This window comes from Ruegeria sp. BG6, from assembly GCF_056538465.1.
The window spans coordinates 1-114076 of record NZ_JBQFTB010000005.1 but is presented as its reverse complement, the minus strand read 5'-3'; the positions used below and the strand labels follow the sequence as shown (position 1 = coordinate 114076).

Here is a 114076-nt window from a genome sequence, read left to right as displayed (position 1 = left end):
GAACGATGTGCTGGAGGTAGACTACGACAACCGTTTCATCCGGGTGCAGACGGGCCGAACGAACCTGAGTGTTACCGGTGCAGTCGAAGACAATGATTTCTTCTATGCCCCGGACCCCTCATCGCAACTGGCCTGCGCGATTGCCGGTAATATCGCAATGAATTCGGGTGGGGCGCATTGCCTGAAATATGGGGTGACGACCAACAACCTGCTGGGCGTGAAGATGGTAATGATGGACGGCAGCGTGGTCGAAATCGGCGGGGCGCATCTGGATTCAGACGGACTGGACCTGCTTGGCGTCATCTGCGGCTCGGAAGGGCAATTGGGTGTCGTGACCGAGGCAACGCTGCGCATCCTGCGCAAACCGGAAGGCGCCCGGCCTGTTCTGATGGGTTTTGACGATAACGAAGTCGCCGGGCAGTGCGTGTCCGACATAATAAAGTCAGGCATTCTGCCGGTGGCAATCGAATTCATGGACCGTCTGTGCATTCAGGCCTGTGAGAACTTTGCCAAAGCCGGGTATCCGGATTGCGAAGCCCTGCTGATTGTCGAGGTCGAAGGATCCGAGGCCGAGATCGACAGCCAGTTGTCGAAGATCGTCGAGATCGCCAAACGTCACAACCCGGTCGAACTGCGCGAAAGCCAGTCCGCCGAGGAAAGCGCCCGAATTTGGCTGGGGCGCAAATCGGCCTTTGGCGCGATGGGGCAGATGAACGATTATATGTGTCTCGACGGCACGATCCCGGTTTCATCGCTTCCAAAAGTGCTGCGACGTATCGGCGAGATGAGTGAGGAATTCGGACTGCCTGTCGGCAACGTGTTTCATGCAGGCGACGGCAACATGCATCCGCTGATCCTGTTCGATGCCAACAAACCGGGCGATCTTGAGAAATGCGAAGCGTTCGGTGCCGAAATACTGAAGCTATGCGTCGATGTCGGGGGATGTCTGACCGGCGAACACGGGGTCGGAATCGAAAAGCGCGATCTGATGACGCATCAGTACGGGGCGCAGGATCTTGAAGCGCAGATGGCGGTCAAGGATGTGTTCGATCCGAACTGGCTGCTGAACCCGGCCAAAGTGTTTCCACTGGATGTTTCGGCGACGCGCCGAATTGCTGCGGAGTAGGGGGCACTGCCCTCGTCACGCGATCGCCCCGAGGATTTTGGAACAGAAGAAGAGACATGAGACCTGAAACAGAGGCCGAACTGGCCGAAATGGTGGCCGGGCTGGCGCAGCCGGTGCGAATTGCCGGGGGAGGTACCCGAGGTGTGACCGGGCCGGATGCGGACCTGAGTGTGACAGGATTGCGCGGGATCACCCTCTATGAGCCGGGTGCGCTGACATTGGTCGCCCGGGCCGGAACTTCGGTAGCGGATATCAATGCCGCGCTTGATGCCGAAGGCCAGAGGCTTGCGTTCGAGCCGATGGATCATCGCGCGCTGATGGGCACAACAGGCGAGCCGACAATAGGGGGCGTGGTTGCCGCCAATGTCTCGGGGCCGCGCCGCGTGCAGGCGGGGGCGTGTCGGGACTTTCTTTTGGGCGTGCGCTATGTCGACGGTTTGGGGCAAGTGATCCGAAACGGTGGCCGGGTGATGAAAAACGTTACCGGATACGATCTGGTCAAGCTGTTGGCCGGGTCGTGGGGGACGCTTGGCGTGTTGACCGAGGTCTCGCTGAAAGTTTTGCCGCGCTCGGAAAGTTCGGCAACTCTGGTGTGGAGCGGGTGCGACTGGTCACAATCCCTGAAACTGTTCAGCGAGGCGCTGGCGTCCCCTTTCGAAGTCACGGGTGCCGCGCGACTGCCGGGCGGATCACAGATGAAACAAACAACGTCCGAGACGGTCATTCGCATTGAAGGGTTCAGTGATTCAGTCGCGTATCGGATTGGCAAACTGACGGAAATGTTCTGCGATCAGAAGCCCGACCGAATAGTGACCGACGCTGCGGAAAACGAGGCGATCTGGAAGGCTGTTCGTGATGTCGAACCCTTCGCAGACACTGCGGGAAATGTCTGGAAAACGTCCGTCAAGCCGACAGACATGCTGCGCGTCGTAGACAAGCCGGGCTGCACTCATCTTCTGGATTGGGGCGGAGGGCTGATCTGGACGCTTGCGCCCGAAGGGTTCGATCTTCGGGCCGCGCTGGAGGGGGTTCCGGGACATTCCACGCTTGTTCGGGGCCGCGATGCTGAAATCGCACAGTTTGGTCGTTTTCAGCCCGAACCTGCAGGGGTGGCCGCGCTGACGCAGGGATTGCGACAGCGGTTTGACCCGAAGGGTTTATTCAATCCGGGCCTGATGGGGTAGGGTAATGCAGACAACCTTTTCCGAAGAACAGTTGCAGGATCCCGCGATCCGAAGGTCCAACGACATCCTGCGGAGTTGCGTGCATTGCGGTTTTTGCACTGCGACCTGCCCGACCTATCAGGTTCTGGGGGATGAACTGGACAGCCCGCGCGGGCGTATCTACCTGATCAAGGACATGTTGGAGAACAATCGCGTTCCGGACGAAAAGACCGTCAAACACATTGACCGTTGTCTGTCCTGTCTGGCTTGCATGACCACCTGCCCGTCGGGCGTGCATTACATGCATTTGGTCGATCACGCGCGCGAGTATATCGATACGAACTACAAGCGCCCCTTCATGGATCGTGCACTGCGCTGGATGCTGGCGCAGATCCTGCCTTACCCGATGCGGTTCAGGTGGGCTTTGATCGGGGCAAAGCTGGGGCGGCCATTTCGCTTTCTGATGCCTGATGCGCGTTTGCGTGCAATGCTGGATATGGCACCAAAACACATCCCGCCAGTTAGCCGAAACGATGATCCGCAGTGCTTTGAGCCCAAGGGCGAACGCAAAAAGCGCGTGGCGTTGATGACAGGTTGCGCACAAAAGGCGCTGAACACCGATATCAATGACGCCACAATCCGCCTGTTGACCAGATTGGGGTGCGAGGTCGTGGTCGCAGATGGCGCCGGTTGCTGTGGAGCGTTGACCCATCACATGGGCAAGACGCGCGAAAGTCACGCTTCTGCCGCGACCAACATCCGGGCCTGGACGCGCGAGATGGACAGCAAGGGACTGGATGCCATCGTCATCAATACATCGGGCTGCGGGACAACCGTGAAGGATTACGGTCACATGTTCCGCAACGACGCGCTGGCTGCGGATGCGGAACGTGTATCTGCAATTGCCATGGATGTCAGCGAGCTTCTGATGCAGCTGGAACTTCCCGAAAGTGAAGGCCGGGGCATGAGTGTGGCGTATCACGCGGCCTGTTCGCTGCAGCACGGGCAAAAGATCAAAACCTATCCCAAGGACTTGCTGAAGCGCGCAGGTTTCACCGTGTCCGAGCCGGCTGACAGTCATCTGTGCTGTGGCAGCGCCGGAACCTACAACCTGTTGCAGCCTGAAATTTCGGCCCAGCTCAGACAACGCAAAGTGCGGACACTGGAAGCGAAAAAGCCCGACGTGATCGCCGCCGGAAATATTGGGTGCATGATGCAGATCGGTTCGGGAACAGGTACGCCCGTCCTGCACACGGTCGAGTTGCTGGACTGGGCGACTGGCGGCCCAATGCCCAGGGCCTTGCAACAAAGCCGAACAGCCGACGGCGGTGACGTACCCATTCTGAAGTAGTCGCGGTTGATGCAACGCTGCCTCAATTGTGATGGAAAAACCCCGGCTGGGCCTGCGCCCTATTTTCGCCGCACCGTTTGCGTAACAAACTGTCTTTAGCAATGCCGGAGACATGCGTGCGAAACTGGATCAGGGCCATAGCGTTTGCTGTGTTGCCAATGGCAGCCATGGCGCAGGACACGGGGCTGAAAAGCCTTGAGACTTCGGATTCCGGGCGCGAGTGGATGGCCGTCGGGCGGTTGGATATCGCCGGTACCGGTTTTTGCACCGGGACACTGATTGCACCCGGACTGGTTCTGACTGCAGCACATTGCCTTTTCGACAAATCGACGCGCCGTCGGATTGACCCCGCGTTGATCGAGTTTCTCGCTGGTTGGCGCCTGGGCCGCGCATCGGCGTACCGCGCTGCCCGGCAGGTCGTAATCCACCCAGAATACCGTTTTGACGGCGGAACCCCGTCAGAACGTGTCCGGCATGATATCGCGCTGATCGAGTTGTGGCAGCCGGTCCGGAACACAACGGTCATTCCTTTCGAAACTGGTGAACGCCCTGTGGAGGGCGAAGAAGTAGGTGTTGTGTCCTACGCACAAGACAGGGCCGAGGCGCCATCCCTGCAGGAGGTTTGTTCTGTCGTGACCGGGCAGGGGGGTGTTCTGGTGATGTCCTGCGACGTGGATTTTGGCGCTTCAGGCGCGCCGGTGTTTTCCTTTGCTGGTAATCGTCCCCGCATTGTCTCGGTCGTTGCGGCCAAGGCGATGATGGGCGGCAAGAGCGTCGCGATCGGCACGGCGGTTGAGGATGCGCTGCAATTGTTGCGTGCAGAACTGTCGGCAGGGCGCGGATACGGCTCCAAAACCGGTGATTCAGGCAAAAACATCGGGGCAAGGTTCGTAAGGCCATGATCAGGTTTCTGCTGTTCTTCCTGTTTTGTCAGTCCGTTCTGATCGGTGCTGCATCCGCCCAGACATCAAGCAAACGCACGCTGGTGGACCGCGATGATCTGTATGGATGGGAAGCGGTCGGACGATTGGATGTGGGGTCGCGGTCGTTTTGTACCGGAACGCTGATTGCGCAGGACCTGGTGCTGACGGCAGCGCATTGCGCCCTGGACAAGAAAACCGGCAAACCTTACCGGTCTGGCGAGGTGGTTTTCCGCGCCGGGCTGAGCAACGGCAAGGCGTTGGCCGAACGCAACGTGGTGCAGATCGCCGCCCATCCCGCCTATGGCGCGAATGATCCGCTTTCGCCTGAAGCGGTTCGCGCCGATGTCGCGCTCATGCGTCTGGAAAAGCCAATCCCTTACACGATTGCCGATCCCTTCGCCTTGCATGGCGGGCAAATTCTGAACAAGGAAATCACCATTGCCTCATACGGGTTGGGCCGGTCCGAGGCGATTACGCGCGAACGATCATGCCGAATTCTGGAACGACGTCTGGGTCTGATTACCTTTGATTGCGATATTACCTTTGGGTCATCCGGTTCGGCCATACTGGCGAAAAATGGCCCGCGCTGGCAGATCCTGTCCGTGGTGTCCGCCGTCGGAGTCTATGACGGAAAAAAGGTCGGATTTGGTATGGAACTGGCCGGCGTCGTGTCCGAACTCAAGTCGATCATGCGGCGGGATGCGCCGCAACCCAAGGCCTCGATCCGCCGGTTGCAGGTGGGATCGGGCAAGTCCAGCTCGGGTGCGAAATTCATCGGTGCTGGCGGGTCTTGAACTCGGCGAAATCGCTACCCATGTGAATTGTACCGGATCGCCACAACGGGGTTCGGAAAACATCACCGCCCGTCCGAACGGAGGGCAACAAATCGTGAATCGCTCAAACATGAGGATACGACACATGCGTACATTTGATTTTGCACCGCTGCACCGCGCCACCATCGGTTTCGACCAGATCGCCGACATGATGGACCGCGTTCTGACCAACGACGTGGCTCAGCCCAGCTACCCGCCCTATAACATCGAGAAAACCGATGCCGACACCTATCGGATTTCCGTCGCTGTCGCCGGTTTTTCGGAAGATGACCTGTCGGTCGAAGTGAAGGAAAACGCGCTGATCGTCGCCGGTAAGAAAGCCGCCGAAGACAAACAGCGCAGCTACCTGCACCGCGGCATCGCCACGCGCGCGTTTGAGCGCCGCTTTGCCCTGGCCGACCATGTCCGTGTCACCGGCGCCAGCCATGAAAACGGCATGCTGAACATCGACCTGAAGCGCGAAGTGCCCGAGGCCCTGAAACCGCGCCGGATCGAGATTTCTTCGGCGAAAGCCATCGAGAAGGATGTGGTTGACGCCAAGGCCGTGAACTAACGCGCCTTAAGATCCTGCGACGGTCTCCTCCTCCCGGACCGTCGCAACACCCGCCCCGCGTTCCTCCAGACGCGGGGCGTTGTTTTTTTTGTGGGGTCAGTGAGTGGCCGAAATGCGGACGAAGCTGCCGTTGGCGTTACGGTCGGTTTTTGGAAGTTGGCCGATGGCAGATGATAATCTAGCGGCGAGGAAACCGCCTCTCGGCTTCACTTATCAGAGTGTAGTTCGTCGCCCAAACAGCCTCAAAAAGCGGGACTGACTGGTCGTGGTACAGCTTTATCGCCAAGTCCAGATCGCTTGCGTTCAATGCCTCGGCAATTGAGTTCGACAAGTAAACGGCCCGCAACATTTGGTCTACTGCTTCCAACAATCGTGTTTTCTCTTGGTCGCTAAGGTTCTTGTTATTTCCCAAGCGAGACGAGAGGCGTTTGAATTTCGGAAGCAGCAGGCTTTCAGCAGCTTCGCCCAATAGGTCGGCGCGCGTGCCATACGCCAGTTCACCCTCGTTCCATCCGCCTTGGTCAGCGATTATCGCATTTGCTTGTAGATAGTAGAGATGCCTACTGTCGTGCTCAAACGCACGAATGAGCTTGAGCGAGTTTTGAATTCTGACCATTTCATCGCGTTCATCACTCTCCGATTGACCGTATGCAGGAACTGAGTAAGTAACCGCCAAAGTAGCGCAAAGTACAATCAATGGTATCACCGTGGCTTTCATAGCGGCCCCTCCCACAAGACAAGCGCTTGAAATGGTTGTTGCCGAATGTACCAAAATTTGGTGGAGGAGTCGGCTTCGGGCTCAAAGCTGGCTTTGAAAGATAAGCCCCACGCAAATTTCGCGCGGAGCCCATCTTATGCAGTATTTGAAAGTTGGTTCCCTCAGTCACCGACCCGATTGCCCAAGACATCGTCTGGCCCGAGGGCAGGGCGGCTAGGCCTTCGATCTTGTTCAATACGTTACCGCCGGTCGGGCTCAGGTCGGACCGCGCCGTATCAAACCGACAGGCAGACGTATTTCATCTCCAGATAGTCTTCCATACCGTGGTGGCTGCCTTCGCGGCCCAGGCCTGACTGTTTGACACCGCCGAACGGACCCAGCTCGGTCGAGATGATGCCGGTGTTCACGCCGACGATGCCGTATTCGAGCGCCTCGGCCACTTTATACACGCGGCTCAGGTCCTTGGCGTAGAAGTAGGAGGCCAGACCAAAGATCGTGTCGTTGGCCATCGCGATCACATCGTCCTCGTCCTCGAATTTGAACAGCGGTGCGAGCGGCCCGAATGTCTCGTCCTGCGCGACCATCATGTCCTGAGTCACACCGGTCACGATCGTCGGCTGGAAGAAGGTGCCACCCAGGTCATGCGGCAGGCCGCCGGTCAGAACCGCGCCGCCTTTGTTGGTGACGTCTTTTATGTGTTCCTCAACCTTGGCGACCGCATCGGCGTTGATCAGCGGACCGGTGGTGGTGCCGGAGGTCAGGCCATCGCCGACTTTCAATGCTTCGACCGCAGCTTTCAGCTTGGCTGCGAAGGCGTCGTAGACACCGGCCTGTACATAAATCCGGTTGGCGCAGACACAGGTCTGGCCGTTATTGCGGAACTTGCACAGCATGGCACCTTCGACTGCTGCATCCAGATCGGCGTCGTCGAACACGATGAAAGGCGCGTTGCCGCCCAGCTCCATCGAGCACTTCATGACCTGATCGGCGGCTTGGCGCAGCAGGATGCGTCCCACCTCGGTCGACCCGGTAAAGGTCAGCTTGCGTACACCCGGGTTTTCGCAGAACTCCTTGCCGATCTCGCTGGCACGCGAGGACGGCACGACGTTGAACACACCCGCCGGGATGCCGGCCTTTTCGGCCAGAAGACCAAGAACCAGCGCGGATAGCGGTGTTTCGGCCGCAGGACGCGCAACAAACGCGCAGCCAGCAGCCAGCGCGGGTCCCGCCTTGCGGGTGATCATCGCGTTAGGGAAGTTCCAGGGCGTGATCGAGGCTGCAACGCCGATCGGCTGTTTCAGAACCATGATCCGCTTGTCGCGCTGATGGCCGGGGATCGTCTCACCGTAAACCCGCTTGGCCTCTTCGCCGAAGAACTCGATAAAGGATGCACCATAGCCGATCTCGCCAACGGCCTCTGCCAGTGGCTTGCCTTGCTCGGCGGTCAGGATTTTGCCCAGATCCTCGGCGTTTTCCATCATCAGGTCGTACCAGCGGCGCAGGATCACGGCGCGCTCTTTGCCGGTCAGCTTGGCCCACTCCTTCTGCGCGGCCTCCGCCTGTGCAATCGCGCCAGCGACCTGAGCGCGACTGAGATCCGCAACCTCTGCAACCACATCGCCGCGCGCGGGGTTGGTCACGGCAAAGGTGCCATTGTCACCGTCCACCCACTGGCCGCCAATATAGGCTTTGGTCACCAGCAGATCGGGGTTTTTCAGGATTGATTTGAGGTCGGTTGTTGCGTCCAGCATGAGTCAGTCTCCGGCAGGAAAAGATTTGCGCGCACCCAACCATGTGCCGCGGGTTTTGTCCATGGCCACTCCGGCGGAAGGATCAATCCAGAATATGGACAACGGAACATCAGGGTCGGCTGATAATACAGCTTTGGATTGTATCGTCGCGCCTATCTTTTTCTGATTGATTTTGCCAAAGTTCTGATGATTTCGAGACCTATGGGGATGTAAATCGTCATAACATTCACTATCTCATTGGGTAGATAAGAAAAAACAAGGATAGGACAGATGTCGAACCAACAGTTCGAGGCATTGATTCAGGAAACTCAGACCAAAGTGCGTGAAAGTCAGTCACAGATCGAAGGGCTGACCTCGCGGATTGAGGCCGCGCGCGCCAAGATCGGCACTGCCGAGGCGGATATCGACATCGAAAACGCGACGCTTGAGGACGTGCATGCCCATACTGAGGTGATGAATGCGAATATCGCCGAGCTGATCATGGGTCTGGACGACGTGACCAACGCCTTTTCCAAGGATTTCGACGAGATGCGCTCGAAAACCGGGTGGGAGAGCTTTGTCGGCATCTTTGCCAAGGCCAAATCCGAGTCGATGCGGCAGGAGCGGATGCGCACCGCCAATATCGACGACAAGCTGCAGGACCTGATCGCCAAATCCGACGTGATCGTGAAGCTGCTGGAAGGACAGTTGTCAGTGCTGGAAGAACAGCGCGTGAAGGTCGAGGACAACCTGACTGTCACACTGGACGACCGTGAAGCGACCGTGGCTGAGCTGGAGGCGCTACGCTCTGAGATTCAGGGCATGGACCCGACGATCATCACTTTGGAAAACAAGATCAGCGTCGAACAGGACGCCGCCGCGCGGACCCAGTTGGAGACCGAACTGGCCGAGCTGAACAAGCAATACAACGCCAAGGTTCAGGAAGAACAGGTCAAGCTGGCCAAGTCTCAGACGCTGGAGCGGTATATCGAAAAGGGCAAGACCTGGGTTGACTCACTGCAGAACCAAGCGGCGACGCAGATGGTGCTGATCAACAAACTGCAGACAGACACGCAACAGCGTGTGGTGCTGTATGACGCCCTGACAAAGTCGCTGAAAACCGCGCAGCAGCAGGACGTGGCCCACCGCATCAACGAGATCGGCGTGCAGACCGACCAAGAGGCGCAAACCGCCATGGCCGCCATCGGCACCGCGACCAACCAGAAGATGGCCGACATGCTAGAGGCGCATGAGGACCACATGGTCTTTGCCCGCGACGTGCTGGAGAAAAAGGCCAAGGCGGATGAACGCTTTGCCCGCCGGTTCGCCTCGATTGTCGAGAAGCATGATAAGAATTTGTATGGGGGCTCTTAAGGAAAGGCTCCGCTATGAGTGACGGCGAAAGACGTCCTCCTCCGGCGTTGTCTCGCAAGGACATTGACCTACCGGATTGGGTTGAGACGGCGATGATCGTGCGGTGGTTCGCCATTGGGATTGGCGTCGTTCTATATTGGATCACAGAGTCCTATTGGGCTATTGCGTTGAGTATGCTGGTATTCTTCGCGGTCGGTCACATCGTCTATCGCCTTTACCGGAAAGAAGATCCTGTTTCCGCTGAAATTGCGTTCTACAACGAGAACGATGGCTACCATTCGGGTGATGGAGATGGTGGAGACTAATGAATACTAACCCCACCCAAGACCATGTCGGCCTGACCGACACATTCGCCTCGCGCCGTTATTTCCGCAAATTCGAGGTTATCACCGTCCACCTCCTGCGCGTGGCCGCGACGATGGAGGCAGAGGGCGCGATCAGCAAGCAAGAGGTGCGGATCGTGTCGCGTTACCTCTCGGGGCTGCTCTACACCTTCCGCGCGCTCAGCATGAAATACCTGCTGGTCGGGCGCGATGCGGGGCGGTTCTTTGGCAGTCTCGCCATGGACAAGCGCGACAGCGGGTTTCCGGTGGCGGCCGAGCTGCTGACCATGGCCAATGACGCGCAGCAGGCGCAGGTGCATCTGGCGAATATGCCCTCGGAAGAGGACCTGAAAACCGACATGGTGCGCACCATCATCGGGGATCAGGAAATCCCCACCAAGCTGCAATTCGCGCTGTCCCAAAGGCTCTATTACGAGGAATTGCTGAAGGGACAGCTTTTCTGGGCTCGCAACGATCCCGAATGCCACTGGATCGGGAATGAAGGCGAGCGGCGCAAATTTCTGATCCACTGGGCGGTCTATGACAGCCAGATCAACCTGCCGGTCATCTACTTGATGCAGTTGGAGGACAGTGGCAAAACCGCCTTGCCCAAGGACCAACGCCGCTGGCCCGAGGTGCAGGCGCATCTGATGGCGCAGTCCTTAGGCGGGTTGAAACTGGTGACCATCGCCAAGGGCTTCGATCAGGATTTCGACGACCTGCACCCCAAACACATGCGTCGCATCCATGTGGGACCGATGTATTCTTCCGCCTTTACCGAGCAATCAGGCCCCCTTCGGCAGGTGCTGGAGGACGCGCAGGCGCCCGAAGGTCAGGACTGGGCACTGGCCTGGACCACCGAAGAACTGCAAAGCGAAGAGGTGATCGAGGAACGCGCCGGTTGGTTCTCAACCGTTGAGCGCGAGGTGTTCGCTTTGGACCCGTTCGGCGGGCAAGGGGCCGAAACCGGGGCCACGCGCACGCAGCGGTCGATCATCCTGCCCCAGCGCCCGTTTCAGGTGCTGGCCGAACGCAACCCGCCGGGATTCGCCGATGTCCGCAAGTTCGTAGTCAGCAAGTCCGGACAGGTGTTGAGGTATTGAGATTTTCGCCTTCGGCGAGAGTATTTTTGAAAAGATGAAGTAAGGGCGGCTTTTGAGATGAGTTTGACGTCAGATCAGATGGAATTGCGTGAGGCGGATATTCGCAAGCATTATCCGGCGGCGACCGCTTTGCTGAACGGTTTCGAACACGCGCCTCGGATTGCAAAGGCGGTGGAGGTGGCGCTTGAACGGTCTCCGGGTGTTACGACTGGGCGACGATTTCGGTCGACGACACCGGGTTTGGTGACGCGGCGCAGGGTGCGCGCCGATGGGGTGCATCTGGTCGAACGGATCGAGGCGTCGGACGATGGCGATGCATTGGTCTCACCGCCTCAGGCCACAACGCAGCAGGCCATCCGGCGCGCCATCGCCATCGCTCTGGCCGTTGCTGAGGCTTACGCGGAACAGACGCCGCTTGCCGATCTGAAACGCGCGAATTTGGCCGGGGATTTGCCCGCCGCGCGCAAGTCTGAGTTTTCGGAACTGCTGACAGCTGAGGCGCTGATCACGTCCCACAGTTTCGGCAATGCACTGGCTTACCTGATGTCGTCTCACCTAGGCGAGACGACAGTCGATATTGGTGAGGTCGAAGAGGTTCTGACCGATAACGGCCAGCTCGCCCTGCATGGCGCGTTGTGGGAACTGGATCAGACCCTTGCCAAACACGCCCCGGACGACGCGCATCTGATCGCCGCGACCAGCGCCTATGCCGAACAACTGATGGAGAAGGCCGCCTTGCGCGCCCAGTCCGCAGGTCATCTGGCCCCGTTTCAGAACGCCGCATGGCATATCGAGGCTGATGATCTGACCATCCGGGGGTTTGAACCGGCATCGAAAGCCAAATCCACCACTCTGACCATGACGTTCAAGAAACCGAACGAGGTGGTGGGCAACCATATCGCCAAGTATCAGGCGATGAAGCTGGCCAAGATGGTGATGGCCTACGATTTCGACCGCCGCCTGAACCCGTTTGCCGAACTTGGCGGGTTCATTTTTACCTTTATGGGGGACGGCAAGCCGGGCACCGGCAAGACCACCCTGATCCAGATGATGGCCGGGCTGATCAACGACTATTGCCAGAACGCGGGCTATCCGTTTCGCTATCAGAACCTGAGCACCGACAATATCGACAGCTATCAGGGCAAATCCGGCCAGAACGCCAAGTCGTTTATCAACACGATCATCGACCCCTCGGTCATCGGGTTCGGCACCATCGACGACATCGACCAGCTGGCGGGTAAGCGCGGCGACAGGCAGTCCTCGGCCGGGCAACTGGAAATCACCGCCGTGCTGATGGAGAGCTTTGCGGGTGCCAACACCGTCGTGCGCGGGAACTGCACCTTTGGCATGTTCTCGAACTACCCCGAGAACGTGGACGACGCCTTGCGCCAGCGGGCGGGTGCGCGGTTCCTGGTGGACGGGCCGCAGACGCGCGAGGATTACATCGACATCCTGCACCTGCTGATGGGCCGCAACCACGACATCCCGCTGGGCGAGCACGAAGCCTATGCCGCGCAGGAAATCAAAAAGGCCGTCGTCGCCAGTTTCGAAAGCCATTTTCGTCCGCATGAGGATGCGCTGCTGCAGGTTTATGACCGCGTTTCAGGCGATATCGGCCAGATGGACACCATCGCCAAGCTGGGCACCTACCTCAAGGCGATCCAGCAGGCGGATGAACGCTTCACCGGCCGCGCGATCAAGAACATCACCGACGCGGTCAAGGTCCGCGCGATGGATTTCGAACTGCCCGACGAATGGATGGAAAACCCTGACCTGTTCCTGTTCCGCGACTACGACACCAAGAAGGCCATGATCGAGGACCTGCGCCAGCCGATCACCGTTGAGATGGTGATGCAGGAAATCAACCGCTACGCCGACAGCGAGTTCCGCTATGCCGACAAGAGCGACGAAGTCGCTATCGAGAATGCAGTGCGTGAGATGGGCCGGATGGAAGAGGCCAAGCGGCGGTATCTGGAGGGGAAGGGGTGAATTGGTACGGTATTGATATCGACGCTTACCTAATTTGGTTTCTTGTCGCATCAGTATTGCTATTTTTCGTAGTACTCGCTGCGGTCAATTTCCCAAAACTGCGTGTAAAATTCACAGAGACACATCGTGGTTGGAGCGAACAAGACATTCTGGTTCGGCTGGGAGTGTATGTCACGGCGGGATTGTTCTTCTTAACACTTTTCATTTCCGGACTTCCCTCATGTCCGAGTGAAGATTGCCCTCCAAAACTAGTAGCGTTTCTTAATGCACCACCCAATGAAGTCGGGGATACACTAGCTGGTTTTGCCGGAGCATTGGCATTCCTTTGGATAATCGTCACTGTGCTATTGCAAAGCAAAGAACTGGCGGCACAGCGTGAAGAACTGAGTTTAAGCCGGTCTGAATATGAAAAAATGGCCAAGGCTATGGAGGCTCAATTGATTGTGCTTCAAGACGAAGCCGAGCAAAGAACTGAAACTCGCTCCAAAGAGCACCTTGATGTGTTGTTGGATAACCTTCGACGCGTGGTTAGAACGTCCATGTCAGAAGAAGATCATTTCGGTATCGATAAAGAGTTGTCTGAGTTCTTTTCTGAATTCGAAATTGAGGCTGAAGATGAAGAATTTTACAACGCTTTGAAGAACATAAGTTTCGAGATTTTTTACAAATACAGAAAGACTGAGCCTAGCGAAGAACGAATTTTCGGTCCGCTATTCGTACGTACCTTAAGGAGCACAATTGTAGCTATCGAAGAAATATTAGAAGTTTCAAATGGTTTGAGCAGCGCCCAAAAGAGGCGACTGGAAGATTACCATTTGACTTTCATTTTGAGCAATTTTGAGCGGGTTCTCGAACGGGATCCTACGTCGAATGAAATCGCCAAGAAAGTGTGGTATTCAAAATGATCCGCCTCATCGAAAAAGGCCTGATGTTCGGCAACCTCGTCCACATCTCGAGCCCGGCTCTGGTCGAGCGGTATAACCGAGCGTTGCAGCATCTGGCGGGCAAGACCACCGCGCTGACGGATTTCCATGTCGATATCTCGGGCTATTCGCCGGAGGTGGGGATTGAGCTGGACGACCCGCTCTACCTCAACCCCAACGGGGTCAACCGGCAGTTCATTCTGTTGACGACCGAGCAGAAACGCGCGCCGTTGCTGAACGTCAAATTCTCGACCTCGCGCGATATCCTGCGCGAATTCATCGAGATGAACGAGGCGCAGCTTTTCGCCCTGACCGCCACCGATGCGGTGGCCGGAGAGTTGGTGAACTCGGTCTTCAAACTCACCACGCCGCGCGATCTGCTGAACCTGCGCAAGATCGAGATTGAGGCCGACACCGCGGGCGGCACTCTGCGCAAGGCACAGCAACTGGCGGGGATGGTCGAACGGTTCAAAACCGAAGAGGATGCCTGGTTCGATGATGTTCTGATCGCGAAGATGATCGAGACAGCCAAGGAGACGGGGGACGTCACGCGCAATCCCGTCCGCCTGCGCCACACCGCATTCGAGCAGCGCAACTTCTGGACGGCGCATTTCGGCGGGCTGTATCTGTTCCCGGATCTGGACCACCCGGCGGCGATTTGCATGGGGGACAGGCCGGATGGCCTGCCGATCAAGTACATCTTTGGTCCGTCGCAGCGGAACCAGATTGCAAAATTTCTCGACTACAATGATCTGGTCGAACCCATCGTCAAGGCGCGCGGCGTGGATGCCGCCGCAATCCTGCAGCAGAAGATGGATTTCCTGACCATCGATGCTGCTGCGGATGCTGATGTCGATCTGACCGGGCTGGACCGCAGCGACATGCGACGTCTGGCGCGCAACCATTCGGACCGTCTGCCCGAGGCCTATCACGGTCTGGCGCAGTTGCTGCGCTGGTCGACGGACGGCGGGCCCTGGCCGCGTATAACTTCGGATCATCCGGCCTATTTCTATACTTTGCGCGCCGCCGATACGCCGCACCGCGATCTGGTGAATATGCTGTTGGCCGAACTGGCCCCGCTGGATCCGCGCCAGATGTTCATTTGCCACAAAGAGCTGTTCTACCGCACTTATTCGACATGGCAGGAAACCAAAAAAGCCTATGTTGCCGAGTTCCTTGCGCGAGAGTATCAGGTGGACAAGGCAGGCGCCCGGGCCGCGCTGTTCGGGCATGAGCCGGACATGAGTGGCAGTGATCGGGTCAGCGATGATATCATCGCGCGCGTTGGTCCCTGGGGCGCAGTAGGGAGAAGTTAAATGTTGGTCGCACTCCGCTTTCTGATCCCGTTGCTGATCGTTCTGACCGTCCTTTACGTTGGCGTGTCGATCTATTCCCGCCGGGTGCGACGCGGTAAACTGATCGCACATTGGGAGAAAAAGGGCATGACAGGCGACAGGGACGCTTTTGTCCAACGCGGGCTGAAAAAATACGACGGATCGTTTCGCCGCAAACTGATCCTTGGGATCTATGTCGTGCCGCTGGGCCTGATCGCGATCCTGATTTATGTTTCGAATTTCATGTGAGGGTTTGACTAATGCGTTATGTCAAATGGGCCATCATCATCCTGTTCTGGGGCACGATCGCGGCGGTGTTGAACTACACCCTGCCGCAGCATGACGTGGTTCGGATATCGGACACTTATGAAAAACGGATCGACCCCGGTGAAAACAGCATCTTCTGGTCGGTTCATGATGTCGGCAGCGACCCAACTACACCAAACCGCGACGTGTTCTTCATCCAGACCCGCAAGACCAACAGCAAGGTCATGGTCTATCGGAACGAGGATACAGGCTGGGGCTGGCCGCCCTATTTCAAGCTGAACTCCTCGAACCTGCAGGCCGAAGCGGCAGACCTGAAATCGACGACCGAGGCGCCGCGTTGGGTGGTGGTACGTCATTACGGCTGGCGCAGTGAATTCCTTTCGATCTTTCCAAACGCCGTTAAGATATGGCAGGTCGACAGCCCGGATGTGCGGATCATTCCCTGGTTCAACGTCATCTTCCTGACTGTTTTCGTTGCCCTTCTTTGGGCCATCTGGGTGCGCTGGTGCAGGTTCCGAGAAGCCCGCATAGACCCAATGATGGAGAATGTGGAGGACAGCCTGTATGCCGCAGGCGACGCGATCGAGGAACGCAGCAGCAGGTTTCGCAGGTGGCTGAACAGTTGGAAGTCAAAGTAGGGGCCGAATATGACCGGGCCGGTCTTGGTGTCACCGAACAATGAATTCAGCATGCAGCGCACCGGCGGCTTTGATCGTCTTCAATATGTCGATCATGTCCCGTGGAGAAACGCCCAAAGCGTTCAAACCTGCCACCACTTCTGACAAGGTTGTCGCTTCGGGTATTTCTGCCAGCCCGGTGCGTTCTTCTTCGTCAATACCGGCAACGGTTCTGGGAATGACCACCGTTTCGCCACGCGCGAACGGGTTGGGCTGGATTGCGATTGGAGCCTCTTCGACGGTGAGGGTCAGATTGCCTTGGGATACCGCCACCCTCGAGATACGCACCTCCTGACCCATCACGATGGTGCCCGAGCGTTGATCAACCACAACACGAGCCTTGGTTTCCGGCTCTACTAAGATGTTTTCGATGCGCCGGAGTGCATGTGCAACTGACCTTGCGCCGGTGGCAGGAATGCTCAGTTCCACTGTTCCCGAATCTCTCATGATGGCCACGGCCTTTCTGAATTCTGAGTTGACTGCAGTTTCGATCCGTTCAGCCGTTGTGAAATCCGGCTCTCGCAAAGCCAGGCGGATTTGACTGAGCGACGACAGTTCAAACTCAATTTCACGCTCAACCCGGGCGCCGGACGGAATGACGCCAGACGTCGGAACTCCGCGCACAACGGATGCCGCCTCGCCCTCTGCCACAGCGCCGCCGGCCAGTACCGTGCCTTGAGCCACTGCATAGATCTGACCGTCCGCCGCGTTAAGCGGTGTCATGATCAATGTCCCCCCAAGCAGGCTTTTTGAATCCCCGATGGCGGATACGGTCAAGTCAATCTGTCCACCGACTCGTGCAAATGGGGGCAGGCTGGCGGTGACGAGAACAGCAGCGACATTTTTGGGGCGAAAGTCTTCTCCGGTAACGTTGACGCCCAGCCGTTCTAGAATGTTGGACATGATCTCTTCAGTGAAAGGCGCATTTCTCAGCCCGTCACCGGTTCCGCTCAGGCCGACGACAAGGCCATAGCCGACAAGGTCATTGCCGCGGACCCCATCGAAATTGACGAGATCTTTTATTCGTATTGCACCTGCGGAAACCATGCCCGGCAACAGAAGCAAAAGGAGAACCAGAGTTTTCATCGCAGGAAGTTCACCAGCGACAGGTTCGCGTTGCGAACTGTAACGGAATAGAGGCTTTCGAGCTGAAACTGTACGGCCTGTAATTGCACTGCGGTTTCATAGGGATCAGCAGCAGTCAGCTGATTCCGGCTGTATTCCAGGCTTGTCCTTGTGGCGGCGTTGCGCGATGTTGCCTGGTCGACGCGGGCCTCGGCTGCGCCCACCTGCGCGCGAAGCGTCACGGCGTCGTCACGTGTATTGGCCAAATTGACACCCAATTGCGTGAACAGCGCAGTGCGCTGATCGGGCGCCAATGCCAATGAAACATCCGTAGCCAGCGCCGCAAGCGCTATGTCCCTCAATGCGGTTTTTAAGGATGGGTCCGTTGCTGTTACGGGCAGGGAAATACGTTCGTTTTCCGAAATTTGCATGGGCGCAAGGGGTGTTGCGGAGCCCTGAAAAATGACGGCGTCGAAGCCGAGAGGGTCGTTGAACCAGTTCTCGGCGGCCAACATGATGTCAGACGCCGTGACCTGACCGGTCACTTCCGTGCGAAGCGCTGCCAGCAACGTTTCAGCCGACGGCAGCGGAGAAGTGTCCGTAGCGGTCCCTGAAAACAGGCTGCGTCCGCCAATCCTTGTATTCAGCGCCGAAATCATCGTGTCCAGTTCGTTCCGGGCCTGAACCGAAGCCTGTTCATGCGTCACAGCGTGACTTGCGCTGCCGAACGCCAGCAGCGAGTTGGACATTTCTCCGACCGAGTTGCTGAACATGGTCAGGCTTTTCTGCATGGCATCCGCAAAAAGGCCAGCTTCGGCAGTTGCGACTTTGTACGCGTCAAGCCGGGTCAGTTTGTTCTCAAGATCCTGTAAGTGTGAATAGTCACCGCCCAGTCGGTGCGACATGTTCTGCACTTTTCCACTCGACATCTTATATGAAAGATTTTCGATCTGGGTTTTGATTTCTGTCGCACGAGAGCGAAGCGTCATGCCCCGCGCCAAGTCGCCAATGGCGGTCAAATTCATGATTATAACCTCAGCAAAGTGTCCATCAATTCGTCCACGACCGAAATCAACCGGGCGTTCGCGGCGTAAACTTGTTCGATCTGCATCAGACGTTGCAATTCCTGATCTGTGTCTACGCCTTGTTCAGCCTCGATCTTTGCCATCTCAAGCTGTGCGTTTGTTGCAAAGACCAGGCGTGCGCTGGCTGTGTGTGCTTTGGCACCGACACGAGAGATCATCGCCTCGGAAATCTCGGTGGCCCGCATGTTTCCGGTTCCGAACGGTGAACCTGCGACCGGGCGCGCGGTTTCCAGAATCGCTCCAAAAGCCTGTAGCTGAGTGGAATCCCCGGGAGCACCAGGAAGGGTGGCGCATAAACCGGCGCGCAGTTTCCAACTTGCACCACCCGCGTCAGGGTCAGCGATTGTATTGAACCTTACGCGGGAGGCGAGGCCAACGGAGAGCGCTGGGTTCAGACGCGCGCCATCATCGGTGAACAGGCCGGGATCTGTCGGCAGCACGGTTGGATCCAGGCCCGAGGTTTCGAAACGCTCGACAAGGTCGCGCGCGACGGTGTCCAGATCATTCTGCGCGTCGATCGATAGTTCATCGCGGATCTGGAATTGCGCCATCAGCGCACCGCCCCGAATTTGCGCCGAGTCACCGCTGGTGCGTACAGGATTTCCATTCATTTGAAGGCCTGACAACAGCCCGTTCGCCACCGTCATGTGCGGCTTGGTATCACCCGTCGTTGCAAACGAGAATTTTGCCGCGCTTCCTTCCAGCAGGATCAGACCACCTTCGGAATAAAGCGAGATTTGATCGTTCTCCCGGGGAACAGAGTTAACGGGGACCAGTTGATTGACCTGATCGACCAGAACCTGTCTTTGATCCAGCAGCGCCCCGATATCGCCGCCTGAATATCGAATTGCAGGTATTTTGGCGTTCAGGGCCTCGATATCTGCAAGCATCTGGTTCAGCTTACTTACATGACTGCCGATCGTGCGATCTGCATCCGACCGAAGTTGCTGAACCCCTTCCGAAGCTGCGTTAAGCCCTGCGGCAAGATCCCGTCCGGCCCGGGCGACCTGATCCAGCCTTTCAGCAGAGTCCGGCAGGCTGGCGGCGGTGATAAGGCTGCCGTCAAACGTTGCAAGACGAGCGGTTAAGGAAGACATATTGTCGGGCTTTCCGACATAGGCTTCGAGCCTTGCGTGGAAGTCCGAAATCGCGGTTTGTCGCGCAAGATCGGCATCCGTGACGCGGCGGTTCACAGTGATCACGGGATCATGGTGGCGGACAACGCCAACTGTTTGGACGCCATTTCCTGAAACCGGGCTGGTCGTCAGTTCAAGGGTTCTGCGTGCGTATCCCGGTGTCAACGCGTTTGCGATGTTTCCCGACACGACTGCGGCTCCGCGGCTTGCGGCCGTCAACCCGCCAAGGGCGTTGTTCAAAGCGGTCGACATATTCATCTGGCAGGTCCTTTCAATCGGCCGTTACCGGGATCAGCGTTTGATATTCGTGGTCTCCTGAAGCATTTCATCCACGGTCTGAATCACCTTGGCGCTGGAGGAATAGGCGCGCTGAGTCTGGATCATCGACGTCAGTTCGGTTGCCACATCCGTCGTCGATTCCTCACGCGCGAATGAGACCAGATCGCCCGTCGGCCCTTCGCCTGCGTTCCAAAGGAAAAAGGTGCCGCTACCGCGGGAGGGTGCGTAGGTTTGGCTGTCCAGGGCGGTCAATCCGTTGGGGTTCGGGACGTCGACCAGCGGGATCTGAAACATGCGGCGACTGACGCCTGTGTCGTAGAAAGCGTAGACATATCCATTTTCGTCAACCTGAACGCTGGTCATCGTGCCGACAGCGGAACCGTCCCGTGTTATCGATACCGGGGCAAACGTGTCGGACAACTGCGTGATGCCGTCCGTATCGCCAATCCGTCCGATATTGATCTCCATTGGACCGCCCGCAACGTTGACGACAACGTTGCCCGTTGCGGGATCATAGGCGCCTCCTGAAACCGCCGTGACACTGGCCAGCGTTCCGCCGGCCGTGCGACTGTCGGTAAAGGTCAGCGTGTACTCTCCGATAATGGTTCCGCCGGACGCGGTATCGCGCAAGGTCATGGTCCATTCGTTGCTGGACCCGGTCGCCGGAACAGTCGGGGTAAGTTCGATATCCACGTTTTCAGACTTACCCAGATTGTCAAAATACTCGACCGACAGGGGCTGGGTATCGCCTGGTGCTCCTGCATCCGTCGCGGTTGCGGGCAGGTTCATGCGCAGGTTCATCTGCGTGGTCGGCGCCCCCGAAAGCCGATTGACGCTGAGCTGGATGGGTTCCAGCGCAGCGGGGGTGTCGCGGGGAACACTGGGGATCGAACCATCGGGTCCGGCACGCCAGCCCAGCAGGACAAGGCCGGATTCCGTGACCAGATATCCCTGATCGTTCGTTCGAAAGGATCCTGTGGTGGTCAGCAGCATCTCATTTGAACTCGACCCGATCTGTGAACTGGAGCGCACGGGCAGCATGCCACGGCCTCGGACGGCCAGATCGGTTGAATTGTTCGTTGTCACCAGCGAGCCGCGCTGATCAATCAGGCGCTGACTGGTCGTTCTGACGCCGCCTGCTGAATAACTGCCGCCCTGACCGGATGTGACCATCGAGTGAAAGTCCGTCTCGACCCGCTTGTATCCGAACGTGGAAGAATTGGCGATGTTGTCCGAAATAGTGGCCAATCTGTTCGCATTCGCCTTCAATGCAGCCACACCGGCGTTCAGGGATGAAGAAATTGTCATTGGAACGCCCTTCTGTTGCGTCAACCGTTGATGCAACACCTAGCGCGCGGCCTCTTAACAGCGCGCTAACAGGTAGAATGCGACCTATACTTTTGCGGTCATGACCTGCGAAGGAATATGATTTCAACGCGGTTGTTGCGCGTGGCCATGGGGTTTTCGCTGACCAGTTCGCGGTCCGCGTGGCCAGTAACGCGATCCAGCCGGTGCGTTGCCACGCCCTTGTCCTGCAGCATCCTGCGCACGGCTTGGGCACGTGTCGTGGACAATTCCCGGGCGGGGTTATGTGCCAGCACCACCGGCGACGACGCGACATGGCCTTCGGCAGCAATTGCATTGGTCACAAGGTCCGAGGATCTGGCTACCAGCAGCATCAGTGCTCGCAGGACGGGTGTTGGATTGTCCGTTCCCGTTTCGAACAGGGTCTGGTCGTCCGTGTCAAACAGTTCCACCACCAAGCCTTCATCCGTGACGCGGGTCACGATATGTTTGAGGACCTTGTCCGAGACCAGGCTTTCGCCGGTGCGTCCAAGCAATTTCGCTTCGAGCGAGGTGAAATCCTCGAATGCCCCCTTGCTTCCGCCGCGGGCATCCACGCCGCTTGCGCCGCGGGCCTGCCTGGCAATGGTAGGCTGTCGGCTGCTGGCACCCGAGCCGTCCATTACCATGGTCTTTTCCGAGAACATGTTGTTGCCGCCAAAAGCGCCGTCGCCACCGCCAGAAACCGGATTCACCGGTATTGTGGGCGAAAAATAATCCGCCAACCCTTTTCGTTGTTTTTCTGTTGTTGCATTCAGCAGCCACATCAACATGAAGAACGCCATCATGGCCGTGACAAAGTCGGCATATGCGACTTTCCATGCGCCACCGTGATGGCCATCGCCACCCGAAACACGTTTCTTCTTGATGATGACCGGCGCCGCATTGGATTGCGCACCCATCTTCACCACCTTTTATCACCCACAACCGGGTTATCAGGGCAGGTCTTAATGGCCGCTTAACACTTAAAACTGTTCCGAAATCTGTCGTCGTTCAACGCATCAATCCACCAGCGGCGCGACGTAGGATCACGGACAGACGGTTAAAGCTGTTCTTTATCCCTTCGGGATCGGGTCTTGCGAAAAACGCATCCAGATCTTCATGCGCGCGGACGGCCTGATCCAGCAGCGGGTCGGTGCCTTCGGAATAAAGCCCGGCTTTGATCATGATCTCGGATTGCTCATAGCTGCCTACCAGCTTGCGGGTTTCCGAGATCAGCCTGTTTTCGTCTTCTGACGCGGCTTCGGGCAGGCAGCGCGAAACCGACCGGCTGAGGTCGATTGCCGGAAACCGGCCACGTTCCGCGATGTCACGGCTTAGGACGATATGCCCGTCCAGAACACCGCGCAGAATGTCGGCAACCGGTTCGTCCATGTCGGACCCGGCAACCAACACGCTGAAAACCGCGGTGATATCTCCTTGTCCGGCAGTGCCGGGCCCGGCCCGTTCGCACAGACCGGCAATCAGTGGTGTGACGGATGGTGGAAACCCGCGCAACGATGGCGATTCGCCCGTGGTGACGGCGATTTCACGATGAGCCTCGGCAAATCGCGCAATGGAATCCGCCAAGAACAGAACGTGCAGCCCCTGATCGCGCATGTATTCGGCAACCGACATCGCTGCCCAAAGGCAACGCCGTCGAGCAAGGGCGGACTGATCAGAAGTGGCTGCGACGACAACAGACCTTTTCATCGTCTCAGGACCCAGAGCTTTGGCGACAAACGCGTTCACTTCACGGCCCCGTTCCCCGGCCAGAGCGACTACAACCACATCTGCCTGCACTGATTTGGCAAGCGTCGCCAGCAATGTGGATTTTCCGACCCCGGAACCGGCGAACAACCCGATTCTCTGGCCCTGCACGATGGGAAGAACCGTGTTCAGCATCGACAGCTCGGTTTCCAGTCGCTGCCCCAATCCCCGGCGTTCAACGGCGGGAGGGGGAGATTGAACAATGTTCCTCTCTTGCGAGCCGCTCAGCAAGGGCTTGCCGTCCAGCGGCTTGCCAAACGGGTCGACAACCCGGCCCAGCCAGTGCATGTCCGGCGCGAAAACTGGTGACGGTTCAAGCTGCACCCGATCCCCAAGGCTGACCCCGTCCGGTGCCGATCCTGGCAGCATGTAAATTTGGTCGGCATCCACACGCAGCACTTCACCCGCCAGATCCGGACCTGGCCGGCGCTGCAATGTCAGGGTGTCTCCGATCCGGGCGTGACCCGCCAGACCAGCAATTTCGATCACACCGCCAGAGACGCCTCTGACAAGCCCGACGTTTCGGACGGCCGACATCCGGTCGAATTCACATTTCAGAAGCGTTGGTTCGATCTCGGGCATGGCCGGCCTCCATCCTGGTTCAGAAAACGCTTTCTAAAGGAACCGGGGTTAAGCCTTGATTGAAACGGATCGAGGGAGAAGCCCCGATGTTCTATGACCTGAACGTCTTTAAGACAGCGTACGCAATGGCAACCCATGCCGGGCAAAGGCAGGCTGTCATCTCGCGCAATATGGCCAACGCGGATACGCCGGGATACCAGCCCCGCGATATTGACGCCTTTCACACTGCGTATGACAACACAGACCGTGAATCGGTCATGTCTGCGACCCGTCCGGGCCATTTGCATGGAACGACCACCGGTGATCACCTCTGGTCAGAGTACAAGGCAGAACCGACCGGCGATCCCAACGGCAACGGTGTCTCGCTGGAGGAGGAGATGCTGAAAGCTGTTGAGATCAAGCGCCAGCATGACCGCGCGCTGGCGATCTACAGATCCTCGATGAATGTCCTGCGCGCCAGCCTGGGCCGGTCGTAAAGAGGCGAAGACATGAGTGATTTTTCACATTCCCTGACAGCATCGGTCAGCGCATTGCGTGCACAGGCGGCTCGTCTGCGCCATGTTTCGGAAAACATTTCCAACGCGGATACTCCGGGGTATCGCCGCAAGACAGTTTCGTTCGAAGTGGTTGCGCAAGGCAGCGGGGAAACGGTTCAGGCCGGGCGCGTCAGGCTCGACCGTCGCGACCTTAGCCGGATCTACGATCCAGGCCATCCGATGGCGGACGAGACCGCGCACTACCGGGGGTCGAACGTCGATCTGATGATCGAGATTGCCGACGCGCGCGAGGCGCAGCGCAGCTACGAAGCCAACCTCAAGATGTTCGACCAGACCCGTCAGATGTCGTCGAGCCTGATGGAACTACTCAGAAAATAAAGGAAGCCAGAATGAATGTCCGCTCAATAAACGCCGCCCAGAACTACGCCGTTGCACGCCCAGCCACTCAGGCTGCCACAGACCACGTAGGAATGGCGCAAGGCTTGCGGTCAACGTTTCAAGATTTTGCAGAAACGCTGAAACATAGCGAGCAGGTGGCAGAGGCTTCGATGGTCGGGCAGGCCGACCCGCACGCGCTGGTGCAGGCCCTTGCGCAGACCGAGCTTGCCGTAGAAACGGCGGTCATCGTGCGTAACAAAGTCGTCGAAACCTATCAGGAACTCCTGCGGATGCCGGTCTGATCGATGCTGAGCGAGGGGCAGTTCTACGACATCCTGCGGCAGGCACTGTGGGTTGCGGTTATCACGTCTGTGCCGATTCTGGCGGTGGCGCAGGTATCGGGACTGGTCGTGGGCCTTTTTCAGGCGCTGACATCGGTGCAGGAGATGACACTGACCTTTGTCCCCAAGCTGATCGCGATAGTCGTCGTGTTCTGGATTTCCATGGGCTTCATGACCCAAACCCTCGTGACGTTCTTCTCGTCGACACTCATCCCTCTGATCGCAGGAGCCCGCTGATGGATACCGCCTATGTCATCCTGTCCCGCCAATCCGGGCTGATGAACGAGATGCGGCTGGTGGCCAACAATATCGCCAACGCAAACACGACCGGCTACAGGCAGCAAGGCCTGGTGTTTTCCGAGTACGTGAGGGACATGTCAAACGATCCTTCCCTCTCCATGAGCAGGGCCGAAGTCCGCAATACATCGCTGCAACAAGGCGTTCTGACCGAGACCGGCGGGCAGTTCGACTTTGCAATCGAAGGTGACGGGTTCTTCATGATCGAAACGCCCGACGGCAATCGCCTGACCCGGGCCGGGAGCTTTTCGCCCAACGCGGATGGCAATCTGGTGACGATGGACGGGCTGCGGGTACTGGACAGCAACGGCGCCCCCCTGTTTGTTCCGCCGGATGCCGCAACACTCGATGTCGGCGGCGACGGCACTCTGAGCGTCAATGGCCAGCTACTGGGGCAGATCGGGGTGTATCAGGTGGCCGACACAGGGGGGCTTATTCGCGAAGGCAGCACCCGGTTTCGCCCGGCGGGCGACGTTGAGCCGGTTGACGAACCCGTAGTCCTGCACCGGTTCCTGGAAGGTTCAAATGTCAACGCGATAGATCAGGTCACTCGGCTGGTCGAAATTCAACGGGCCTATGAGCTGGGACAGAGCTTTCTTGAGGCCGAAGACGAGCGGGTTCGTGGGGCTCTCAAGGCCTTGATGCGCTGACAATTAACCAGGGGAAATTTCGAAATGCGCGCTTTGAAGATTGCCGCCACCGGAATGACGGCACAACAGATGCGGGTCGAGACCATCTCGAACAACCTCGCAAACATGAACACAACCGGTTACAACGCACGGCGGGCCGAATTTGCGGACCTGCACTATCAGCAGATGGCCCGCGCGGGCGCGGTGAATGCCTCTGACGGCACGGTCTTGCCAACCGGTGTCCAGTTGGGTCTGGGCGTTCGGCCCGCAGCCGTTACCGTGCAACTGGCACAAGGCGCCTTGTCCGCAACTGGCAACGATCTGGATATCGCTATCGAGGGGCGAGGCTATCTGGAAGTGACCCTGCCGGGTGGCCAGTCCGCCTATACCCGCGATGGTAGCCTGAAACGATCGCCCGAGGGCCTGATCGTGACTTCGGACGGTTTTACCGTCGCTCCCGAGATTACCATCCCCGATGATGCGCGGTCGATATCCATCAACGCATCCGGCGAAGTATACGCCTATTTCGATGACACGGCCGAGGGTCAGCTGCTGGGAGAATTCACCTTGGCCAGCTTCTCGAATGCCAAGGGGCTGGAGGCGATCGGCAGCAACCTGTTCAAGGAAACCGAAGCCTCTGGCGCATCGGTGACGGGTCCGCCGGGTGAGGACGGGTTGGGAACTTTGCGTCAAGGGTACCTGGAGGACAGTTCGGTTGATGCCGTGCGACAGGTCACGGAACTGATCGAAGCGCAACGTGGTTACGAAATGAACGCCAAGGTCATATCCGGCGTCGATCAGATGATGGGCGCGACAACTCAGGTGCGATGATGCGCAGTGTTCTTTGGGCGCTGATAGTGATGTCTCCCATGGTCGTTCAGGCCGAGATAGTCGTGCCGACCAGAACTATTCGTGCGAAGGAGATCATTGTGGCCTCGGATCTCGAGCTGACAAACACCGAGGTTGACGGCGTTGTCATGGATCCCGGTCTTTTGATCGGCCAGGAAGCCCGTGTTGCGCTGTATCCGGGTCGCCCTATACGGGAAACGGACGTCGGTCCTCCGGCCATTGTGGACCGGAACGATCTGGTTGTCCTGGTATTCAACCGCCAGCCGCTGTCGATCACGGCAGAAGGCCGCGCACTGGGACGCGGGGCTGCAGGTGACCGCATTCGGGTCATGAATTTGTCGTCCAGAACGACTGTAACCGGGCATATCCGGCCCGACGGTCAAATTGAGGTAAGATAATGCCCGTAGAGCCTTACAAACTGCTTGTCACTTTGATTGCCCTGTCCGCGTGCGGGCGCGTGGACCACCTGGGCAAACCGCCGAGCTTTACGCCCACTGATGAGTCTCCGGAACAGGTGGCCATGCTGTGGCCAGGCCTGCCAACACACACTCAGCCGCAGCGGAGTGTGGATCGCGCCTCGCTTTGGAGCGGTGGGCAACAGTCGCTGCTGGGAGACCAAAGAGCGATCAAAAAAGGTGACATCATGACGGTTGTGATCGAGCTGGACGAAAAAGCCGAGATTTCGAATGATACGAAACGATCGCGCGCCGGATCTGAAAGTCTGGCCGTTCCGGGATTGTTCGGCCTGCCCCAGCGCGTGGCAGACAAGTTGCCTGAAGGTGCCTCGATGGATGACGCCGTGTCCATCGATTCCTCATCGGACAGTTCCGGAAAAGCCTCGGTCAAGCGTAAGGAAAAACTGACCCTGCGGGTGGCTGCTACGGTGATTGATGTTCTGCCCAACGGTGTTTTGTCGATTTCCGGTTCACAGGAATTGCGTGTCAATTTCGAACTGCGGGAACTGCTGGTCACCGGCTATGTTCGACCGCAGGATATCTCCCGCCAGAACGAGATCACTTATGACAAGATCGCCTCGGCGCGGGTTTCTTACGGGGGCCGGGGGCAAATCACGGATGTGCAGCAACCACGTTACGGCCAGCAGATCCTCGACTCGCTTCTGCCGTTCTGAGGTGCCGCTGTGGTCAGGAAACTTGTACCGCTGATTTGTCTTGTCTTGGGGCTGGCCGCAGGTATCGGGGCCGGGGTCTTCCTCGGACCGAAAGAAAGCGACAACAGCAAGGCCGCGACAGCAGAGGCTGAAAAGCCAAAAGAAACGAAAGCAAGTCAGAAGGAGGGTGAGGGAGAGTTCGAATATCTCAAGCTCACCAAGCAATTCGTGGTTCCGGTGGTTAAGAAGGACCAGATATCAGCTCTGGTGACGGTGTCCTTGAGTTTGGAAACCACGCCTGGGCTTTCGGAAACGTTTTATGCGATTGAACCGAAACTGCGCGACAGGTTCCTGCAGGTGCTGTTTGACCATGCCAATATCGGCGGCTTTGACGGTGCCTTTACAGAGTCCGGCAACTTGAATGCGTTGCGCAAAGCGTTGCTGGACGTTGCGCGTAAGGATTTGGGCGAAGACGTTTCTCAGGTTCTGATTATGAGTGTCAATCGTCAGAACACCTGACGACTCAGTCGGTTGTGGATCAGAAGCCCTTTGACTGGTTGCAAAACTGATCAGCCAAAAGCGACTCCGACAGGCTTTCAACAGCACGTTTGCGCCCGAACGAAAGGCGCAGCGCGTCCAGAGCGCTCAGCTTCTGCACTCGGATGCGCGCCAGTTCCATGTTCAACTGGCGGCGTGTTGCGGCTTCCCAGCCGTTCCACAAGATATCGGTTCCTGTGATTTTGTAGCCTTGGGACTGCGCACTGTCGTGGCGCGCCGCTTTAACCTGCGTGTCCAGCTTCCTCAGCTTCCTCAGAACCAATGTCTCGGCCTCGACCAAGGGGCGAATGGCCTGAAATTCCTTTTGGAACGCGGCCTCCGTCACCCGCACCAATGCTTTGATCTGCGTTTGTCGCATTATACCTGCTTCTTTGCTCGTTTACGCATGGCTTCGGCGAACCGGATAGCGGCGGCAACGGATCGATAGTGCTCTTCCTGGATCTCCTGCCCGATATCGACGGTGCCGTGAAGCGCCCGCGCGGTCGGCGGGTCGGAATGGATCGGAACCCCTGCCTGCCCGGCTGCCGACCGGATCGTGGCGGCGATTTCGTCCACGCCCTTCGCGACGCAAACCGGTACGGTACCGACCGCCCGCGACCATTTAAACGCGACCGCAAAATGCGTCGGATTGACTATGACAACGTCTGCTTCAGGAATCGCCGCCATCATCTGGTTTGCCGCAATGTCCTGCGCGCGCTGCCTGCGCTGTTGTTTGACATGAGGGTCGCCTTCAGCATCCTTGGTTTCGTCCTGAATCTCTTTGCGCGACATACGGTTTTTGCGCATGTGCTCGGAGTATTGCCAAAGGTAGTCCGCTGCGCCGATGGCCAGAGCGATGACAATCACGATAAACAAGAAGCGAAACAACAGGTTCATCATCAACAGGATTGAAGATTGGGGTGGTGCCGTACCGGCAGACAGGATTTCCGCCAGATTGGCGCGCAGGAAAACGGCAAGGCATGTGCAATATATTGTCAGTTTGACAAAGGCCTTAAGGAATTCGAACAACCCGCCCCGGCCGAACTTGTTCTGGGCGTTCGATACAACGGAAACGCGCGACAACTTGGGTTTGAGTTTGGACGGGGCAAAGACAAGAGCTCGCTGCGCAATGAGGCTGAGCAGGACCGCAGCCGCCGGAATAGAAAAGAGAATCCCGATGGCGACCAGGGTCGTTTTTAGAACGCCGCCGACCGGGCCTGCAGATGGGCCATCGATCATAAGGCGGGACAGGTCGCCGGCCTGATCGATCACTACAAGAAAAAGCGTACCAAGATTTTCCACGCCGTGCTGACCGACTGTTACCAGCGCAACGAGTAAGCCGGAATAACCCGCAACCACCGACAGATCGGCGGACTTGGCCACTTCGCCCTTTTCACGGGCTTTTTTCAGTTTCTGTGGTGTCGGTTCGAAAGGCTTGTCGCTGTCGTCGTCTGCTTCGCTCATCAGTTGTCTCCTATCGGGTTGGTTAGAAAACTGTTGAGTGCGTCCGACCAGGCGGACAGGATCAAGGGCGCTCCGGTGAACAAAAGAACGAGACCGGCAAAGGTGATTGCCGGGGCACCGACAAAGGCGACCATTAACTGAGGCATCGCCCGGTTGATGACCCCAAGCGCAAGATTGTAGATCAGCGAGGCGATGACGAAGGGCATTGCCAGCGCAAAAGCCAGGGCAAAGCTGTGCGCAATTCGTCGCACACCCCAATGGGACAGATCCGCAGCCGCAGGGGGCTGTCCCATTGGGACCAGGGTGTAGCTATCAATCAAAAACTGCGCCGCACGAATGTGCAGCCCCATAAGAACAGCCAGAGTGATTCCGGCCAGGGTCAGCAGATATCCCATGGCCGGCACTGGGTCTGCTGCCGCCCCGCCCAGAAGCTGGGATAGCGATGTCGCCTGAGCGGCAATTGATCCTGCTGTCTGAAGGGCAAGCACGAAAAGCCTTAAGCTTAAGCCAAGTGCCAGACCCGTCAGGATTTCGGTGCCGATCAGCCACACTACGGGGAACAGTCCAGACATCGCCCCGGACGGGTCAATTGCGGAAGAAACCAAGAGCGTAAATGCCACTGCTATCGCCAGTTTTACGCGGGCCGGAATGCTGCGCTCTCCGAAGGCAGGCAGAAGGGAAACCAAAGCGGAAACCCGCAGGAAAACGGCGAACAAGTGCTCAAGCTCGCTACTGATAAACGTCAGCAAGTCAGGGGGCAGGCCGATCACGCGGGCACCGTACCGACAAGTGCCGGCCTGGCTTCCAAGCCGAATTCTTCAAATGACAGAACCGAGTTCGAGATGCCGCGTGCGTGCAGGATCGTGCGCAGCAACCTGCGTCGACGGGTCGAAGTCACAACGGCCGCAAACACGCCCCGATCCGCGGTTTGCGCAACGCTTTGCACGACACCGTCTGCAAGCTTGTTGAACAGGTTGGGCGGAAGCGCAACGTCGAGACCTGCGCTTTGGGCGTCGATTTGGTAAGTGGCGAACGTGTCCTCCCACTCCGGTGCCAGTTGGATCAGTGGGATCGACCCATCTTCGCGCTTCATGTCGGCGACCAGCTGGAACCCGAGACGTTGGCGCACCAGTTCGCAAATCCCTTCGGGCAGAGTTGTGGTCAGCCGAGCCTCGGCCACGGTTTCCAGGATCAGGGCCATGTTTCGGATGGACACCCGTTCGTCCAGCAGCAGCCGCAGAACGGAATGTAATGTATCGATCGGGACCTTGTCCGGGATCAGTTCGTCCAGCAACTTGCGGTTGGCCTCGGCCCGGCCCGGATCGCTCAGCCGAGTCATTTCGGACAAAAGACGCCGCAGCGACTTGAGTGTCAGCAGTCGGGAGAAGTTCTGCTTGATGATTTCGAGCAGATGGGTCGCCAGGATTCCGGGGGGCGAGACGATCGTTGCGCCGCTCAGGGCCGCAGCCTCCCGATCTTTGGGCAGGATCCAACGGGCAGGTGCGCCGTAGACGGGTTCGGTCACATCATTTCCGTCCGGCAGAATGTCCGGCCCTTCCTGAACCAGCGCCAATACAAGGTCGGGGTTCAGAACACCGCGCGCCTGTTCGACGCCCTGAACTTTGATAACGTAAGTGCCGGTTGGAAGATCGGCGCGATCGGTCAACCGAATTTCGGGCAGGATCAGACCAAAGCCAGAGGCGACATATGTCCGCATATTGGCGATCCGCGCGTCCAGACCGGTGCCTGGGTTTAGAACCATGCTGACCAGATCCGGCGCGAATTCCAGATGAACGTCGTCCAGGTCCAGGATGTCTCCGATGGCCTGCGGGGTCGGGGCATCGGTCTCGGGTGCCGGTGAGTGCGCTTTTGTCAGCTCGGATTTTTGTTTGCTGTAAACGCTGTAGGCTGAGTACCCCAAAACCCCCGCGCCTAGAATGAAGGGCAGAAACGGCAGGCCAGGCACCAACGCAAACAGGGCCATCAGCAGCGAGACTGTGCCCAGTGCAGCCGGGTGCCGCCCCAACTGCGAGAAGATTGCGCTGTCGGTTGCCCCCTGCGTGCCGCCCCGCGCCAGCAGCAGGGCGGACGCGATTGAGATAATGACCGCAGGGATTTGTGAGACCAGCCCATCACCAACCGTCAGGATCGCATAGGTTTCGAAGGCGGATGCAACCGGCATACCATGCACGATCACGCCCATGATCAAACCCATCACAAGATTCAGCAAGGTGATCAGCAACCCGGCAACGGCGTCGCCCTTGACGAATTTGGACGCACCGTCCAGCGAGCCGAAGAAAGTCGTTTCCTGCTGTTCTCTTTCGCGCCGTTCCTTGGCTTGCTGATGGTCGATGGCCCCTGCGGACATGTCGCTGTCAATTGCAAGTTGTTTGCCCGGCATCCCATCCAGCGCAAACCTGGCTCCGACCTCGGCCATGCGGGCGGCGCCCTTGGTGATCACCATGAAGTTAACGATCAGCAGAACGCCAAACACGACGAGACCCAGAAAGATGCTTCCGCCCATGACGAATTGGGCAAACCCCTCGATCACATCACCTGCGGCGTTGGTACCCGAATGACCCTGACCGATGATCAGCTTGGTGGACGAAACATTCAGCGACAATCGTAGCATCAGGGATGCCAGCAGGATCGTTGGAAAAGATGAGAAATCCAGCGGGCGTTCGATAAACAGGGTCAAGGTGAAGATCAGAATAGCCAGCGCAAACGACGCTGCCAGCCCCACATCCAGAACCCAGGCGGGCATTGGCAGGATCATTATCACGATGACCGTCATCAGGGCCAGCGCCAGCAGGACGGTCGGCGAGAACACAGAGCGGGCATCGAACCTGAACACGATCACCCCCTTAGTTGAAGACGATAAAGGCGGTGGCACTATCCGCTACCGGAACCAGCGACCCCAGCATTATCCGTTTTGGCGCTTCAGATCGCGACGGAAGCAATGGAGCAGAGGAATGTGTGAAAGGATCGCGGGCAACTGCCGCATAGCTTGTCGGCTCGTCCTCGTTGAGGCGCGCCAACTCGGTCTGAAACCGCTCGGAATAGGTCTGGGCCAAAGCGGGAGTGCGAGAGTGATAGGCACCGGCCGCTGCGGGCCACGATGCAAACTCTGCAAACAGATCTTTCAGAAAACGGGCGGCATATCTGGCGTTCTGATCCGGGTCGAACATTTCGTCAATCGACCGGAATGCCTGCCCGTGCCAGCGATAGTTGATCTGGAAGCAGCCAATGTCGAAACTGCGTGCGCCCGCCTTGAAGATTTGGAAAACATGGGATTTTGCCTCGACCTCGGTGTCAAACCAAAGACCCTGCCCCTCGACATTGATCGCCCACGGCCAGGGGCGCAGGGTGCCAGCGACGTTCAGACCGGATTCCACGCGCGCGATGGCTCGCAGGACATCCAGAGGAACCCCTTCCGACAAAGCGGCTCGCCTCATGGCCTGATCACACAGATCGGCGGTTCTTGCGTCAGGTTGTGCATGCAGCGAACGCCCGGCAAGAAGCAGAATCAGAAGAAAGGTGAATATTCGATGGGGCATTCTGCCGGTCCGGGATCTTGATCAGTCCGGGGCAGGCTAGCCGCGCATCGGTTTACATAGGGTTATCGCAGCATCAGTTCCGGTCGATCCGGCGGCCAAACACAACGCTTGTGTTGGTTCGCATGACGCCCGGAATCTTGGCGAGTTCGTCGACGAGGATGTCCAGATCCTCTATATGCGGTGCTTCGGCACTCAGCAGCAGGTCGAATTCTCCGTTGATGGACAGGCACAGTTTGACCTCGGGATAGGCTTCAAGACGTTTGATGATGCGGGCCGTTTCTTTTTGCTGCACTTCCAGCAGAACGATGACTTGTACACGCGGTGTGTCTTGCGGGCTGTGCAAAACCACGGAGTACCCTGCAATTACACCGCGATCTTCCATGCGGCTGATACGCTCGTGAACGGTGGTGCGCGCCACGCCCAGCTTTGCTGCGATCCGGGTAGTTGATTCACGCGCGTTCTGCTGAAGTGCGGCAACGATATTTCGATCAAGTTTGTCCATGGTGGCCAAGGTTTAGAGCATTAGCATACAGATGCTCAAGTTCCTGCTGACCTCATTTGTGTCGCGGCAAAATCCCGTCCCGGCCGGGCCTGGTCACAATGACGCCCGCTGGATGGCGTTGAGTTTGCGGACCAAACCTCCTATCTCGTGGTCTGAGACCGAACAAAGGAAAAATCCGTGGCGAACCACTTGTACAAAAACGACCTGCCGGATGGGCTGGATCTGGGCCCGGTCGTGGCGATCGACTGTGAAACCATGGGTTTGAATCCGCATCGGGACAGGTTGTGCGTTATCCAGATGTCGGGTGGCGATGGGCACAGCCATATCGTTCAAGTCGAAAATGGGCAGACATCAGCGCCGAACCTGTGTGCCATGCTGGAAAATCCCGATGTGCTGAAGCTGTTTCATTTCGGGCGATTTGACATCGCGGCCATGTACCACACGTTTGGTGCGCTGGCGGCGCCGGTCTATTGTACCAAGATCGCCAGCCGACTGGTACGCACCTATACAGACCGGCACGGGCTGAAGAACCTGTGCCAGGAACTGATCGGCGTCGACATCTCGAAACAGCAGCAAATGAGCGACTGGGGTGCGGAATCCCTGACCGAGGCCCAGCTGGACTATGCCGCCTCGGACGTTTTGTACCTGCACCAGTTGCGCGATGCGCTGGACGGGCGGCTGGCACGCGAGGGCCGGACCGAGATGGCGCAGGCCTGTTTTGATTTCCTGCCGATGCGTGCCAAGCTGGACCTCGCCGGCTGGCCTGAAACGGATATTTTTGCGCACTCATGACTGACAACGAATCCTTTCTGAAAACCGCGCGGCAGGTCATCACTGACGAAGCCCGTGCGCTTGACGTTCTGGCGGACGGCCTGGATGAGAATTTTGCCACTGCCGTGCAGATGATCCTGCAGGCAACCGGTCGGATCATTGTCAGCGGGATCGGCAAATCCGGCCATATCGGTCACAAGATCGCGGCGACGCTGGCGAGTACCGGGACACCCGCCTATTTCGTGCATCCGGCCGAGGCAAGTCACGGCGATCTGGGTATGGTGTCGAAGGGCGATGTGGTTCTGGCGATTTCGAACTCGGGCGAGGCACCGGAACTGGCCAATCTTCTGGCCTTTACGCGGCGGTTCGGCATCCCTCTGATCGGTCTGTCCAGCAAGCCCGAAAGCACGTTGATGAAACAGGCGGACGTGCATCTGCTGATCCCGTCGATGGGTGAGGCCTGCGGTTTTGGCATGGTGCCTTCGATTTCGACGACGCTGACGCTTGCAATGGGGGACGCGCTGGCGATCGCCTTGATGAAGTACCGCGATTTCCGGCCCGAAAACTTCCGTGATTTCCACCCCGGCGGCAAACTCGGCGCGCAGCTCAGCAAGGTTCGCGATCTGATGCATACCGACACGCCGATCGTTTCCTCGGGCACGCCGATGAGCGAGGCGTTGCTGGTCATGAGCCAGAAGGGTTTTGGCGTTGTCGGCGTTATTGATGCCGAGGGGCGGTTGCTGGGCATCGTGACCGATGGCGACCTGCGGCGGCATATGCAGGGTCTGCTTGACCTGACCGTCGATCAGGTGATGACCGCGAACCCGCGTACCATCGGACCGGGTGAACTGGCCGAGAGCGCCGTGGCTCTGATGACGATGCAGACGCCCAAGATTACCTGTTTGTTTGTGGTCGATCCGGCCTCGGGCGGGCGGGCTGAAGGCATTTTGCACATTCACGATTGCCTGCGCGTCGGGTTGGGCTGAAAGGTGGAAACTGTGGACCGCTATTCCCGCATGGTACAGTTCTTGAAGGTGCTGTTGCCGCTGGTGGCCATTCTGTTGCTGTCCACGGTGTTCCTGCTGTCCCGCAGCATCGAGACAGACGTGTCGGTTCCATTCCCGCAAACGGAAATCAACGATCGCCTTGCCGACCAGGTTATTACTCAGCCCGACTACCGGGGCATAACCCGCAAGGGTGAAGACGTGCATATCAAGGCCATACAGGCGGCAAAAGGGGCTGAAGGATCTGTCCCGACCGCGGCCGAGTTTCGTGGGCGCCTGGGGCTGTTGAATGGCGGTGTCATAAAACTGGATTCAAATTCGGGCATGATCCGACCTGACAAAAAGACGGCAACTTTTGTCGGCGATGTTGTCATAACCACTACGGACGGCATCCAGGTCACCACGGATTTGCTGAACACCTCGCTGGATGAAATCCGCGGGGATACACCGGGTCAGGTTAACGGAACCGGACCGATCGGTGATTTCTCGGCTGGGCGCATGACATTTGGGACTGAAAAAAAGGACGGACCGGTCCATATTGTTTTTACAGATGGCGTAAAGCTGGTGTATGAGCCGGCAAAAGCAGAAAGATGAAGTGTGTTTGATTTTCGAATTGCCCTTGTTTGCATCGCTCTGGTGACGAGTGCCGTTTCCGCGACCGCGCAGGAAACGCAGGTGGCGTTTGGGTCGACCAAGGCGGACCCCAGTTTGCCTGTCGAAGTGACGTCGGAAACACTCAACGTCAATCAGGAAAACGGGTCGGCCGAGTTTCTGGGAAATGTCATCGTGATTCAGGGCGAAATGCGTCTGACTGCAGAACGGGTTCTGGTCATCTACAACAACGAGCGTTCGGCGATCGAGCGGCTAGAGGCCACGGAAGACGTGGTTCTGGTAAGCCCTCCCGACGCGGCGCAGGGGGATTGGGCCGAATATACGATTGATTCCGGTGTGATCCTGATGAAGGGCAATGTTCTTCTGACACAGGGGCCAAGCGTCATCAGCGGCGATCAGATGAATGCCAACCTGACCACCGGTACCGCAACCATGACCGGTCGGGTGAAAACGATCCTGCAACAGGGCAACAACTGATGGCACGACCCAACCTATCCGTTGCCGACGGCACCTCGGGTCTCAGAATCGAGAAACTGCGAAAGTCCTATCGCAAGAAGACCGTGATCCGGGATGTTTCGATGACACTGGGCCGGTCCGAAGTTGTGGCTTTGCTCGGTCCCAACGGGTCGGGCAAGACAACGACGTTCTATTCTGTCGCCGGGCTGGTTTTCCCCGAGGCGGGCACGGTCACGCTGGACGGGCACAATGTCACGACTTTGCCGATGTACCGGCGCGCCCGGATGGGGATCGGTTATCTGCCTCAGGAGATGTCGATTTTTCGCGGCATGAGCGTCGAGGACAATATCGCAGCTGTGCTGGACATAACCGTCAGCCACGCGCATCGTCGCAAGGAACGTCTGGAAGAGCTTTTGTCCGATTTCTCGATCGAGCATTTGCGGCGGGCCCCTGCACTGGCTTTGTCGGGGGGGGAAAGGCGCCGGGTGGAAATCGCGCGCTGTCTGGCCGCCGATCCCAAGTATTTGCTTTTGGATGAACCGTTTGCGGGTGTGGATCCAATCAGCGTTGGGGATATCCGGCATTTGGTTGCCGACCTGAAAAAGCGCGGAATTGGTGTTTTGATCACGGATCACAACGTCCGCGAAACGCTGGAAATTGTGGACAGGGCATACATCCTGCATGACGGAAAGATGTTGATGTCCGGCACGCCGGACGAAGTTGTTGAAAACGAGAATGTGCGCCGCGTGTATCTGGGTGAAAACTTCAGGATTTCATAGACTTGCGCTGATCTGCGCTTGCTGCATGTCGGAAATTACACAAATACGCTTTTGTTTTGATTGACTCTTCCGCCGCCTCTTGGCTCAATTGGCTCATGGCAGTTTTGCGGTTCCAGTCTGGATCACGATGTCCCTTCTCCGAAGGGCGCGATGGCAGACAACCACAAAACATGTCGCTACCCCCCACCCGATAAAAACAAGCTCGCCGCGTAACGTGGCGTCAGAATGGGTGTGAATTGTGAAGGAGATCACATGCGTTACCAAATCAGCGGAAAACAGATCGACATCGGCGCGGCGCTGCAGACCCACGTGCAGACCGAGCTGGGCGAGGTTGTGGGTAAGTATGCCCAGCGCCCGACGGACGCCGCCGTCGTCTTTTCCCGTTCAGCGCATGAATATGTATGCGAGACCACGGTGCATCTGTCGACAGGCCTGACCGCCCAGGCCAAGGCCCACGCAATCGAGATTTATGCGGCATTCGAGGCTTGCTGCGACAAAATGGAGACACAACTGCGCAGATACAAGCGTCGGCTGAAAGACCACCACAAGGATCGGTCCGAGCCGGTTGAACTCTTTGGCGCGTCCTCATATATCCTCGCCTCTGATGAATCGGAGACGGCTGACGAACCCGAATCGCTGCAGCCCATGATTGTGGCTGAGATGGAAACAAAGATCCCATCTCTCAGCGTTGGCGAAGCTGTTATGCAAATGGAACTTGCAGGCGCCCCGGTGCTGGTGTTCCGTAATGAAAACAAGGACGGATTGAATGTCGTGTATCGCCGGGATGACGGCAATATCGGTTGGATCGATCCGTAACAGGCAAGATTGAAAGACGGGCCCCGGTTTTGGCCGGGGCAACGTCATGGAGCGTGATCATGGAGCTGTCGAGCATACTGAAGCCCGAAGCCGTACGTGTATTGTCATCTGCTTCCAGCAAGAAGCGGTTGTTTCAGGAAATCAGCGATGTCGCTGCCGCCACCCTTGGGCTGGACGCGCAGGAAGTTGTGGACAGCCTGCTGGAGCGTGAAAGCCTCGGCCCGACCGGGGTTGGCCATGGTGTGGCGCTGCCACATGCGAGATTGCCGCAGCTTCAGGCCGTTTCTGGCGTTTTCGTCATGCTGGAAAAGCCTATTGATTTCGGCTCGGTCGACCGTCAGCCAGTCGACATTGCCTTTTCGTTGTTTGCGCCGGAGGAAGCGGGTGTCGATCATCTCAAGGCGCTGGCGCTTGTGTCGCGGACCTTGCGTGACACATCTGTCTGCGCAAAGTTGCGGGCAAATCCTGACCCCGTCAAACTTTATGCCATTCTGACCGAAGCGCAGTCGATGCAGGCTGCGTAACCTGGTTCAATTGAAAAAGCCCCCGTTATCCGGAGGCTTTGTTGCGGCCCGAGGCGATCAGCCGCCTGTGCCCATTTCCAGTGTCCACCAGATTTTGCCGCCTTTTTCCTGATGCCAGGCAAAGCCCATCTGGCTTGCCTTCGGATCCATGATGACGGCGCGCGGGCCGGGCTCCTGCATCCACGCGGCCAGGGTTTCGGTCTCGGTCTCGTAGGTCTCGGAAATTGCTTCGCCCAGGAAGGTTCCGAAGTAGCCTGCGCGCGCAGCGCGATCGATGGGTGAGGATCCGTCCGACCCGAAATGCCAGGGGCGGTTCTGACGTGCCATGTCTTTGGAATGGGTGGCTGCGGCTGCATTCAGCTGGGCATTCAGTTGAACCGGTTGCAGGCCCGAGGCCTGACGGAGCGCATTCACCGAATCCAACATGCGGAATTGTAGTTTATCGGTGCTGCCGCGAATCTTATAGACTGTCGGCAACGGCCGCCCGTCGGCCCCCAAGGCTGTGGTTGAGGTGTCCGTGCATGCCGCCAGCGCGACAAGGCAAAAAACTAGCAGAGAAAGGATACGCGTCATGGTCGACCTGATAATTGTGTTATCAACGGGCATAGCGTGACTGAACGCGCTGGGCAAACGTACAATGGCCGCAACCCGCGTGATTCTGCCGGTTTGATTTGCGACTGAAGCATTCTGGCAATAAAATGATCCGAAATTTCCAAGTCACCTAAGCAAAGGACCCTTTGTCATGGTCAAAAAACGTATTCAGCCCTCGACCCGCCGCGGATTTCTGGCAGGTGCGACGGCCATGCTGGCCTCGCCGGCAATCGCCCAGTACATTCCCGGAGACCCATTGCGTCCTGCTCCGGAAGCAGAACCGGCGGTTCGCCGCAATGTTTCGGGCTTCCGGGCGTTGGACTGGCAGCCTTATTTTTCCAATACCCGCAACGGTGCCATTCTGGTCGATACCGTCTCGCGGGCGCTGCATTATTGGTCAGATGATCAATCTGTATACAAACTCTACCCGTCTTCGGTTCCATTGACCGAAGAACTGACCCGCCGCGGACGGACGAGCGTGATCCGGAAGGTCGAAGGACCAAGCTGGTCGCCGACGCCGTCGATGAAGAGGCGAAATCCGGAATGGCCCGACTATATCCCGCCTGGTCCGGATAACCCTTTGGGAACACATGCTTTGTACCTGAGCTGGAAATACTATCGCATTCACGGCACCCATGACACGCGCAAAATCGGGCGCCGGTCTTCAAACGGGTGTATCGGCCTGTTCAACGAGGACATTGCCGAGCTGTTTTCTATGGCGAAGGTTGGCACGCAAGTGTTGCTAATTTGACGACATTTTCATGCACGAACCCGCTTGGCGATCAAGTTGCAATTGCAATCCCTGCGCATTGCTGATTAGAAAAAAACACGAGGTAAGTCTTAGATGCGTGACTCCACTAATCGGAATCACGCAAATTCTGGAGGTTAATATGAAAAAACTCGTTCTCGCCGCTGCTCTGACCGCTGCTGCTTCGACTGCCTATGCTGGCAACCTGGAAGAGCCGGTTGTAGAGGCACCTGTCGTTGTCGAAGAAACCCAAGGTTCGTCGCAGGGTATCATCCTGCCGCTGATCCTGCTGGTTGTTGTTGCCGCAGCTGTTGCAGCAAGCTAATTCGACAAGCTGATCAAAGAAAAGGCGGTGGATTTATCCATCGCCTTTTTTTTGTGTCCGGTCTGTGGGTCGTTCAGTCCAGCCAGCCCCTGAGATTGTCTTCGATCACCGCGCCAAGTGCGGCGATATGCGAATCATCGGCGTTGAGGCATGGGATATAAGTAAAGCCCTCGCCGCCGGCCTCCTCAAAGCTTTCCCGAATTTCTTCGTTGATTTCTTCCAGCGTTTCGATGCAGTCGGCTGAAAAGGCCGGGGCGATTACCGCGATGTTCTTTTTGCCCTGCCGCGCCAGATCGGCGACGTGCTCGACGGTGTAGGGCTTCAGCCATTCCTCGGGTCCGAACCGGGACTGGAACGTCGAAACCAGCTGATCGTCTGTCCAGCCCAGCCGCTCTTTCAGCAGTCTGGTGGTTTTTGCGCATTGGCAGTGATAGGGGTCGCCTTGCTGTAAATAGCGTTCCGGCATCCCGTGATAGGAACAGACGAGAATGTCGGGCCTCGTCTCCATCTCTGCATAAGCGCGCTCAACGGACCCCGCCAATGCGTCGATGTAGGCAGGTTCGTCAAAATACGCGGGTACGGTCCGGGTGGCCGGTTGCCAGACCTCCTCCATCAGCGCCCGGAAGAACTGATCATTTGCTGTCGCTGTCGTGGCTCCCGCGTATTGCGGGTAGAGCGGGAAGAACAGGATGCGGTCACAGCCCGCCGCCACCATCTCGTGTACTTTGGACTTGGTCGAAGGGTTGCCATAACGCATGCAGAAATCGACCATCACCTGATCGCCGTAGCGATCGTGCATCGCGTTGCGCAGCTTGGCTGTCTGGTCCTTGGTGATCGTCATCAGCGGGCTTTCGCCCTTGTCGTGATTCCAGATCGATTTGTAGGCCTCACCCGAGCTGAACGGGCGCTTGGTCAGGATGATCCCCTGCAGGATCGGTTGCCACTTCCACTTTGGATAGTCGATCACGCGTTGATCCGACAGAAACTCGTTCAAATAACGCCGCATCGGCCAATAGCTGTAGTCATCCGGCGTGCCCAGATTTGCCAGCAGGAGTCCGACGCGACCCGTTTTGACCTTTGGGTGGTCGGCTGGTGCATGGGCGGGGCGGGTTGCGTCAGTCATTTGAGCTTCCTGAGTTTCTGTGGTCCGGCCTGAGATAAACGGAAATGCCCGGCGGTCAATCGGACAGTTTGCCTTCTTTTGTCCCTAAAGCTTCAGCTAGTCGCATGCGGGCGGACCCGGGGCGCAACGGTTGCGGTTGGCTGTCGTGCGGGGACCAGCCTGTCAGGCAGATCAATTCGAACGTCGCCAGCAGACGGCCCTGAGGCGACGCAAAGTGGCGGTTGTAGATGGTCTGGGCTTTGTCAAAGACAAGGCGCTGAGTCGGGTATTTCAGACGGGCGATCAGAATATTGGTCTCACCCATTGCGCGAAGATCGTGCATCAGGTGCATCAGGTCACGGTATTCCGCTGTCACGGTTGCCCTGTCGGCCACGGGCAATGCAAAACCGGCCCGCTGCAATAGCCCACCCAGATCGCGCAGTTCTGCCATCGGGGCGATGCGGGGGCTGAGCCCCCCAGTTACTTCGATCTCGGCCTGTCCTAGGGCTGCACGCAGTTCGTGCAGGGTTTCACCACCGGGACAGACGCCCAGCAGAAGCCCGTCCGGGCGCAGGGCGTGACGGCATTGGATCAATTGCCCGACCGGGTCATTGGTCCAGTGCAGCGCCATCGCGTGAATAACCAGATCATGTGATCCGCGCTCCAGCTCCAGAACCTCATTATCCGCGATGATGGTGGCAGCGGGCAGAAAATCGCGCCAGAGATGCGGGAACGGAGTGATAATCGCCGGTGCCGTAAAGCTTCTGTTAACCATCAAAAGCCGATCCTGCACCTCATCCATGGCAGCGTGATGCAGGAACAACGCATCGTCCCGGGCACGGGCGCGGCGCATGGTCAGTATCGAGCGATCAAACGGCGAGGGTGCAGTGTCGGCAGGCAGTTTCATGGGTCGCAAGTATCGCATGTGGCAGCGGATTCAAACCGTTGTTGCACTGATCTACCCGCCGCGTTGCCTGGGATGCGGCGTATTGACGGAATCCGACTTTGGTTTGTGCGGCTCCTGTTGGCGTGACACGCCATTCATCGGCGGGACCGTCTGCGAAACCTGCGGAATGCCGATAGAGGGCGAGGCGGATGGTCACAGAATCGAGTGCGACGATTGTCTGGCGAGCCCCCGACCATGGAGGGACGGGCGCGCAGCGCTGTTGTATCAGGGTCAGGCACGATCGCTGATCCTGAGCTTCAAGCACGGTGACAGGCCCGAACTGGCCCGAACAGCGGCCCTTTGGATGGCGCGGGCAGGCCAAGATCTGCTTCGCGACGAGATGCTGATCGCACCTGTCCCGTTGCACTGGTCGCGCCTGCTGAAACGGCGATACAATCAGTCTGCCCTGCTGGCGCAAAGTCTGGCCCGTGAAACCGGCCTGGACATGTTTCCGGACCTGCTGGTGCGTCGAACAAAAACCCCGGTTCTGGATGGCAAAACCGCAGCGGAACGGGCGGACATCCTGTCAGATGCGATCGCAGTTCACCCCAAGCGGCGAAACCTGCTGACAGGCCGCGATATCCTTCTGGTGGATGACGTGATGACATCCGGCGCGACTTTGGCAGCCTGTACCCGAGCATGCCAGATCGCAGGGGCAAATCATATTTTCGTGTTGGTACTGGCGCGCGTTGCCAAGGATGCCTAATTCGCTCAAGATTGCGCGAAATCTAGGGAACGGAACATGAAGCCGGTAGAAATCTACACCTCGCCGCTATGCGGCTTTTGCCACGCAGCCAAACGCCTGCTCAAGCAGAAGGGTATCGAGTTCAAGGAAATCGATGTCCTGATGGACCCCAAGCGAAAACCAGAGATGATCAAACGGGCCTCCGGTAAGCGCACGGTGCCTCAGATCTTTGTAGGTGACATCCATGTCGGCGGTTGCGATGATCTGTACGAGCTGGACCGGCAGGGCAAGCTGGACCGTCTGCTGGCGGCCTGATGAAAACGGCGCTGTTGCAAATCACTTCGTCGGATGACCCGGCAGAAAACCTCAGTATGGTGCGCGCCATGATGGCTGATGCGGCAGCGCAGGGCGCGCAGTTCATCCTGACGCCCGAGGTCACGAATTGCGTCTCGACAAGCACCACACGGCAGCGCGAAGTTTTGCAGCACGAAGAAGATGACATCACGCTGGCCGGCCTGCGAGAACAGGCCGCCACGCTTGGTGTCTGGCTGCTGATCGGCTCGCTGGCGGTCAGGACCCATGACGCAGATGGGCGATTCGCCAACCGGTCCTTCCTGATCGACCCGAAGGGTCAGATCGTGGCCCGCTATGACAAGATTCACATGTTCGACGTGCAGGTCACCGAGTCTGAGACCTTCCGCGAATCCAGGAACTACAGGCCAGGCGACAAGGCAGTGATTGCCGAGACCGATTTCGGCAAGGTTGGCATGACTGTCTGCTATGACATTCGCTTCCCGCAGCTTTACGCAGCGCTGGCGCAGTCCGGCGCGCGGATTCTGACTGTCCCGGCGGCTTTTTCACCGGTTACCGGCGCGGCCCATTGGGAACCGTTGTTGCGCGCACGCGCGATTGAGACCGGCTGTTGGGTTCTGGCCCCGGCGCAAACGGGTGAGCATCCGAAAACCCGCGGCAGGACCCGTCATACCTATGGCCACAGCATGGTTGTGGCCCCTTGGGGAGAGGTGCTGATCGACGCAGGTAACGATCCGGGCATTCACATTTTCGATTTGGATGATAGTTCTGTGACACAGGCGCGCAGCCGTGTGCCCTCATTGACTCACGTGCGGCCTTTCGACGGGCCCTGATCCAGAACCGGACTATGACGGACGAGAAAAATGCCCTTGCGGTCACGCTTTTCAGCGAGATCCTGACCGCCGATCAGCTTTTGCGCAACCGGCTCAGCCGGGTGCTGCCCAAGGGCATGGAGATCTCGCATTTCTCGGTGCTGAACCATCTGGTCTTTGTCGGAGACGAGCGCAGCCCGGCGCAACTGGCCAACACATTCCATGTGACCCGAGGCGCGATGACCAACACTTTGGCCAAGCTGGAATGGGCCGGATACATCCACATCCGCCCCGACTGGGACGATGCCCGTCGTAAGATGGTGGCGATCAGCCCCGCCGGTCGCCGTGCGCGCGATCAGGCGATTTCCTCGATTGCGCCGCTGATCAACCGAGTGGTCGGAGAGTTGGGTCTGGAGCGGGTCCGCAGCACCCTGCCCGTGTTGCGGGATTTGCGGTTGCAGCTTGAGGGTGAATAGGGGCAATTCGGCACCCAGCGTCAAATGGGCGCTTGCCCCCATCTCGAACAGCTCAGCCCGGCTTCACGCTTGCGGTCACGTAATTCACGCTGAGGTCGCGGTCGGAAATTGACCAATTCCACAGGATTGGGTTGAACACGAACCCCTTGCGGTCCACCGGGTCCAGCCCGGCCTGGCGCAGCAGGTCGAACAGCTCATCGGGTGTAATGAACTTGTTCCACTCATGCGTCCCGCGCGGCAGCCAGCGCATGACGACCTCGGCCCCGAAAATGGCCATCGCATAGGATTTCGGGTTGCGGTTGATGGTGGAGCAGATCAGCAAGCCGCCGGGTTTCAAGAGCTGCTGCGATGCAGTCAGAAACCCCAAAGGGTCGGCCACATGCTCGACAACTTCCATGTTCAGGACCACGTCGAACTGTTCACCGGCCTCGGCCAGCGATTCGGCCGTTGTGTGGCGATAGTCGATTTGCAGCCCGGATTGTTCCGCATGAATACGTGCGACGGGCAGGTTGCCTGCGGCAGCGTCGGCGCCGACGACTTCGGCCCCCAGTCGGGACATCGGCTCGCTCAGCAATCCGCCACCGCAGCCGATGTCCAGCAAACGCAGGCCCTCAAAGGGATTAGGGCGCTTCAGGTCGCGATCGAACTCGCCCGCAATCTGTTGTGTGATATAGTCCAGACGGCACGGATTCAGCATGTGCAATGGCTTGAATTTGCCATGCGGATCCCACCATTCCGCCGCCATCGCTTCGAATTTTGCGATCTCGGAAGGGTCGACCGTGTTCGGATGCGCTTGCATTCCTGTCTCCGTATGCTCTTTTACCCGTAAGGACTATATAGGCCAATAATGGACAAGTACCCGGACCAAAAGCGCGCAGTTCAATATCTCTACCCGCCGACCGACCCGTTCGATCAGCGGATGGTGGATGTGGGCGACGGGCATCGCATCTATATGGAACAATGCGGCAATCCCGATGGGATACCGGTCGTGGTTTTGCATGGCGGCCCGGGTGGTGGCTGCAGTCCGGCGATGCGCCGCTATTTTGATCCCGATGTTTACCGGGTGATTCTGTTCGATCAGCGCGGCTGTGGCCGGTCCCGGCCCCACGCTGCGGTCGAAGACAACACGACATGGCATCTGGTTGACGATATAGAACGCCTGCGAGTGTTGCTGGACATAGATGAGTGGATCGTTTTTGGCGGCAGTTGGGGGGCCACCTTGGCGCTGATCTACGCGCAGGCCCATCCGGATCATGTTGCCCGTCTGGTGCTGCGTGGCGTTTTCCTTATGACAAAGGCCGAACTGGACTGGTTCTATGGCGGTGGGGCCGGAAAATTCTGGCCCGAGCAGTGGGCGAAATTCACGTCCCTGCTGCCCGATGCCGAACTGCACGACGCAATCGCCGCCTATCACAAACGCCTGTTTTCAGGCGATCGCGCGACCGAAATCCTATATGCCCGCGCCTGGTCCAGTTGGGAAAATGCGCTGGCTTCGATCCATTCCAACGGATCGACCGGGGAAAGCCCCGGAGAGTATGCGCGCGCCTTTGCTCGGCTTGAAAACCACTATTTCATGAATGGTGGATTTCTTGAGAAAGACGGCCAGATTCTGGATCGGATGGATCGGATCGCACATATTCCCGGCCATATCGTTCAAGGTCGCTATGACATGATCTGCCCGCCGCAAGCTGCCTGGAATCTGGCCGACCGCTGGCCCAACGCCGAGCTGAAAATGGTGCGGCAGGCAGGCCACGCCCTCTCTGAGCCCGGGATTAGCGCCGAACTGGTCCGTATCATGGACCGCGTGGCCGAGGAGGCTGTAGCATGACACGGATCGACCGCCGAGCCCTGTTTGCGTCGGGTGCCGCTGCCGCTCTGCTGGCGGCGACCGGAGCTTCGCTGGCGGATACGCCGAAATCGGGCGGGGCCTTGCGGTTGGCCGTGCCCCGTGATGACAGCCTCGAGCAGGTGGCGCGCGGCGCGGTGTTCGACACGCTGACCGAGATTGCGCCGGATGGCACCTTGCGTGGAGAGTTGGCAACCAGTTGGCAAACCGATGCAGAAGCGCGCGTCTGGAATTTCGAGCTGCGCCGGGACGTTCTGTTTCACGATGGCGCGGTTTTGGAAATGGGTGATGTTCTGGCCGTTCTGGAAGAAGTCGGACAGGCCAAAGCGCTTTCCCTGACTTCGATACGATTGGAATTGGCCGCGGCCAATCCGGGCCTGCCGTTTCTTCTGGCCGACAGTCGGTTTGTCATTACACGCAAGGGGCAGGGGGTCACGCCACTGCACGCCGCGAACGGGACGGGGTGTTACCGTGTCGAGCGTGCCGAGGATGGCCGCCATTTCCTCGGGCGCAAGGTGAACGGTCACTACAAGGACGGACAGGCCGGTTGGGCGGACTCCGTGGAAATCATCGTCATTCCGGATCCAAATGTCCGCGCTGAAGCATTGCGGGATGGGTATGTCGACATCGCGGCCTTGCCTGCCTCGGAGGGGCTGAAGGGCCAGCGAGGTTTGCGGTTTTATCCCGCCGAATCGGAGATGGCACTGGCGCTGGCTGCTCATGTGGGAATGCCCCGCCAGATCGGAAAGGGCCGCGCGCTGGACGACGGGCGCATCGCCGAAAGGTGGTGGGTGGCGTAATTCCGTTCAGTGTGACCTGCCGGGGGTTGCAGTTTCGGGAAACCCTGCGTATATGCAGTTTCAACAGCGGCGTGTCGGGCTAGGGTCCGGGGCTCCACCGGAAAAGATCGACGGGCCGCGCGCCCGTTTTTTTGTGCCCGATTCATGGGTAGAGAACCTGATGACAAACGACCTGATAGCCAAAGCTGCCATCGATCGGCGACTGGCCGAGATCATTATCCCCGTGATTGAGGATCTGGGGTATGAGCTGGTCCGTATCCGCCTGATGAGCGGCAAACAAACCACGCTGCAAATCATGGCTGACAAGCCGGATGGCGGTATCGAAGTGGATGATTGCGCCGAGATTTCAAACGCGGTCAGCGCCACGCTGGATGTCGAGGATCCGATCCTTGACGCCTATACATTGGAAGTGTCCAGCCCGGGTATCGACCGCCCTCTGACCCGTCTCAAGGATTTTGAGACGTTCGAAGGGTATGAGGCCAAAATCGAAACCGCCGAGCTGATCGACGGCCGCCGCCGCTTCAAGGGTGAGTTGGCCGGGGTCGAAGGCGAAGAGGTTCTGATCAATATTCCCGAGGGGGACGAGACGATCACCATCGGTCTGCAGTTCGACTGGCTGAGCGACGCCAAGCTGGTCCTGACCGACGACCTGATCAAGGAAATGCTGCGCCAGCGTAAGGACGCCGGTGCCCTGAACGAAAACGCTTTCGACGAGATTGAGACCGAAGGGTCCGAAGAGGAGACGAACTGATGGCAATCACCTCAGCCAACCAGCTGGAGCTGCTGCAGACCGCCGAGGCCGTGGCCCGCGAAAAAATGATCGACCCCGGTCTGGTTGTCGAAGCGATGGAAGAATCGCTCGCCCGCGCCGCCAAGAGCCGCTACGGCGCCGAGATGGACATTCGCGTCAGCATCGACCGTAAGACCGGCAAGGCCACCTTTACCCGCGTTCGTACCGTGGTCGAGGATGACGAGCTGGAAAACTATCAGGCCGAGTTCACCGTCGAGCAGGCCAAGCAGTACATGGAAGACCCGCAGGTCGGAGACGTCTTCGCTGAAGAAGTGCCGCCGGTTGAAATGGGCCGTATCGCGGCGCAGTCGGCGAAACAGGTGATTCTGCAAAAAGTCCGCGAGGCCGAGCGGGATCGTCAGTATGAGGAGTTCAAGGATCGCGCGGGCACAATCATCAACGGTGCCGTGAAGCGCGAAGAATTCGGCAATGTCATCGTCGATCTGGGCGGTGCCGAGGCCGTTCTGCGCCGCAACGACAAGATCGGTCGCGAAAGCTATCGCCCGAATGATCGTGTCCGCGCCTATATCAAGGAAGTCCGCCGCGAGGTTCGCGGTCACCAGATCTTCCTGTCGCGTACTGCGCCGGAATTCATGGCTGAGCTGTTCAAGATGGAAGTGCCGGAAATCTATGACGGCATCATTGAGGTCAAGGCCGTGGCCCGTGACCCCGGCTCGCGCGCGAAGATCGCCGTGATTTCCTATGACGGCTCAATTGATCCCGTCGGTGCCTGCGTCGGTATGCGCGGCAGCCGCGTGCAGGCCGTCGTGAACGAATTGCAGGGCGAAAAGATCGACATCATCCCGTGGAACGAGGACCAGCCGACTTTCCTGGTGAACGCGCTGCAACCCGCCGAGGTTTCCAAGGTGGTTCTGGACGAAGAAGCCGGCAAGATCGAGGTTGTGGTCCCCGAGGAACAATTGAGCCTCGCCATCGGTCGCCGGGGTCAGAACGTGCGTCTGGCCAGCCAACTGACCGGTCTGGACATCGACATCATGACCGAGGCCGAAGAGTCAGCGCGTCGTCAGAAGGAATTCGAAGCCCGCACCAAGCTGTTCATGGAAAGTCTGGATCTGGACGAATTCTTTGCTCAGTTGCTGGTCTCAGAGGGTTTCACCAACCTCGAAGAGGTTGCCTATGTCGAGATCGACGAACTGCTGGTCATTGACGGTGTAGACGAAGGTACCGCGCAGGAACTGCAAACCCGCGCACGGGAATTCCTGGAAGCTCAGGCCAAGGCCGCGCTGGATGCCGCCCGCGCCCTGGGCGCCGAGGACAGCCTTATTGAATTCGAAGGCCTGACACCCCAGATGGTTGAGGCGCTGGCCAAGGACGATGTGAAGACACTGGAAGACTTCGCGACCTGCGCGGACTGGGAACTGGCCGGTGGCTGGACCACGGTCGATGGCGAACGCATCAAGGATGACGGTGTTCTGGAGCCTTTCGGCGTCACGCTGGAAGAAGCACAGGATCTGGTCATGACGGCCCGCATCATGCTGGGTTGGGTTGATCCGGCCGAGCTGGAGCAGGCCGAAGAAGACGGTGAAATTGCAGACGAGGAGGCCGAGGCCTGATTTCAGGCCTCGGGTGGCGTGAATGGGTCGCGGTGGCGTCCATAAAGACCGGTCCGAAGGACCTGAACGCAAGTGCATCGCCACGGGCGAAGTTCAGCCTAAATATGGGTTGATACGCTTTGTGACGGGGCCGGACGGTCAGGTTTATCCGGATGTCGCGGCGAAACTGCCGGGGCGTGGGGTCTATGTGGCGGCGGATCGCGCCGCACTGGACCGGGCCGTAGGCAAGAAGCTGTTTGCACGCGGGTTCAAGGCTCAGGTGACCATACCGCAGGATCTGGCGGATGAGGTCGAGCGGCAGATTTCGCGCCGAGTGATTGAACTGCTGAGTCTGGCCCGCAAGTCCGGCGATGCGGTCGCCGGATACGAAAAGGTCAAGACGTGGCTGGACCGGGAAGAGGCCCAGGTACTGATTCAGGCCACCGATGGATCGGGGCGCGGCAAGTCGAAACTGAGCACGCCGCATTTCGGCAAATACATCGGTTGGCTGACGGCGGACGAGTTGGGACAGGCATTTGGGCGCCAAACCGTGATTCATGCGGCTCTGGCCTCTGGCGGACTCGCCAAACGTGTTGTAGAGGAAGCGCAGCGCCTGCGTGGCTTGCGCGAAACGGATGACGGCGGCAAGGGCCGCTCGGAAGGGTAAGAAGCTTTATGAGCGATAGTGACGGCAAAAAGACATTGGGTCTTCGTGGCGGGGCACGCCCCGGAAATGTGAAACAGAGTTTCAGCCACGGACGCACCAAGAATGTCGTGGTGGAAACCAAACGCAAACGCGTGGTGGTCCCCAAGCCGGGTGCCAGCAAGCCAGGTGGCGGCGCTGCGCCGTCGGGTGATCCTTCACGTCGTCCGGCGGGCATCTCGGATGCCGAAATGGCGCGCCGCATGAAGGCATTGCAGGCCGCAAAGGCGCGCGAGGCCGACGAGGCTGCTGCCCGCGAGGCGGAAGAAAAGGCGCGTGAAGAAGAACGCGCCCGCCGCCGTGCCGAGCAAGAGGCCAAGGAACGCGAACAGCGTGAGGCCGAAGAACGTGCGCGCCAGAAGGCAGAAGACGAAGAGCGCAAGCGTAAAGAGGCGGAAGAAGCCGCCAAACGCACCGCTGCTGCCCCGGCCCCCGAGGAACCCAAGGCGGCCCGCACCCCTGCCAGCAAACCTGCTCCAGCGGCGACTCCGCGCAAGCAGGATCGCGAACGCGAACAGCGCGGTCGCGGCAAAGGGCGTGACGACAACCGCAGGTCCGGCAAGCTGACACTGGGTCAGGCCACCGGTGGCGAAGGTAACCGTCAGCGCTCGATGGCGTCGATGAAGCGCAAGCAGGAGCGTGCGCGTCAGAAAGCCATGGGCGGCCCGGTCGAGCGCGAAAAGGTGATCCGCGACGTGCAGTTGCCCGAAGCGATCATGGTTTCGGAACTGGCGAACCGTATGGCCGAGCGTGTGGCTGATGTGGTCAAGTCGCTGATGCAGATGGGCATGATGGTGACGCAGAACCAGACCATCGACGCCGATACAGCCGAGCTGATCATCGAAGAGTTCGGCCACAAGGTCACCCGTGTTTCCGATTCGGATGTCGAGGACGTCATCAAAGAGGTCGAAGACAGCGAAAAAGATCTGCAACCGCGCCCGCCGGTCATTACGATCATGGGTCACGTTGACCACGGTAAGACCTCGCTGCTGGACGCGATCCGCGATGCGCGGGTCGTCGCAGGCGAAGCGGGTGGCATCACCCAGCATATCGGCGCCTATCAGGTCGAAACTGATGGCGGCACCACGCTGACCTTCCTGGATACTCCGGGCCACGCGGCGTTTACGTCGATGCGCTCGCGCGGTGCCCAGGTCACGGATATCGTGGTTCTGGTGGTTGCGGCCGATGACGCGGTGATGCCGCAGACGATCGAGGCGATCAACCACGCCAAGGCGGCCGAAGTGCCGATGATCGTGGCGATCAACAAGATCGACAAACCGGACGCAAATCCGGACAAGGTCCGCACCGACTTGCTGCAACACGAAGTGATCGTCGAGAAGATGTCGGGTGAAGTTCAGGACGTCGAAGTGTCTGCCATCACCGGTCAGGGTCTGGACGAACTGCTGGAAGCCATCGCGCTGCAAGCCGAGATTCTGGAACTGAAAGCCAACCCCGATCGTGCCGCCCAAGGCGCCGTGATCGAGGCGCAGCTGGATGTGGGCCGTGGTCCTGTGGCCACTGTTCTGGTTCAGAACGGCACGCTGCGTCAGGGCGATATCTTTGTTGTGGGTGAGCAGTACGGTAAGGTCCGGGCGCTGATCAACGACAAGGGTGAACGCGTCAAAGAGGCTGGCCCCTCGGTTCCGGTCGAAGTATTGGGTCTCAACGGTACGCCCGAGGCCGGTGACGTTCTGAACGTGACCGAGACTGAAGCGCAGGCCCGTGAGATCGCAGCTTACCGCGAACAGGCCGCAAAGGACAAACGCGCCGCCGCCGGTGCCGCGACCACCCTTGAGCAGCTGATGCAGAAGGCCAAGGAAGACGAGAACGTGGCCGAGTTGCCGATCCTCGTCAAAGCCGACGTGCAGGGTTCTGCCGAAGCCATCGTTCAGGCGATGGAGAAGATCGGAAACGACGAAGTGCGCGTGCGTGTACTGCACTCGGGCGTTGGCGCGATCACCGAGACGGATGTCGGCCTGGCTGAAGCCTCCGGCGCACCGGTCTTTGGTTTCAACGTCCGCGCTAATGCGTCGGCCCGGAACACTGCGAACCAGAAGGGTGTCGAGATCCGCTATTATTCGGTGATCTATGACCTCGTTGATGACGTGAAAGCGGCCGCATCGGGTCTGCTGAGCGCCGAAATTCGCGAGAAGTTCATCGGCTACGCCGAGATTCGCGAAGTCTTCAAGGTCACCGGTGTTGGCAAGGTTGCTGGCTGTCTGGTCACCGAAGGCGTTGCCCGTCGTTCCGCAGGCGTCCGCCTGCTGCGCGACAACGTGGTGATTCACGAAGGCACGCTGAAGACGCTGAAGCGCTTCAAGGACGAAGTGGCCGAAGTCCAGTCGGGTCAGGAATGTGGTATGGCATTCGAGAACTACGATGACATCCGCCAAGGCGACGTCATCGAAATCTTCGAACGCGAAGAAGTTACCCGCACGCTGGACTGATCCAGACACAATCAGACAAAGAAAAACAGCGGCTCATTCGGGCCGCTGTTTTCGTTTTGTCATTTCAGGTCCAGTCCAGCACCACTTTGCCGGATTGACCGGATTTCATGGCCTCAAACCCTTTGGTGAAATCGTCGACGCTGAACCGATGAGTGATGACCCGGCTGACATCCAGGCCGTTCTGAAGCATGGCTATCATCTTGTACCAGGTCTCGAACATCTCGCGGCCATAGACGCCTTTGATGGTGATCGCCTTGAACACGATGCGCGACCAGTCGACCGGGGATTTGCCGGGCGGGATACCCAGAAGGGCAATCTTGCCGCCCATCACCAGCGCTTCGACCATCTGATCCAGCGCGGCTTGTGAGCCTGACATCTCCAGGCCCACATCGAACCCCTGTTGCATTCCAAGCGCAGTGATAACGTCTTTCAGGTCTTCGTGACTGACATCGACGGCGCGAACCGTGGGTACGACATGTTCGGCAAGTTTTAATCGATCCGGGTTGATATCGGTGATCACCACATGCCGCGCCCCGGCATGGCGGGCGACCGCGGCAGCCATGATGCCAATGGGACCCGCTCCGGTAATCAGAACGTCCTCTCCCAGCAAATCAAAGCTGAGCGCCGTGTGCACCGCATTGCCGAGCGGATCAAGGATCGCTCCGATTTCATCCGGGACGTCGTCTGGCAAGGGCACTACGTTAAAGGCGGGCAGTTTCAGGTATTGGGCAAACGCCCCCTGTTCGTTTACCCCGATGCCACGCGTGCCAGGGTCGAGGTGAAACTTGCCTGCGCGGCTCTGGCGGCTGTCGGTTCCGATCAGATGCCCTTCCCCCGAGCAGCGCTGGCCAACCTCAAGACCCGTCACGTTACGCCCGATCTCAACAATCTCTCCGGCAAATTCGTGGCCGGTGATCATCGGCACCGGAACAGTATGCGCGGCCCATTCATCCCAATTCCAGATATGAATATCGGTGCCGCAGATTCCGGTCTTGTTGATCCTGATCAGCACCTCATCAGGGCCGATTTCCGGCACTGGAGCCCGCACCATCCAAAGCCCTTCCTCGGGCCTGGACTTCTCGAGCGCTTTCATTGTGTTGGGTCGCATCAGATCACCCCCAGCTCCTTGCCGACCTTACCGAAGGCCGCCAGTGCGCTGTCCAGTTCGTCCCTTGTCAAGGCCGCATTCATCTGGGTTCTGATCCGGGCCTTTCCGCGTGGCACGACAGGAAAGAAGAAGCCCGAAACATAGACGCCTTCGTCAAACAGACGTGCGGCCATGTCCTGCGCCAACTGCGCTTCTCCCAGCATCACGGGGATGATCGGGTGCTCGCCGGGTAGCAGGTCAAATCCCAGTTTTTCCAGACCCGCGCGCCAGTATTTCGCATTGCCGAATAGCTGAGCGCGCAGCATGTCGCCCTGTTCGACCAGACGGAGGGCTTCAAGCCCTGCGGCGACGATGGAAGGCGGCAGCGAGTTTGAGAACAGATAGGGCCGCGCCCGCTGCCGCAGCAGGTCAATCACTGGCTGCGGCCCGGCGATGTAGCCGCCGATTGCCCCCCCAAGTGCCTTGCCCAGAGTCCCCGTCAGAATATCCACATCGACGCCGAAATGATCGGGTGTGCCCGCACCGTTCGGCCCCATGAAGCCGGTGGCATGGCAATCGTCGACCATGACGATGGCATCGTATTTATCGGCCAGCTCGCGGATCTTCGGCAGATTGGCCAGATAGCCGTCCATGGAAAACACGCCATCAGTAGCGATCATGACATGCCGCGCCCCGTCCTCGCGCGCCTGTTTCAGCCAGGCTTCAAGGTCGTTCATATCATTGTTCATGTAGCGATAGCGCTTCGCCTTGCACAGCCGCACGCCGTCAATGATCGACGCGTGGTTCAGACTGTCCGAGATAATGGCGTCTTCGGGGCCTAACAAAGGTTCGAACAGTCCGCCATTGGCGTCGAAACAGGCTGCAAACAGGATGGAATCGTCTTTGTTCAGGAACTTCGCCAACGCCTGTTCCAGTTCCCGGTGAATATCCTGCGTTCCACAGATGAATCGCACCGAAGCCATGCCGAACCCTTTGGGTCCCATTGCGTTCGTGGCAGCCTCGATCAGCGCGGGGTGATCGGCTAGACCCAGGTAGTTGTTTGCACACAGGTTGATAACCTGCCTGTCGCCCACCGTAATCTCACCGCCCTGGGGCGAGGTGATCATTCGTTCGCGTTTGTACAGGCCTTCTGCTTCGATCTGCGCAAGGGTGTCCGTGATGTGGGACATGAATGCATCTGCCATGGCGACCTCCGTTCATCTGAGTCGCGTTTCTAACATAGCGGATAGGATTCCCAAATAGGGGAATTACAGTATGAAGGAAAAATTTCCGTGAAGGCGGAAATTTGCTGATGTCAGGCGTTTTTCACGATCAGGAAAACCCGTGCCGGGCCATCGGAGGAAATGGAATGCGCAATATCCGCCGCATACCGGGCGGTATCGCCTTGCTTCAGGTCCGAAACGGCGTTCCCCGAAGTGACCCGGACGGCGCCTTCCAAAACGGTAAGCTGTTCCCGTGCGCCCCGCTTATGGGGCTGGCTGTTCAACGCACCGCCGTCTTCGAACTGAATATCGTAAACTTCGTGCCCACCGGCCTCTTCCGGCGGCGACAGGATGTGAATCCGGCATCGCTCGCCCATGTTATCGATACTTGGCACTTCGGTTTTCTTGAGCACCTCGATTTGATCCTTGGCTTTGGAGTCTTCCAGAAGGCCTGCAAAATCCACCTGCAGGGCGCGGGTCAGGTTCCACAGTGTCGAGATGGTCGGGCTGCTTTCGCCCCGTTCGATCTGGCTGACCATGGACCGGGAGACGCCGCTTAAGTTGGCGACCGCTTCGAGGGACAGGCCCTTGGCCCGGCGAGCCTCTTTCAGGCGGGCGGGGAGGCGTGTCAGGATATCGTCTGTGTTTTCCGTCATGACGGAATTTCATGCGCGCTGAGCGGAGCATTGTCAATTCCGTCCGTGACGGGACGTCTTGCGCGACATCATCATTCTGCGTGTGCATACTGCGGTCAAATTCAGGAGGAGTGATCCATGACCGACATCGTAATTCTCGATGGTGCCCGCACCGCGATTGGCACCTTTGGCGGGGCTCTGGCCTCGACCGCGCCGATTGATATGGCGACTGTTGCGACCGAGGCGGCGCTGGAGCGGTCCGGAGTCGAAGGCGCGCAAATCGGGCATATTGTGTTCGGTCATGTGATCAACACCGAGCCGCGTGACATGTATCTGTCGCGGGTCGCTGCGATGCAGGCAGGAATTCCAAACGGCACCCCCGCAATGAACGTGAACCGGCTGTGCGGGTCTGGCGCGCAGGCGATCGTGTCGGCGGTGCAGTCGCTGATGCTGGGCGATGCGGAATTCGCCGTTGCAGGCGGCGCCGAAAGCATGTCGCGCAGCCCTTATATCATTCCGCAGGCGCGGTGGGGCGCAAAGATGGGTGATGTCACCTCGCTGGATATGATGCTGGGAGCACTGAACTGTCCGTTCGGAACCGGGCATATGGGTATCACCGCCGAGAACGTCGCGGACGAGCACCAGATCAGCCGTGAGCAGATGGACGCATTTGCAATGACCAGCCAGACCCGCGCGGCGGAAGCGATCGAGGCGGGTTATTTCGAAAGCCAGATCGCGCCAGTGCAGGTCAAGGTCAAGCGCGACATGGTCGACTTCAAGGTCGATGAGCACCCGAAAGCAACCTCGCTTGAGGCGCTGTCAGGTTTGCGACCGGTGTTCAAGAAAGACGGTCGTGTTACTGCCGGAAATGCCTCGGGTATCAATGACGGGGCAGCGGCCATGGTTCTGGCGACGGCAGATGCCGCCGAGAAAGCCGGATTGAAGCCCAGGGCGCGCGTTTTGGGATATGCCCATGCCGGGGTTCGGCCCGAAGTGATGGGGATCGGACCGGTTCCGGCGGTTCAGAATCTGCTAAAGAAGACCGGGCTTTCCGCCGAAGAGTTTGATGTCATTGAAAGCAATGAGGCGTTCGCTGCGCAGGCTTTGGCTGTCAATCAGGAGCTTGGGCTGGACGCATCGAAGGTTAACCCCAACGGTGGTGCGATCGCTTTGGGCCACCCGGTGGGCGCGACCGGTGCGATCATCACTTTGAAGGCCCTCTACGAGTTGGAACGCACCGGTGGTTCCAAAGGTCTGATCACCATGTGTATAGGGGGCGGTCAGGGGATTGCCATAGCAATCGAGCGCCTCTGATCTGAGATCGGGCAGGGGGGCTGTCTGCCCCCCATCGCGCCATGGCGCGATTCCCCCCGAGGATATTTTTGGCCAGATGAAGCAGGCGGGCCGGAGTTAACCCAATACTGTAATCAAAAGCACCGCCGCCGCACCGAAAGCGGCGCCAATTGCGGCGGTCAGAAGTGACGCCACGACTCCGTTGCCTTTGGTTTCTTCCTGCTGGGTCTGCGCAATCAGCGCGTTTTCAACCAATCCAGGCAGGCGTGGGCCAAACCGGGCCAGAACCATTGCTGTCTTGCCGAAGTCCCGCATAACGGCGCGCGGGCCGATTGACTGTTTGATGTAATCTTCAACCACGGGACGCGCGACCTCCCAGATGTTCATGTGGGGGTCCAGTGACCGCGCGACGCCTTCGACCACAACCATGGTGCGTTGCAGCAGGATCAGTTCCGTCCGGGTTTCCATCCCGAACCGTTCGGTTACTTCGAACAGGTAGCTCAGCAAACGCCCCATGGAGATATGGGTGGCGTCCATACCGAAGATCGGCTCTCCGACCGCGCGGAGGGCCCGGGCGAACTCGTCAACGTCCTGATTGGCGGGGACATAGCCCGCCTCGAAATGCACTTCGGCCACGCGCTTGTAGTCGCGACGGATGAAGCCGAACAGGATCTCGGCATAGACCCGGCGGGTGTATTCGTCGATATGGCCCATGATGCCATAGTCATAGGCAATGATGTCGCCGTTTGCCGCGACTTTCAGGTTTCCCTGATGCATGTCGGCATGAAAATAGCCGTCGCGCAGGGCGTGCAGCAAAAACAGGCGCAAGACCCGCTGGGCCAGATCGTTGCGGTTGTGATCCGCGGCATCCAGAGCCTCGTTGTCGCCAAGCGGGATTCCATCTGCCCAGCTGAGCGTCATCACCCGGCGTGCGGACAACGACCAAACCACGGGCGGCAGCCAGAAGCCCGCATCGTCCTTTGTGTTGGCGGCGTATTCCGAAGCAGCCGCGCTTTCCAGACGCAGGTCAAGTTCGCCGCGTACGATCCCGTCGAAATGCTCGATGACCTCCATCGGGCGCAACCGGCGCGCGCCGGGGGCAAAGAGATCAACAATGCGGGCGGCAAAATAGAAAGCGTCGACATCCTTTTTGAAGGCGCGTTCGATGCCGGGGCGAAGGACCTTGACGGCGACGTCTTCGCCCGTGCTGGTCAGTTTGGCCTTGTGAACCTGTGCGATCGAAGCGGCGGCAATCGGATCGCTGAAATCACTGAAGATTTCGGCCACCGGCTGCCCCAGTTCCTTTTCCACTTCGGCCATTGCAGCAGCGCGGGAAAAAGGGGGAAGTTTGTCCTGTAACACACGCAGCTGGCTTGCCAGTTCGTTGCCTACAACATCCGGGCGGGTCGACAGCACCTGGCCAAACTTGATGTAGGCCGGACCCAGCGCGGTCAGGGCACGCGTCGCCGGCGGCATCTTGGGATCGCCTTTGTAACCCAGCCATTGGAAGGGTTTGCCCAACGTATGCGCCAGGATGCGCACAGCACGCGGGGCTTCAAACGCATCCAGCACGACATTCATGGCACCCGTGCGCTCTAAGGTGGCGCCTGTGCGGATCAGGCGGATGATATTATGAGGGCCGCGCATAGGTCAGATCTTCCATCCGGAATGCAGCGCCGCGATGCCCATGCTCAGGTTGCGGTATTTGGCATTCTCGAATCCCGCTGCGCGGACCATGTTCAAAAAGGTTTCCTGATCCGGGAATTTGCGGATCGATTCGACCAGGTACTGATAGCTGTCGTAGTCATTGGCGATCAGCTTCCCCATGCGCGGGATGACGTTGAAACTGTAGAGATCATAGAGCTTTTGCAGCCCGTCATTGGGTAACTGGCTGAACTCCAGCACCATCAGGCGGCCACCGGGTTTGAGAACACGGAACGCTTCGTTCAACGCCTCTTGCGGGCGGGTGACGTTCCGGATTCCGAACGAGATGGTGTAGACGTCAAACGTGTTGTCCTCGAAAGGCAGTGCCATGGCATCACCGACCACCCAGTTGAGGCTGTCCGACATCTGGTCGGCTTCGGCGCGCTGGCGGCCTTCGATCAGCATCGGTTCGGTCAGATCCAGAACGGTGGCGTGGCCGTGGCCCGCGCGTTTTAGGAAGCGAAAAGAAATATCGCCCGTGCCGCCCGCCACATCCAGCAGCCGCTGACCGGGGCGCGGAGCCAGCCAGTCCATCATCGCATCTTTCCAGACACGGTGGATGCCCATCGACATGACGTCGTTCATCACATCGTATTTCGAGGCGACCGAGTTGAACACGCCCTGTACGCGCCCGGCTTTTTCAGCCTCGCGCACGGTTTCGAACCCGAAATGTGTGGTCTTGTCGCTGTTGTCGGACATTTGCCTTGCCGTTTGTCGAATTTCGCCTCTGTTATAGGGCTCTGGAACCGGGGCACAATGCGGCCCTTTGGATTAGGAGCCGTGTAATGCCGGAATTGCCCGAGGTCGAGACAGTAAGACGCGGCCTGACCCCTGCAATGGAGGGGGTGATGATCGAAAAGGCGGATGTGAACCGACCGGATCTGCGCTGGCCGTTTCCGGAACGCATGGCCGAGCGACTGACGGGCCAGCGGGTTGACCGGCTGCGACGGCGGTCCAAATACATTCTGGCCGATCTCGGCAGCGGCGAGACGCTTTTGATCCATCTGGGCATGTCCGGGCGGATGACCGTCTCGGGCGATCCGCTTGGGCAGTTCGTGCACGAGCATCCGATGCCGGCAAAACACGATCACGTCGTGTTTCACATGGCCAATGGCGCGCGGGTGACCTTCAACGACCCGCGCCGGTTCGGGGCAATGGATCTGCTGCCGACGGCCACGGCTGAGGAACACAAACTTCTGTCGGTTCTGGGGCCGGAACCCCTGGGCAATGATTTTCACGAGCAACACTTGGTCGATGCGTTTCGCGGAAAGAACACACCGGTCAAATCTGCATTGCTGGATCAGGGAATCGTTGCCGGGCTCGGCAATATTTACGTCTGCGAGGCGCTTTATCGCACTGGGGTGTCGCCACGTCGCAGGGCCGGGCAAATTTCTGCGGCGCGGGTCGCGGCGCTGGTTCCTGTTATCCGGCAGGTGCTGCAGGAGGCGATTGAGGCGGGTGGATCGTCGCTGCGGGATTTCCGCCAAGCTGATGGAGAACTTGGATATTTTCAGCACAGCTTTGACGTCTATGGCCGAGAGGGCGAGCCCTGCCGGACCGAAGGTTGTGACGCCGTGATAAGGAGAATCACCCAGTCCGGTCGCTCATCCTTCTACTGTGCGCAATGCCAAAGATAGCTTGATCCAAGTTTTTCGCGTGGTAAGGAATCGTACTTGAACGGAACAACCGGAAGCTTACATCCCATGGCTTTTGAGACGATCATCGTCGAAATCGAAGACCACGTTGCCCTTATCAAGCTCAACAGACCGGACGCTATGAACGCGCTGAACACCCAGTTGATGGGTGAGCTGTACACCGCGCTGGAAGAGGCAGATGAAAACGACAAGGTGCGCTGCATCGTCATCACCGGCTCGGAAAAGGCCTTTGCCGCGGGCGCGGATATCAAAGAGATGTCCGAGATGAGCTTTGTCGATGTCTACAGTCAGAACCTGTTTGGCGAGGCCAATGATCGCGTCTCGGCTATTCGTAAACCGATCATTGCTGCGGTGGCAGGATATGCGTTGGGTGGCGGCTGTGAGCTGGCGATGCTGTGCGATTTCATCATCGCCGCTGATACTGCCAAGTTCGGCCAGCCCGAGATCAATTTGGGTGTCATTGCCGGTATCGGCGGCACGCAACGCCTGACCCGATTTGTCGGCAAGTCCAAATCGATGGACATGAACCTGACCGGGCGCTTCATGGATGCGGAAGAGGCCGAGCGTTCGGGGCTGGTCAGCCGTGTTGTTCCGGCAAAGAAGCTGATCGAAGAGGCGATAGGGGCAGCACAGAAGATCGCAGAGAAATCGCAACTGACGGCGATGGCGGCAAAAGAGGCCGTGAACCGCAGCTATGAGTTGCCACTGAGCGAGGGAATGCTGTTTGAACGGCGCGTGTTCCACTCGATGTTTGCGACAGAAGACCAAAAAGAGGGCATGGCCGCGTTTCTGGAAAAACGCGCGGCGCAGTTCCGCGACAAGTAAGCGGTGCCCTGACCGGATCGGAACAGGCGGGCCATTGCCCGCCTTTTTCATACCTGCCTTGCGCGTCAAAGAATCGGCTTGGCAAACCTCGCCAACTTGGATAGTAAGCGCCGCTATACATGCGCGTGCGGCCCGCTCGGCCCGACTCACACTCGTGATTTCTGATCCGGTGCGGATGTTTCCGTGGCGCGCAACCCTAGATAACCGTACCGAACAAAGGTCAGAAACACATGGCTAACTCGCCTCAGGCAAAGAAACGCGCACGTCAGAACGAAAAGCGTTTCGCTGTAAACAAAGCGCGCCGTTCGCGCATCCGCACTTATCTGCGCAAAGTTGAAGAAGCAATCGCATCCGGCGACAAGGACGCGGCAACCGCAGCCCTGCGCGCAGCCCAGCCGGAACTGATGCGCGGTGTCACCAAAGGTGTCTTCCACAAGAACACTGCTGCCCGCAAAATGTCGCGCCTGTCGTCGCGGGTAAAAGCACTGGGCTGACGCCGGTGCCTGACCTAGCGTCAGGTAAACAAGGCTGATCCATTTCAGGAGGCGTCGCAATGTGCGGCGCCTTTTTGCTGTTGCCGATATATCGCGCCTTCACAAAACCGAGAGATTCTTTCCGCCGGATTCCTGAGTCAATATCAGAGATTCATTGCCGCCGGCCGTTCGGTCTTGTTACCACTGTTCCAGCGATTCACTCGCTTGGGGGGACAGGCTGTCCTGGCGATCGGACTGACGGGCATCAGGAAGATCCATGGACGAATGTCGGCGACCGGTCTGGCCGGTTTGGCGATCTGCTTCGGGTCTCGGGAAACCGAGGTGCTCGGTCCTGTCTAAAATTGGAAGGTGATGCGTAACCTGGTTTTCGGGCGCGCTCCGGCTGTTGGAGCGTAGCAGTATCAGCGATGCGCAGAAAAAGAAAATCTTACCGCCGTTCTATTTGGTTCGGCGCAAGGGTGCCTTTTGCGTGAGTGAACGCCCAGAAGACCGGGTGATCCGGACAAACTCAAAAAAAGGCCTGAAGGCCTATAAAGAATGGGATGCGTGAGGCGCTGAATGACACAAGAGAAATGGGGACTGCTGCGTAACAAGTTGCTGAAGGTTGTTGGCCGGAACAACTACACCACCTGGATCGAACCTCTTGAATTTCAGGAGTTGGAGGACGGTGTAGCGGTGTTTTCAGTGCCGACGAATTTTATGGGCAACTACGTAAGTCAGAATTTTGCGGATCTCATTCTCTATGAACTGAACACCTCCGGTGAACCGGTGGAGCGTCTGGCCTTTCGCGTCGCGGCCAACTCGCCCGCGCGGCCGGCAGTGGAACCCGCAACGGCAGCGCGGGAAATGGCGGAACCCAAAAGGGTCGATCCATCCTATCAGGATGATGGCAATGGTGCCCTGGATTCGCTGCAGGCGGCACCGTTGGATGCCCGCTTTACGTTTGACAGCTTTGTGGTCGGCAAGCCCAACGAACTGGCCCATGCCGCCGCGCGCCGGGTTGCAGAAGGCGGGCCGGTTACTTTCAATCCGCTGGTCCTTTATGGCGGTGTCGGGTTGGGTAAGACGCACCTGATGCACGCCATCGCCTGGGAGCTTAAAACCAAGCGCCCCGAGTTGAATGTGCTCTATCTGTCGGCCGAACAGTTCATGTACCGCTTTGTACAGGCCCTGCGCGAGCGCCGGATGATGGATTTCAAACATCTCTTCCGGTCGGTTGATGTTCTCATGGTCGACGATGTCCAGTTCATCGCGGGCAAGGATTCAACTCAGGAAGAGTTCTTTCACACTTTCAACGCATTGGTGGACCAGAATAAGCAGATCATCATCTCGGCCGACCGCGCCCCGGGCGAAATCAAGGATCTGGAGGACCGTGTGAAGTCGCGTCTGCAATGCGGCCTGGTCGTCGACCTGCACCCCACCGACTACGAATTGCGCCTTGGTATCCTGCAGAACAAGGTTCAGCAGTACAGCAGCACATATCCGGATCTGACCATCGCGGACGGTGTTCTAGAATTCCTCGCACACCGCATCTCAACCAATGTACGCGTGCTTGAAGGGGCTTTGACACGTCTCTTTGCGTTTGCCTCGCTGGTAGGGCGCGAGATCGATATGGAACTGACTCAGGATTGTCTGGCCGACGTCCTGCGCGCGTCCGAGCGCAAGATCACCGTTGAAGAGATTCAGCGGAAAGTTTCGGATTATTACAACATCCGCCTGTCCGACATCATCGGTCCGAAGCGCCTGCGTTCATACGCGCGTCCGCGTCAGGTTGCGATGTATCTGTGCAAGCAGCTGACCAGCCGCTCGTTGCCCGAGATCGGCCGCCGCTTTGGCGGGCGTGACCACACCACGGTCATGCATGGCGTCAAGCGGATCGAAGAGTTGAAGCTGACCGACGGTCAGATCGCGGAAGACGTTGAAATGCTGCGGCGGTCTCTGGAAGCCTGATTGCAACCCAAGCCCTTCATCAACGCCCCGGTTCACCAGGTCCGGGGCGTAATCATGTGCGCTATTGTCCACGCCTGGTCGGGAACTGTGCTTTGGAAACCACGCGGCCCTTGACGTGTTGGGCAATCCGACCCAGAAAACCATAAAAAATCCTTGTGCCTCAGGGTGGAACCGCTAACGTGCCAGTCCCGCCCATGTCGGCACGCAAGTCAGAGGAATAGAGGGTATGAAGATCAGCATCGAACGCGGCACCCTTCTCAAGGCCGTTTCGCAGGCCCAATCCGTTGTGGAACGCCGCAACACAATTCCGATCCTGGCCAATGTACTGATCGAGGCGGAAGGCAACCAGGTGCAGTTCCGCGCCACCGATCTGGATATCGAAGTGGTGGACAAGGCCCCTGCGCAGGTTGAAAAAGCCGGGGCGACCACGGTGGCGGCAACGACCCTGCACGAGATCGTGCGCAAGCTGCCCGACGGCGCGCTGGTCACGCTGACGGCTGACAGTGCTGCGGGTCGCCTGACGGTTGAAGCCGGGAGATCCAACTTCTCGCTGGCGACATTGCCGAAAGAAGATTTTCCGGTGATGGCTTCTTCGGAGTACCAGTCGAATTTCACAGCCTCCGCAGCACTGCTGCGCCGGTTGTTCGACAAGTCTAAATTCGCCATTTCGACTGAAGAAACCCGGTACTACCTGAACGGTGTTTACATGCATGTGGCGGATGGGTCCGAGGGCGGCAAGGTTCTGCGCTGCGTGGCCACAGATGGCCACAGGTTGGCGCGCATTGACGCCGACCTGCCGGATGGGGCGGCGGGTATGCCGGGCGTCATCGTGCCGCGCAAGACCGTGGGCGAATTGCGCAAGCTGCTGGACGATGCCGAGATGGATATCGCCGTCTCTGTCAGTGAAACCAAGGTGCGGTTCGCGACGCCGGATATCACGCTGACCTCAAAAGTGATCGATGGCACTTTCCCCGACTACACCCGTGTCATTCCGCAGGGGAACACTCGCAAGTTGGAAGTCGACGCTGCCGAATTCGCGCAGGCCGTGGACCGTGTTGCAACCGTTTCATCAGAGCGGTCGCGGGCGGTAAAGCTGCAGCTGGATGCGGACAAGCTGGTCCTGTCGGTGAACGCGCCGGATAGCGGTGCGGCCGAGGAAGAACTGGCCGTAGCCTATGGCGACGAGCGGCTGGAGATCGGGTTCAACGCGAAGTACCTGCTGGAGATCGCTAGCCAAGTGGATCGCGAGAATGCGGTGTTCATGTTCAATTCGGCTGGAGACCCGACGCTGATGCGTGAAGGCAATGACCAGAGCGCGGTTTACGTTGTCATGCCGATGCGTGTCTGATCGCGCTGGCGCGCGATGCCTCCGGCGGGAGTATTTTTGAAAAGATGAAGGGAGGGGTCATGGCTTTGGCCCTGACCGAACTTACGGTCTCGCATTTCCGGTCCCACAAACTGGCGCGTTTGTCTTTGGATGGGCGGCCCGTGGCGATCCATGGACCGAACGGGGCTGGCAAGACCAATATCCTAGAAGCGGTTTCACTGTTTTCGCCGGGTCGTGGAATGCGACGGGCCAGCGCGGCGGAGATGACTCGGCGCCCCGAGGCGCTGGGCTGGAAGCTGTCCGGGCTGTTGCAGGCGCAGGGACAGCGATACGAGATTGAGACCTGGTCGGAAGGTGGTGCGGCGCGACAGGTTCGGATTGACGACAAGGCCGCCAGTCAGATTGATCTGGGCAAGCTGGCGCGGGTGGTCTGGCTGATTCCGTCGATGGATCGGTTGTGGATCGAGGGCGCCGAAGGGCGGCGCCGGTTCTTGGACCGGATCGCGCTGAGTTTCGACCCAAGCCATGCCGAGGCATCGTTGATCTACGAAAAATCCATGCGGGAACGGAATCGCTTGCTGAAGGAGCAGGCGAGGGATGCCCATTGGTATGCCGCCCTGGAAGGTCAGATGGCGGAGATGGGGCACCGGATACATGTGGCCCGGTTATCGGCGCTGGACCATCTGCGCGCAGCGCAGGATCAGGCAGAAACGGCATTTCCGTCTGCTGAACTGGAGCTGGTGCAGACCGATGGGACGATGCCCGGGACGGCGGAAGACTTGCGTTACGCATTGAATGAAAGCCGCTTTCGCGATTTGGCGGCGGGGCGGACTTTGGTTGGGCCGCATCGGTCGGATCTGTATGGGGCGTATGCGGCCAAGGGCGTGCCTGCCAGGGATTGTTCAACCGGCGAGCAGAAGGCGCTTTTGGTTTCGCTGATCCTGTCCAACGCGCGGGCGTTGGCCGGGATGGTGGGTGCGCCACCGATCGTGTTGCTGGATGAAGTTGCCGCCCATCTGGATGCCACCCGACGGGCCGCGCTTTATGATGAGATCTGCGCGCTTGGTGCTCAGGCCTGGATGACGGGCACCGGGCCTGAGTTGTTTGCGGAATTGGGTGAGAGGGCCCAGACGCTGGTTGTCACGGAAGGCGACGAAGGCTCGGTCGTGACGCCTTAGGCGGGTTCGCTGACCTTGCGTTCCCAAAGGAAGCCGCGCATGATTTCATCCACAGGTGTTTTGGCCATGTGATTGACGTAGTTCGACATGGTCTTCTGAGCCAGGCCCAGCACCACGTCCAGAACAGCACGGTGTGAGTAGCCCGCATCAAAGAAGGTTTGCAATTGCGCCTCGGTGACGTTGCCGCGGGTTTGCATCATTTGCAGGGTAAAGGTGCGCAGTGCTTCGAGTTTGGCATTGGGCAGCGGGGTTTCGTTGCGAAGCGCTTCGGTGATCTCATCCGAAACCTTCATCATCTTCGCGATGCCGGTATGAGCGGGCACACAGTAGTGGCATTCATTTTCAACATTGATGGTCTGCCAGACGACGGTTTTCTCGTCATTGTCGAAATCGGTCTGCATGAACAGGCCGTGCAGGACCTGATAACCTTCCAGATGCTGGGGGCTTTCAGCCATCACCTTGTGCAGGCCGGGCAAGCGGCCAAACGCGGCCTGGGATTTCTCGAGAAGCGGTTTGGATCCTTCTGGTGCGGATTCGAGGTCGTGGGAGGGGAAGTTGGCCATGTCGGAACTCCTGTTTTCTGGCGACTGAGTCCGAAATAGTCTTTCTTGAGTGATCACTCAAGTATATATTTGAGCGAGCGTTCAAGAATAGGTGAAGAAGATGCCCCGCAAACCCGCATATGACCGAGACGCTCTGATCGCGAAGGCCAGGGATATTTTTTGGCGTCAGGGCTGGGCCGGGACGTCGCTGAAGGATCTGGAACGCGAGTTGGGCCTCAAACCGGGCAGTTTTTATGCGGCATTTGGGTCCAAGGATGCGCTTTTTGCGCTGACGTTGGAACGGTACGCGCAGGATGGTGTGGCGCGCCTTATGGCGCTGGCCGAGGAATTAGGGCCGCTTGAAGCATTGAAGGCGCAGCCACGGATCGTGATCGATTCTGCCCAGATGCCTGCAAGGGCCTGCATGTTGGCCAAAACCTACGCCGAGTTGCAGTCGAAGGATCACGAACTGGCCGAAAAGGCGAGCCGTCATATGGCGGATATGAAAGTGTGTTTTGCAATGCTGTTTCGCCGCGCGCAGGAGGCCGGAGAAATCAGCGCGGATCGTGATCCGGACCGTCTTGCGGCGCGGTATCAATCCGACCTGTTGGGGCTGCGTTTGTCGGCCGAGCGCAGCGATGTGAATGCCCTGGAAATCGCGGCGGATATCGCGGCGGATATCGACCGGCTTTGATCTGCTGAAAAAACCAAGTTCCGCCACAAAATGTGGGGGGATCGCGTGACATTCCCCACCAGAAAACGTATAAGTTACCAAAATAATATAGGTACTAACGGCATGTCCGAAGACGCACAGGCATCACAAGAATACGGCGCGGATTCTATTAAGGTTCTCAAGGGCTTAGAGGCCGTCCGCAAGCGCCCTGGCATGTATATCGGTGATACCGATGATGGCTCGGGTCTGCACCACATGGTGTACGAAGTTGTCGATAATGGAATTGACGAAGCTCTGGCCGGTCATGCCGACCATGTGACCGTAAAAATTCACGCCGATTCCAGCGTTTCGGTCAGCGATAACGGGCGCGGGATCCCGGTCGATATCCACCCCGAAGAAGGCGTGTCTGCCGCCGAGGTCATCATGACCCAGTTGCACGCGGGCGGTAAGTTCGACAGCAACTCGTACAAGGTGTCGGGCGGTCTGCACGGCGTGGGCGTATCGGTGGTGAACGCGTTGTCCGACTGGCTGGAGCTGCGGGTCTGGCGCAACGGAAAAGAACATGTTGCCCGGTTTGAAGGGGGCGAGACAGCCGAGCATCTGAAGGTCGTGGCCGAGTGTGGTGGCCGCACCGGGACAGAGGTGCGGTTCCTGGCTTCGACCAATACGTTTTCGAACCTGGAGTATTCCTTCGAGACGCTGGAAAAGCGCCTGCGCGAACTGGCCTTCCTGAACTCGGGCGTACGGATCATCCTGATCGACGAACGTCCGGCGGAGCGGCTTGAGACCGAACTGTTCTATGAGGGCGGCGTAAAAGAATTCGTCAAATACCTGGACCGTTCGAAAACTGCTGCGATGCCCGAGCCGATCTATATCAAGGGCGAACGCGATGATATCGGTGTCGAAATCGCAATGTGGTGGAATGACAGCTACCATGAGACGGTTCTGCCCTTCACCAACAACATCCCGCAGCGCGATGGCGGGACACATGTGGCCGGATTCCGGGGCGCGCTGACCCGGACGATCAACAACTACGCGCAGTCCAGCGGGATCGCCAAGAAGGAAAAGGTCAGCTTTACCGGCGACGACGCGCGCGAAGGCCTAACCTGTGTGTTGTCGGTGAAAGTCCCCGATCCGAAGTTCTCGTCCCAGACCAAGGACAAACTGGTGTCGTCTGAAGTGCGCCCGGCGGTCGAAAGCCTGATGAACGAAAAGCTGGCCGAATGGTTCGAAGAAAACCCGAACGAGGCCAAGACTATCGTCGGTAAGATCATCGAGGCCGCTCTGGCCCGTGAAGCCGCGCGCAAGGCGCGCGAACTGACCCGTCGTAAGACGGCGATGGACGTGAACTATCTGGCGGGCAAGCTGAAGGATTGCTCCGAGAAAGATCCGTCCAAGACCGAAGTCTTCCTCGTCGAGGGAGACTCGGCTGGCGGTTCTGCCCAGACGGGCCGGGATCGTCTGACTCAGGCCGTTCTGCCCTTGCGCGGGAAGATCCTGAACGTCGAGCGTGCCCGGTTCGACCGGATGCTGTCGTCTCAGGAAATCGGCAACCTTGTCATGGCGCTGGGCACTGGTATTGGCCGCGATGAGTTCAACATCGAAAAGCTGCGCTACCACAAGATCGTCATCATGACCGATGCCGACGTGGACGGCGCGCATATCCGAACCTTGCTGCTGACCTTCTTCTATCGGCAGATGCCGGAGCTGATCGAGGGCGGGTATCTCTATATCGCGCAGCCACCGCTATATAAGGTTTCACGTGGAAAATCAGAGGTCTACCTAAAGGATCAGGCGGCGCTGGACGATTACCTGATCAATCAAGGCGTCGAGGGCGCGGTGCTGAAACTCGGTTCGGGCGAAGAAATCATCGGCCAGGATCTGACCCGCGTGGTCGATGAAGCACGGCAGTTGAAACGTGTGCTGGATGCGTTCCCGACCCACTACCCGCGCCATATACTGGAACAAGCTGCCGTTGCCGGGGCCTTTGTGCCGGGCGCAGTTGATGCCGACCTGCAAGGGGTGGCCGACAAGGTCGCCGCCCGTCTGGACCTGATCGCGCTTGAATATGAACGCGGGTGGCAGGGCCGGATCACGCAGGACCACGGCATTCGGCTGGCCCGCATACTGCGCGGTGTCGAAGAAGTGCGCACGCTGGATGGCCCCATGCTGCGTTCGGGCGAGGCGCGCAAAACAGGCAGCTTCACACAAAGCCTGCAAGAGGTTTACAACACCCCTGCGACCCTGATCCGCCGAGACCGTATGCAATCGATTCACGGTCCACTGGACCTGCTGCGCGCAATTCTGGAAGAGGGCGAAAAGGGCCTGTCGCTGCAACGGTACAAAGGTTTGGGTGAAATGAACCCCGATCAGCTTTGGGAAACAACGCTGGACCCCGACGCACGCACACTGTTGCAGGTGCGGGTGGATGATATGGTCGAGGCGGATGATCTGTTTACCAAACTGATGGGCGACGTGGTCGAACCGCGGCGGGAGTTCATCCAGAAAAACGCGCTGAGTGTTGAGAACTTGGATTTCTAGTCAGGTTGTAGGGACGCGCACAAACCTTCACGCACCCCATAAGTTTGCACGATTTGCCCATAAGTTTGCACTGTTTCACGATAATAGTGCAGAGGAGAGCAAGTAAATCGCCTTATGCGGGTGTCGAAGGATAGGTTTCAGTTGCTCAAGGATTGACCACTTGATCGCGATACCAGATCAGGTTCTCCTTGTGCCCAGCAGTTTGACCAGAGATCTGCTTGGAATGTCCAGAAAACGAGCTCATTGCCGGTGCGGACAATTTACTCGAAAACCTAGGTGTCCCGTCGTCCTTGAAAGTCACCAGACCCTTGTCAAATGCTGTATCCCATGATGCTGACAGCAAATAGCTTTATTCGAATACCCTAAGGTCTGTAGCTCGTTCAGCTCTCTTTTCGGGCAGTGTCGCAAAGCGAATACCCTTTAAGAAGAGTTTGTCGCGCAAATCATTCATCCGACGCAAGTCATATGCGCTTCCTTCGGGCACGATCATGAGAATTTCTGGCACAAGCTTTTCGATAAGGGCCAAGTGCCCCAGTGTACCGATGATATCGCGGCGGTTTACTTGACTACGATATGCTTTTGTTTCGATTGCAAACCGGCGTCCGTCTGCACAATCCACGACTAGATCGGGGCTGACCGGTTCTATAACTTTGCCTGAACGAATGGTGACATGACTGGTGTTGAACAACTGCGCCCCAAAGCGTTCGAAGTAGTTGGTCACGATGGTTTCGAACTGCTGAGCTCTTTCTGGTGCAGAAATCGCAGCACTGGTAACTGAATTAGACGCCTGCTTTCTCTTTTTTCGTAGTTCGTCATACTTTTTCTTGAGCGCAACCTGACCGGAATGGCCCGCAAAGACTTCGGCGGCCGATTTCTTGGCTTCCGAAGGGTCCAATTCATTCATTTTCATCAGGAACATCACCAGGGTCATGCCGAGCCATGGAGGTCTCGCGGCAAAGATATCCGGGTAATTTTGCTTTAACCAAGCGCTTACATTCACAGTTTTCTTTAAGCTATCCGATTGTTTTCCTTTGATATTAGCTACACTTTGGAGAACTTCACTCGAAGTTCCGAGCCCGTAGTGTTCTGGTTGGCTCATTGCCTCTGAAAGAGCTTCGCCAAGCTCGATCCAGTTTTCTCTTTTTGCCACGCCTTCAAGGCTGCCGGATTTTTCCGCCATTTTTTTCCTTGTATTCTGTGTCCGAATATCCTATTCGGGTAATCCCATCAAGGATAGTACAAGATCTACCAGTGAAAAAAGACCCCAAGTCACACCCAACATCCCGCATCGTAAGAAAAGCGGGGCAAAAAAAGAGAGCAAATTACGTCAGTGCTCCGAAATGTGCTGGATACATCCAATTGGAGAGCACATTGGAGGCCACGACTGCTTTTGCGTTGGCGTTGGATCCGCGTGTAGCCAGTTTCCGGCCCCAACCTTGCACATATGATCTTCTATCGGGAAGGTCTTATGCGAAAAAAGAGAATCTTATCGATGAGTTTGTCGGAAAGCGCTATCGCCCCAAGCCTTACACACCCGACTTCCTCGTCAGAATGCGGGATGGTCGAGCAGCTTTCGTTGAAACAAAAGCTGAAAGTCGGGTCAACGAGGACCTCCATCGGAATTTTTTGCCAAAGTTTTTCAAATCTGTCGGCCATCATTGGACACTGATTACAGACGAAACGCTGACGGAAATCGTGGCTCACAACGTCCGCACGCTGAAGGCTGTTATTGACAGGCCACCAACGAAGAAAACTCTAGAGGTCCTTTCTGAAGTGCCAAACGAAAGTGTCCGTCTTGGTCAGCTGATCTCCGAGTTTGATCTTGGTTCGGACGAACTCCTTTGCGCTATCCTTTCCGGGTTTCTTGCAGTGGATCTTCATAGTCGACGTCTTGGGCCGGCTTCGTTTGCGTGTTTGTCGCCAACTCCAAAAACCAATCATCTAGAGATCATCGAGCTATGACCCACGTTCAGCGACAGTATATTGGCTGGCATGTTCTGATCGAAGAACAGACCTTCACCGTAGAAGAAATTGGAGTGCGCGACGGTTCAGTCTCCCTGACTGACAAGGACGGTGTTTATTCGCACATCAGCTTTGAGAGATTCAGAGAACTCATTCATTCCGAGATGGCGTTCGATCCGAACGCAGATGCCAGGTCACTGCGCCGAATGCTCAACGCTTCTGAGCAGAAAGAACTAAGCTTCAAAAAACGTGTTGTCACAGCGATCAGAGTGCATCGAGGAGGTGGTCTAACTTGGCAGGCAGCCTACAATCGACTTTTACTAGACTTCTTGGATGACAAATACACGTCTTTCCGAGCTAATGGTTTTCCCTCACTAAGGACTGTTCAATCCTGGGATAAGCTGGACCGTTCAAAAGGCGATGCAGGGCTTCGACCCAAACATACGAACAAAGGCAACCGAGCGCCCAGATACGACTTCTTGTTTGAAGAAGTCACTTACGATCTGCTCGAAGAACGGTTTCTGACTTCGGATCGCATGACGCTTACGTCTCTCGCAAGGCTTGCCAAAGCAAAGTATCAGAAAAAATGTGAAGAACTGGATCTCAAGCCCGGGCCATGCGGTAGCAAATGCGTAAACGCAATTATTCAGCTATTGCCACATGCAGATGTTGTGAAACTTAGGCTCGGCAGTGCGGAAGCAAGAAAACAATACTTGCTCGCGATGAATCTTCAGAAAGTTGAAGTTCCGTTCGCACGTCTCGAGACAGACTCCACCACTTTGGACATGTGGTGCGTGGATGATGACGGAAATCCAGTAGGACGTCCAACAGTGTGTGCGGTCATCGATTGCGCAACGGGCCTGATTCTGGGCCTTCAAGTGTCTTGGGGCGCTCCATCATCCAGTCTTACCGCGAGAACCATGAAGGAGGTTTTCGTACCCAAAACGGATGCGTTCTTTGATCGCTACAAAATCCAAAATAGGTTCCAGGCCGTCGGTACGCCACAATTGACGGTATCAGACCAAGGTTCAGAAAACTCTGGCGATATCATTGGGTCAGTCCTGTCGGCATCGGCACAAGACTGGTTGAAGTGCGTTCCAGGCCAGCCAGATAAGAAGCCATTCATTGAGCGGTTTTTCCGAGAACTAAGTCGATTTATTACCCAGTTTCAGGGGGCCTCCCAAACGTCAGAAATTGGCGCGAAAAAACGGACAAAAATCGCTGAAGCAGAAGCTGTCTACACCATTCACGAAGTCGAAGAAATGCTTCAAAGGTGGCGTTATGACATTTACGCTCAAAAGCAAAGACGGCGAGTGCAAAACATCCTAAGGACCGATGAGTCTCCCATTGCCGCATGGAACAGACTGAGTGGACGCCACTTACTTCCCCCCGCGCCATCTGCGGTCCAAGTCAGAGAAATGTTCATGGTTGAACAGGCAGTTCGTGTCGCCGAACGAGATGGCATCATGTTCAAGAACATTCGGTACGCCTCGTTCGAATTGAAGAACTATCTTCAGCGAGTTGGAGTAAGAAACAAGGTTCAGATCCGATACGACCCAAATGACATCCGAGAAATCGCTGTCTGGGACGAACTGGCTCACGAACACTTTTTTGTTTCTGCAAAAAGAGAAAACTGCCCCGCGTTATCATTTGCGCAGTTGGATATCGCGCGAAAAGCGTTGCGCCCGCCTGATGTGGAGGAAATCGAAACGCAGGCAATTCTAGCCGAACTTCAAATCTATGAAGACTTCAAAGACAAGGCCGACAAACTTACGTCGAAGAAGCGCCGGGCAAAACAGATCGCAGCGACCCGCAACAAAGAGCTAATTGAACGTTCGGATCGCCTACCCGGTGAAGATCCCACCAACTCAGCCAAACGCAAACGGATCAAGCCGACAGTTAGCTTGCCCGGGAACATGCCGAAGAAATCAACCCGGAGGCACAGTTGAGTCATCAAAACTACAGTCACGTCCTGAAACAAGTCGTCTATCACGCCTTGTATCAACAAACGCGCAGTGAACTGATTGAAGCCATTAGCCTTGCACAGCGGCTCGGTGGGTCAATCGTGCCCTTCCTCGGTCCAACAAGATGCGGAAAAAGTCGGATGCTCGAGGATCTGCGGGATACTATCGGTAAGCCAACAACTGAATACCAGGGATGGGTCTATGACAGCGATTTTGTCATCGGTTCCATCCCCAACAAGCCAAATGACAAAATGCTTGTTCGATCCATGCTGGCTTCGCTGGAACTGAGCGGTAAGAGAGGGTCATCTGCGTCAGAGATCGAGGCACAGCTATACAAGGAAATCACGAGCAAGGGCATTCGTGTCATTGCGATGGACGAGTGCAATCACTGCGCCGAACGTGGTGAACGGTTGTCAAAGCGGGGCGTTACCGACCATTTCAAACGCCTCGTGGACAACACAGGTGTGACACTGGTCCTCTGTGGGTTGCCCAAATTTCAGAGAATTTTGGATGAGAACGAACAGTGCCGTGATCGGGCAATGAAATCCACTTACATGTTGCCTTATTCCTGGTCCGTTGAAGAGGAAAAAACCAACTTCGCTGGTGCTATCGCAACGCCACTCAACAGCTTGCAAGAAGCCGGTCTAGAGTTTGACTTTGACCCTCATGACATTGTGGTGCGCCTGTACGGAGTGTCAGGCGGCCGCGTTGGGATCGTCATGCGCGTCTTGCACGGGGCTATCGCTTACATCGAGAATGACGTGTTGAGCTACGCCAGCCTCGCCAAGGCAGCGAACTCCGTTCTCCAAGCCCAACACCGTCCAGATTTTTTCTTTGGATCTGATGATATCGAAGAACTGGATTTGGTTCGGTCGTTCGTAAACGTCATGAAGGAAGCTGACCTTGAGCTTGCACCTTCCACGACGGAAGAATTTTCGGTGTTGGAAAACTATTGATGCTGGCCAGAACAACAAATCCAAAACCTGATGAAAGCCTGCTCGGATTTCTTCGCCGATTGTCTACTTTCAACGCGTTCATCGACACCGGGGATTTCTTCTCGGAGCTTGGTATCAGGTACGGACGCCCTCTGATCGAGAGCATTGCCGACTTGGAGCGCAAATGTGGATTACCTGCGGGCGAGCTCGCGGCAATCGCACCGGAAGCCAAGCCAAATGATGCATGCCGCGAGTGGCAATATGACCGGCGCTATTCTGACCCAGTGTGCCCAATGTGTATCGCAGACGGTAAGGTCTATCACCAAAGCTGGCGTCACACGTTGGTAACTGCGTGCCCTGAGCACAAGTGCAGATTGGAAGATACCTGCCCGCGATGCTCAGAGCCTCTTACGCCCGAAAATGGAGGGCACGGAAAATGTTCTTGCGGAACGGATTTGTCGAGACTTTCAGTTCAGACAGCGCCGCGACATGAGGTTCTAATCTCGCAGTTGATTTCGGGCATTCCATCAAGTGAAGTCTCAGGTCTTCCGAAGCAGTTGGTGTCAAGTCATCCAGCAGATATCGGCCGTTTTGTTCATTTCCTAGCCTCGTCCTTCTCAACAAATCGAACGGGCAAGGCTCTTAAGACCAAATTGCCGAGAACAGTAGAGGAGGCTGTTGTGCTGCTTGAGCCGGTTGCTTCATTATTAGAAAACTGGCCAAACGGTTTTGAAGATCACGTTCGCGAACGTCTGGTAAACGCTGACCCGGCATTGAACTCCGCGCCTGCAAGATTGGGAAATTGGTATCAGCGGTTCATGCAATTCAAAGATCCTGCATATGAACCATTTCACAAGGCTTTGGGTGGAGTTGTTTCAAAAGAGTTCAGCGGAACCTATCTCGGTTCATTACAAGTCGATGAATCAAGAGAATGGGTGTCTGCCAAGGAAGCTGCTCAAGAGATTGGGATCACGTCGCAGAGGCTGGTTGAGGCGGTTCAAAAGAAACAGATTGCCGGCAAACAAAGCCGGAGCGGATATGGGCACACTCATACTGTTATTCCTCGGCTAGAAGTTCATAACATCCTCGCTGATCGAGAAAGATACTGCGACGGCACTACAATCCGAAACCTACTTGGAGTTTCACGAAAGCAACTTGAGCTTTTGCGTGAAGCTGCTGTGGTCAGCGAAATGGCTTTGGAAGATCGTCCCCCGTTGATTGACGGTGGCTTTGACAGAATTGCCCTTGCAGATCGGCTGGCTCGTATCAGTGCCTCCGCGGTCCAACGGGATGGTGAGACGATCAGTTTTGTTGATCTAAATCTTCGCAGAACAACGGATCGTTCGGTGCTCATCCAAATTTTTCAGCGCATCTTTGATTGTGAGATCGTGCCTGTAAACGCGAATAGCGAAGTCTTGTTAGGTAAGTTCCAGTATCTGAAAAGCGACGTGGAAAGAGAACTGAGTAAAGGGCGTTTCTCAAAAGACTGGACAGCTCAGGATGTTGCCAGGATCACTGGTTGGAAACCTCAATCAGTCGTGAACTGGTGCAAGCTTGGTCTGCTCGAAGCTCGCGAAGTTTCGCATGGTCCGAACAAGGGTTATTTGATCTCGCCGGAACAGCTAGCGCGCTTCCAGAGCCGTTTCGTCCCTCTTGCAGTTCTTGCCAAGTCGCGAAAAACGTCTTCACAAAAACTGCTCACTGAATTCTCAAACCAAGAAATCGCTACATACGGTGCGCAAGCCGAGGGTTCTGCAACACGCGGGCACCTAGTAGAACTCAGAGACTTGCTTGTGCTTTCATACGAAGGACGACTTGGAACTCAAAACACAAGCAGATCAACTAGGCAGCATTCTATCCAAAAAGAGTGCCGTAGAGGCGGCAACGGGTTGTAATGACAAAGATGTTATGGAGATGTAGCTGAAGACTCATTGCAAACAAACGTTTCAATAATTGTACATCTCAGTGTCAGATCGCCATCGTTCTAAAGAAACACTTTTGGACATAGTGGAAGCTACGTTACTGCTTGAATTCGTGCCAAGACCTCGCCAGCTAGCTTGTTCCGGCCCTCACCATTATTGTGGTAGTGAAGGTAGCGTATAGAGCGCAGATCGAACGGAACGTCTTCGTGCGATTGCGTAATCAGTACAACTTCTTTCCCGAGCGTATGGGCTATTCCAGCTTCGTAAAAAACATTGGGATTCTTGTTTGAGAGGTCGCAAACGACAACGGCAGATGTGCATATCAATTCTATGATGTCGGTCATAATGTGAGAGTGTACCCACATGTCATCTGCCCGTTGGCACTGGTATCCGTCTGCCTGAAGGACATCCTTTAATTCTTCATAGACGGATGAAAAAGATCCTGAAAAGGGCATCATGAAAGATATCAGGTTCGATTTCACTGGCTTTTCGCTTAACTGGAAGACAGTTGGCACAGGGCGCGAACCTACTTTCTGACGGTACAAAACTTGAAACAAGTCTGCGTCTTTGATCGCCCAGTGGTTTCGATTGAACTCAAACTTTTCAATATTTAGTTCAGACGCCAAATTAAAAACTTCAGCATTAGTCATATTTGGAACGTCTGGATCTATCGCGTAATGCAGGTGATAGTCGGTTCCCTTAAGTTCAACTCTCGTAAGCTGTCCGAATCTCGCAATCTCGTCACTTCTACCTTCTTCCATGAAAAGCGTAGGAAGAGACATAACACTCAAAACATCGAGTTTACCGCCTGGCATGAACTTCGCTTCAAGTTCGTCCGAAGTAAACTCCAATACACGGTCGGCCATAATTGAACCGCGGCGGTCGTTTTCTAAGCCTCCTGAAACAATAAGATTGAACACGGTTTTCCTCTTCTGCTGCTTCGAATGCCATAGCTGAGAGCAGGAATTTTACTCAACTGCAAGATGTCATTTGGGGAGTGGGGGTCAAAGTACTTGCGCAAGTATTGATCACGCGGTGTTGGGTGAAACTGTCGGAAATTCGCACCGGCTTTGCGACAAAAAGCCGGGATTTCGAGATTTAACATAAGTCGCAATTATAGAGCGTTTGGGCTCTCGTCGGCCAACCACCGCCGCACGAGAAAAACGGCCAGTCGTGAGTACACTTTCAGTGGTTACCTTGAGCCCAAGGTACAAAATGTTTCACCGGAAACTAAGGTCAGCTATGCGCAGAAAGCGGACTTTGCAAAGTCTTGGGTACAGATCGTAATAGAAGTCTATTTTCTCAGAACTCTGGGCCTAAGCATCGCTGGCTGAGGATTAGAAGCTCGAACGACGGATTCAGTTTCAAGGTTCAAATCCATCTCAGCGGATCGCCCAGAGACTGTTGATCTTCCCCGAGTTCAGAGCGGAGTGAACAGATAGAATGATGCGGCGTGACGCCAATTTATTTCCTACCGACCCGGAGCGGGCAGGGTTTGGCTCAAGGCAGTTCCAGGAAGGGTCAAGATAAACGCAGAAAACAAATGGCTGAACAGATTTCTGGACTGTGACATAGATGATCTTCGCCGAGGTTGGGTGTGGGTGAACTAGTAGTTGAAACGCAAACCTAAGCCGGCACCTTTATCGTAGGGGCGGTCGGAACCTATGCCGATGAGGAAATCAGCATAAATTGCGATGCCAGGACTGAGGTTCTTGCCAATCTGGAACTCAGCGGTAGCTGGCCAAGCATCGTTCTCCCAGTCATATGGTGCTTTGATATCAGCCTTGGCCCAGTACCCATCGCCAAACGGTTGTAGCGCAATCAACCGCATCGCGGTTTGGTTTATGCCCGTCGGGCCATTGTATGAAGCAAAATGCTGGAGCAGTGGGATCAGCGTCAGCCCTGATTTTGTGTTTGCAAAGGCGAACCCGCCAAAAGGCGCAATTTGATCGGACCCGGTTCCGATCCCTTTTTCCGGGTCGCCAAAGTCCAGTATCCACTCCAGACCAATGGCCGACTTGATGGCCCACGTTTCGTTGAGCGGTCTCTGAGAAGGGAAATAGATCGCTTTGAGGCTCAATTTCTCAAAGTCAGTGAACCGAGTTCCAGTCACATCCGTTGAGTTGTAGTGCAACTCATATTTCAGTTTCAGATCAGGCCGCAGCATGTATGCGCCATCTATAAAGGCGTCCTGCTTGTCAGCACCGTTGCCCAAATCAAAATACTGATACCGGATGTCCGTGTTATTGACTGCGGCCAAAGGGTTTGAAGCGTTTTCATCGGCGATTGCTGAGGCCGCAACAATGCCAGTCGCCAATGCAAGGACAAGCGCTTGGATTTTCATATTGTTTCCAGAATTTTTGTTGTGGATGCCAAGCCCCACATCAAGCATATTATCATCTGAAGCGGGGCTTGCATGACTCTTATCAGCTTCACCTTTTAGTCGGGCTGAATGTCCCGCTTGGCGACAAAGGCATCCACCGCTGCGACGGTTTCAGGACGAAGGTTCACGATACCTTCATAGGGACGTCCAGTCGCGGCTGGTTGATCGGGGTACATTTCCTTGAATTTCAGGTGGCGGGCAATAATGCGGTTAAACTCATGTCCAGCCCATGCTCCGATCTCGGTCGATACGCTCTGTTCTTCGCGGGGGTCGCGGAACAGGTTGTAGAACTTGGCCACGATAGCATTTTCACCTTTGGCCGGAACTTTGAGTTTGATGTGTTCCTTTACCACCTCTTTCAGCGAATTGATCGAGTAGATCAGTACATGATCCCTGCGCCCATGCGTATCGCCAATAAACATCAGGGACGTCTGATCGACACCGTCAATGATCCGGTCGCGGGGGATGGCATCCATCGCTCCGCCGATACGCGCAATTGACGTGAACAAATCAGAGATATGAATAATGTCAGATACAATTGAGTCTCCCTCGATCAAGCCGGGCAGGCGGGCAAACGCGTCCACCCGAACGCCTCCTTCAGACGTATCGGCCTTGCCGCCGCGGAAGACCAGCGGCGAAAACCCACTGCCGGGGGCATATTTGGTGAAGTGACCGTTGTCGCCCATCAAAACGATCAGGGTATTATCCCTGAGCCCCAGCGCATCGACTTCGTTCAGAACGACCCCTATCCATTCATCCAACTCTTCCATGCTTTCAACGAATGTACCGCCGTTGGGTGTCGTGAACGCTTCTCTCGTCGTGCGCGTTGTCGACAGAGGGACAAGCGGCCAGTATTGCAGGAAGAACGGTTCATCCCGTTCTGCTAGCAGGCGCAACTGCTCCATCGCCTGTGCCTGATAGCGGATGTTCATTTCATTATATTTGTCCTGGGTCCATTTCTCACCCGGTTCCATATGGACTTCGCGGACCTCCCCGCCAATAACAGCTTCAAGGCCGGTAATCATGTGTCCCGGATCAGGGCGAAACCAATCATCCAGCGTGTATTTGGAGTTGTAGTTGTCTTCCCCTATGGCCATGGTGATTTCTTCCTTGGCTGCATCTTCGTTGAAGATGGCCAACTGGCCCTGCTGATGGATGGGGAACGCGGCGTAGTCAAAGCCCTGATAAGTAGGCCAGGATTCCTGAATGTCGCCCATGTGCCATTTGCCAACATGCGAGGTGTTGTAGCCTACGGATTTCAGAACTTCGGCAATTGTGACTTCTTCATCGGCAAGGCCAAAACCTGAAATATCGACGGCGGTATCGCCCATCCCATTGCGATACGGCTGGCGACCCGTCATGAAGGCGACCCGCGACGGTGTGCAGGACGGCTCGGTATACATGCGCGCAAACCGCATGCTTTCCTCTGCGAGCGCGTTGATATTGGGCGTCGAATACCCGCGTATCGCGTTCATCTCGGGCATACCCATGTCGCCAAAACCCATGTCGTCAATAAGGATGTAGAAGATGTTTGGAGGGTTCCCTCCGTTTTTCTCACGAAAATCGGCCAGCAGTTGGTCAACCTGTGCGTCGTTCTCGACCCAAACGGCTTCGTTTTGCTGCTTCAGCACATAGTATTCCGCATCATGCACGATATTGCTGTCCTGAGCTGCCGCCGTGATAGCGGAGCCGGCAAAGACCAGCGCGGAGAGGAACAGTTTTGATTTCATGAGATACCCCTGTTTCATGATATACTTGTTTTCAGACCTTCAAGGATCAGATGATGGCAAAAGGTTGAAAGGGAGAGTTCGCTGTCTTCAGCCTGTGAGCGCAACAACTCTTTTTCGCTTTTGGTTAGCAGCGTTACGACGCGTTCGGTGCGCACAGTATCTTCAGGCAACGATGGGCGTCCGAACCTCTTCCCTCTCGATTTGTCTGCTTTGTCTTGCAATTGTCCACGCCTACATATTCGAATAACATTTCATGAAAACTACCTGCGGGGCGGAATGGACGACATCAAAAAACGATCAGCCCCCAAAAAAACCTGCGCCCCAAACACACTTTTTTTGCAGGACCCTTCGCAATTCCGCGAGCTGTCCCAATGGGATGTCGAGCTACGTCAAATTGAAGAGGGAACTATGAACTCTTCGGTATCCGTTTGGGCAGGTCTTGACCTTCAAATGATTGATTTGTCGTTTGATAAGGCTGTGTACCAAACCGGAGTTTCTCGCCCTGACATTCTAGCGTTTGGCTTACCAGACAAAGGGAGTGTACGAACTTGGCTTAACGGCTCACCCTCAGACACCGCTCTGATGAATTTTGGTAGCGGAGACCCTTTTGAAGGCGTGAGCAATTCAACGCTCACAGGCCTGACCTTTGGCATCGACATCCGAAGGGCTCAACGGATCGCCGACGATTGCGGTCTTGATATCAGCACCGTGCGAAATGACGCTTTAAGATCCTTCGTTAGCGACGCTGGCAAGCTGCATTACTTAGTCAAAAACAAAGCGCGCTTTCTAATTGGATCAGCGGCCGGACCAAGCTCTGATAGTGAAGAGAGTGATATGATCTTAGAGCTTCTGGAAATGCTGGTGGTAGGCGAAAAATGGAGTGATCGGCGAAACAGTAAAAATAGAACCCGTTTAGCACAACAAGCCGTTGAGTTCATGCGGGCCCATTTGATGGATAACGTGTCAATCGGTGAGGTATGTGCAGATATTCAGGTATCCACATGCACTCTTCGTCGCGCGTTTCAGGAAACATATGGGGTGAGCCCCAAGCAGTTTTATCTAAGAGCCCGTCTCGGTGCTGTGCGCCATGAACTGGTATCCTGCTCGCCAGAGGAGAGTATATCGGACATCGCAAACGCTTACGGATTTTGGCACATGGGTCAGTTCGCGCGAGACTACAGAGCACTCTTTGGACAACTGCCGACACAAACGTTGTCAGGCAAAATGAACTGAAACAGAGCTTGGCAGTCCGCGGCCTAACTTGTCCGCAACACTAGAATTGCAAAGTCGGATTTTGAAGGTCCGCTTAGGGCTGACTGCGGTCCTTTGAATTAAGAATGCGGATGGCTGCAAAGTCCGCATCTCGGAAGTCACCTTGCTTGGAATTGAAGGTCTGCTTTGGGCTGCCACCGGTCATTAATGTGAAAAGTAACGAAAGGCGACAACAAGCCCAATGCGGGCTTTGCCAACCTTTCAAATCAGCATCATCCCCGACCATTTCAGTTCGAGTTTCAATCCCTAGCGGGCAAGGCAACCTCGCCTTCCCAGTCAGAAATACGGTGCGGTAGCGCCAGGAATTTTGACGCCACACGTGTTTTGGTCGTTCCACTTCCAGTCATCCCCGAATATTTGCCGGTGGAGGAAACAATCCGCCAGTTGTTGACGCCGAAGGCAACAACCTCCCATCTCATGGTGAACGTGTCCTCTTCTTCACCATAAACACAGACGCCACCGCCGCTGACACCGCTGGGTCCGCCGAAACCCGAGCCCACGCACCGGACAAAACCAGGATCGATTGGTCCCTCGTCAACGGTATAAGTCCCATAGTTGTCCTCTTTCCAGAACACGTCCTCGCCCGCGGAAATTTGCTCTTGGTTGACGACATAGAAGTTCGTTGCCGACACTTTCTCTGCAGCAGTCAGACAATGAGGCGCAAAGAGAACTGCGGGGATAAGCATTGAACGCAACATGTTGTTTCCTTCGACAGTGGGGCAAAACCAGCATGATAGAGACTACGAAATTTATTGCTAGGAAAGGAACGCATAGCCGGACCTGAAAAGTCAGCTTCGTCCCGCATCTCAGAGATTGCAAAGCTTAGTGATGAAGGTCCGCTTTGGGCTGGTCGCGGACTCTGCGACGATGAATGCGAACGGCTGTTTTGTCCGCATTGCAGCCTTTGCGCGTTGGCGGCGGCGATGACGGCTATGCGGACAAAGCAGTCTTTCGTAGAATCTCTGAAGACGAAGATGCAAATGCGTGATAGCTCCAGATTATGGCCACGACATCTGCGCGAAATCGACCATCCATCCCTTATGCATTTGCCGTTTTTGGTGTTCTTTTTGCTTCAATCTGTTTCGGCCTGGTTCCCTACTTCAGCCGCAGCCTAACCGAACAGGGCGTTGCACCCTATGCGGTCGCATTCTACCGCTACATTGTTGCGGCCCTTCTTCTGCTTCCTGTTCTCATTGTGCATCGAAAAGAATGGCGAGAGATCATTTGGGGTCTCTCCGCCGGAGCCGTAATGGGGCTTGGTTGGATCGGATATGTAACGGCGCTGGAGACGCTGCCCGCATCGACAGTAGGTGTGCTCTACATGACCTATCCGGTGTTCACCTTAGTTATTGCTTGGGCTGTGTTTGGCGATGCACCCACGCGACGCGCCATGTTGGCCGCTGGTCTGATTGTGGTGGCAGCCGTTATTGCTGGCTCGCCTGCGTCAGTGGCTGCGGAACACCTACCAACGCTGCTGCTATCCCTTGCTGCCCCATTTGGGTTTGGCTTCGGAATCTGCGTCCTGGTACACAGGTTGTCGCGGATTGCGCCGTTGGCACGTATCGCGTCAGTTTCTCTGGGGTCTGTTCTTGGCCTCGCCCCGCTCATCCTAGGTGCTGAGGTTGGAGAGCTTCTCCCAAGCGAACAATCCGACTGGCTTTTCATTGTTGGTATTGGTCTGGTGACCGCTTTCGTGCCTCAGCTCATCTACACGATTTGCTCGCCTGTTATTGGAGCTTCCCAAACTGCGGTCGTCGGAAGTATCGAATTACCCACGATGTTTGCCGTGGGATATCTTGCTTTTGGCGAAGCCATCTCTTTTCCTCAAGCTTTTGCATGTGCCTTAGTGCTGGGCGCAATTGCGATCACAAGAAGTAAAAAGACGCGCACCGTATCGACCGTGCTTACAAAATCACCGAGGCGGTAGCATAGGGCTCGGCGCTGCCGTTCTCTGAGGTAAGCATCACTGGCTGCTTGCTGCCCGAAGCGGGTAGCGAACGTTATGTGTTAAAGGACCGACGTTGACCGGCGGAAGATGTCGGTCCATTTTTGTTGTAGTGAACTCTCGTTTAGCAAAGGACCTCCGGATTATGAGGTACTTTATGATCGTTGCAGGCATGGGCATTTCTTCGGTTGCAACGATATCTGTGGCCGATGAGTTTTCGAACCTTGGCAAAGACCTCTTTGTTGAGCATTGCGCCAGATGTCACGGGCTCGATGCATCTGGAAAAGGACCTGACGCAGCTGATTTGAAAACAGTGCCTGCTGACTTAATAAAGATTTCCGAACGCAGAGGGGGTGTGTGGCCCATGTTGGAGGTCATGTCGATCTTGGACGGTTATTTGAAAGTTCAAGAACCTCGCGATGACATGCCTATAATCACCGAATTGAATGACGCCCCTACTGTCGAATTCGATACGGGGAATGGTTTGGTTACGCGTATTCCTTCCAGACTTATCGATATTGCTGAGTATTTGGAGAGTATTCAGTCTCCGAAGCCGGAACGATATGTTCCGTGAAGGTCTGCTCCGCATTTGTGTACGCTAAAGAGTGCTGCGTTGGGCGGTTTCCGTAGTCGCCAAGAAGCAACGAATATGAGGATCGCGTTGTGGACGATGCCGTCGCGGTTTTGCCTAGCTTGCTTCAATATCAGGACTCGCGCTTCACAGCGGTCTAATCCAAGACTTCTTGTAACACTTCACCGCTCGCACCATTAGGACGTGCCGTGCTCAATAATGCAGAAAGTGTGGATGCGAGAGCAGTCGTGCAAACACGGCGTGCGACCCGTTGCGGTTTTAAGTTCGTTCCAGCAAAGATAATCGGCACATGTGTGTCACCGCGCCACGGTGACCCGTGGGTGGATGTGACGGACAGACCATCGAAGTCTGCGATGAACCAGCCGGGTTTGAAGACTACGTATATGTTCCCGGATCGGGTGGGGTGGTAGTTGTTGCGGACCAAGCGCATGATGTCGGTATCGGGTAGGAGGTTTGCTTCGATAGCCGTACTGGGGACGGCGAATGCCACATCGGGAAAGGATAGAAGCTCTTCTGCAATAGCTGACTCCAGCGTGGGTAAATCAATATCACTGCGAGCCAATACTTCGGGGGCGATATTGAGATAGGGGTGATTATAACCTTCAAGCAATTTCCCGGTGATCCCAAACCGCTCCTTAAGCTTGGCTATCTGTTCCGTCGGGTCCCATGTGTCCGGAGCAACAAGGCCAGTTCGGATGCCAACACTCTCCAAATAGCCCGGCGCATCGGTGGTGCCGTGGTCCGCCGATAGAACGGTCAAAACGTTTTCCAGCCCAATCCGTTCGTCGATAAACGCGAAGAGATTCATGAGAGTCTGATCGAGGCGGTATATCGTGTCCTCGGCTTCAAGACTGGAGGGGCCAAACACATGGTTGACGTAATCCACGGACGAGAAGCTAATCGCCAGATAATCCGTTACCGCGTCTTGCCCGATATCCTCGGCAGCAATCAATCGTTTGGCAAATTGCGCCGTCAGATCGTCGCCAGCGGGGCTAAGCGTTAAAAAGGTCGTAAAGTAGGGATTTTCCAGCGGGTCAAACCCATTTTGCGTCGAAGAATAGCGATGAGGAAAGGTTATGCCGAACCCGGCGACATCCGTCTCCCATGGTTGGTTGTCGCGGTCGCCAAAGAGATAGGCTTCCTTTGGGTGCATCAACTCCCAAGAGGTTCCTTCAAAGGAGGCGCTCGGCGATGCGTCATTCCATGAGGAAACCCAATCCGGGTATTTGTCGTAGTAATAGGAGCTTGTGACAAAACGATTTGCGGCTTTTGAGAACCAGAAGGCTTTGCCGCTTTGTCCCGCCATTGTAATAGCCCCACGATCTTTGATTGAAACTCCAAAGACCTTGGCCGCGCCAGCAGTGGAAGCGCTTAACTCGTCCGAAAGCGTCGTAACAAGCATGGCGCGTGGTGACCGCCCATCTGTGCCAGCTGCCGCCTGTGTTGGGTCAATTTCAATATCGTCATTGACGCCAGCGCCATCTCCAAGAAGCGGAGCGGTGCTGTCTTCAACGTTGTAGACAACGCGGTCCAAGGTTCTGTCGAACCAAATGTTTCCGATCATCCCGTGCACTGCCGGTGTTGCCCCGGTCGCCAATGTGGCGTGCCCGACAACCGTCTCTGTATTGGCATGGCAATGATGGGCGTCCACATAGTGTACACCGTTTTTTAGTAAATACTTAAGGCCACCCTCCCCAAGATTCTCAAAGTAGCGTGTCGGCAGATCGCCCCGAAACGCGTCAACGGTCAGCTGCAAAACGAGACGAGGAGGTTCTTGCGCATACGCAGGAGCGATTGAAACCAACCACAAAGACAAACAAGCTCTCAGTGTTTTGGTCATAGTGCTTCCTTTCGCTGTATTGCGCAGCAGGTTGGCGGCGACCGCAATTGCGCGTTAGAACACCCGTTTCAATACCAAACTGATAACAAAAACGCTTCAAGTCTACTTCTTCCGACCTATCGCGAAAGAGCCTGCAACACCCAAACCGGTGTTCATACAAACAAATTCTTGGAACTTAGGTGCCCGGATCGGTTTTGATCCAAAACAAGGCTTTGAGTCTTTTGAGACACTAAACTCTGCGCCAGAAACCCTGTTTCAGGTGAAACGCTATGACCAAAAACCCATCGGTTTTTCTTATTTTGGCTGGTTTAGTAATTGCTGGTGCGTTGCTGTATGTCGTTGTTGCCGAGGATGACGATGAATTGCCGGTCGGATTTGTGCAAGGAAACGGGCGGGTTGAAGCGGAACAAGTCGAAATAGCACCAACTAATGCAGGTCGGGTTGCGAAGGTAACGGCAACAGAGGGCAGTATGGTTGCAGCCGGTCAAATCCTGGCCGAAATGGACATAGATGAGCTATCTGCCGCCCTGGACCGGGCTAGAGCCGAGGTAGCCTTGGCAAATCAGACAAGGGCCGAAGCAGAAGCGCTCGTTGTGCAACGCGAAAGCGAACAGCGCAGGGCCGAGCAAGAGCTTGATCGTGCCACGGCGTTGCTGGCAGGACAAAACATCTCCAAAACTATTTTTGAAGATCGCGATACCACTCATAAGGTTGCTACAGCAGTATTGGGCGCCGCCAAAGCCCGAGTTGCAACCGCGGAAAGCCGTATTGCTGCCGCTGAGGCGGAAGCTCGCAGGATTGAGGCACAGATTGAAGACAGCGCTCTAGTGGCACCTTTGCCCGGACGCGTGCTTTACCGGCTTGCAGAACCCGGAGAGGTCGTTGGCGCAGGCGAACCAATCCTGACTATTCTTGGCCTTGAGAATGTTTACATGGAAGTTTTTCTTCCGGCGCGTGAAGCCGGACTTTTGCCCATTGGAGCTGAGGCTCGCATCGTACTCGACGCCTTGCCGGAATATGCGATACCTGCATACGTGAGCTTTGTTTCTCCCGAGGCACAATTCACCCCCAAACAGGTCGAGACCCTCGATGAGCGAGAGCAACTGGTTTTTCGCGTTCGCGTCCGTATCCCAATAGACTTGGTTGAAAGTCGGATTGAGCACGTCAAAACCGGTCTGCGCGGTGTCGCCGTGATCCGGCTGAACCCAGCCGCTGCTTGGCCTGAGGCGCTTGAACAACGCATCCCAGAAGAGCTGTTCGAATGAGAGTAGAGGATGACGCCTGCGATATTCACATTTCAGGTGTTACGCACCGTTATCGCAAGCATGTTGCATTGGATTCTGTTTCGTTGGAACTGCCAGGCGGCCAGCTTGTTGGCTTTGTCGGGCCGGATGGGGTGGGAAAGTCTACACTGCTTGGTTTGATCACCGGCGCAAAGAAACTGCAATCCGGAAATATCGACGTTTTAAGCGGCCCGATTGGCAATTCTGGCCATCGACACAGCATTTGCCCAGCCATCGCTTTCATGCCGCAAGGGCTGGGTCGAAACCTGTATCCGGAGCTATCTGTACGCGAGAACCTCGAGTTCTTCTCTGGTCTTTTTGCTCAAGGGTATTCAGAGCGGGATGACCGTATCGCAGCGCTATTGGCTGCGACAGGGCTTGCGCAGTTTGAAGACCGTCTGATGGGCAAGCTCTCGGGTGGGATGAAGCAAAAACTAGGTCTTTGCTGTGCGTTAATCCATGACCCCAAACTTTTGGTTTTGGATGAGCCAACGACCGGGGTCGACCCGTTGTCGCGTCGGCAGTTCTGGGCTTTGATTGATGCAATCCGAGCAAAAAGCCCTGAACTGTCGGTATTGGTTTCAACGGCGTACATGGAAGAAGCCGACGGTTTTGACCGGATTGTCGCGATGGACGCGGGTCAAGTCATCTTTCATGGGAAGCCCGCCGAATTGAAAGGGAGTGATGTCGACCTCGAAATTGCATATCGGCGTCTGAGAGCACGGGAGTTGCCTGTCGAACCGGCGGGGAAAAACAAAACGAATGGGAAAATCGAAGCAAGCCCAGTGATAGTTGCGCGTGGACTGACACGACGCTTTGGTGATTTCACGGCCGTAGACAACGTCGACTTCACAATCAATCGCGGTGAGATATTCGGGTTTCTAGGATCAAACGGTTGCGGCAAGTCCACGACAATGAAGATGCTGACTGGCTTGTTACCTTCTAGCTCAGGTGAAGCACTGCTGTTTGGCAACCCTGTCGATGCATATGACCGAAAAATGAGGCGTGAAATAGGCTACATGAGCCAGGCCTTTTCCTTGTATGGCGAGTTGTCGGTCCATCAGAACCTACAATTGCATGCGCGGATATTTGCAATTGCCGACCGAGAACAACGTGTTTCGGAACTCACTGAGCGCTTTGGGCTCGAGGAGCACCGTCATACATTGGCGACGGCACTGCCCCTGGGGATCAAACAGCGACTGTCGCTAGCCGTAGCTGTGATCCACCGTCCGCGAGTGCTAATACTCGACGAACCAACATCCGGTGTGGATCCAGAGGCGCGCGATTCCTTCTGGGACTTGCTGATTGAGCTCTCTCGAACCGAGTCGGTTACAATCTTTGTGTCCACTCATTTCATGGGTGAGGCGGAACGCTGTGATCGCGTTTCTTTTATGCATGCTGGTAGAGTTCTAGCGGAAGGTACTCCGGCTGAACTGATCGCTGTTGAAGGGGCAGAAAACCTTGAAGACGCCTTCATTTCGATATTGGAAGCAGCAGAAGAACCAGTCTCTGTTGTCGCGCCAGAGGTGGGTTTTGGGACCAAATCCCACGCCGGGGGAGGAGCGTTTTCTCGTGTATTGGCATATGCGCGGCGCGAAACCGTTGAAGTAGCTCGAGACCCGGTGCGTCTGGCTTTCGCGTTTCTGGGTTCTGCTATTCTAATGTTGGTTTTTTGCTTTGGAATTACGCTGGATATCGATGAGCTTGAATTCGCTGTACTTGACCTTTCTCAGGGGCCGGAGAGTCGTGCTTATTCGGCTGAATTCGCCGGATCGTCCTACTTTAAAGCCACATCGCCGCTGCAAAGCGCCAGCGAAGGGCGCGACCGTCTAGTGGCAGGTGAGGTCTCTCTGGTTGTTGAGTTGCCACCTGACTTTGACCGAAAGATGAGTACGGGTGAACCGACCCAGATACTTGCAACTGTAGACGGTGCTATCCCATTTAAGGGTGAGACGGTTGAAGGCTATGTTTCCGGACTGCACCAATCATTTCTCGCGGAATATGCCCTTAACAACGGCAAAAGCCAGATAGATATCGCCAGGATCGAACCCCGGTTTCGCTACAATCAGAGCTTTGAAAGCATCGCCGCGATGGCTCCGGCAATGCCTGCTATCCTGCTGATTATGCTGCCAGCTGTTTTGACTGCCGTAAGCGTAGCAAGGGAACGAGAGCTGGGGTCAGTTGTCAATTTCTACGTGACACCAACCACGCGGCTTGAATTTCTAATCGGCAAACAAATTCCGTACATTTTGATCGCCTACGCAAATTTTCTGCTTTTGGCCGGAATGACCGTTTTTCTTTTCGGGGTGCCGTTAAAAGGAAATCCTTTCCCTTTGGCTGTTGGTGCCCTTCTTTACGTTTGGGCAACAACATCCTACGGGTTGTTGATCGCTACAATGACATCCAGTCAGGTGGCCGCCACATTTGCAACTGCCATCGCCTCAGTTGTCCCAACAATTCAGTTCTCAGGTCTGTTGCAACCTGTTTCAACACTTGAAGGAGGCGCACAAGTGCTGGGCTCTCTTTGGCCTTCCTCATATTTCCTACACCTAAACGTTGGTGCCTTCACTAAAGGTTTGGGTTGGGAAGCCCTTGCGCCAGACATTCTGGCCCTCGCCTGCTTCGGACCCGTTCTGACACTGATCGCAGCCCTATGCCTTCGGGCGCAGGAGAAGTGAATGCAGCGCTTCTACTGCATATTCTGGCTAGGCTTGAAGGAAGTGATGAGCCTGCGCCGTGATTGGGTGATGATGGCATTGTTGGTTTGGTCTTTCACGCTGGCCCCGATCATGGAAGCAACGGGAGTGGCAAGTTCTGTAAACAACGCCTCGATAGCGTTTGCGGATGAAGACGACTCGCCACTTTCTCGAGCACTTGCCACAGCGTTTTTCCCACCAGAGTTCCAACCGGTCGTCCAAATCGAACCCGGAAAAGGACCTGCGTACATGGATGCTGGGCGCTTTATTTTCGTTGTGGCTGTGCCCCCCGGATTCGAAAAGGATCTGCGCGCAGGGCGCAGTCCGGAGATTCAAGTTCTTATTGACGCAACCGCCATGGAACAGGCCGGTATTGGTGCAAACTACATCACCAGTATCTTGAGCGCTGAAATACATCGCTATGCAATTGGTATCGATCTAGTAGATACTGCCTCAATCAGTGTCATTCTTAGAAGCGCCTTCAACCCAAATAGAGATACTGTACGTTTTGCTGGTATCGTTGCTTTGATCGGCCAGATCATGTGGCTCACAACTATATTGACCGGAGCGGCAATGATTAGAGAGCGAGAGCACGGGACTATTGAACATCTCCTGGCCATGCCTCTTGCTCCATTTGACATTGCCATTGCCAAAATTTGGGCGAATGCAGCGGTGGTTTTGGTCGCGGCTGGTCTTTCACTAACGTTTGTGATGCAGGGTTCTCTGGGCATCACTATCGCTGGATCCAAGATGTTGTTTTTGGTTGGCACGGCGTTGTTTCTTTTTACTGCGACGGCGCTTGGGGTGTTTCTGGCAACCATTGCACGCTCTATGGCGCAGTTTGCGCTTCTGGTTATGTTGATTGTGCTGCCAATGCTAATGCTGTCAGGTGGGGAGACCCCAATTGAAGGTCAGCCGGCGTGGTTGCAGGCAGGTACTTTGGTTTTGCCGTCACGCCACTACATGTCAGCAAGTCAGGCTATTGTTTTCAAAGGCGCTGGTATTGAGACTGTCTGGCCGGAATTCGTTTGGATGACTTTGTTGGGAATTGCTTTGTTACTAATGAGCCTACGGCTTTTTCGCCGTTCTCTTGCGCAGATCAGCTAGCGCTCCAATCTGTTGGCTTTGACAGATTGGAGCGCTAGCTGATCTGCCTCAGAAGACAGTTTGGAAATCTGCTCGGCAGAGGTCAGGGCATCAGCGATTGTTTAAGCGTTAGCTTCACTATCTATAGTCATATTCGCATTTAAATCGCCGACGGCTGGATTGCGGTGCAATCGAGGTTTTTAAGGCCCTAGTCGCAAACTTAAAGGGTTGTACTGAAATTGCCGATTCCTTCTGCATCAAACGGGCAAGTCCAAGGCGTTCGAGCGACAAAAATCTCCGCCCGTTTCCGCACCCCAACTGGTGCTAGCGGTTCGATTGCAATTTAGAGCGACGAGATGGCCTTTATCACTGCTTCTCGGCTCTGAACAGCGCCGGTTTGTAGATACTCCATTGCTTTGAGAGCAGCTTCATGGGCTTGGACAGATGACCCGCCAACGCAATCTTCTACTACGCGGCAGAAGTAGTCTGATTGGTGGCCATCGACGAATGTGTAGTGCACACAAACATCCGTCAAACCGCCACACAACAAAAGTGTGTCTATCTTTAAACCGCGCAGCAGGATTTCGAAATCGGTTCCAAAAAAGGCAGAATACCGTCGCTTCGGTACGATGTAGTCACCTTTGCGATATCCCATCTCATCTTTTGCAATTTCCGTTCTTGGATCACCTTCGAGACAGTGTATGTCTTCGTCACCATCCAGTTCCCTGCCGAAGTCGACCTGATCGGGACGATGGACTTCTTGGATGAAAATGACTGGCACATTGTAATCATGTGCGGCATCAACCAAATCACGCGCAGCGATCATGCGCTCTTTGTAGCCCGGCATGTTGTCGATATAGCGTACTTCGCTGTCATCAATAAACGTGCTCTTTTGAATGTCGATTACGATTAGGGCAGGTCTACCCTCGATCAGTTTCCTGGCTTGTTTGGTTTTAGTTGTCATGTTCGACCTCTAATTTGCCAGGTCGTCCTGAAGATACGCCGGTAATTAGCCGGGTCGTCCCAGCGGGCAGATCAAACTTGACTAAATGTGCAACTGATTACGGTCAAGGCCGTGCTGCATTGTTTTAGAATGAAAATTGTATACTCGCGCCCAGGGCAACATTGCCCGCAAATTGCCGTTAGGGGTTAAGTGTAGCGATGGTCTGTACCCAGCCCAGAATGGGCAGCTAAATACGGAATATAGCAATTCAGAAAAATTGTGACTTCCGACCAGCGGCTACTCAATTGCAGTGCGAAATGTTGAGGTAAGCCGTTTGTTCAAACCGTAATGAGGTTCGGCTGAAGAACCGTAGTGCAATTCCGCCAATGCAGCGATGTCATTGAAAATCACTACGGAGCCGCCTTCTTCATTCGCGTAAACTAGTAGTTTTTGGCAAAAGGCATCCAAACCAATTGCCGGAAAGCCCGCCATAGCTACGCCACCGGGTGCTGGTCCGCCGAACAGTAAAAGTACCGCCTCCGGCAGGTCCACCCCCAGTTGGGACGCTTCGGTCGCAAAATCGATTTCCCCAAACCAGACAGTATCGTCCTGCCCCATCACGGCTGTCCTGAGACGTTCGACTGCCTCTGGTACGCTGAGCTGAGATCGCAGTTCGATGACCCCATAGTCGGCAAACAATCCGCTGATTGGCGCTGGTGCTGCATCCAAGCCGTTCAGAACTTCGAGCAGCTTGCTTTCAAATGTATTTAACGCTTGGGTGTCATTCAGACCATGCCGCACTTTGAGAAACTGAGAGTCTGTATAGGCGATCTGCGGGCGATCATCCTGATCGAAGGAAAGAGCGCGAAAAGGAAGGTCCAAACCTGCTCGTATGTTCTCTTCCAGAATGGGCGTGTTTATCTCTGGATCAGAGAAAATGAGTACACGTGATGCTGGCATTACTACGCCTTCAGCTTTGGCCAAGCGCGCGTGATCTATCGATGCGATTGGAGTAGCTCCCGCTTCGACAACGGCAGTCTCAAGCTCTAAAAAGTTTTTGTCCACCGCAGTCTGGACAGATGACGATTGAGCCAGACCGGATGTCGAAACCGACGCAGTTGTAATGATCGAGAGAACAAAGAAAAACCTCAGCACTTTAACACTTCCTGTTTCATTGTACTTTTCTCAGGGAAACCGCCGCCAGAGCTGCAAAAGCTATCTCGGCCGCAAGGTAAAATAGAAGCAACCCGTTTGGAACTCCATCGATAAGAATGCTTAGCATGCGTCCAACAGCCAGTCCCGACATAAACAAAAACAGAACCCAAAGCGCAGGGCGTTGTAATTCTGGTTTCGAAGCAGCCGCCAACCAAAACAACGCGTTTGCCAGGTAAAGACCCATAATCGCTCGGAACACGTGGGTTTGGTTCGTCCCTTCCACTGGAAATCCCAGCAAAACTGGGATCGAACTGTCGGGCATCAGACCGTATGAAAACGCAATTGGCACGAGGCCGACGGCAGCAAGCAGAAGGACTATTCTAGCACTCATGGAGGACTCCTTCTCGTAGAGGTTTCGCTTTTTTGCGAAATTCCTAGTCGGTTTTTTTTAGGGCATCCGATGATTCGAGCCGGATGCCCAAACAGCACTCAGAAAGGCATATTGTATGCCTCATTAACCTTCTGAGAGATGACACCTTCGGTTGATGTCTATTCGTCAACTTAACCTTGGTTGGAAACCAGCTTCCCACTCGGAAGAATTCCTCTAAGGCTTCAAGATGTGCCTGGCGCTACTGCTGCTTTCGTTTGACCGAAATAATGCAGCCAGAGTGTTTTGGATGCCGAGCAGGTACATCCCGTGCCATTGCGTCCACGTTTCCGAGGTGCCGCAACGCTCCGTTGTTCAGCAACACGCCTCGCCCAGCATCATACCGGCGCTGTCCAAATCCGCTGGCTACGCATTCCCAGTCTTCCTTGGCTGCCGCGTCGCGGAATCTCGGTAGGTCGTGCGGGTCATGTCGTCCAGGTGTTGCTGCGACGTGATCGTGTTTCTTCGCATTACTTTGGTGGGTTACATGGTGGGTCACTTGTGTTGTGTCAGGTTGCTGGACAGTACCGGTTGTCGGCCTCGGCTTGGGGCGCATGATTGTCACGACGCCTTGAGGTTTCGGATGTCCTGGGACGGCCACGTGAGTTGCCGTCGGTTTTGGTGTCAACTGTGGAACCTGGCCAGGAACCGCCGTGGGAACCTGATTGGGGGTTGCGGTTGGGACAAGCGGTGGTGTCGCCGTAGTACCGCTGGGTTGCGGAACACGGCCGGGCACTGCGACCGGAATCTGGTTTGGTGTTGCAGTCGGGACGAGCGGTGGCACAGCAGTTTGTCCAGTGGGCTGAGGTGGGACCTGACCAGGAACTGCGACTGGTATTTGGTTTGGTGTTGCGGTGGGCACAAGTGGCGGCACCGCTGTTGGGCCGGTGGGTTGAGGCGGAACCTGGCCAGGGGTAGCGACCGGAACTTGATTGGGAGTTGCAGTCGGGACGAGCGGTGGCACCGCGGTGGGACCAGTAGCCAATGGCGGAACCTGATTTGGAACAGCTGTCGGAACCCGGTTTGGTGTCGCGTTTGGTGCCAGAGGCGGAGTTAGGGTCGGCGCTACTACCGGCGTGGGAACCTGACCAGGAACCGCTATTGGTGTCGCAATAGGAACCTGACCGGGAACTGCGTTCGGGACCGCGCCCGGCGCAAGGACTGGAACAGTAACGGACGTGGGCGTTTGCTGCGTTCCCTTAGGCGGCAACTGATTTGCCACCGGCTGAGTTGGGCCAGTAACTTGATTACCTGCCCCTTGCCCACCAGCCTGCCCGCATCCTTGGCTCGACTGGTGTGGGTTCCCTACGCCTCGGCACCACCCGTAGTGATTTCCGCGGGCAAAGACCTGAGTAGCGGCCAGTTCTGCAATTAGACAAGTTGCGGTAAGTACAGCAATTCGGTTCAGTTTCATAACATCCTCACCAACTTGTTGTCAGAGCAAGATACGCGCCAGGATCGCCAGAGTCGGTCAAAGGGCCGTCTCTCAAAGGGACACCGACATATCCGGACAGGAATAGATTTTGCTTAAACTCAATGTCCAACCCGAGACCTGTCGATGCCAGTGTAGCATTGTCAACTTCAAAACTCGCAGGGTCATTGTTCGAGATGTAACCCACGTCGAAAAAGGCAAAGGGTGTTAAGCGATGGATGCTCTGGGAACTGGGGAAGTAGGAATGAGACACTTCGAAAATCGCGGAAATCCCGGAATCACCATCCACTTCGTCAAAACGATATCCGCGCAAAGCGTAGCGATCACCAAGGAAGTACTCTTCGACAGAGGGCAGCCGGTCTGTTGTGTACTGCCCCCAGATCTCGGTGCGCCAAGCTGTGTTGGGCGACAAGCCCGTTAGTGGGCTTTCGTATCCGATGCCGCCTCGTAGATGCCAGAACGAAGAGTCCCCGTCGTCAAAATTCGCGTCTGTCGTTTCATTGTCATTATCGCCAAAAGATAAGGTTAGCCCCGCTTCCAGAGCTTGTCCCTTTGGATAGTTTTGCCCGTAAAGATAAGTAAGGCCAACGACACTCGCGTCACTGGATAATGGAACGCCGCCACTGACTGAGTCCGCTTTTGAAAGGCGATAATCCAGCAGAAAGTATCCATATCGGGCTACATCTCGGATTACGGGGTAACCCATCGCGACGGTGAAGTTCTCGCCGTCAATATCTGTTCTAGCAAAATTTCCTGAGAGGTCACGTTTTGCGTTTATGTTCCCGTAGAAGATCTCACCGTACAGACCATTACTGTTCAGCGGGGTGCGATAGGTAAGAGCGCCCCATAAAGAGTGTTCATCGTCTTTGTCCCAATTGTAATTGCCTGAACCCTCAAATCGCAGCAGATCCCCAACGGTCAGTGTCGAATAAAACTCTTGTACGACATAGAAACTGAGCGCTTCCCCAAGCTCACGCGGAGGGTTGTCTAGTGTCGCACTACCGGCTTGTTTGCGCAGAGGTTCTCCCAATACTCTCAGCCGAGCACCAGCCTGATCCGGGTAATCAAGTTCGGTCGACACGTCCAAATCGGGTATGTCCTCGGCTAGCATAACCGCCCGCTCAAATCGTTTTAGAGTTATTGGATATGCGGTGGTGAGGGGCTGAAAAATCTTCTCTAGTGTTTGGAACGTGCGAGTATCTACGCCTTCAATTTCGATGGTTTGAATGCGCCCTTCATCAACAATTATGCTCTGCCCATCGGGACCGGGCCAGGCCTCAGCCAAAAAGTAACCGTCTTCTCGGTAGATCTGAGTAATCGTTGATGCGACCTCCACCGCTGTGATGCGCCCAGACCGATTGAAGGCCAATTGACCGGCAAAAGTTAACAGCTCATCCGCATCATACACCGTTACGCCGCTGACCGAGTGCTGGGACGCGATGTCCCAGGTTTGGGCAATGCTACTTCTTGGAACTGATGCAGTGGCCACAAGAGTGCAAATGATCGCAAAAACAACTGAGCTGAATACGCGCATTTTTGACAACCTTAAAGTGACTGAGCATGTTGAAGTCCAATGTTATTATGTGGTTCGCATGTGTGAACCTGACGCTACTCGAATGTATTGATGGGTGATGTTTTTAAGAAACACAGTGAACAGAACGCAGATTTACTTAATATGCCGCAAATACGACGGCGCTCAATTACACAACCCGGCTTTTCAACAAGTTAGAGTAGAGAACTAGTAGAACAGTCCTCACAATTCCGGTTGCTCAAAAACATAAAGCCGCGATTTCTTGGCATCGTCTGTCAGGATATAGAGAAGCCCTCTGGTTTCATCGAGGGCGATCCCTTCGGGATGTTTAACTTCTTTTTGTTTTCCATCTTCTGTGAACGTCAAACTGATAGACTTTACGGACTTGGACTCTGGATTGTAGACGAAGATCTGACGGCTTTTGTCACTCACAATCCAAAGAGAACGCGAGGACCGGGACCATGTCAGGCCACTCAAATCCAGTTCATCATCATCTACACGCTCGGAGATAAAACCTGCATCGCGGGCTAAAGGAATGATCTCAATAATTTCGTCTAGCTCTGGCGATAACACCATTAACAACCTTGGTTGTCCCTCAATGCCAACGAAGACCCGCCCGGATTCCGGGTCAACGGCGATGCCTTCGGGTCCCTTGTTCAATGGGTTGCCGACGAGTAATGCAGCGGCGGTCGGGTAACCTTTAAGAGATGCGAGAGGTATTGTCGTCAGTTGAATGGGGTCAGTTGGGTGAACGACTAGGATTGATCGGTCAGTTTCTTGAAGCACCAAAACAGACCCATCTTTTCGAGGTGCAACACCCTCCAAATCTGATCCTGCCAATGCTGGTAACTTGAAAGAGTTTCCTAATACCCCGTCGACTCCGAGTAGGTGCAGTTTAGGTTCGGCATCACTTACAGACCACAAGAAGCCTTCAGCGTTAGACATTGCCAAACCGGAAGGCTCTGAAAATCCCTCTGATTTGTCTGCCACCTTGAATTTATCGACCAGAACCAAACCAGCACTTTCAGCGTAGGCAAAATCGGTCCAAGGCAAGAAGGCTGCCGCAACCAAGCTGGCCGTAAAAGCGAGTCGTCTAAGTTTGCAGAAACACCGTGAAATTTCAGCTTTTGACGAAAACACTCTGTTTTCTGTCATTGGATTCTCTCGCGCTTGGACCACATCCCTGTATCAGCGTTCGTATCACAGTCCGGATACGATGTCCGAAGAATGCACTGTAATCTCTTTACCTGATCCCGCCTGTTGCGATTGAATTGAATAGGGCACGATGTGCTTTTGTTAAGCTTAAGCCTTTGGCTTGAGCAGGAAGGAAGACAAGTTGAATACGACCCTCACACTTGTGACCGTGTTGTTGATGCTGCTGTTGCCAGGTGCTGCGGTGTCACAAGTCGACCCTGCGACGATGCTGGCCGGGGCTTCGGGGTCAGAAATCGTTATCGAACGCCGGTGGACGCAGTTTCGTGGCAAACAGGAACTGTATTTCTTTACTCTCGATGTGATCGTCACGATCATTCTGGCTGGCTTGATCGTCTATCATCCGGTGAGACGTAAAGCCCGTAGAAGCGTCCGCGACATAGTTATGCCAAGGCTTTTCTTCCTGTATGCGCTTATCGGCATGGCGGTTGGTTTTCTGGTGGTTCAGCACGGGTCAATGATCGGTTTTGTCATATTTGGAATCGGAGCGTTGCTCAGGTTCCGCTCCAATCTCGATGATCCGGTGGACACTGTCGAAATGATAATCGTGACTGTTCTTGGTCTTGCGGTCGGTTTGGGCTTGCCGCTGATGGCCACACTGGTGGCGGTTGTATGTTGGTGTTTCATTTGGCTCGGTGGACGAAACAAGGGTGTGGAAATTTCGCTCAAAGCTTCAGACGAAGAACACTCATTGAACGTCAGCGGTGCCATTGAAGCTATGGCCGCAGACGCTGGCTGGAAGCTGGTCAGAAAACACCACGTCCCCGGAAAGTCTCGCGTCTCATTGCTTTTCATCACCTCGGGAGGGCTTTCAGAAGCCCGGATAGAAGAGATGATAAACGATCTGGTCCCTGATAAAGTTGAGCTGAAACTCAACCTCTAGTCATTTCACAAGGTCTAAGCGTTTCAACACCGCATTCGGGGATCTGATCTCTTTCGGGAGCGACTTGAAGTTTATCGACCTTTCGAAGTCAGGGCCTCGATATACTGCTATCCCAAACTCTCCGTTCGGCTGGAACGTAACATGAGTGAAGCTGTGAGGTGATCTGGCGCTATCGCCAATAAGCCGCCGCGGACCACCTCCCAAACAAGCTTGAGAGACATAAGCCACACCGTCTTTCCAACCGGGGTAGAAGGCATGATGGTGGCCTGACAGATGCAAAACAACACCGCTTTCCAGATAGATTTTTTCAAGTGTAGGGTCACCGATGATTTCGCGTTCGCGCTGGATCGCGAACGGCCAAAGTGGGAGGTGACTGAAAGTGACAATCGGGTCCCCGTCTGCACCCAATTCCTGTAGCCGGTCCTGCTGGTCACCGGATAGCGGACCAAGGGTCGTTGCATCCAGAGACGCAAACACAATGCCCTGCATCTCAAACGCGTAGAAGAACGGGTAGTCATCTGAAACTAGGAAATCAACGTCTGGTTTTCTCGGAGCCCATTCCTCTGCGTATATTTTTCTTTCACGCTCGAACCCACGGTAAGCAGAGGCATCATGGTTTCCTGGCGTGACCGCAAATGGAATGCCGGCAGCCTCTAAAGGATCTGATACGGCCTCGTGAAACGCCTTCCACATCTCCCTGACCTGTTTGTCGGACAAGTTGGGAATGCGCTGTCCCGCGACCATATCTCCGGTCGAAATAACCAGATCTGGATCAATCTCGACTATCCGCTTAATCGCCTTGTCGACGCGCGCATCGTATTTTACCGAGCCATAGCTTCCGTTCAGATCCGATATTACGATGACATCCAAAGCCACGGCTTTGCAGGCGAGCAGCGCGGTCCAAATGAATGCCGCAAAGAGCGTAGAAAGCTTACGGGTCACTACAGTTCACCGCCTTTACTTCTGTGTCGCCTCTCAAAAAGAGTGCGACAGGATCCAAGTCGAACATCAAATCACCATTAGAACAATTGTCCTGGAGGATGGATGTTGCCAGCGCGGTGTTTTTTACAACTTGTGCAATCTGCCTATCTGACAACCCAAGGCTCTGCGACAACCATTCATAAACCGGGCCTTGCGATTGAAGGTCATTATTCAATGCAACCAAGCGCCGATACGTACTTGGAGAGAAGTGCCGCATTTTCTCTAGCATTTGAGTAGATTTTGCGAAATTGGCATACTCTACCCGCCCACCAGCATCGTTGTCGTTTAGATTGCTGCGACGGATCAATAATGCGTCGGCGGGAACATCTCCATCGTTTGGCTCATGGTGCTTGGCCTTCCTATGCTTCAGGCCTCCGTCTTCGACCCAATACCAATAAGGTGTGAAGTCTATGTTTCCTACGCGGTCCTGCTGGCTAAAGATGAAGTCGAGTAGAACAATCTCGGTGAGTTCTTGCATCCAAAATGCCATCTGTTGGTCACTGACATCGGGGCCGAGATCCTTGTTGATTATCCGGTCTTTTCGTCCTTCTCTGACGCCCTCTGCGATTGCCTCTGACAATGGTTTTGAAGAACGCAAAGCCAAGAAAGCGGGCGTTTCCTGAAAATCGCGGTTCTGACCTTTCCCCCAACCGGATTTACGGGTGCCGTTGATTTCCGAGCCGTATCGATGGCCAGGGCTATCAAGCAGCACACCGTATATTTGCGTGCGATCCGATGTGAATAGATCATCTGTCGGTTGGTATGAGTTCGGGTCGGTATCCGCAGCTGCGAAGACCCGCCAGCCTTCGTGGTTCATGCGCCCGCCATGAGAACCACCGGAAATCGCAAGGCCAGGCTCGGCGACCTCGGAAAAATGCGCCTGGGCGTCCATGCTACGCCAAACGGCGACTGGAACTTTGACAGTCGCGTCGAAATATCTGGAGAAATGATAGTAAAGCAGCGACGAGGTGGAAAACGTTCCGCTAGTGCCATTTTGGTTCATGGTGGACTTGAACTTGGCCACTCTTTCCTTGGCCAGATCTTTTGCCGACTTCCCCTCTTTGCAAGCGTTTCTCTCGAATTCAGAACGGTTCCCCGTGTAGGGTCCTTCCGAAATATCGTAGACTGCCATTCCTGGGCTGGTGCTCCAGGTTTTCGGGCAAATCGCAATTTCGGAGGCATAGAAATCGATCTCGCAATAGGCAGTTTCTTCTTCAAGATCGCTGTTCCTGTACTCGCCCGTTGGAACTTTTTCGATCCGAATACAGCGTTCCGTAACACCATTGGGACTATCAAATGTCGTGGCTTCACCTAGAACATCGTCGTTCGCCCACAAGACAGTGGGTGCAATGAGAGCAAGTGACCCCAGAAGATTGAACTTCATTTGGATAGTCCTCCCGGTATCATTTAGGGCAAATCGCTGCCTGTTGTTCGGTGGAGATTTTCAACTTGGGGTCGACACTAAAGTTGGAGAATTTTGAGTCGATCCACTGGTCGCACCCGCCTGAACATGGGGCCCCGTTTCGGGCATCATTCCAATATTCCTTGGCCCTTTCTTCTGTCCAACCGCAAAACTGAACGAGCGCCATCGCCGACAATGCACCTGAGGAATGAACCCCCCACATACAGTGCACCAGAACAGGGCCCTTTCCAGGGTTTTCAATCACCTCGTGTATGGACGCCATGACAGCACCGGGTCGGGAGGATCTGGCGCTTTGATAGTCAAAGGATCCGTTTCCACAACTGGTGCGACCGTATTCAGTGTTTTTGCCAAAGTCGGCATAAAACCCGGTTGAAAACCCTTCACCGCACAGAGTTTCGCGTTGACCCTCACTTAGGCCCGTTCGATCCTTGTCGCCGCCCTTGAAACCGGATCGATACAGGACACCGCTTAAGACCGGGCGAAAAAAAGCGACACCATCAACACCGCCGTTGCTACCCTTTGAAAGCAATTGACTGTCGCTTGGGCCACCGTTTCGACTGGTCACGTCAGAATTGGCAGCGGTTGCGAGAACACCAATGAATATGAGGGACATCAAAAACCGCATGCCAGCTCCTTCCTATTCTTGAGCACTTGATGGTTACACTCTTCCGACCTGATAATCTCTCGGAAGGGCTAGTTCACGATAACCATTTCAAGTGGGCGATTAGCTTTCCGCTGTGAAACTTTAGATGGGCCACACCAGATTGATGATAACAACGACTACGAAGTAGGCTAGAACAACTTTCCAGTTCCATTGGTGCTTGTTTTCTTCATTGATCACCCCCGCCGATTTCAATGCCATGTTTGTGATAACTAGAGCGGCGATGATGACCGCCGCATGTGCCAGGTCGAAATGCAAGTGTGAGCTCCTTCTTTCAGATTTGGGATTGATGGAATTTTGTCAGCAGTCACTTGATGGCAGCATTGCTACATCTGAGTACCTTCCCTCGGATGTCGTGATCCGAGCACATGCACCAGTATCCTTGTTAAACCAGTACGAGGTCAGACCTTCGCTTCGGATGAGTTCAAACCCGAGACTTTGAATGCCCATTTCAGCTTGGCCCGCTCTTGCCCCTTCAAATGAAGAAAGATCGCTAGAGCTGCCCACAGTAGGTGCACTTGCATCCACCGAACCGCTGCTCTCATCGCATGCTGCAAGCGCAGAAATGCACATCGTGCCTATCACCAATAGTACTTTGGATTTCATCTGTTTTTCCTAGCATTTTGGGGGTTACGTTTCGGGGTTTCTAGTCGATCACCTATTCAATTCCGAAAATTACGTTGTAGCTGACGGAAGAGTTGCTGCGATTGATAACCTCCACAACATGATCACCAGATTGCCAAAGCTGTCCTCGATACTCCTTGTCCGCCGACATCAATCCCAACAGTTCAGAACCATCGGGGTTACGAATAACGTAGTCCAAGGAGCCATTTCGCGGAGCAACGCGGACGTAGAGGAACTGTTCGTTTTTGGCACCCAGAACATATTGCTGAGAGGCGCCGGGCGCGAGTTCACCAACGAGTTCTGCGCCGGTGGAGCCAGCATCGAATTTGACACGTTGGCTACCGGTAGAACCGGCGGCGCCTGCCATTGCTCCACCGCCATCATCCATCGCTTCGACAACCGACATCTCGCCGATGCTTCCATCCTTGTACGCGATGCAGCGCCAAAGTGTTCCACCTGCGTCTCGCAGCATGACGAGCGTACCAGCTTCCGAGAACTGAGAGCTTTCAATTGTACCTGATTGACCGTCTGGTCCACCAACCTGCCGCAAATGGTCGATACACGCGTCGTCGGCTTCTGACATTGCAAAAGCAGCTGTGCCCGCGATTGCGAACATGGGTGCGAGGAGCTTGAGTAAAACGAGTTTCATCAGATGGTTCCCTGTTGGCTTGTCCTTACTGTTTTGTTCCGTGCAAAGCGGAACCTCACTTCGCGTCTCTTAACTTTGACAGAAATTCATCGCATGCCTGTGCGCTGCCGACGATCTCGCCCGTCGTTTCCATTCCTTGCAGTGACGCCATTTCGGAATTTACGCGGTTGAGGATCTGATCCGCTTGCTCGGCGGTGATCAGGTTCTCGGCTTGTGCTCCTTTCAATGTGGTGCAGACACCGGCGGACAAGCCTGTCGCAACGCCGACACCCACCGCGGCCCCGCCACCCAAGGTCATAGCCCCAACCACGCCGAGGACGAGCCCGATCACAATTCCCAAGATCACTTTTCCCATGCTTTCCTCCCTTTTGGTGAGACAGAAGTCCGCCTTCATTTCTGGTGTAAACTGCGAGCCCACCTGCAAATGAAAACCAGCGCCAAAATGTTGAGCACCGGTGCAATCGCCGCGAACCATGGCTTGGCGGACTCCGAAACTAAGTCCGCTACAAGTATCCAAGGTAGTCCCAACGGCAGTAGGAACGCTCCGGACAAAGGGTCTCGTTCCTGTCCCAACCAGCCAAATGTGCCCGTCAAGAATGCAACCAACGCCAACAGGTACAGGACCGAGAATACGATGATGGTGGTTCTACAAACCAAGTCGAGCCTCAGAAGACCAAGCCTGTGCTGCGCAGCCGATTTCAGCTACGCAGCAGACAGGTCACAATGCGCCTTCGTCGCCCAGGAACTCGATTCCAGCCGTTGCGCCATCACTGTAAGCAATGCAATTCCAAGGAGCACGATCCTCGCCTACGCCGACTGTGACCTGTGTTCCCGCCTCGCTAAACGCGGATGAGAGCACCACGACTTGCGAATTGTTCGTCGTGTTGGCTACATCTCGCAAACACGCCTGCTGAGCCGGCGTGAGTTCGGCGGACGCACTTGATGTACTCGTATCGTCGCAGGCCGCAAGCAGTGCGAAACATGTCGCGCCCGCAATCATCACCATCTTGTTGGTCATCTTCTTCTCCCTCTGGTTCCCTTGAAATTAGTGAAATTGGATGCGCTTGTTTGAAGCTCTCGCGTCTGTGCAGCCAATTGAACATACCTTGATCCTGTGACTACCTTTCCCAAAACTTGCCGCGGTGGGCTTGGTCGGCGGGACGATATTTCGTTGACTATCGGGGCCGACGTTAACGTGTGAAGGCCGAATGAAGTCACTAGCAAATGCTAGAGCAAACTCTGGAAAGAGGGCGAGTACGTTAAGTCTGAGCATCGCGTGCTCCCAGCGCTCAATCATTGTAAAGTGCCTTCCGACCGCCGGTACTCACTCCAGCAGTCGAAAGGGCTCGGCACAGCGAGCAGCAACGACAACAACGGAGGTAAAATAAAGTTGTGTCGAATTCGCATGTTTGAATCTAATTTGAAATAAATCAATATTTTTTCCGCGCGTAAATTTCTCTACGCTCTCGTACGATGGGCCTCTGCGTTCAAACAAAAAAGTAAGTGGGAGCTACGAGTGTGTTCCCCTGAGCGGCGAAGCGATTTGAGGCCGCACAAAAACAATGAAGGGATTGAAAGATGGGATTTGGTGAAGCCGTTAAGACGTGTTTCTCGAAATACTTCCAGTTCTCCGGTCGGGCTATACGCTCAGAATACTGGTGGTTCTTCTTGTTTGTGGTTGTCGTGAGTGCTGCCTTAGCTGTGCTGGATACGATTATATTCGGGACCAACCCCGAAACAGGCCAGGGATCTCGGGTCCTGTCCTCTGTTTTCCAGCTGGCTGTTCTCATACCTATGCTGGCCGCCGGTTGGCGAAGGCTGCATGATACAGGACGACCCGGCTGGTATTTGCTGCTGCCGATGGCGCTCAGCATTACAACGCTATTTGTTATGCTGGGTGGGGTAGCGTTCTTTTCGGTATTGGAGCAAGGGACCGAAAACCCCGATGCATTGCGAGGACCTGCGGCCGTCCTGGGCGTGACCGGTATTGTTGTTGTCTCAATCCTTCAATTGGTTCTGTCCATTCTGATGATCTGGTGGCTGACACGACCTTCCCAAGAAGGCGCAAACGAATACGGCGAACCTGTTTCCTGATCTGGCTGTCCGGGCAATTGGCTGGAACTTCTGCTGAACGACAGTGCGAACCGTAACTCAATGGAGAGAAAAAATGAGCTGCAAAACCATTTCCATTGGAATGCTACTGATGGCAGTGGCGACCACAGCATCAGCGGAGTGGTCGTTCAGCTCCGGGCCCAACCCCAATGCATTTATTCAGACAGGAAACATGACGCTGGAACTTCAGTGTGACCGTATTCGCTTTGCTCCGGCTGGATTCGAGGACAGCCAGGACATTGCGGACAAGCAGGGGCTTTCCATTCGTTTCTTGAAGAACGGCACCACCGAAGTTGGAGCATTTCAGGTTGGCGCAGAAAACGCTGCCGTGCAGATCGTCGACAACTATCCCGTCGAGGTCAGTTTCAATAGTCAGCCGGACTATGGTTTTGTTCTGGACCAGCTTGCGGCCAATGCATCGGTTAATCTGTCGATGATTGATCAAGATGTCAGCTACGGAATTTTTGACTTGAAAGGTTCCAGCGCAGCAATTCGGTCCCTTCGTTCTGCGTGCGATTCAGAAGTTAGCCAAGAGACCTCCTACGAAGCGCCCGAAGGCATCGTCTATTGTGGTGGCGGAACGGTGAAACGCGTGATCGAACCCGTAATTTTGGACAATCCAGAGGGGGAGTGGGACGCGCGAGTAGCGGTTAACGGCGATTCGATCAGAGCCATGACGGTCTACAGTTACTTCGGAAACTCTGAGCCGCCGGCGGGATTTGTTGTCGCCCTGCTTGGGGAAGACAGGTCCGAATTTCTGATTTTTAACGAAGGCTCGGCAAACTGGCTGGAATACGGGGACTACAGGTATGAACAATGCAACTGAAGCCACCTTCCAACCGGCTTCCCAATTGGCAAGCTACTTGAAACGTTTGGTATCTGCGATCCTGCTTGGTTCGGGCCTGGTTTGGACCTCACCAGTTGTCGCGGCTGACGTTTCGCAACTTCCAACCGGTTTGCGAGCAAAGGTTGATCTGGCGGCGCAGGCATGCGCGGAGTTCAACAACGGTCAGTTTGACATAGCCTGGGGCGCGGTTGAAAGGGTCGATCTCGACGGAGATCTTCAACACGAATGGGTTCTGAATGAGTCTGGTTTCGCGTGTTCAAGCGCCGCATCTCTTTTTTGCGGAACTGGCGGATGCATGTCGCACTTTTGGGTTAGTGAAGAGGTGCACTCCTTGCTCAACCAGGGCTGGACGGTTGTTGATTTTGGGCGTCAACGCGTTGTTGTCGCAGATATTCATGGATCCAATTGCGACGGAATAAACCCGACGCCTTGCGTCACGGCCAGTGTTTGGGATGCGGAAGCTAAGACGTGGCGCTCGTCTGCTGGCGATTGGGAGTGATCTGCATTTAGTCAGCATAGCGGTTGCTCCCGCCAAGTTCAGCGAATGACCGCGTTGAGTTGAACGCAGTCATTGTTCCTAAACGGACAATCGCTTCACATTGTTCGGATTAGTCTTCGCTGATGACCCTCGACGCAGTCGCTTCGTTGATAGCCAGAACAGTGTTGTACAGCGTAGCCAGCCGAAGAAGTGATTTTACGTCGACGTCGTGTGGCAACGCCGACAGTGGATCAATGAAAAAGATCAGTGTGTCGAGCTTCCCTTCGGCAATCATAGCGCCGATTTGAGCGTCGCCTCCCAACGGACCACTTTTGAGACGCGTGATTGAAAGGCTGACTTCATCCGCAATTCGCCCGCCGGTCGTGCCAGTCCCAAAAAGCTCCATTTTGCTCAGTGCGGTTTTGTGGTATTTTGCCCACTCGACCATTGTGTCTTTCATCTGATCGTGCGCCACAAGCGCGATTCGTTTGCGGCTGTTTGGACCGTCGCCCCCATTGCTCATGGTGCTTTCCTCGGTGTTGAAGTGTCCGTAGCCCAACTCCATGCCAGCGGAGACTTACGCTTAAGTGCGCCACTCAAATGCTGTCGCATTCTGTAGGAGGCATCCACGGTATTGCCGGATTCCAGGAGTGTAAGGATCTCAAGATGCTCAGTACATTGCTCTATCAATCGTTGATGGTTCACCTCGGCTCGGTACTCCATGAGGCGTCGCATTCTATTCACGCGTTGGAGTGCCATGAGAAAGAACGGGTTTCCGGACAACTTGATGAGCTCCTCATGGAACAAAGCCCCACTTTCTAGCAGCGCTTCTCCATTAACAGCGTCCATATCCATATCAAGCATTCCCTGCTGAATGCGCCGCTGTTCATCCAGGACTTTGTGATCGAGTTCAAACGAGGGCTCCAGCATAGCGGCTGGTTCTATCGCCATTCTGAACCTGTAAATCTCATCAAATGCCTCGGGTGTTTTTGCGACTGGAAGAAACCGCCAGCCGTAGCCTTCTTTGCGTTCGGCCCAACCTTCTCGAGAAGCGCGGATCAACAGTTCTCCGACCTTAGCTTTGGTCCAGCCGTACTTCTGCTTTAAGAACTGCTCAGTAACTTCTTCTGGAATTTCATTTGTTAGCCAATCGTTTGCAAGCAGTTGGTATTCGTCCAGCTCGCGTGGGTCGACAGTATCCAGGTTTTCTTTGATGGCTGGAGGCAACTTGTCGGCCACAAAGTACCCGCGGTTTTCCAGGCGGATGAGAACATTTTTTTCCTCTAAGGATATCAGCGCCTCGCGCACTGGGGTTCTGGATACGCCATACCTGTCGGCGACTTGCTGAGCGCTAATATGCTGGCCACCTTCAAGTGTACCCGCAACGATATCATGCAAAAGACGGTTTGATATCTTCTTTGACAATTCGCTGGCTCGCATCGGTACGCCTGACTCCTTTTGCCGCTCTCACCTACGTAGATTGCATCTGGCAGCTAACATACAGCCAAATTTTAGGTTTTCTACACGTAAAAAGCCAAAGGAAGGTGGATTTTACACTGCTGAGACGATGATGTTCGCGTAAATCGGATTGGTTTTATGACTGTTTGAGCGAAGTTCTTTCATTTCAGGTGAGTGCCGATTCTTCGAAAACACACAATAAAACATATACTTGAAAGGTATCGGGGAATAGCAAGTTCAACTATTTTGGTTTTTTCGATTAAAAAAAGCAAAATAAGATTGGCTTTTTACGCATCAATATGCAATCAAAATAGCCAGTGCGGGATTCGCGCTGAAAAACACTTGGAAAACTGGGGAGGATTACCCGTGTTCATGAAATTTACTCGCATCGGCGCCATTGCTGCTGCGGCAGCCGTTGCCGGCGTGACTGGCGCGTCCGCCGAATTCAAAGCTGAAAGCCCGCAATGCATTGCGCCCTCAAATCCCGGTGGTGGATGGGACTTCATCTGTCGGACAACAGCAAAGTATCTCTTCGATCTCGGGATCATCGAGGATTCGATGCAGGTTACCAATATGAGCGGTGGGGGCGGCGGAGTTGCGTTCGCGCATGTCACGAAAGAGCGCAACGAAGACAACAACCTTATCGTTGCGGCTTCTATGAGTACCAGCGCTCGAATTGCGCAGGGCATTTACGAAGGCGCCCAACAGGATGACGTGCACTTTCTTGCCACTTTCGGAGCTGAATATGGAGCCATCGCTGTTCCCGCAGACTCCAAGTACACCTCTCTGTCTGAGATGATGGAGGACATTGTCGCTGATCCAAAATCAGTTGGGATCGCGGGTGGTTCGTCTGTGGGCAGTTTTGACCACATCAAGCCCATGTTGGTCGCCCGCGAAGCTGGCCTCGAAGATGTTACCCAGATGAAATATGTATCGTTCGATGGTGGCGGTGAAGCCATGACCGGCCTGCTTTCTGGTTCGGTCGAGGCGCTGTCTGGAGATTTCTCCGAGATGCTGGGCTTCCTGGAGTCGGGTGATATCCGGGTAATCTCGATCCTGGCTCCTGAGCGTCTGAAGAATTATCCGGATATTCCTACTGCAAAGGAGGAAGGCTTCGACGTCGTTGGCGCGAACTGGCGCGGCCTTTACATGCCGGCTGGTGCAACTGACGAAGCTAAAGAGTTCTGGAAGAACGCGATCATTACGCTGACCGAGGATCCTGGGTTCCAGGCGGAGCTCGAAGCAGCTGCTATTGAGCCGTTCAACAACTTTGGCGACGACATGTACACCTTTGTTGAGGGCAGTATTGCGGACGTGACCAAGCTCTCGAAAGAGATCGGTATCATCCAATAAATGCCATGCGTGCCCAACCGGTCGCATCTGGTTGGGCACCTAAAATTAATTCCGGAAATCTGGGAGGAAACTATGAGTGACCGCATCTTCGGCGGTTTCGGGCTGGCCCTTGCGATATTCTATATTTGGGCCGCATCGATCATCAAAGACAGTTTCATGGTCGATGTCGTAGGTCCGCGCGCCTTTCCTTACATCGTGGGCACCGTTTTAGGCTTAACGTCGCTCTACTTCATTATCCGCCCGGATGAAGAGCCTAAGTGGCCAGGGTTGCGTGACTTTGCCGAGATATTGTTCGCCACTGCTGTGATGTTTCTGTACGCATGGTCTCTTTCCGAGATTGGGTTTGTTATCGCGACAACCTTTGCAACTGCCTACCTAACCTGGCGACTGGGAACCACTCCGCTTTGGTCGCTCGTCGTAGGCCTGCTGACAGCCATCGGTATCTACGTCGTTTTTCACCTAATCCTAGGCCTTGCTTTGGCCGAAGGACCATTGGGGTTCTGAGGAGTCGCCATGGAAACGCTTGCACTTCTTGTTGATGGATTCTCGGTTGCGTTGTCACCGCAAAATCTGTTCCTTGCTATCGTTGGATGCTTCCTCGGCACTTTGATGGGAGCATTGCCTGGCTTGGGCCCGGCAAATGGGGTCGCGATCCTCATTCCGATTGCCTTCTCGCTCGGGCTTGGGCCCATCCCATCTCTCATCCTGCTGACAAGTGTCTACTACGGCGCCATGTACGGAGGTCGAATTAGTTCGATCTTGCTAAACATCCCGGGCGATGAACCCGCGATGATGACGTGCCTCGATGGATATCCGATGGCAAAGAACGGTCAGGCCGGAGAAGCCTTGTCTTTAGGTGGCATCGCATCTTTCTTTGGGGCGTTTGTCGCAACAATTGGCCTGGTGATTTTGGCGCCACAGTTGGTCAAAATCGCGCTGCTTTTCGGACCAGCTGAGTACTTTGTCCTCTTTACAGTCGCATTTGCGACACTGGGTGGTGTGTCCTCTACGAACCAAGCCAAATCTGCTTTTGCAGCTGCACTAGGGCTGGGTATCGCGATGATTGGCAGTGATAGCCAAACAGGGTCGCAGCGCTTCACCTTTGGGGAAATCCACCTCTTCGATGGCATCGACTTCTTGATCGCTATCGTTGGATTGTTCGCACTGAGTGAAGTGTTGATTTTTCTCGAACATCACCGTGGCGGTGCCGTTGGATCAGCCGGCGCGACGAAAGTTGGGCGCATCTTGCCAGACTTCGGCATGATCAAGCGTTGCTTGCCTTCAATCGCTCGCGGCACTGGTCTTGGTTTCTTCTCAGGCGTCTTGCCAGGTGCCGGAGCATCGCTGGGCTCATTCCTTGCATACTCACTGGAGAAACAAAGCGTCGACCGGGATGGGAAATCTTTTGGAAAGGGCGATCCACGCGGAGTCGCAGCTCCGGAGGCGGGCAACAATGCTGCCGCTGGAGGCGCGTTGGTGCCGATGCTTTCGTTGGGCGTACCGGGCTCGGGGACGACCGCCGTACTGTTGGCTGTTTTGTTGCAACTTAACATTACCCCGGGACCACTGCTCTTCACAAAGAATCCGGACGTTGTTTGGGGCCTGATCGCGGCCTTGTTCATCGGCAACATCATTCTGCTTTTGATGAACGTTCCGTTGGTCGGGTTGTTCACACGCGTGTTGCTGGTGCCGACGCGCATTCTGATGCCTGTCGTCGCCATGATCTCGTTCGTTGGGATTTACTCGATAACTGGCTCCACCTTCGATGTAATGCTCATGGTTGGTTTCGGTTTTGCAGGCTGGCTTTTACGCAAGCTCGACGTGCCGCTGGTGCCAGTCATCCTGGGCATCCTTCTTGGCAACCAGATGGAAGTGAACCTTCGCCGCGCAATGACGATTTCGGACGGGGATTGGTTGGCGCTGGTGGGAAGCCCCCTCGCAATAATCCTCTGGCTTATCGCAATCGCAGGTTTCGTGTTGCCCATGTTTGTCGGCCGTCGGGTTAAGGACCGCATGGATGCGCAGCGCCATGACGAAGAGGCATCGGTGGGTGATTGAACCCACCGGATTTCAAGAATGACTGGCTTCGGCCAACAAGGAGACAACAGATGCGTATCATGACATTGCCCTGCGATGGCATCGGACCTGAAATCATGGCGGCGACTTTGGAAGTCGTTGAGGCCGCCAACAAGAAGTACGATCTGGGATTGACGTTTGAAGAAGAAGAGTCCGGTTTTACCAGCCTCAGAAACCACGGCATCACTCTGCGTGACGATGTACTGGAACGTGCGCGAACTGAGTTCGATGGGGTCATTTTAGGGACGCAGTCCCATATGGACTACCCGCCGGTCGTTGAAGGAGGTCGTAATGTTTCGGCCGGGTTCCGTATCGGCCTCGATCTTTATGCGAATGTGCGGCCGGCCCGCAGCCGTGACTTTCTACCAAACAAAGCGCCCGGGATGGATCTTGTGATCATGCGCGAGGCGACGGAGGGATTCTATCCTGACCGCAACATGTACAAAGGCGTCGGAGAAATGATGCCCGATCCGGACATGGCTTTGTCGGTTCGCAAAATTACGCGACACGGATCAATGCGGATTTGCAGAGAGGCTTTCAAACTGGCCATGCAACGGAAGAAGAAAGTCGCCGCGATACACAAGGCCAACTCTTTTCTCATGACCGACGGCCTGTTTCTGGAATGCTTTCGCGAGGTGGCGAAGGACTACCCTGAAGTCGAAACCGAAGAGTTGATTGTCGACGCATTTGCAGCGCTGCTGGTTCGAAAACCGCACGAATATGATGTTATCGTCGCGACTAACTTCTACGGCGATATTCTCTCGGACCTTGCCTCTGAACTGTCAGGGTCTTTGGGGCTCGCTGGGTCGATCAATGCAAACGCTGAAACGGGCTTATGCTGCGCACAAGCACAGCATGGTTCTGCCCCGGACATCCAAGGGCAAAACGTTGCGAACCCGACATCACTTATTCTCTCCGCCGCTATGATGCTCATCTGGCTCGGCGAGCAGAAGGGTAGTCCGAAGCTTATGGGGGCTGGGCAAGCCATTGCGGATGCAGTTGATGCCGTCATTGATGATCCTGCAAAGCGCACCCGTGACCTTGGTGGCACCGTAAACACCGACACCTTCGGGACGCTTGTGGCCGAAATGGTCTCCAAGGAAACGATCCCGGCGTGATTGGATCTCCCGGTGGGCAAGCGTGCCCACATCAACTGGTGGCGTCGCTCCTTGCGGCGTCACCCGTCTTTAGCTGGAGCAATTATGAGACGACCAAGATTAGCGTTGATCCATGCAACCCGCGTTGCGATTGATCCAATCGAAGTTGCGGCACGCGAGCACTGGCCGGAAGCAGAAACCATTTCGATCCTAGAAGAGGGGTTGTCTTTAGACAGGTCTAAGCAAGTCGAATTGTCCTCCGATCTTTTCCGGCGCATCGTAGACCTTTGCCGGTATGCGGAAGGCGCTGACGCAGATGGTGTACTGTTCACGTGCTCAGCATTCGGAGCCGCAATCGAAAGAGCAGATTTCGAGGCGCTCATCCCAGTCATGAAGCCGAATGAAGCGATGTTCGATGCGGCTTTCTCATACGGTGATCGCATCGCAATGATTTATACTTTTCCTCCAGCTGCGGCAGGTATGGAAGAGGAATTTCTAGATGCTGCTAGGGCGCGCGGCAGCAATGCGGAGATTAAGTCATACTATTGCTCTGGCGCGTTGGCTGCAAAGCAAGCGGGTGAAGATGAGAAACACAATCGCCTGATTGCGGAAACCGCATCAAGTATCGACGACGCTGACGTTATTCTTCTAGCCCAGTTTTCGATGTCTGACGCCGTTGAGGATGTCCGTAAGACAGTACAGATTCCAGTGTTGACCAGTCCACAGGCGGCGATTCACGAAATCCGACGGCGCGTCGAAGGCAATCAGTGAGGGCGGTTCAATGTTAATCGGTGTCATAGCGGACGATTTTACCGGTGCGAGTGATATTGCGAACACCTTGGCGAAGGGTGTACAGCCGGAAGGTGGGTTACGAACGGCTCAGTTTCCGGGTATTCCAACTACCCCGGCCGACGAGGAGATCGAAGCGGGCGTCATCTCGCTCAAGAGCCGCGCTGCACCGGTCAAGGAAGCCATTGCAGACAGTCTGAGTGCCTTGAGGTGGCTCGCTGACCAAGGATGCCAGCAGTTCATCTTCAAATATTGCTCGACCTTTGATTCCACGATGGAGGGAAATATCGGCCCGGTTGCGGAAGCGTTGGCCAATGAACTGGG

General features: G+C 55.9%; 114 protein-coding genes (1 of these 114 cut by a window edge). 70 read left to right on the top strand and 44 right to left on the bottom strand.

What is annotated here, in order from left to right:
* From ACR0JW_RS11390 to ACR0JW_RS11365, 6 genes are all read left to right on the top strand, one after another.
* Positions 1–1126, top strand: the 3' portion of a protein-coding gene (locus ACR0JW_RS11390) for an FAD-linked oxidase C-terminal domain-containing protein (RefSeq protein WP_170681892.1). 314 nt of this gene lie to the left of the window's left edge; only the last 1126 of its 1440 coding nucleotides appear in the window; its start codon lies off the left edge, out of view; it ends in the stop codon at positions 1124–1126.
* Positions 1127–1182: 56 nt separating this feature from the next.
* Complete coding sequence (locus tag ACR0JW_RS11385; protein ID WP_170681893.1) at positions 1183–2310, top strand: FAD-binding protein; 1128 nt, start codon at positions 1183–1185, stop codon at positions 2308–2310.
* 4 nt (positions 2311–2314) lie between these two features.
* A complete protein-coding gene (gene glcF / locus ACR0JW_RS11380; protein ID WP_170681894.1) occupies positions 2315–3640 on the top strand; it encodes a glycolate oxidase subunit GlcF in 1326 nt (441 codons plus the stop codon).
* A 116-nt stretch (positions 3641–3756) separates the two neighbouring features.
* Positions 3757–4542: a trypsin-like serine peptidase gene (locus ACR0JW_RS11375; RefSeq protein WP_480713929.1), complete on the top strand. Its 786-nt coding sequence runs from the start codon at positions 3757–3759 to the stop codon at positions 4540–4542.
* A complete protein-coding gene (locus ACR0JW_RS11370) occupies positions 4539–5357 on the top strand; it encodes a trypsin-like serine protease (RefSeq protein ID WP_170681896.1) in 819 nt (272 codons plus the stop codon). The genes ACR0JW_RS11375 and ACR0JW_RS11370 overlap by 4 nt, the downstream gene beginning before the upstream one ends.
* Positions 5358–5481: 124 nt before the next feature.
* Complete coding sequence (locus ACR0JW_RS11365; RefSeq protein ID WP_170681897.1) at positions 5482–5949, top strand: Hsp20 family protein; 468 nt, start codon at positions 5482–5484, stop codon at positions 5947–5949.
* A gap of 178 nt (positions 5950–6127) precedes the next feature.
* On the opposite strand, the gene ACR0JW_RS11360 is transcribed toward ACR0JW_RS11365, so the two are convergent.
* The gene (locus ACR0JW_RS11360) at positions 6128–6667 is read right to left on the bottom strand and encodes a hypothetical protein (protein WP_170825263.1); all 540 of its coding nucleotides are present in this window, start codon (positions 6665–6667) and stop codon (positions 6128–6130) included.
* A gap of 275 nt (positions 6668–6942) precedes the next feature.
* Complete coding sequence (locus ACR0JW_RS11355) at positions 6943–8418, bottom strand: NAD-dependent succinate-semialdehyde dehydrogenase (protein WP_170681899.1); 1476 nt, start codon at positions 8416–8418, stop codon at positions 6943–6945.
* A gap of 270 nt (positions 8419–8688) precedes the next feature.
* On the opposite strand from ACR0JW_RS11355, the gene ACR0JW_RS11350 reads away from it, so the two are divergent.
* From ACR0JW_RS11350 to ACR0JW_RS11315, 8 genes are read left to right on the top strand one after another with little or no spacing between them, the layout of a single operon-like run.
* Positions 8689–9771, top strand: coding sequence for a coiled-coil domain-containing protein (locus tag ACR0JW_RS11350; RefSeq protein ID WP_170681900.1), 1083 nt, complete (start codon positions 8689–8691; stop codon positions 9769–9771).
* A gap of 14 nt (positions 9772–9785) precedes the next feature.
* Positions 9786–10076 (top strand): hypothetical protein, encoded by a 291-nt coding sequence (locus tag ACR0JW_RS11345; RefSeq protein ID WP_480713928.1) that lies wholly within the window; start codon positions 9786–9788, stop codon positions 10074–10076.
* Positions 10076–11197: a hypothetical protein gene (locus tag ACR0JW_RS11340; RefSeq protein ID WP_480713927.1), complete on the top strand. Its 1122-nt coding sequence runs from the start codon at positions 10076–10078 to the stop codon at positions 11195–11197. The genes ACR0JW_RS11345 and ACR0JW_RS11340 overlap by 1 nt, the downstream gene beginning before the upstream one ends.
* A 57-nt stretch (positions 11198–11254) precedes the next feature.
* A complete protein-coding gene (locus tag ACR0JW_RS11335; RefSeq protein ID WP_170825265.1) occupies positions 11255–13186 on the top strand; it encodes an ATP-binding protein in 1932 nt (643 codons plus the stop codon).
* Complete coding sequence (locus ACR0JW_RS11330; protein WP_170825266.1) at positions 13183–14091, top strand: hypothetical protein; 909 nt, start codon at positions 13183–13185, stop codon at positions 14089–14091. Before ACR0JW_RS11335 ends, ACR0JW_RS11330 begins: the two co-directional genes overlap by 4 nt.
* Positions 14088–15425 (top strand): DUF6638 family protein, encoded by a 1338-nt coding sequence (locus tag ACR0JW_RS11325; RefSeq protein WP_480713926.1) that lies wholly within the window; start codon positions 14088–14090, stop codon positions 15423–15425. Before ACR0JW_RS11330 ends, ACR0JW_RS11325 begins: the two co-directional genes overlap by 4 nt.
* On the top strand, positions 15426–15692 hold the full coding sequence (locus ACR0JW_RS11320) for a hypothetical protein (RefSeq protein WP_170681905.1): 267 nt from the start codon (positions 15426–15428) through the stop codon (positions 15690–15692).
* Between the two features lie 11 nt (positions 15693–15703).
* Positions 15704–16348: a DUF1523 family protein gene (locus tag ACR0JW_RS11315; RefSeq protein WP_170681906.1), complete on the top strand. Its 645-nt coding sequence runs from the start codon at positions 15704–15706 to the stop codon at positions 16346–16348.
* 30 nt (positions 16349–16378) lie between these two features.
* On the opposite strand, the gene ACR0JW_RS11310 is transcribed toward ACR0JW_RS11315, so the two are convergent.
* The 6 genes from ACR0JW_RS11310 to ACR0JW_RS11285 all read right to left on the bottom strand — a co-directional run bounded on the left by ACR0JW_RS11310 (position 16379) and on the right by ACR0JW_RS11285 (position 23627).
* Positions 16379–17473 carry a flagellar basal body P-ring protein FlgI gene (locus ACR0JW_RS11310; protein WP_480713925.1) on the bottom strand — a complete coding sequence of 365 codons (1095 nt, stop codon included), beginning with the start codon at positions 17471–17473 and terminating at the stop codon, positions 16379–16381.
* Entirely contained in the window at positions 17470–18477 is a 1008-nt protein-coding gene (locus ACR0JW_RS11305) for a flagellin (RefSeq protein ID WP_170825268.1), read from the bottom strand. The genes ACR0JW_RS11310 and ACR0JW_RS11305 overlap by 4 nt, the downstream gene beginning before the upstream one ends.
* Before the next feature lie 2 nt (positions 18478–18479).
* Entirely contained in the window at positions 18480–19931 is a 1452-nt protein-coding gene (gene flgK, locus ACR0JW_RS11300; RefSeq protein ID WP_170681909.1) for a flagellar hook-associated protein FlgK, read from the bottom strand.
* A 33-nt stretch (positions 19932–19964) separates the two neighbouring features.
* Positions 19965–21260, bottom strand: coding sequence for a flagellar hook protein FlgE (locus ACR0JW_RS11295; RefSeq protein ID WP_480713924.1), 1296 nt, complete (start codon positions 21258–21260; stop codon positions 19965–19967).
* Positions 21261–21358: 98 nt separating this feature from the next.
* A complete protein-coding gene (locus ACR0JW_RS11290; protein ID WP_480713923.1) occupies positions 21359–22198 on the bottom strand; it encodes a flagellar motor protein MotB in 840 nt (279 codons plus the stop codon).
* Between the two features lie 91 nt (positions 22199–22289).
* The gene (locus ACR0JW_RS11285) at positions 22290–23627 is read right to left on the bottom strand and encodes a FliI/YscN family ATPase (protein WP_170681912.1); all 1338 of its coding nucleotides are present in this window, start codon (positions 23625–23627) and stop codon (positions 22290–22292) included.
* 86 nt (positions 23628–23713) lie between these two features.
* Here ACR0JW_RS11285 and ACR0JW_RS11280 point away from each other — a divergent pair, with 86 nt between their 5' ends.
* Genes ACR0JW_RS11280 through ACR0JW_RS11240 form a run of 9 tightly spaced genes read left to right on the top strand, consistent with a single transcriptional unit; the run spans position 23714 to position 28245 of the window.
* Positions 23714–24103 (top strand): FlgB family protein, encoded by a 390-nt coding sequence (locus tag ACR0JW_RS11280; protein ID WP_170681913.1) that lies wholly within the window; start codon positions 23714–23716, stop codon positions 24101–24103.
* Between the two features lie 12 nt (positions 24104–24115).
* Positions 24116–24502 carry a flagellar basal body rod protein FlgC gene (gene flgC, locus ACR0JW_RS11275; RefSeq protein ID WP_480713922.1) on the top strand — a complete coding sequence of 129 codons (387 nt, stop codon included), beginning with the start codon at positions 24116–24118 and terminating at the stop codon, positions 24500–24502.
* A gap of 11 nt (positions 24503–24513) precedes the next feature.
* Positions 24514–24804 (top strand): flagellar hook-basal body complex protein FliE, encoded by a 291-nt coding sequence (gene fliE / locus ACR0JW_RS11270; protein WP_480713921.1) that lies wholly within the window; start codon positions 24514–24516, stop codon positions 24802–24804.
* A 3-nt stretch (positions 24805–24807) separates the two neighbouring features.
* Positions 24808–25080, top strand: a complete 273-nt coding sequence (locus ACR0JW_RS11265) for a flagellar biosynthetic protein FliQ (protein ID WP_170681916.1) — start codon at positions 24808–24810, stop codon at positions 25078–25080.
* Positions 25080–25790: a flagellar hook-basal body complex protein gene (locus tag ACR0JW_RS11260; RefSeq protein WP_170681917.1), complete on the top strand. Its 711-nt coding sequence runs from the start codon at positions 25080–25082 to the stop codon at positions 25788–25790. The genes ACR0JW_RS11265 and ACR0JW_RS11260 overlap by 1 nt, the downstream gene beginning before the upstream one ends.
* Before the next feature lie 24 nt (positions 25791–25814).
* Entirely contained in the window at positions 25815–26600 is a 786-nt protein-coding gene (gene flgG / locus ACR0JW_RS11255; RefSeq protein ID WP_170681918.1) for a flagellar basal-body rod protein FlgG, read from the top strand.
* Positions 26600–27016, top strand: a complete 417-nt coding sequence (gene flgA, locus ACR0JW_RS11250) for a flagellar basal body P-ring formation chaperone FlgA (protein ID WP_170681919.1) — start codon at positions 26600–26602, stop codon at positions 27014–27016. Before flgG ends, flgA begins: the two co-directional genes overlap by 1 nt.
* A complete protein-coding gene (gene flgH / locus ACR0JW_RS11245; RefSeq protein ID WP_480713920.1) occupies positions 27016–27747 on the top strand; it encodes a flagellar basal body L-ring protein FlgH in 732 nt (243 codons plus the stop codon). The genes flgA and flgH overlap by 1 nt, the downstream gene beginning before the upstream one ends.
* Before the next feature lie 45 nt (positions 27748–27792).
* The gene (locus ACR0JW_RS11240; RefSeq protein WP_480713919.1) at positions 27793–28245 is read left to right on the top strand and encodes a flagellar basal body-associated FliL family protein; all 453 of its coding nucleotides are present in this window, start codon (positions 27793–27795) and stop codon (positions 28243–28245) included.
* Positions 28246–28264: 19 nt separating this feature from the next.
* Here the strand turns inward: ACR0JW_RS11240 and ACR0JW_RS11235 are convergent, their stop codons facing one another.
* The 6 genes from ACR0JW_RS11235 to ACR0JW_RS11210 form a co-directional block, all read right to left on the bottom strand.
* Positions 28265–28642 (bottom strand): hypothetical protein, encoded by a 378-nt coding sequence (locus ACR0JW_RS11235; protein WP_480713918.1) that lies wholly within the window; start codon positions 28640–28642, stop codon positions 28265–28267.
* Positions 28642–29727, bottom strand: coding sequence for an EscU/YscU/HrcU family type III secretion system export apparatus switch protein (locus ACR0JW_RS11230; RefSeq protein WP_480713917.1), 1086 nt, complete (start codon positions 29725–29727; stop codon positions 28642–28644). The genes ACR0JW_RS11235 and ACR0JW_RS11230 overlap by 1 nt, the downstream gene beginning before the upstream one ends.
* Positions 29727–30497 carry a flagellar biosynthetic protein FliR gene (locus ACR0JW_RS11225; protein ID WP_480713916.1) on the bottom strand — a complete coding sequence of 257 codons (771 nt, stop codon included), beginning with the start codon at positions 30495–30497 and terminating at the stop codon, positions 29727–29729. The genes ACR0JW_RS11230 and ACR0JW_RS11225 overlap by 1 nt, the downstream gene beginning before the upstream one ends.
* Positions 30494–32521 (bottom strand): flagellar biosynthesis protein FlhA, encoded by a 2028-nt coding sequence (gene flhA, locus ACR0JW_RS11220; RefSeq protein WP_480713973.1) that lies wholly within the window; start codon positions 32519–32521, stop codon positions 30494–30496. The genes ACR0JW_RS11225 and flhA overlap by 4 nt, the downstream gene beginning before the upstream one ends.
* 70 nt (positions 32522–32591) lie before the next feature.
* The gene (locus ACR0JW_RS11215) at positions 32592–33284 is read right to left on the bottom strand and encodes a lytic transglycosylase domain-containing protein (RefSeq protein WP_170681925.1); all 693 of its coding nucleotides are present in this window, start codon (positions 33282–33284) and stop codon (positions 32592–32594) included.
* 73 nt (positions 33285–33357) lie between these two features.
* Positions 33358–33786 carry an Lrp/AsnC family transcriptional regulator gene (locus ACR0JW_RS11210; RefSeq protein WP_170615533.1) on the bottom strand — a complete coding sequence of 143 codons (429 nt, stop codon included), beginning with the start codon at positions 33784–33786 and terminating at the stop codon, positions 33358–33360.
* A 177-nt stretch (positions 33787–33963) separates the two neighbouring features.
* Here ACR0JW_RS11210 and ACR0JW_RS11205 point away from each other — a divergent pair, with 177 nt between their 5' ends.
* The 7 genes from ACR0JW_RS11205 to ACR0JW_RS11175 all read left to right on the top strand — a co-directional run bounded on the left by ACR0JW_RS11205 (position 33964) and on the right by ACR0JW_RS11175 (position 38748).
* A complete protein-coding gene (locus tag ACR0JW_RS11205) occupies positions 33964–34578 on the top strand; it encodes a ribonuclease D (protein WP_170825272.1) in 615 nt (204 codons plus the stop codon).
* Entirely contained in the window at positions 34575–35543 is a 969-nt protein-coding gene (locus ACR0JW_RS11200; RefSeq protein ID WP_170681928.1) for a KpsF/GutQ family sugar-phosphate isomerase, read from the top strand. The genes ACR0JW_RS11205 and ACR0JW_RS11200 overlap by 4 nt, the downstream gene beginning before the upstream one ends.
* Before the next feature lie 12 nt (positions 35544–35555).
* Positions 35556–36155 (top strand): LPS export ABC transporter periplasmic protein LptC, encoded by a 600-nt coding sequence (gene lptC, locus ACR0JW_RS11195; protein ID WP_170681929.1) that lies wholly within the window; start codon positions 35556–35558, stop codon positions 36153–36155.
* Positions 36156–36158: 3 nt separating this feature from the next.
* On the top strand, positions 36159–36650 hold the full coding sequence (locus ACR0JW_RS11190) for an LptA/OstA family protein (RefSeq protein ID WP_170681930.1): 492 nt from the start codon (positions 36159–36161) through the stop codon (positions 36648–36650).
* Positions 36650–37408 (top strand): LPS export ABC transporter ATP-binding protein, encoded by a 759-nt coding sequence (gene lptB, locus ACR0JW_RS11185; RefSeq protein ID WP_170615523.1) that lies wholly within the window; start codon positions 36650–36652, stop codon positions 37406–37408. Before ACR0JW_RS11190 ends, lptB begins: the two co-directional genes overlap by 1 nt.
* 252 nt (positions 37409–37660) lie before the next feature.
* Positions 37661–38224 carry a ribosome hibernation-promoting factor, HPF/YfiA family gene (hpf, locus tag ACR0JW_RS11180; protein ID WP_170681931.1) on the top strand — a complete coding sequence of 188 codons (564 nt, stop codon included), beginning with the start codon at positions 37661–37663 and terminating at the stop codon, positions 38222–38224.
* Positions 38225–38283: 59 nt separating this feature from the next.
* On the top strand, positions 38284–38748 hold the full coding sequence (locus tag ACR0JW_RS11175; RefSeq protein ID WP_170615519.1) for a PTS sugar transporter subunit IIA: 465 nt from the start codon (positions 38284–38286) through the stop codon (positions 38746–38748).
* A gap of 57 nt (positions 38749–38805) precedes the next feature.
* Here the strand turns inward: ACR0JW_RS11175 and dalA are convergent, their stop codons facing one another.
* Entirely contained in the window at positions 38806–39321 is a 516-nt protein-coding gene (gene dalA, locus ACR0JW_RS11170; protein WP_170681932.1) for a divisome-associated lipoprotein DalA, read from the bottom strand.
* A gap of 169 nt (positions 39322–39490) precedes the next feature.
* On the opposite strand from dalA, the gene ACR0JW_RS11165 reads away from it, so the two are divergent.
* Positions 39491–40090 carry a L,D-transpeptidase gene (locus ACR0JW_RS11165; RefSeq protein WP_170681933.1) on the top strand — a complete coding sequence of 200 codons (600 nt, stop codon included), beginning with the start codon at positions 39491–39493 and terminating at the stop codon, positions 40088–40090.
* 139 nt (positions 40091–40229) lie between these two features.
* The gene (locus tag ACR0JW_RS11160) at positions 40230–40412 is read left to right on the top strand and encodes a hypothetical protein (protein ID WP_010442520.1); all 183 of its coding nucleotides are present in this window, start codon (positions 40230–40232) and stop codon (positions 40410–40412) included.
* 73 nt (positions 40413–40485) lie between these two features.
* Here ACR0JW_RS11160 and hemH read toward each other — a convergent pair whose 3' ends face one another.
* Both hemH and ACR0JW_RS11150 read right to left on the bottom strand, forming a co-directional pair.
* Positions 40486–41535: a ferrochelatase gene (gene hemH, locus ACR0JW_RS11155; protein ID WP_170681934.1), complete on the bottom strand. Its 1050-nt coding sequence runs from the start codon at positions 41533–41535 to the stop codon at positions 40486–40488.
* A 55-nt stretch (positions 41536–41590) separates the two neighbouring features.
* Positions 41591–42421, bottom strand: a complete 831-nt coding sequence (locus ACR0JW_RS11150; protein WP_170681935.1) for a methyltransferase domain-containing protein — start codon at positions 42419–42421, stop codon at positions 41591–41593.
* Here ACR0JW_RS11150 and ACR0JW_RS11145 point away from each other — a divergent pair.
* Genes ACR0JW_RS11145 through ACR0JW_RS11130 form a run of 4 tightly spaced genes read left to right on the top strand, consistent with a single transcriptional unit; the run spans position 42420 to position 44745 of the window.
* The gene (locus ACR0JW_RS11145; RefSeq protein ID WP_480713915.1) at positions 42420–43166 is read left to right on the top strand and encodes a double zinc ribbon domain-containing protein; all 747 of its coding nucleotides are present in this window, start codon (positions 42420–42422) and stop codon (positions 43164–43166) included. The genes ACR0JW_RS11150 and ACR0JW_RS11145 overlap by 2 nt on opposite strands.
* A gap of 36 nt (positions 43167–43202) precedes the next feature.
* A complete protein-coding gene (grxC, locus tag ACR0JW_RS11140; protein WP_170681936.1) occupies positions 43203–43460 on the top strand; it encodes a glutaredoxin 3 in 258 nt (85 codons plus the stop codon).
* Positions 43460–44290 carry a carbon-nitrogen hydrolase family protein gene (locus tag ACR0JW_RS11135; protein ID WP_480713914.1) on the top strand — a complete coding sequence of 277 codons (831 nt, stop codon included), beginning with the start codon at positions 43460–43462 and terminating at the stop codon, positions 44288–44290. The genes grxC and ACR0JW_RS11135 overlap by 1 nt, the downstream gene beginning before the upstream one ends.
* Positions 44291–44304: 14 nt before the next feature.
* Positions 44305–44745, top strand: coding sequence for a MarR family winged helix-turn-helix transcriptional regulator (locus tag ACR0JW_RS11130; RefSeq protein WP_010442526.1), 441 nt, complete (start codon positions 44305–44307; stop codon positions 44743–44745).
* A 52-nt stretch (positions 44746–44797) separates the two neighbouring features.
* Here the strand turns inward: ACR0JW_RS11130 and ubiG are convergent, their stop codons facing one another.
* Entirely contained in the window at positions 44798–45544 is a 747-nt protein-coding gene (ubiG, locus tag ACR0JW_RS11125; protein ID WP_170681938.1) for a bifunctional 2-polyprenyl-6-hydroxyphenol methylase/3-demethylubiquinol 3-O-methyltransferase UbiG, read from the bottom strand.
* 48 nt (positions 45545–45592) lie between these two features.
* Between ubiG and pip the strand changes: the two genes are divergently transcribed.
* The 6 genes from pip to infB all read left to right on the top strand — a co-directional run bounded on the left by pip (position 45593) and on the right by infB (position 52884).
* Positions 45593–46573, top strand: a complete 981-nt coding sequence (gene pip / locus ACR0JW_RS11120; protein ID WP_170681939.1) for a prolyl aminopeptidase — start codon at positions 45593–45595, stop codon at positions 46571–46573.
* Positions 46570–47391 (top strand): ABC transporter substrate-binding protein, encoded by an 822-nt coding sequence (locus tag ACR0JW_RS11115; RefSeq protein ID WP_170681940.1) that lies wholly within the window; start codon positions 46570–46572, stop codon positions 47389–47391. Before pip ends, ACR0JW_RS11115 begins: the two co-directional genes overlap by 4 nt.
* Before the next feature lie 160 nt (positions 47392–47551).
* A complete protein-coding gene (gene rimP / locus ACR0JW_RS11110; protein ID WP_170681941.1) occupies positions 47552–48142 on the top strand; it encodes a ribosome maturation factor RimP in 591 nt (196 codons plus the stop codon).
* On the top strand, positions 48142–49755 hold the full coding sequence (nusA, locus tag ACR0JW_RS11105; protein WP_170681942.1) for a transcription termination factor NusA: 1614 nt from the start codon (positions 48142–48144) through the stop codon (positions 49753–49755). The genes rimP and nusA overlap by 1 nt, the downstream gene beginning before the upstream one ends.
* A 22-nt stretch (positions 49756–49777) precedes the next feature.
* The gene (locus ACR0JW_RS11100; protein WP_170615495.1) at positions 49778–50401 is read left to right on the top strand and encodes an RNA-binding protein; all 624 of its coding nucleotides are present in this window, start codon (positions 49778–49780) and stop codon (positions 50399–50401) included.
* A gap of 8 nt (positions 50402–50409) precedes the next feature.
* The gene (infB, locus tag ACR0JW_RS11095; protein WP_170681943.1) at positions 50410–52884 is read left to right on the top strand and encodes a translation initiation factor IF-2; all 2475 of its coding nucleotides are present in this window, start codon (positions 50410–50412) and stop codon (positions 52882–52884) included.
* A 64-nt stretch (positions 52885–52948) separates the two neighbouring features.
* Here infB and tdh read toward each other — a convergent pair whose 3' ends face one another.
* The 3 genes from tdh to ACR0JW_RS11080 all read right to left on the bottom strand — a co-directional run bounded on the left by tdh (position 52949) and on the right by ACR0JW_RS11080 (position 55850).
* Positions 52949–53977, bottom strand: coding sequence for an L-threonine 3-dehydrogenase (tdh, locus tag ACR0JW_RS11090; RefSeq protein WP_170681966.1), 1029 nt, complete (start codon positions 53975–53977; stop codon positions 52949–52951).
* 14 nt (positions 53978–53991) lie between these two features.
* The gene (locus ACR0JW_RS11085; RefSeq protein ID WP_170681944.1) at positions 53992–55176 is read right to left on the bottom strand and encodes a glycine C-acetyltransferase; all 1185 of its coding nucleotides are present in this window, start codon (positions 55174–55176) and stop codon (positions 53992–53994) included.
* 110 nt (positions 55177–55286) lie between these two features.
* Positions 55287–55850 carry a helix-turn-helix domain-containing protein gene (locus tag ACR0JW_RS11080; RefSeq protein ID WP_480713913.1) on the bottom strand — a complete coding sequence of 188 codons (564 nt, stop codon included), beginning with the start codon at positions 55848–55850 and terminating at the stop codon, positions 55287–55289.
* A 117-nt stretch (positions 55851–55967) separates the two neighbouring features.
* On the opposite strand from ACR0JW_RS11080, the gene ACR0JW_RS11075 reads away from it, so the two are divergent.
* The gene (locus ACR0JW_RS11075; protein WP_170681945.1) at positions 55968–57143 is read left to right on the top strand and encodes an acetyl-CoA C-acyltransferase family protein; all 1176 of its coding nucleotides are present in this window, start codon (positions 55968–55970) and stop codon (positions 57141–57143) included.
* A gap of 96 nt (positions 57144–57239) precedes the next feature.
* Here the strand turns inward: ACR0JW_RS11075 and ubiB are convergent, their stop codons facing one another.
* Together ubiB and ubiE are read right to left on the bottom strand one after the other, a co-directional pair.
* The gene (gene ubiB / locus ACR0JW_RS11070; protein ID WP_170825277.1) at positions 57240–58769 is read right to left on the bottom strand and encodes a 2-polyprenylphenol 6-hydroxylase; all 1530 of its coding nucleotides are present in this window, start codon (positions 58767–58769) and stop codon (positions 57240–57242) included.
* A gap of 3 nt (positions 58770–58772) precedes the next feature.
* Positions 58773–59525: a bifunctional demethylmenaquinone methyltransferase/2-methoxy-6-polyprenyl-1,4-benzoquinol methylase UbiE gene (gene ubiE, locus ACR0JW_RS11065; protein ID WP_170681947.1), complete on the bottom strand. Its 753-nt coding sequence runs from the start codon at positions 59523–59525 to the stop codon at positions 58773–58775.
* Positions 59526–59611: 86 nt separating this feature from the next.
* Between ubiE and mutM the strand changes: the two genes are divergently transcribed.
* From mutM to recF, 6 genes are all read left to right on the top strand, one after another.
* The gene (gene mutM, locus ACR0JW_RS11060) at positions 59612–60463 is read left to right on the top strand and encodes a bifunctional DNA-formamidopyrimidine glycosylase/DNA-(apurinic or apyrimidinic site) lyase (protein ID WP_170681948.1); all 852 of its coding nucleotides are present in this window, start codon (positions 59612–59614) and stop codon (positions 60461–60463) included.
* 66 nt (positions 60464–60529) lie between these two features.
* Entirely contained in the window at positions 60530–61306 is a 777-nt protein-coding gene (locus ACR0JW_RS11055) for an enoyl-CoA hydratase (protein WP_170681949.1), read from the top strand.
* A gap of 230 nt (positions 61307–61536) precedes the next feature.
* Complete coding sequence (gene rpsT / locus ACR0JW_RS11050; RefSeq protein WP_170575014.1) at positions 61537–61800, top strand: 30S ribosomal protein S20; 264 nt, start codon at positions 61537–61539, stop codon at positions 61798–61800.
* A 558-nt stretch (positions 61801–62358) separates the two neighbouring features.
* Complete coding sequence (gene dnaA, locus ACR0JW_RS11045) at positions 62359–63750, top strand: chromosomal replication initiator protein DnaA (protein ID WP_170681950.1); 1392 nt, start codon at positions 62359–62361, stop codon at positions 63748–63750.
* 226 nt (positions 63751–63976) lie between these two features.
* A complete protein-coding gene (gene dnaN, locus ACR0JW_RS11040; protein WP_480713912.1) occupies positions 63977–65098 on the top strand; it encodes a DNA polymerase III subunit beta in 1122 nt (373 codons plus the stop codon).
* 59 nt (positions 65099–65157) lie between these two features.
* Entirely contained in the window at positions 65158–66255 is a 1098-nt protein-coding gene (gene recF / locus ACR0JW_RS11035) for a DNA replication/repair protein RecF (protein ID WP_170681951.1), read from the top strand.
* Here the strand turns inward: recF and ACR0JW_RS11030 are convergent.
* Positions 66252–66818, bottom strand: a complete 567-nt coding sequence (locus tag ACR0JW_RS11030; protein WP_170681952.1) for a carboxymuconolactone decarboxylase family protein — start codon at positions 66816–66818, stop codon at positions 66252–66254. The genes recF and ACR0JW_RS11030 overlap by 4 nt on opposite strands.
* A gap of 100 nt (positions 66819–66918) precedes the next feature.
* Here ACR0JW_RS11030 and ACR0JW_RS11025 point away from each other — a divergent pair, with 100 nt between their 5' ends.
* Both ACR0JW_RS11025 and gyrB read left to right on the top strand, forming a co-directional pair.
* Positions 66919–67491 (top strand): TetR/AcrR family transcriptional regulator, encoded by a 573-nt coding sequence (locus ACR0JW_RS11025; protein WP_170681953.1) that lies wholly within the window; start codon positions 66919–66921, stop codon positions 67489–67491.
* A 102-nt stretch (positions 67492–67593) separates the two neighbouring features.
* The gene (gene gyrB, locus ACR0JW_RS11020; protein ID WP_170681954.1) at positions 67594–70011 is read left to right on the top strand and encodes a DNA topoisomerase (ATP-hydrolyzing) subunit B; all 2418 of its coding nucleotides are present in this window, start codon (positions 67594–67596) and stop codon (positions 70009–70011) included.
* A gap of 349 nt (positions 70012–70360) precedes the next feature.
* Here the strand turns inward: gyrB and ACR0JW_RS11015 are convergent, their stop codons facing one another.
* The gene (locus ACR0JW_RS11015) at positions 70361–71191 is read right to left on the bottom strand and encodes a hypothetical protein (protein WP_170757133.1); all 831 of its coding nucleotides are present in this window, start codon (positions 71189–71191) and stop codon (positions 70361–70363) included.
* A 71-nt stretch (positions 71192–71262) separates the two neighbouring features.
* Between ACR0JW_RS11015 and ACR0JW_RS11010 the strand changes: the two genes are divergently transcribed.
* The 4 genes from ACR0JW_RS11010 to ACR0JW_RS10995 are packed head-to-tail and all read left to right on the top strand — an operon-like array spanning position 71263 to position 76767.
* Positions 71263–71973 carry a hypothetical protein gene (locus ACR0JW_RS11010; RefSeq protein ID WP_480713911.1) on the top strand — a complete coding sequence of 237 codons (711 nt, stop codon included), beginning with the start codon at positions 71263–71265 and terminating at the stop codon, positions 71971–71973.
* Positions 71970–73922 (top strand): Mu transposase C-terminal domain-containing protein, encoded by a 1953-nt coding sequence (locus ACR0JW_RS11005; RefSeq protein ID WP_480713910.1) that lies wholly within the window; start codon positions 71970–71972, stop codon positions 73920–73922. Before ACR0JW_RS11010 ends, ACR0JW_RS11005 begins: the two co-directional genes overlap by 4 nt.
* Positions 73919–74893, top strand: a complete 975-nt coding sequence (locus ACR0JW_RS11000; RefSeq protein WP_170696949.1) for a TniB family NTP-binding protein — start codon at positions 73919–73921, stop codon at positions 74891–74893. Before ACR0JW_RS11005 ends, ACR0JW_RS11000 begins: the two co-directional genes overlap by 4 nt.
* Complete coding sequence (locus tag ACR0JW_RS10995; protein WP_480713909.1) at positions 74893–76767, top strand: TniQ family protein; 1875 nt, start codon at positions 74893–74895, stop codon at positions 76765–76767. The genes ACR0JW_RS11000 and ACR0JW_RS10995 overlap by 1 nt, the downstream gene beginning before the upstream one ends.
* Positions 76768–76886: 119 nt before the next feature.
* Here ACR0JW_RS10995 and ACR0JW_RS10990 read toward each other — a convergent pair whose 3' ends face one another.
* The 3 genes from ACR0JW_RS10990 to ACR0JW_RS10980 all read right to left on the bottom strand — a co-directional run bounded on the left by ACR0JW_RS10990 (position 76887) and on the right by ACR0JW_RS10980 (position 80907).
* Positions 76887–77714, bottom strand: coding sequence for a hypothetical protein (locus tag ACR0JW_RS10990; RefSeq protein WP_480615238.1), 828 nt, complete (start codon positions 77712–77714; stop codon positions 76887–76889).
* Positions 77715–78400: 686 nt separating this feature from the next.
* The gene (locus ACR0JW_RS10985; RefSeq protein WP_480713908.1) at positions 78401–79186 is read right to left on the bottom strand and encodes a hypothetical protein; all 786 of its coding nucleotides are present in this window, start codon (positions 79184–79186) and stop codon (positions 78401–78403) included.
* A gap of 47 nt (positions 79187–79233) precedes the next feature.
* On the bottom strand, positions 79234–80907 hold the full coding sequence (locus tag ACR0JW_RS10980) for a sulfatase-like hydrolase/transferase (protein ID WP_170334738.1): 1674 nt from the start codon (positions 80905–80907) through the stop codon (positions 79234–79236).
* Positions 80908–81183: 276 nt separating this feature from the next.
* Here ACR0JW_RS10980 and ACR0JW_RS10975 point away from each other — a divergent pair, with 276 nt between their 5' ends.
* A complete protein-coding gene (locus ACR0JW_RS10975; RefSeq protein WP_170334736.1) occupies positions 81184–82140 on the top strand; it encodes a helix-turn-helix domain-containing protein in 957 nt (318 codons plus the stop codon).
* A gap of 278 nt (positions 82141–82418) precedes the next feature.
* On the opposite strand, the gene ACR0JW_RS10970 is transcribed toward ACR0JW_RS10975, so the two are convergent.
* Positions 82419–82865: a hypothetical protein gene (locus ACR0JW_RS10970; RefSeq protein ID WP_170501785.1), complete on the bottom strand. Its 447-nt coding sequence runs from the start codon at positions 82863–82865 to the stop codon at positions 82419–82421.
* Between the two features lie 314 nt (positions 82866–83179).
* Between ACR0JW_RS10970 and ACR0JW_RS10965 the strand changes: the two genes are divergently transcribed.
* Positions 83180–84106, top strand: coding sequence for a DMT family transporter (locus ACR0JW_RS10965; protein WP_170567601.1), 927 nt, complete (start codon positions 83180–83182; stop codon positions 84104–84106).
* Positions 84107–84281: 175 nt separating this feature from the next.
* The gene (locus ACR0JW_RS10960; protein ID WP_480713907.1) at positions 84282–84698 is read left to right on the top strand and encodes a c-type cytochrome; all 417 of its coding nucleotides are present in this window, start codon (positions 84282–84284) and stop codon (positions 84696–84698) included.
* Positions 84699–84852: 154 nt separating this feature from the next.
* Here ACR0JW_RS10960 and ACR0JW_RS10955 read toward each other — a convergent pair whose 3' ends face one another.
* On the bottom strand, positions 84853–86556 hold the full coding sequence (locus tag ACR0JW_RS10955; protein WP_480713906.1) for an alkaline phosphatase family protein: 1704 nt from the start codon (positions 86554–86556) through the stop codon (positions 84853–84855).
* A 269-nt stretch (positions 86557–86825) separates the two neighbouring features.
* On the opposite strand from ACR0JW_RS10955, the gene ACR0JW_RS10950 reads away from it, so the two are divergent.
* The 3 genes from ACR0JW_RS10950 to ACR0JW_RS10940 are packed head-to-tail and all read left to right on the top strand — an operon-like array spanning position 86826 to position 91642.
* On the top strand, positions 86826–87821 hold the full coding sequence (locus tag ACR0JW_RS10950; RefSeq protein ID WP_480713905.1) for an HlyD family secretion protein: 996 nt from the start codon (positions 86826–86828) through the stop codon (positions 87819–87821).
* On the top strand, positions 87818–90517 hold the full coding sequence (gene rbbA / locus ACR0JW_RS10945) for a ribosome-associated ATPase/putative transporter RbbA (protein WP_480713904.1): 2700 nt from the start codon (positions 87818–87820) through the stop codon (positions 90515–90517). Before ACR0JW_RS10950 ends, rbbA begins: the two co-directional genes overlap by 4 nt.
* Positions 90518–91642: an ABC transporter permease gene (locus ACR0JW_RS10940; RefSeq protein WP_480713903.1), complete on the top strand. Its 1125-nt coding sequence runs from the start codon at positions 90518–90520 to the stop codon at positions 91640–91642.
* 322 nt (positions 91643–91964) lie between these two features.
* Here the strand turns inward: ACR0JW_RS10940 and ACR0JW_RS10935 are convergent, their stop codons facing one another.
* The 5 genes from ACR0JW_RS10935 to ACR0JW_RS10915 all read right to left on the bottom strand — a co-directional run bounded on the left by ACR0JW_RS10935 (position 91965) and on the right by ACR0JW_RS10915 (position 98264).
* Positions 91965–92585: a cysteine hydrolase family protein gene (locus ACR0JW_RS10935; RefSeq protein ID WP_480713902.1), complete on the bottom strand. Its 621-nt coding sequence runs from the start codon at positions 92583–92585 to the stop codon at positions 91965–91967.
* Between the two features lie 276 nt (positions 92586–92861).
* On the bottom strand, positions 92862–93719 hold the full coding sequence (locus tag ACR0JW_RS10930; protein WP_480713901.1) for a DUF302 domain-containing protein: 858 nt from the start codon (positions 93717–93719) through the stop codon (positions 92862–92864).
* A 16-nt stretch (positions 93720–93735) separates the two neighbouring features.
* Positions 93736–94110: a DUF4345 domain-containing protein gene (locus ACR0JW_RS10925; RefSeq protein ID WP_170567614.1), complete on the bottom strand. Its 375-nt coding sequence runs from the start codon at positions 94108–94110 to the stop codon at positions 93736–93738.
* Positions 94111–95567: 1457 nt separating this feature from the next.
* Positions 95568–97112, bottom strand: coding sequence for a ShlB/FhaC/HecB family hemolysin secretion/activation protein (locus tag ACR0JW_RS10920; RefSeq protein ID WP_170334787.1), 1545 nt, complete (start codon positions 97110–97112; stop codon positions 95568–95570).
* 219 nt (positions 97113–97331) lie between these two features.
* Entirely contained in the window at positions 97332–98264 is a 933-nt protein-coding gene (locus ACR0JW_RS10915; protein WP_170567616.1) for an SdiA-regulated domain-containing protein, read from the bottom strand.
* A gap of 202 nt (positions 98265–98466) precedes the next feature.
* Between ACR0JW_RS10915 and ACR0JW_RS10910 the strand changes: the two genes are divergently transcribed.
* Positions 98467–99204 carry a DUF4956 domain-containing protein gene (locus ACR0JW_RS10910; protein WP_480713900.1) on the top strand — a complete coding sequence of 246 codons (738 nt, stop codon included), beginning with the start codon at positions 98467–98469 and terminating at the stop codon, positions 99202–99204.
* Here ACR0JW_RS10910 and ACR0JW_RS10905 read toward each other — a convergent pair whose 3' ends face one another.
* The 6 genes from ACR0JW_RS10905 to ACR0JW_RS10880 all read right to left on the bottom strand — a co-directional run bounded on the left by ACR0JW_RS10905 (position 99205) and on the right by ACR0JW_RS10880 (position 104560).
* The gene (locus tag ACR0JW_RS10905; RefSeq protein ID WP_480683004.1) at positions 99205–100146 is read right to left on the bottom strand and encodes a metallophosphoesterase family protein; all 942 of its coding nucleotides are present in this window, start codon (positions 100144–100146) and stop codon (positions 99205–99207) included.
* Complete coding sequence (locus ACR0JW_RS10900; protein WP_480713899.1) at positions 100136–101569, bottom strand: hypothetical protein; 1434 nt, start codon at positions 101567–101569, stop codon at positions 100136–100138. Before ACR0JW_RS10900 ends, ACR0JW_RS10905 begins: the two co-directional genes overlap by 11 nt.
* Positions 101570–102353: 784 nt before the next feature.
* Entirely contained in the window at positions 102354–102527 is a 174-nt protein-coding gene (locus ACR0JW_RS10895) for a hypothetical protein (protein WP_170334800.1), read from the bottom strand.
* 400 nt (positions 102528–102927) lie between these two features.
* A complete protein-coding gene (locus ACR0JW_RS10890; protein ID WP_170575347.1) occupies positions 102928–103542 on the bottom strand; it encodes a hypothetical protein in 615 nt (204 codons plus the stop codon).
* Positions 103543–103597: 55 nt separating this feature from the next.
* Positions 103598–104017, bottom strand: a complete 420-nt coding sequence (locus ACR0JW_RS10885; RefSeq protein ID WP_170334806.1) for a hypothetical protein — start codon at positions 104015–104017, stop codon at positions 103598–103600.
* Between the two features lie 243 nt (positions 104018–104260).
* Entirely contained in the window at positions 104261–104560 is a 300-nt protein-coding gene (locus tag ACR0JW_RS10880) for a hypothetical protein (RefSeq protein WP_113790467.1), read from the bottom strand.
* A gap of 560 nt (positions 104561–105120) precedes the next feature.
* Between ACR0JW_RS10880 and ACR0JW_RS10875 the strand changes: the two genes are divergently transcribed.
* Together ACR0JW_RS10875 and ACR0JW_RS10870 are read left to right on the top strand one after the other, a co-directional pair.
* Positions 105121–105636 carry a DUF805 domain-containing protein gene (locus ACR0JW_RS10875; protein WP_170575351.1) on the top strand — a complete coding sequence of 172 codons (516 nt, stop codon included), beginning with the start codon at positions 105121–105123 and terminating at the stop codon, positions 105634–105636.
* 73 nt (positions 105637–105709) lie between these two features.
* Positions 105710–106480 (top strand): hypothetical protein, encoded by a 771-nt coding sequence (locus ACR0JW_RS10870; protein ID WP_170825493.1) that lies wholly within the window; start codon positions 105710–105712, stop codon positions 106478–106480.
* A gap of 88 nt (positions 106481–106568) precedes the next feature.
* Here ACR0JW_RS10870 and ACR0JW_RS10865 read toward each other — a convergent pair whose 3' ends face one another.
* From ACR0JW_RS10865 to ACR0JW_RS10855, 3 genes are all read right to left on the bottom strand, one after another.
* Positions 106569–106724, bottom strand: a complete 156-nt coding sequence (locus ACR0JW_RS10865; RefSeq protein WP_170685155.1) for a hypothetical protein — start codon at positions 106722–106724, stop codon at positions 106569–106571.
* A gap of 385 nt (positions 106725–107109) precedes the next feature.
* A complete protein-coding gene (locus ACR0JW_RS10860) occupies positions 107110–107502 on the bottom strand; it encodes a methylglyoxal synthase (RefSeq protein ID WP_170825491.1) in 393 nt (130 codons plus the stop codon).
* Positions 107499–108419 (bottom strand): GntR family transcriptional regulator, encoded by a 921-nt coding sequence (locus ACR0JW_RS10855; protein WP_170825490.1) that lies wholly within the window; start codon positions 108417–108419, stop codon positions 107499–107501. The genes ACR0JW_RS10860 and ACR0JW_RS10855 overlap by 4 nt, the downstream gene beginning before the upstream one ends.
* A 264-nt stretch (positions 108420–108683) precedes the next feature.
* Here ACR0JW_RS10855 and ACR0JW_RS10850 point away from each other — a divergent pair, with 264 nt between their 5' ends.
* The 6 genes from ACR0JW_RS10850 to ACR0JW_RS10825 all read left to right on the top strand — a co-directional run.
* The gene (locus tag ACR0JW_RS10850) at positions 108684–109790 is read left to right on the top strand and encodes a Bug family tripartite tricarboxylate transporter substrate binding protein (RefSeq protein WP_480713898.1); all 1107 of its coding nucleotides are present in this window, start codon (positions 108684–108686) and stop codon (positions 109788–109790) included.
* 72 nt (positions 109791–109862) lie between these two features.
* Positions 109863–110294, top strand: coding sequence for a tripartite tricarboxylate transporter TctB family protein (locus tag ACR0JW_RS10845; protein ID WP_039522583.1), 432 nt, complete (start codon positions 109863–109865; stop codon positions 110292–110294).
* Positions 110295–110303: 9 nt separating this feature from the next.
* The gene (locus tag ACR0JW_RS10840; RefSeq protein ID WP_480713897.1) at positions 110304–111848 is read left to right on the top strand and encodes a tripartite tricarboxylate transporter permease; all 1545 of its coding nucleotides are present in this window, start codon (positions 110304–110306) and stop codon (positions 111846–111848) included.
* Complete coding sequence (locus ACR0JW_RS10835; protein ID WP_480713896.1) at positions 111845–112984, top strand: isocitrate/isopropylmalate dehydrogenase family protein; 1140 nt, start codon at positions 111845–111847, stop codon at positions 112982–112984. The genes ACR0JW_RS10840 and ACR0JW_RS10835 overlap by 4 nt, the downstream gene beginning before the upstream one ends.
* Positions 112985–113068: 84 nt before the next feature.
* Positions 113069–113734, top strand: coding sequence for an aspartate/glutamate racemase family protein (locus ACR0JW_RS10830; protein ID WP_480713895.1), 666 nt, complete (start codon positions 113069–113071; stop codon positions 113732–113734).
* Between the two features lie 10 nt (positions 113735–113744).
* The coding region (locus ACR0JW_RS10825) for a four-carbon acid sugar kinase family protein (protein ID WP_480713894.1) at positions 113745–114076 on the top strand (332 nt) is incomplete at its 3' end.

Bases quoted from the DNA above. Each gene is read 5' to 3' on its own strand.
- ACR0JW_RS10970 (WP_170501785.1), bottom strand. From the start codon at position 82,865: ATGCTTATCCCCGCAGTTCTCTTTGCGCCTCATTGTCTGACTGCTGCA.
- ACR0JW_RS10955 (WP_480713906.1), bottom strand. From the start codon at position 86,556: ATGACCAAAACACTGAGAGCTTGTTTGTCTTTGTGGTTGGTTTCAATC.
- ACR0JW_RS11175 (WP_170615519.1), top strand. From the start codon at position 38,284: ATGGAGCTGTCGAGCATACTGAAGCCCGAAGCCGTACGTGTATTGTCA.
- ACR0JW_RS11025 (WP_170681953.1), top strand. From the start codon at position 66,919: ATGCCCCGCAAACCCGCATATGACCGAGACGCTCTGATCGCGAAGGCC.
- ACR0JW_RS11315 (WP_170681906.1), top strand. From the start codon at position 15,704: ATGCGTTATGTCAAATGGGCCATCATCATCCTGTTCTGGGGCACGATC.
- dnaA (WP_170681950.1), top strand. From the start codon at position 62,359: ATGACACAAGAGAAATGGGGACTGCTGCGTAACAAGTTGCTGAAGGTT.
- ACR0JW_RS11340 (WP_480713927.1), top strand. From the start codon at position 10,076: ATGAATACTAACCCCACCCAAGACCATGTCGGCCTGACCGACACATTC.
- tdh (WP_170681966.1), bottom strand. From the start codon at position 53,977: ATGAAAGCGCTCGAGAAGTCCAGGCCCGAGGAAGGGCTTTGGATGGTG.
- ACR0JW_RS11235 (WP_480713918.1), bottom strand. From the start codon at position 28,642: ATGCGACAAACGCAGATCAAAGCATTGGTGCGGGTGACGGAGGCCGCG.
- ACR0JW_RS10855 (WP_170825490.1), bottom strand. From the start codon at position 108,419: ATGCGAGCCAGCGAATTGTCAAAGAAGATATCAAACCGTCTTTTGCAT.
- ACR0JW_RS11075 (WP_170681945.1), top strand. From the start codon at position 55,968: ATGACCGACATCGTAATTCTCGATGGTGCCCGCACCGCGATTGGCACC.
- ACR0JW_RS10840 (WP_480713897.1), top strand. From the start codon at position 110,304: ATGGAAACGCTTGCACTTCTTGTTGATGGATTCTCGGTTGCGTTGTCA.
- ACR0JW_RS11150 (WP_170681935.1), bottom strand. From the start codon at position 42,421: ATGAAACTGCCTGCCGACACTGCACCCTCGCCGTTTGATCGCTCGATA.
- ubiE (WP_170681947.1), bottom strand. From the start codon at position 59,525: ATGTCCGACAACAGCGACAAGACCACACATTTCGGGTTCGAAACCGTG.
- infB (WP_170681943.1), top strand. From the start codon at position 50,410: ATGAGCGATAGTGACGGCAAAAAGACATTGGGTCTTCGTGGCGGGGCA.
- flgG (WP_170681918.1), top strand. From the start codon at position 25,815: ATGCGCGCTTTGAAGATTGCCGCCACCGGAATGACGGCACAACAGATG.
- mutM (WP_170681948.1), top strand. From the start codon at position 59,612: ATGCCGGAATTGCCCGAGGTCGAGACAGTAAGACGCGGCCTGACCCCT.
- grxC (WP_170681936.1), top strand. From the start codon at position 43,203: ATGAAGCCGGTAGAAATCTACACCTCGCCGCTATGCGGCTTTTGCCAC.
- glcF (WP_170681894.1), top strand. From the start codon at position 2,315: ATGCAGACAACCTTTTCCGAAGAACAGTTGCAGGATCCCGCGATCCGA.
- pip (WP_170681939.1), top strand. From the start codon at position 45,593: ATGGACAAGTACCCGGACCAAAAGCGCGCAGTTCAATATCTCTACCCG.
- ACR0JW_RS11115 (WP_170681940.1), top strand. From the start codon at position 46,570: ATGACACGGATCGACCGCCGAGCCCTGTTTGCGTCGGGTGCCGCTGCC.
- ubiG (WP_170681938.1), bottom strand. From the start codon at position 45,544: ATGCAAGCGCATCCGAACACGGTCGACCCTTCCGAGATCGCAAAATTC.
- ACR0JW_RS10985 (WP_480713908.1), bottom strand. From the start codon at position 79,186: ATGCTTGATGTGGGGCTTGGCATCCACAACAAAAATTCTGGAAACAAT.
- ACR0JW_RS11055 (WP_170681949.1), top strand. From the start codon at position 60,530: ATGGCTTTTGAGACGATCATCGTCGAAATCGAAGACCACGTTGCCCTT.
- dalA (WP_170681932.1), bottom strand. From the start codon at position 39,321: ATGACGCGTATCCTTTCTCTGCTAGTTTTTTGCCTTGTCGCGCTGGCG.
- ACR0JW_RS10960 (WP_480713907.1), top strand. From the start codon at position 84,282: ATGATCGTTGCAGGCATGGGCATTTCTTCGGTTGCAACGATATCTGTG.
- rimP (WP_170681941.1), top strand. From the start codon at position 47,552: ATGACAAACGACCTGATAGCCAAAGCTGCCATCGATCGGCGACTGGCC.
- ACR0JW_RS11360 (WP_170825263.1), bottom strand. From the start codon at position 6,667: ATGAAAGCCACGGTGATACCATTGATTGTACTTTGCGCTACTTTGGCG.
- ACR0JW_RS11345 (WP_480713928.1), top strand. From the start codon at position 9,786: ATGAGTGACGGCGAAAGACGTCCTCCTCCGGCGTTGTCTCGCAAGGAC.
- ACR0JW_RS11135 (WP_480713914.1), top strand. From the start codon at position 43,460: ATGAAAACGGCGCTGTTGCAAATCACTTCGTCGGATGACCCGGCAGAA.
- ACR0JW_RS10980 (WP_170334738.1), bottom strand. From the start codon at position 80,907: ATGAAATCAAAACTGTTCCTCTCCGCGCTGGTCTTTGCCGGCTCCGCT.
- ACR0JW_RS10900 (WP_480713899.1), bottom strand. From the start codon at position 101,569: ATGAAGTTCAATCTTCTGGGGTCACTTGCTCTCATTGCACCCACTGTC.
- ACR0JW_RS11165 (WP_170681933.1), top strand. From the start codon at position 39,491: ATGGTCAAAAAACGTATTCAGCCCTCGACCCGCCGCGGATTTCTGGCA.
- ACR0JW_RS11290 (WP_480713923.1), bottom strand. From the start codon at position 22,198: ATGGGTGCGCAATCCAATGCGGCGCCGGTCATCATCAAGAAGAAACGT.
- ACR0JW_RS11210 (WP_170615533.1), bottom strand. From the start codon at position 33,786: ATGGACAAACTTGATCGAAATATCGTTGCCGCACTTCAGCAGAACGCG.
- hpf (WP_170681931.1), top strand. From the start codon at position 37,661: ATGCGTTACCAAATCAGCGGAAAACAGATCGACATCGGCGCGGCGCTG.
- ACR0JW_RS11230 (WP_480713917.1), bottom strand. From the start codon at position 29,727: ATGAGCGAAGCAGACGACGACAGCGACAAGCCTTTCGAACCGACACCA.
- ACR0JW_RS11285 (WP_170681912.1), bottom strand. From the start codon at position 23,627: ATGCCCGAGATCGAACCAACGCTTCTGAAATGTGAATTCGACCGGATG.
- ACR0JW_RS10935 (WP_480713902.1), bottom strand. From the start codon at position 92,585: ATGACAACTAAAACCAAACAAGCCAGGAAACTGATCGAGGGTAGACCT.
- ACR0JW_RS10920 (WP_170334787.1), bottom strand. From the start codon at position 97,112: ATGCGCGTATTCAGCTCAGTTGTTTTTGCGATCATTTGCACTCTTGTG.
- ACR0JW_RS10975 (WP_170334736.1), top strand. From the start codon at position 81,184: ATGGACGACATCAAAAAACGATCAGCCCCCAAAAAAACCTGCGCCCCA.
- ACR0JW_RS10830 (WP_480713895.1), top strand. From the start codon at position 113,069: ATGAGACGACCAAGATTAGCGTTGATCCATGCAACCCGCGTTGCGATT.
- ACR0JW_RS10940 (WP_480713903.1), top strand. From the start codon at position 90,518: ATGCAGCGCTTCTACTGCATATTCTGGCTAGGCTTGAAGGAAGTGATG.
- flgA (WP_170681919.1), top strand. From the start codon at position 26,600: ATGCGCAGTGTTCTTTGGGCGCTGATAGTGATGTCTCCCATGGTCGTT.
- nusA (WP_170681942.1), top strand. From the start codon at position 48,142: ATGGCAATCACCTCAGCCAACCAGCTGGAGCTGCTGCAGACCGCCGAG.
- ACR0JW_RS11320 (WP_170681905.1), top strand. From the start codon at position 15,426: ATGTTGGTCGCACTCCGCTTTCTGATCCCGTTGCTGATCGTTCTGACC.
- rpsT (WP_170575014.1), top strand. From the start codon at position 61,537: ATGGCTAACTCGCCTCAGGCAAAGAAACGCGCACGTCAGAACGAAAAG.
- ACR0JW_RS11130 (WP_010442526.1), top strand. From the start codon at position 44,305: ATGACGGACGAGAAAAATGCCCTTGCGGTCACGCTTTTCAGCGAGATC.
- flgH (WP_480713920.1), top strand. From the start codon at position 27,016: ATGCCCGTAGAGCCTTACAAACTGCTTGTCACTTTGATTGCCCTGTCC.
- flgC (WP_480713922.1), top strand. From the start codon at position 24,116: ATGAGTGATTTTTCACATTCCCTGACAGCATCGGTCAGCGCATTGCGT.
- ACR0JW_RS10870 (WP_170825493.1), top strand. From the start codon at position 105,710: ATGAGCTGCAAAACCATTTCCATTGGAATGCTACTGATGGCAGTGGCG.
- ACR0JW_RS11280 (WP_170681913.1), top strand. From the start codon at position 23,714: ATGTTCTATGACCTGAACGTCTTTAAGACAGCGTACGCAATGGCAACC.
- ACR0JW_RS10860 (WP_170825491.1), bottom strand. From the start codon at position 107,502: ATGAGCAATGGGGGCGACGGTCCAAACAGCCGCAAACGAATCGCGCTT.
- ACR0JW_RS11365 (WP_170681897.1), top strand. From the start codon at position 5,482: ATGCGTACATTTGATTTTGCACCGCTGCACCGCGCCACCATCGGTTTC.
- ubiB (WP_170825277.1), bottom strand. From the start codon at position 58,769: ATGCGCGGCCCTCATAATATCATCCGCCTGATCCGCACAGGCGCCACC.
- ACR0JW_RS11335 (WP_170825265.1), top strand. From the start codon at position 11,255: ATGAGTTTGACGTCAGATCAGATGGAATTGCGTGAGGCGGATATTCGC.
- ACR0JW_RS10915 (WP_170567616.1), bottom strand. From the start codon at position 98,264: ATGACAGAAAACAGAGTGTTTTCGTCAAAAGCTGAAATTTCACGGTGT.
- ACR0JW_RS11080 (WP_480713913.1), bottom strand. From the start codon at position 55,850: ATGACGGAAAACACAGACGATATCCTGACACGCCTCCCCGCCCGCCTG.
- ACR0JW_RS11305 (WP_170825268.1), bottom strand. From the start codon at position 18,477: ATGAATTTGACCGCCATTGGCGACTTGGCGCGGGGCATGACGCTTCGC.
- ACR0JW_RS11160 (WP_010442520.1), top strand. From the start codon at position 40,230: ATGAAAAAACTCGTTCTCGCCGCTGCTCTGACCGCTGCTGCTTCGACT.
- ACR0JW_RS11310 (WP_480713925.1), bottom strand. From the start codon at position 17,473: ATGAAAACTCTGGTTCTCCTTTTGCTTCTGTTGCCGGGCATGGTTTCC.
- ACR0JW_RS11325 (WP_480713926.1), top strand. From the start codon at position 14,088: ATGATCCGCCTCATCGAAAAAGGCCTGATGTTCGGCAACCTCGTCCAC.
- rbbA (WP_480713904.1), top strand. From the start codon at position 87,818: ATGAGAGTAGAGGATGACGCCTGCGATATTCACATTTCAGGTGTTACG.
- ACR0JW_RS11085 (WP_170681944.1), bottom strand. From the start codon at position 55,176: ATGGCAGATGCATTCATGTCCCACATCACGGACACCCTTGCGCAGATC.
- ACR0JW_RS11295 (WP_480713924.1), bottom strand. From the start codon at position 21,260: ATGACAATTTCTTCATCCCTGAACGCCGGTGTGGCTGCATTGAAGGCG.
- hemH (WP_170681934.1), bottom strand. From the start codon at position 41,535: ATGACTGACGCAACCCGCCCCGCCCATGCACCAGCCGACCACCCAAAG.
- ACR0JW_RS10965 (WP_170567601.1), top strand. From the start codon at position 83,180: ATGGCCACGACATCTGCGCGAAATCGACCATCCATCCCTTATGCATTT.
- ACR0JW_RS11355 (WP_170681899.1), bottom strand. From the start codon at position 8,418: ATGCTGGACGCAACAACCGACCTCAAATCAATCCTGAAAAACCCCGAT.
- ACR0JW_RS10885 (WP_170334806.1), bottom strand. From the start codon at position 104,017: ATGGTTCGCGGCGATTGCACCGGTGCTCAACATTTTGGCGCTGGTTTT.
- ACR0JW_RS11145 (WP_480713915.1), top strand. From the start codon at position 42,420: ATGGGTCGCAAGTATCGCATGTGGCAGCGGATTCAAACCGTTGTTGCA.
- flgK (WP_170681909.1), bottom strand. From the start codon at position 19,931: ATGAATATGTCGACCGCTTTGAACAACGCCCTTGGCGGGTTGACGGCC.
- ACR0JW_RS11200 (WP_170681928.1), top strand. From the start codon at position 34,575: ATGACTGACAACGAATCCTTTCTGAAAACCGCGCGGCAGGTCATCACT.
- recF (WP_170681951.1), top strand. From the start codon at position 65,158: ATGGCTTTGGCCCTGACCGAACTTACGGTCTCGCATTTCCGGTCCCAC.
- ACR0JW_RS11030 (WP_170681952.1), bottom strand. From the start codon at position 66,818: ATGGCCAACTTCCCCTCCCACGACCTCGAATCCGCACCAGAAGGATCC.
- lptB (WP_170615523.1), top strand. From the start codon at position 36,650: ATGGCACGACCCAACCTATCCGTTGCCGACGGCACCTCGGGTCTCAGA.
- ACR0JW_RS10845 (WP_039522583.1), top strand. From the start codon at position 109,863: ATGAGTGACCGCATCTTCGGCGGTTTCGGGCTGGCCCTTGCGATATTC.
- gyrB (WP_170681954.1), top strand. From the start codon at position 67,594: ATGTCCGAAGACGCACAGGCATCACAAGAATACGGCGCGGATTCTATT.
- ACR0JW_RS11265 (WP_170681916.1), top strand. From the start codon at position 24,808: ATGCTGAGCGAGGGGCAGTTCTACGACATCCTGCGGCAGGCACTGTGG.
- ACR0JW_RS11005 (WP_480713910.1), top strand. From the start codon at position 71,970: ATGACCCACGTTCAGCGACAGTATATTGGCTGGCATGTTCTGATCGAA.
- ACR0JW_RS11350 (WP_170681900.1), top strand. From the start codon at position 8,689: ATGTCGAACCAACAGTTCGAGGCATTGATTCAGGAAACTCAGACCAAA.
- ACR0JW_RS10925 (WP_170567614.1), bottom strand. From the start codon at position 94,110: ATGAGTGCTAGAATAGTCCTTCTGCTTGCTGCCGTCGGCCTCGTGCCA.
- ACR0JW_RS11215 (WP_170681925.1), bottom strand. From the start codon at position 33,284: ATGCCCCATCGAATATTCACCTTTCTTCTGATTCTGCTTCTTGCCGGG.
- ACR0JW_RS10875 (WP_170575351.1), top strand. From the start codon at position 105,121: ATGGGATTTGGTGAAGCCGTTAAGACGTGTTTCTCGAAATACTTCCAG.
- ACR0JW_RS10880 (WP_113790467.1), bottom strand. From the start codon at position 104,560: ATGACCAACAAGATGGTGATGATTGCGGGCGCGACATGTTTCGCACTG.
- ACR0JW_RS11260 (WP_170681917.1), top strand. From the start codon at position 25,080: ATGGATACCGCCTATGTCATCCTGTCCCGCCAATCCGGGCTGATGAAC.
- ACR0JW_RS11385 (WP_170681893.1), top strand. From the start codon at position 1,183: ATGAGACCTGAAACAGAGGCCGAACTGGCCGAAATGGTGGCCGGGCTG.
- ACR0JW_RS11100 (WP_170615495.1), top strand. From the start codon at position 49,778: ATGGGTCGCGGTGGCGTCCATAAAGACCGGTCCGAAGGACCTGAACGC.
- dnaN (WP_480713912.1), top strand. From the start codon at position 63,977: ATGAAGATCAGCATCGAACGCGGCACCCTTCTCAAGGCCGTTTCGCAG.
- fliE (WP_480713921.1), top strand. From the start codon at position 24,514: ATGAATGTCCGCTCAATAAACGCCGCCCAGAACTACGCCGTTGCACGC.
- flhA (WP_480713973.1), bottom strand. From the start codon at position 32,521: ATGACGGTCATCGTGATAATGATCCTGCCAATGCCCGCCTGGGTTCTG.
- ACR0JW_RS10950 (WP_480713905.1), top strand. From the start codon at position 86,826: ATGACCAAAAACCCATCGGTTTTTCTTATTTTGGCTGGTTTAGTAATT.
- ACR0JW_RS10995 (WP_480713909.1), top strand. From the start codon at position 74,893: ATGCTGGCCAGAACAACAAATCCAAAACCTGATGAAAGCCTGCTCGGA.
- ACR0JW_RS11370 (WP_170681896.1), top strand. From the start codon at position 4,539: ATGATCAGGTTTCTGCTGTTCTTCCTGTTTTGTCAGTCCGTTCTGATC.
- ACR0JW_RS11015 (WP_170757133.1), bottom strand. From the start codon at position 71,191: ATGGCGGAAAAATCCGGCAGCCTTGAAGGCGTGGCAAAAAGAGAAAAC.
- ACR0JW_RS10890 (WP_170575347.1), bottom strand. From the start codon at position 103,542: ATGAAACTCGTTTTACTCAAGCTCCTCGCACCCATGTTCGCAATCGCG.